Origin of the sequence: Croceicoccus mobilis, from assembly GCF_001661965.1 — a bacterium.
Taxonomy (GTDB): domain Bacteria; phylum Pseudomonadota; class Alphaproteobacteria; order Sphingomonadales; family Sphingomonadaceae; genus Croceicoccus; species Croceicoccus mobilis.
This window is the reverse complement of sequence record NZ_LYWZ01000007.1, coordinates 1-83175: the sequence shown is the minus strand read 5'-3', so window position 1 is coordinate 83175 and position 83175 is coordinate 1. Positions and strand designations below refer to the sequence as shown.

Below are 83175 nucleotides of genomic sequence, written 5' to 3'. Positions count from 1 at the left end.
TGTCGCGTAGCCCTTAATTGTGAGATGAGAAATCCAACGAAATCAACGGCCTTGCTTTGCCCTTAAATATGATATTTTGCCTTTAAATCCGATATTTTTGCCCTTAAACCTGAGACAGGGTTCGCAGCTTCGTGTGGCAAATATTGATGGATGATGATCGCGAAGACTTCGTTGCCGCTGGTGCTGAGGAGGCGCGCAGGGCGGCCGTTCTGCGTCCGCTTGTTCAGGCATATCTCAAAGGAACTGGCAGTCTGGAAAGTGGCATCAATGACGCCGTTTGGGAGCTTGGTGTCAGCAGGGCGACTGTCTGGCGCTGGATAAAGCGTCTGGCCGAAGAGGGTGGGCGCACCAGCGCGCTGGCTTCTCGGAAACGGGGCCGCCCGACTGGTACAACCTTGATATCCGGCAAGGTGGAAGCGGTGATCGAAGAACATCTTCGCCGTTATTTCTTACGGCGGGAACGCCCAAGCCTGTCGCGCATCGTGACAGAAATCCGAAGCGCGTGCTGGCAGCAGGGCTTGCAACCGCCGACACGTCGGACGGTTCAGCGCAGGCTGGATGCAATGGATGCCCGTGAAATTGCCAAGGCACGCGAAGGCGCAAAGGCGGCCCGCCAGAAATTTGCGCCGGTCGTAGGCGACAACAAGGCAAACCGGCCACTGGAGGTCGTGCAAATCGACCATACGCCTGCGGACATCATTCTCGTCGACAGTTTTGAACGCAAACCAATTGGGCGGCCTTGGGTCACGCTGGCGATCGACGTCGCAACGCGGATGGTGACCGGATATTACACCTCTCTCGAGGCACCTTCGCGTCTGTCGGTGGCGCTTTGCCTGACACAGGCTGTGGCCCCCAAGGCGGAACTTCTGGCGGAATTGGTGCGCAATGTTCCTTGGCCCGCGCAGGGTAAACCGCATAGCATCCACGTCGATAACGGGCGCGATTTCCGGTCGCATGCCTTTCGGTCGGCATGTGCAGAATGGGGGATCGATCTGGTCTATCGGCCGCCAGGCAGTCCTCATTTCGGAGGGCACATCGAACGATTGATCGGCACGATGATGGGGGCCGTGCACCTGTTGCCTGGAACAACGCAATCCTCGGTCGTGGCCAAGGGCGACTATGACGCCGAGGGCATGGCCACGATGACCTTAAGCGACTTCGATCGCTGGTTTGCTCTGGAAATCTGCCGCTACAACAACAGCATTCATTCAAGTCTTGGCTGCACGCCCGTTGCCAAATGGGAGGCGCTCTCAGAGCAAATGATGGGCGATATCCCCTTCGAGATTGAAGCCTTTCGGGTGAGCTTTCTGCCAAGTGAACTGCGCAAGGTCAGGCGTGACGGCATCCATCTGTTCCAGATACGGTACTGGTCCGATGCGCTTGCAGGCCACATCGGGCGCGGGGATGGAAAGGTGGTCGTCCGCTACGACCCTCGCGACCTCTCGGTGATCTGGGTCGAACTGGATAATGACCGATACGTCGAAGCTCGGTACCGAAACCTGGAAATTCCGCCTGTGTCGCTCTGGGAATATCGCGAAGCCATGAGGAATGCCCGTGCCCTTGGCAAGTCCGGGTCCAATGAGCTGGTCCTGGCTGAGCTGATCCGACAGCAACGCCAAATCGAGTCTGAAAGCCGGAGCCTGACGAGGGCCGAACGCCGATCCCGTGAAAGAAAAGGGACATTGGAGGGCGCCAACTCGGCCGTCTCAACAACCGAAGGGCTGCGCGCGATCGATACGGGTGATACATCGCGCCCATTGTTCAAGGTGGAGAGATGGTGAATTGAGGGCAGGAAAAACAGAGGAAGACGGTCGGATCACCCTCATTCAATCGGATATCTGGATTGGCTTTCCGCGGGCCGAACAAGTTCTGGACCGTTTGCAGTGTATGATCGAAGCGCCAAGGCAAACCCGTATGCCTGGCCTTCTTGTGCATGGCGCGTCCGGGATCGGAAAGACGATGATCGCCCGCAATCTTTCGCGCAGATATGCACCGGAATATGACCCAGCATCGGGAATTACGCGAACGCCGCTGTTACTGTTACAAGCACCACCAGCTCCCGACGAACGACGGTTCTATCTGCACATCCTGGCGACCGTCGGGGCACCGGCCACGGCACTGAGCGCGCGCGCTCAAAATGTGGCCTCCCTCGAAGTCCGTGTCGTCGCGCTCTTGCGCGACCTTGGCCTGCGGATGATCATGATCGACGAAGTCCACAACCTCTTGGCCGGGACCCACCGCGAACAGCGCCGCTTTCTCAATGTTCTGCGGTATCTCAGCAATGAACTCGAAGTGTCGCTGGTCTGCCTGGGGGTCAGCGAGGCCGTCGATGCCATCCGTGGTGATATCCAGCTTGCCAGGCGGCTGGACGAACATCACCTTCCAAACTGGCGCGACGACGCCGAGTTCTCGGACATGATCCAGACACTCATCGCGGCAATGCCCCTCGAGAAGAAATCCAATCTGAAGGTCAAGTCACTAAAGCAGATACTTGCGCTGACCGGCGGGGTGACCTCGCGCATCTTCGCCCTGATCAAGGATCTTTCCATCGACGCCATTGTCACAGGTGATGAATGCATCACCGATGACGCAATCGCAAAATGGACGCCGGTTTGGTCGCGCCATGCGAACCCCCCATCGGCGGCTCGAGAAGTCCGGGGTGTGAAGCCGCACCCGCTGCCCAAGACTGTCGCGCCGCTGCCCGACGAGTTGTTGTCAGGTTGGTTGTCTAGGCTGGCGGCGGCCAACTACTGTGATGATGCGGAACTACTGGCTCATCTCAGAATCGATACCGCGCATGGCACCGCCTTGAACTTCAACGTCGACGCGGCTGCGGCGGCGAAGATTGCCAACGCCGCACGGATTGACCCAGATGTTGTGCGATCTTTGACCTTCCCAGCAATGACGACACGAGAAGCCTCGCTGACGGCCCAGATACCATTCCAGCATTGCCTGCAATGTTCCAGAGAGGGCCTTTCGCTCAAGCATTGGAGGCGAGCCTGGGCATTCGACTGCCAGGTTTGTGGGACGAGACTTGTGCCGACGCTCGGCAAGGCCAGTGGCGAACAGATGCCCGAAAAGCTGATAAATCGTGCGCGCAACGGCGCCGCGCGGCTTGAATACGCCGCGCGATTACGCAGCTCCAAGCAATTTCGGCGCGCAATGCGCGCGGTCACCTTTGCCATATCATTAAAGGCCTTCCGCGGAGATCCGTTATACGCTCTTCAGGGCCACAGGCTGGAAGTAAGGCTGTTTGGCCTTGCTGCAATTGATGCAGCCCAATCCCGTCCACTGGTCAAAGCGGCCATCTCAAGCTCCGGCATCGACGACTATGCAAGGGTTGCTCTATTGCGCGCCTTCGATAAGGAGCCACGTCTGCTTGCCGCGGTTGTTTACATCGCCCGGCAGCGCGCGAAAAGCATAGGCGCGATGGCAGTGGAATCTCATAATTAAGGGCAAAAAATATCCCCGAACGCGTCGTGTCTCAGATTTAAGGGCAACGCGACACCGCCCTTCCGAGCGCGTTGCCCACGGGCTTCGCCTACGCATTCACCTGCTCGAAACTTCGTCCCGACGAACTCGGCGGCGGATATGTTATCGTCACACAGGACGACGTTCTCTTCCGCTCAACGAGCCACATGCTCGACCGCGAACTCCAACACGCCGTTTCAGAAGACGATCGTCCGCTCGTGCTAACCACGCGCGATGCCGAAGACGGCCTCCTTTTCTGGAACAACGAAACAGGATTTGGCCGCCTCGCTGACGCCACGGTGTTCACTCCCCGGGAGGCCGCGAACGCCCCTGCAGTCATCGCCGCCGACGAGCCCGAATGGCTCACTGCTCCCCGGTGGTCGCTGTGACACAGCCCGACCTGAAGCGAATGCGACAACGCCGGGACGAAACCGCGAGCCGTATTCTGATGATCCGCAATGCCGCCCAACGCGAAGCCGAATCCATTGTCCGGTCCAGCAAAGCCCTGCCGTATACCCACGGCAGGCACTCGACCAGCTGGACCAGCGCACACGAGAACTCCTATCGACACTGGACAACCACGAAGCTGGGAGAGCGTCACAATGAGCTTGCCGCTCTCGAACGCAAACTAGCGCGGCAAAACAATGCCATCACCGCATATCACCTGAAATCAGCCAGGCTTGCCCGGAAAGCTTGACGATAATGGGCGCCGCAGCAAACATCTGCTCCATGAGCGACAAATCACAGATCGAAACGAGCCTCGGCCCTGTCTGGATAACCCGTTTCGAAAACGGCGACATTTCGGTCTGGAGCCCGCCTCGATCGGAGCAAGCCGACCTCGTTGCCGACATCCTCAAAGGACGCGCAGCCTGGAAACCGAAATACCGTGCCTGGTTCGTCCCGCCAGTCCACGTCGAGACCGTCCTAGCGGAACTCGAAAATGCGTGACCGATAATTGCCATTCTAGCAATTATTGCTATTTATAGCTCAAAGGAGCTCGAAATGCCCGCCACCGAACATCAGATCGATCACCCCAAGGTTCCGCTCACCCGCTTCCACAACAACACCGGCGAGTTTCTCGATCTCGCCAGTCGCCAGCCTGTAGTTCTCACCAGCCACGGCCGCGAACGCCACATCATCGCGGATAGCGAATATTTTCGGCACCTTGAAGCGGCTGCCAGGGGCCAGCTCCTGAAGGACATGAACATCGAAGCCGTGGCGGCCGCCGACATGACCGACGACGATCTCGCCGCCTTCGATGCCGGTCGACCAACACCGCAGGAACTCGCCGATGACCGCTGGAACGATTGAGCGGCCCAAGCGCGGCGACATAATCCGGTACGTCTACCTCTTCAAATCAGAACAGGCCCAAGGGCGCGACGAAGGCGTGAAGGAACGCTACGTTCTCGTCGCCGGCGTAATCGGCAACGTCTACCGCGTTCTCGCGATCACAACCAAAGGCGAAAAGACCAAGGGAGCGATCAAGCTCCCGGACCCCGTCGCATCCGCAGCAGGTCTCTCCAACGACAGCTCAATCGTCGTCACGGAATTCAACCGCTTCACCTTCCCTGGATATGACATTCGCCCTTTGATGGACCAGCCCGGTTACATCCACGGACGGTTGTCCCCACGCTTCACCGAGAAGATCATCGCCGAACTAAAAGCCCGCAAAGCCACGTCCGTCGATCGTGACTAAGCCCTGAGGGCTATCCGGCCAATGGCCGGGTGAAGAGGGGGAGGAGGCTCACTGACTCAGTCAGAACCCCAGAAAGGACTACTCACATGGCGCTCACCTTCCCCCGCGGCCACCGGATCCTTGGCGTGCCCGCCACAACCATGAAAACGGCACTGCGCGCCTTCTCGAAGGGAAATCACCCAGGACGTTTCCTGCAACAAAAGTCGATCTTTCCTTCTATCGTTCACGGCGGACACGCCTATGAAATAGCGATCGCAACAGACCTCATTGATCCGGACGAATACGCGCTTACCGACGTCGGCCTGGCTGTCGCCAGATCACGCAGCGTCACCAAACAACCCGTTAAAAGGGCCCGCGACACTCTCGCAAAACTCATCGAGCATATCAAAACGATAAACGCCGATCCTGACAGGGATATCACCGTCGAACGCGTCTATCTCTACGGCAGCGTCATGCGCAACGAGCCTACCGTCGGCGACGTCGATCTCCAGATTGAGGTCGAGCGTGGACCCAAATGGGCCAAAGATTTCGACGGCTTCTACGCAGCCATGACAGATCTAGTTGCTCAATATAGCCCCTCCTACAACGACCACGGAATGATGGGCGCGATCGACAAAGGATTCGAATACATCATCTTCGGGCACCGCAAGGCTCAAATCCTCGCAGGCGCCCAAATCAACGCTGGGCAGCTCGAACTCATTCCCGCACCATGCCAGCTCATCTACACAGCAACAGGCGGCGTGAACTGGACCGCTCCGATCGCGCCAAACCATCCCGATTTCAATCCGGCTGAAGAAGGTTCCGATCAAGCCGCACGCCTGGACCAACTCCCTGAAGCACAAATCGATCTACCGCGCCCTGTCGATGCCCGTTTCATAACCCAATTCAACAGTCGCGGATGGGTCGGCCTCAGCGAATTCGCACCGACTTACGATGCCAATATCTACCTCCAGCTGCTCCACCAATATTGCGGAGGAAAATCCAACCAACGCCTGTTCGCGAACACCGAGAGCAATATCGAGATCCTTCAGGCAACCGACGACTTCATCGACACGCTCGACCCACGCCGCAAAGTCCTGCTCAGCGCGGGAGACAACTTGGACGCGTCCGATGCGTCGTTCATCCTGGAACGGGAAAACACCATCAGCGACGACGACATAACCATCGCGATGAACCTCTCGAATTTCACAATTCACAGTCATAGGAAGAGCGAGCGCCAGCACTTCTTCGCGATGCTCATCACCGCCGCCTGCATCCATGCCGCCGACCGATTTCACGCACTGCAACTTCAAGAAGCGCGGGAAAACCCGCGTAATGTGACATCCGTCATTAAATCTGACACCTCCATAGCCAGTGAAGACATCGCTACCGCAAACGCGATCTCATCTGTCATCCTCGACCACCTGCTGGAACTCTAAACCTACTGCCCGCCACCTCCCAGGCGTAATACACTGCGCGCCGCCGCCCTACCGGGCTGGCGGGGTTTCTTTTTGCACCAACCATCAGCGCCACAAGGAACTGACGCGCTGCCCTATCGGGCGCGCGGCTGCGCGCGTTCGCGCGCTCCGGCCTGCGGCCGGGTGGGGAGGGGGAAGGGGAATGATGTGTCCGGACAATCGGGTTCGGAACGACATCAGGAGAACACCCCATGAACATCGGTTCCATCAAGCAGAACGACGACGGCATCCTCATCGGCCGCGTGACCACCCTGGCCTTCAGCATCACGATCGCGCTGCGCGAAGTCAGCTCAAACAACGAGCGCGCGCCCGCCTACGACATCATGGCGCTTTCTTCGGACCGCCGCAGCTGGGTGAAGGTCGGCGCGGTGTGGGAATACCACTCCAACGACACCGGCGAGGTATTCCTCAGCGGCCGCATCGATGACCCGTCTTTGGAAAAACCGGTAGATGTCGCAATGTTCCAGCAGAACGACGGCAGCTACAACGTCGCCTGGCGCCGCCCGCAGCGCAAGCGCACCCTGCCGGCCGCGATGGCTGGCGAAGACAGCCTGCCGCCGCTGAACGCCACTGACGACACCCCGACCGGCAACGACACCGCGCCCGCCGGCGACGGCCTCGGCGACAGCACGGCGCCCGCCCCGAAGAGCAAGAGCGGTGCCAAGACGAAAGAGGCCGCTGACGCCTGACGATGCCCCCGAAGGCCGGTGTGCTCTCCCGTCGCACCGGCCCAGCTCGGCCCGCTTCGCTCCCCCGGCGAGGCGGGCCTTTTTTTGCCTGCCCATCCTGCGCCGCCAAGACGCAGACCCAAAGGGAAAAGAACCAGTCATCCCCACCGACAATTTCGCACATGACAATGTCAGAAATCCCGTCATCGAAAACGGTATCGACGCGGGTGCGGCCAAGACCAAAGCCGACGATTTGAACGCCGAATTCAATGGTCCCGCCGCATCCCGGTATTACATCGTGACGGCCGAAAACTATCTGGCAGCCGAGCAGCTCATGCGTTCCTGTAGTGGCGGTTCGGATTCAATCATCGCATGGGTCAATCCCAACAAAGCGCTGCAGCAGCGCGGCGTGGAAGTCATATACCGGTAGGACGAATTAACGCGCCGCGATGGCCACAGAGACACCTCATGTGCCGCGCGACCGTAGTCAGCCGCATCGACACCGAACGGGCGAAGCATTCGTCGCGGAGCTTCACCGATGAAAGAATCACCACGCGCCGACAGTGCTTACACTCGATCTTCGCATTCAAGCCGTTGCGAACGAGGTCGGCAACCGTATCAAGTCTCTTTGAGCCCATCCGTTGCGTGGAACATTGCCAGAACGCCACGTCAAGAGATGACAACCTCGCACAACCGATTTCGCAGAACATGCCGCATCCCGTGTCCGCTTCGCGGCCGGGACCGCGCTCTATTCCGCCCAGTTCCTCGGCGCTGGCAGAGCCAGCGCCATCGTCACCAGGCTCCACCGAGCCCTGCAAGCAGGTCTCGGCCCATTTGGGTCACGATCGTTCGCTTCGCCTTGCGGTGACTTGCTCTCTAGGTCCGCTTTCACCCAGCACAGCGGCCCGGCCACGGTGCCAGAAGCACCTGCCGGTCACGCGGTGCCAACCGTTCCCGATATGTCGAACGCATGACCGTCACCCGCTTGCGCAGGGGTGACGACCTTACCCGCGAACGCGCCTTTGTCCTTCGGCAAGGCGTTCGCGGACGGGGCTTTCCGCCGATTACTGGCCGCTGGCCAGGTCGGCCCATTCGCCTCGTCGCTGCCGGTCAAGGATCGGCTTCGCCGCCCGCTATGCGGTGGCCGCTGCGCGACCATCCCTGACAGCCAGCTCCTTCAGCGACCAGTGCCGACGAATCGGCTTCAAGACTGGATGAGTTCGCGCACCGGCGACCCCGGGCAAGTGGATCTGAAGATCCACTAAAGCCCGCCGCCGCCGGCAACCCTGTCGCTGGGCCGGGCGGGCGATCCAGCAGGCTGGCTCGTCCGCGCCCGTCTCTCACGCTCAGGGGCGCTCACAACTCTACACACACACACAGGAACACCTGCCGAAACTTATCAGTCTTCGGCGCTCGTCAAGGATCGCGGTCCCCCCAATTTTCCCGCGCTCCAGCAAGCTGAAGCCCGAAAAAATCGGCTCCCCCGCGCCCGCTGGGGCGGCGGCCGCGCAAGCGCGCCCGTCCCTGACTGCACGCCTCCCGACTGATCCCGAATGGCTGTTCCCAATGGTGGGGACGATTACTTTCGGAGGCTTTTATGACTACTTTCAACAACTTCGCTGATCTCGCTGCTGCACGCATCCAGATGGCTGACGCCCGCGAAAACACTGTTGAAGCCTATGATGGCGCCTTTATCGAACATACCGATATGGCCAAGCTGAGCATGGTCGATGAGCCGATGGCTGCCGACATGCCGGATGCTGACATGGTTCGTGGCGCCGTCGAACTCGCGATCGGAACGATCTTCGATGTCCTGAAGGATACGAGGATGGAGGAATTCGCCCAGCAGATCGCCTGGGGCATGGTCAATTCGTTCCACATGACCGCCCGCATAGTCGAACGTCGCGAAGACGACGCTGCCAAGAAGCTGGGTGAGCTGGTCCGTCACTTCGACCCCTCGGAGATCTATGCCGTCGAGCTCGAGGAAACGCAGGAGCACTGCCAGACCCTGCAGGGATGCCGGGAATCGCTGGAAGCAATGCGCGACCACGCCTCGGACGTCTACCACGTCGAGACTGGCCGGGCATGGACGGCAACCCGCGGATCGCAGGTCAGCAACAACGGCGTCACCGCTTCGCAGGTCAACGGCCGTGACTACCTCGCGGCCCGCGCCAAGCAGAAGCGTGACCGTCTGGCTCCCGAAGGACCGATGGTGGTCGTCTCCGGCGGTCAGGAAGGCTGGCACGATTACGAAATGATCTGGGAAATCCTCGACGATATCAAGGCTCGCATCCCGAACATGGTCCTTGGCACGACCGGAATGCGCAAGGGCGTCGATCGCATGGCGTCGTCATGGGCCCAGAAGAACGGCGTCAATACCGTCGCCTTCATGCCGGATCGGTCGCACGGCAATCGCGCGCCGTTCCTCCGCAACGAGAAGCTCGTCAAGCTGCAGCCGGTTGAAGCGATCGTCTGCGAAGGATCGGGCATCCAGTCGAACCTCGCCCAGCGCCTGCGCGCCGCTGGCGTACCGCTGCACGTCCGTCGCCTGAAGGATCAGATGGCGCAGACCGAACAGTCGAAGATGTGGGCATAACGCCCACCGTGAGGCTCCGGCATCCGCCGGAGCCTCACTTCCTCTTCTCTTTTTTTCCAACACGGCGCGCCTCAGGGGCATCGAACCCCTTCGGCGCGATTGGGACGCCGGCCCAATGGCCGGGAGACGAGGGGGAGGGTGAAGGCGTTCACTTCCCGTTTCAGGGAACAACCGGAGGCTATCGACATGACTAACTCACCCCACCGCCGCGCCCGCTTTCACTTCTCCGCGTATTGGCGGAGCTGGAGCCTGCTCCTCACCGAACGCTGCAATGCTGCACCAGGTTACGGACCCACCGTCGAGATCACCCTCGCCACAACCAGCGACAATGACGGCAACGACATTCGCCTGTTAAAGGTTCGCCGCCATTGCACCGATTTTGGTCGCAACGATACGTTCGCCGACGCCCTACCCGACTATGTCGAGCATTACGCCCGCGAACTCCTCGGTGATGAATGTTTCGAATGGCTCACCAGCGACGCTTCACACATTCTCGCAAAGATCGACTGGACCGCCATGCACTGCGCCAAACTGGCCAACGCAGGTGGCGGTATCCCATTAGCCGAGTGCATCGATCCGCGCTTTGTCGACCAGATGGTCCGCGCGCGGATCGCCCGCGACCCCGGCACCGACGAAACGCTCGTTCCCTTCGCAGTCGTCCAGTGACCATCAACTCCCACCGAAAGGCATCATCATGGGAATTCAGATCCGATTGTTCGCAGCCCTCCGCCGTGCTAAAATTCCCGCAGACGACGCTGAAGCTGTCGTAACCGAACTGGAGGGCCACATCGCGATGAAAATATCCGAAGCGAATGCCCCGCTCATCGAACGCATCAACGCGCTTGAAAGCAAGCTCACAAGCGAAGCCTCATCGATCAGATGGACCGTATCCATCGCCCTGATCGTCGGATCGCTTGTCGTTGCCATAAGCAACGCCCTCAACTGAGCGCCGCTCCCCGGTCAGCATCAACGATCATGCCGCATCCCGTGTCCGCTACGCGACCGGGACCGCGCTCTATTCCGCTAGGTTCCTCGGCACTGGCAGAGCCAGGGCCATCGTCACCGAGCTCCACCGAGCCCTGCAAGCAGGTCTCGGCCCATTCGGGTCACGATCGTTCGCTTCGCCTTGCGGTGACTTGCTCCCAACGACCGCTTGCGCCCTGCACGGCGGCCCGGCGACGGTGCCAAAAGCACCTGCCGGTCTCGCGGTGCTTCAAGCCGAGCACCAACCGACAACTCCCCTCCGTAACCCGCTTCGCAAGGGTGACGGCCTTACCCGCGAACGCGCCTTATATCCCTTCGGGAAGGCGTTCGCGGTCGGGGCTTTCCGCCGTTCAACCCGGCCCATTCGCCTCGTCGCTGCCGGTCAAGGATCGGCTTCGCCGCCCGCGATGCGGTGGCCGCTGCGCGACCATCCCTGACAGCCATCTCCTCACCCGAACAGGGCCAACGAACCGGCTTCAAGACTGGGAGTGTTCCCGCTGTTAACCCCTAGCTGCGCGTCGGGGGCGGGAACCATATTACTCTCTCATCTCCGTGGCTGAAGAACTCAGCATCGCCATAGTATGACGCTGGGCCGTTAGCGGCCGTCAAGGATCGCCGGTCCCCCCAATTTTCTCGTTCCTCGAAAATCGGCTCCCCCGTCGCCCGGCAAGCCGGTTCCCTCCGGTCATCCCTGACAACCTTACGTCCGCGTCCCCTGCGCATCACTTTCGTCAGCCAGATGAGAGAATTCAATTTCAGGAGGCTTTTATGATCGATCTGTCCAACTCCACCCGCAAGACGCGCTTTTTTCACAAGGATCAGGCCAAGGCGGCTCGCAGCACAAAATTCATAGGTCGCGGAAGTGCAAGCAGTTCGACCCGCGCTTACGCCATTGCAGCTGGTGATCGGGCCAATTCAGGGCGCTATGATGCCAGTGATGTCGTGATGATCTCGGCTGAAGGAATGCGCTCCAATCGACAGGCTCCGGACTTCGTCGAGATCAACAAGGCAATTAGCGCCCGAGCATCCTTCATCACCGACGACAAGGCAAACCGCAGCCGGAACTACAATCTGGGCGAACGCGAAGTGGCAGCCTTTCTCACCGTGCGTGGCTACACCGAAACCGCTCCGGGCTACTGGTCACCGCCTAGCTGACCTGCCCGGTCGGCGCCCGCTCGCCAGCTATGGACCATTCGGTCCTGGCTGGCATCGCCGCCGATCCTGCGTAGCGCATGACGAGAGGGCAGGAGCGGCCCCGGTGGGCCGCATCGATGCCGATCCGTCGCGCGCGGTCCCGGCAGTCCCTTGCTGGCCTAGCGGACATTCGTCCGCTTCGGCTTCGCGCGGTCTGCCTCGACCGATCACCGGCGCGCATTGCTCGCCAGCATGGCTGCATTCGCAGCTCGCTGGCATCGCCGCGCGCCTGCCTTGCGATCTCCGACGGATCGGGCCGCCGTCGTTCGGCGGCAGCGTGAATCAGCAGCAGCGCGCGGGCACCGGCACTCCCTCACTGGCTTCGCTCACATGCGTTCGCCTCAGCTTCGTTCGGTCTGCCGTGCACCCGGGCCCGGTCGGCGCTGCTCGCCAGCGCGGTGCATTCGCACCTGGCTGGCATCGCCGCCGATCCTCTCTCACGCCTGAGGCAAGGGCGGGAGCGGCCCCGGTGGGCCGCATGGACCACCTTCTCGGTCACGACCTCAGTTCCGAGGCACCCGCGCTCCCACAGGACCATCTTGCAACGCCTCAGGACGCCTGATCCGGGCGACCAACAGGTCCGCCCGGAAAGAGGAGAGGGAGCCGTCGAATTGAGCAAGCGGGAGAGCGAGATTCAGCACCGCAAAGCCATCAATCCGACGTGTCAGCCCATCAGGCAGTAGGGCAACGCCTGCACGCCTGCCGGCATCGGAGTGAACCCGACGAGCGATGGACCAACAGCCGCACACGGTCATTGCCTACCGTCCACTGGCATGGCTGGAACCAGTAACCGCGGCGAGCCCTTCTGGTCCTGGCGCACACCGGCCCATGCCGAAACAGGCTCCTTGGGAACTCCATTGCGATTTCACGGGCCGGTTCGGGTTTCGACCTTGCCATCAATAAGCGTCTGCGGAAAGACGTTCGGCCGGGCCAGTCGGTAAATGCTGGTGTTGCAGGGCCGTCGCGGGAGTATCCCGGCCAGAGCAACCGACTTCGGTTTCCTATCGGTTCATTTCCCGCAAAAACCGCCCGCTGCTTCGTCAGGACGTCCGCCGCCAAGTGCCCCTGCCCCTCTGGTCGGGCTTAGGGCCAACCCCAAAAGATCGAACCGGGTTCGTTCGCTGCGCTCACTACCCGCACCACTTCGACTTTTGAGGTTCCCCGCTCCTGCGTCGCGGTGTCCCATCCCTCCCGGCGGGGCTCGTTAAGGGCACCGGCGGACGGTCCGCCGAAACAACGGGAGTTTTAGAAATGAACAACGTCAACCTCGTCGGCCGCCTGGCTCGTGATCCTATCGCCCGCGACAGCCGCAACACCAAGGTAACCGAGATGGTCCTGGTAACCGAACGCCCCCGCATCCGCGATAACAAGGTCGAAAAGGACCCCGAAACCGGCTACCCGCTGAAAGACGCGGAGTTCCACAAGATCACCGCCTTCAACGGCACCGGCATGGGCGCGCGCCAGCACAAGAAGAAGGGCGACCAGCTCGCGGTTTCCGGCCGCATCCACTACACCAAGTGGACAGACCAGGACGGCAACGACCGCTACGGCTGCGAGATCATCGCCGACAACGTCGAGTTCATCTGACCGACACCGGACGGGCGGCGCGCAAGCGTCGCCCCACCGCCTCTCAAAAAGGATCTGACACATGACCGACTTCGGCCTCTTCGCCGAGCGTGATATCGCTCGCGCCAATCAAAAGCTCGACCAGCTCAAGCGCCACGCTGAGCGCCGCGACCGCTTCATCGACGCCCTCGACCTCGACGCCCTCGATGCGAAAACCGCATTCGCCATCCTGCAGGAAGACGACGATCTGGCGGAAAACATCGCCTTCGGTGAACTTTACATCCACCACATCGCGACCCTCGAAACACAGCGCGCCGAAATCGCCGCCAGCATTCCACTCGCAGCCTGATCGGAGACGTCCAATGTCCGAACTCACCCTCCGGTACGCCGCCCTGACCGTCACCAATATCAACGATGCCGTACCCGAAAACGATCGCCCGGTACTGGCTATCAGACCTAGCTCCTATAACTGCTGCGCGATCGAGGTCATCACAGCGCGTTACATGCCAGCATACCGCCCGAATTCGCCTTGGCGCGATATATCCGGCGACGCGATCAGCGACAGCGGATCAGACAAGATCCTCGCATGGGCCTACGCGGACAACATCCTGCTACCGAACACGAGATAACACAGCCCGGTCGGCGTTGCTCGCCAGCTATGGACCATTCGGTCCTGGCTGGCATCGCCGCCGATCCTGCGTAGCGCATGACGAGAGGGCAGGAGCGGCCCCGGTGGGCCGCATCGATGCCGATCCGTCGCGCGCGGTCCCGGCAGTCCCTTGCTGGCCTGGCGGACATTCGTCCGCTTCGGCTTCGCGCGGTCTGCCTCGACCGACCACCGGCGCGCCTTGCTCGCCAGCATGGCTGCATTCGCAGCTCGCTGGCATCACCGCGCGCCTGCCTTGCGATCTCCGACAGGTCGGGCCGCCGTCGTGCGGCGGCAGCGTGGATCAGCGGCAGCGCGCGGGCACCGGCACTCCCTCACTGGCTTCGCTCACATGCGTTCGCCTCAGCTTCGTTCGGTGTGCCGTGCGCCCGGGACCGGTCGGCGCTGCTCGCCAGCTATGGACCATTCGGTCCTGGCTGGCATCGCCGCCGATCCTCTCTCACGCCTGAGGCGAGGGCGGGGGCGGCCCCGGTGGGCCGCATCGATGCCGATCCGTCGCGCGCTGTCCCGGCAGTCCCTTGCTGGCCTAGCGGACATCCGTCCGCTTCGGCTTCGCGCGGTCTGCCTCGACCGATCACCGGCGCGCATTGCTCGCCAGCATGGCTGCATTCGCAGCTCGCTGGCATCTACGCGCGCCTGCCTTGCGATCTCCGACAGGTCGAGCCGCCGTCGTGCGGCGGCAGCGTGGATCAGCAGCAGCGCGCAGGCACCGGCACTCCCTCACTGGCTTCGCTCACATACGTTCGCCTCAGCTTCGTTCGGTGTGCCGTGCGCCCGGGACCGGTCGGCGTTGCTCGCCAGCTATGGACCATTCGGTCCGGGCTGGCATCGCCGCCGATCCTCTGACGCGCTTGAGGCGAGGGCAGGAGCGGCCCCGGTGGGCCGCATGGACCACCTTCTCGGTCACGGCCCCAGTTCCTGAGCACCCAAGCACCCACAGGAACCTCTTTCAACGCCTCACGACGCCTGATCCGGGCGACCAGAAGGTCTGCCCGGAAAGAGGAGGGGGAGGGAGATTGGCGAACAACGATGGAGGCAAAGATGTTCACCACTTTCCGCGTGATCGACACCGAAACCAAGCTGCACTCGACCCCCGCTGTCCTGACTGCCCGCGAGCTCGCAGCCTTCCGCCGTCTCATGCAGTATCAGCGAATTCCGATCGATCCCGATCCCGGCGAAATCGAAGGCACCGCATATCACTTCGAGGTCAATGCCAATGGCGTTCCTCTCGCCGCCTTCGCTACCGCTCTCGACTTCCGCGCTGACGTCATCGCCGTAGTCGAGGAGGCGCAATGGCTCGGCCGTTCTCTTCGCGTCGAAAGGGTGACACCGACCAGCAGTATCGTCCTTCGCGTAAGCAACCACATCGCGTTCACGAACACGTTCACGATGGCCGAGGATCTTGCCGCCAAGGCGTTTCACGCCCTTGGCATCGATCCCCGCAAGACACGCTCGATCACGATGCACCAGCTGCGCACTCTCCTGCAGAACCCCGCTGTCTTCGCCGCCTTCGATTCCGCGCAGATCGAAGCCGTCTACAACAACTTCGCTCAATTCGCATTCCTCGACTGCGGCGAGCAGCAGCCCGAACTGGAATGGCAATGACCGACAGCATACCGCCCGCCAAAACGCGGATAGAAATGCGCTGCCCGAAATGCGGCGGCAACGAAGTCCTGAAGGACGCCTGTGCGAGCTGGAACCCAGACACACAGCGCTGGGAACTCACCTGCGTCTACGATCATGAAACGTGCGCCGCTTGCGAACACGAAGGCGACTTCGTCTTCGAGCGGATCGATATAGAAACGCGCGCCGTCACCAAGCCCGTTCTCGATGAAGGATTTCCCGGCAACTGCGTTACCGGGCGCGGGCATGAATTCTCGGTCGATCCCGCCACTGGCAACAGCGTTTGCAAACCCTGTCTCGCTCAGACCGAGGGCCCCTTCGAGCCTTACACCTTGCCGAAAGACGAATAGCCTCCCGTCGCTTCGGTAACATGGGGAAGGGTGCCCGGCGGACCACCGTCGCGGCACCCTTTCTCATGCAAGACGCGAGCGCGCCAACCTGCGTCCCAAAACTTCGCGGCCAGCAGCTGGTGCGACATGGACAGGGCACCTCCCGCCGATGGCCCGTCCGCCACCATCGCCATGAGCCCACCGGCCTGGCACAGGTCAATTACTAATTTCCGACCGGGTCGTCGCAAGCTCCTCCCGCACCACTCGAAAATTAGCAATCAAGCCGCCCGTTGGGCGGTGACCTGCACCCTGCCGGCGCGCTTTCACATGGCATGGCGGACGAGCCGCCAACGACAGGAAGCACCCAATGTATCGCACCATCCATAACGCCGACCACAAAGTTCTCACCCACGACATGATTCAGGCGCGCTCGCTGTGCCTCGATGAGAAAATCATGGAAGCCGAACGCCGCTCCTATCACACCTTCTTCGACGTCCATGTCATCGAGAACAGCGACTACACCTACAGCGTCTTTGAAGAAGGTGATTACGGCAACCTTCCGAACCATCTGATCGACAGCGTCGTTTACACCACCGTCGGCAAGATGGACGACGAATACTGACGCCGCTAGAGGGGCCTCGCGCCCCTCATTATCGCTGCCTTCCGGAGGTCGTCCTTACCATGTCATCGTCAGCAGAAACCTTCCCGCTTCCCGGAGTCATCCGCGACCGCGCGTTCGCCGACGCACCCATCGAACCCGACTGGGCATTCAGCGACCATTTCGACGCCGATCAGGTCACCCAAATCTGCGAAACCCTCTCCGACATCTTCGAAGATCACCCTCCGGTCATGCGACCCGATATCGACGGTGACATGAAGGTTCACCTCTGGCTCCCGGCACTCGCCCAATTCTCCGGCCTGACCGCGCCGCACTGGACAATGAACCTGTCTGACTTCCTCATCCACTATGCCCAGGCTGCGCCCCTCGAACTCAACGATGTTATCTCGGAACTTGAGCGCATCACTGACATTCTCAAACGAGACGTCGAGGAGCGCAGCCTTCCCAAGCTATAAGCGCAAAAGCCCGCGCTGATAGCCTCCTCATCAAGCGCCCTCTTCACCTGCCGAAACTGGCGGGACAGCGCCCCCTTTTTCCAGCAGCTCCAACGCCACCTTCGGTTTCAATGAAACCGCCATTTCCAACAGGCGCACAGCCCGTTCGTGGCCAACCTTTTTGACCAGCTGTTGAAGCTGCTTTTCAGCCTCTTCTTTCTCAAGTTGCGCGAGCCGTCTCTTGCGCTCCGCAAGGTCCTGTTCGGCCTGTTCAAGCGCTGCTCTTTCGCGCTCCACTTTCGACACCATTTCCATTCTCCATTTTGATCGCCCGCTGCGGTTCAAATCCATACGGATTTCCGATCATTTTTCGAGCCTTTTCTGAGGCTCTTTTTCTGCAAGCTGCTGGCAGGTTTTCTGGTGTTGGATCAGCTTGCTCATCCTGCGGCGCAATTGCGCCTCCGGACCGCGGCTGAGTATCGCTAAGCCCGGCGGCCACCCTTTTCGGGCGACCGGCGGGCTAAGCTAAATCGAGCCAGGCCTGCGGCCTGTCTCGCCCCATGCGGGCTACCATCCGGCTTTCGGGACCAAAACCGCACACGGTTTTTCTACCCCAAGACGATGCCGGGGCAGGGGCAGGCCGTCCGTCCTGGCCTGCGGCTATGGACGGCCTTTGGCCCGCCCTGGAACGGCCCTGCGACCCGTGCGGACTATCGTCCGACCTGTTGCCACAGGTATCTCTTACACCTCCCAGAACTGAAGTTCTGAAGGAACACATAGCACAGGCTATGAAGTTCCTGATTTATGCACACCCTATGCGGCACGCCGCTGGTCTTTTAACTGCCTTTTCAGCAGGTTAGCGATATTGCTCCTTAGCTATATCTAGCTACGTCGCCCATAGAGGACGTTTTTCCCTGTAAAAACCGACGGGTAGCCCTAGCTGCATCTAGCTGCACAATACGCGTTGCTACATGCAGCTAACGTGCTATATTGGCCGCTCGATAAGTCGCTCACGCACCTGCCGAAGGTGTGTGACATGACCAAACAGAATTGCGGCGCTGTAGGGATTCAATTCCCACGCCCGCTCATGGAAGAGATCGACAACCTCGCTTCAGCGAAGGATGTCTCGCGCGCGGAAATCGTTCGTTCCTGCGTTCGCCTCGCTCTTCCTCTAATCAAAGCAAATATCACTCCCGACATCGGGCGTCTCATCACGATCGCAGAGCATACCCAGCTCGCGCTCTCGCTCCTCGTTGAGCGAAACTTCCCCGACGACGCTGAGCCGGTCCTCGATATGGCCATCCGCAACCTGGGCGAATTTCATGGCTGACGATATCCGTTTCAGCAAGAAAGCTGCCACGCTCGAACACGCTTCGGCACGCGGAAAAGTCGTCCGAAATTCGGACAATTTCACGCGCGGATCGCAGTTGTTTCACCATCAGGTTATGATGACCTGGGCAGGGGTCCGATTGCCCCTCCTCATATGGTTCTTCACGGCCCTTACAATGCTGTGCGTTCTCGCCTTCGCATACTTCCGCGAACACGAGATCCAGCTGGCCCTCATGCGCCTTCTTGCAACCCTCTGGAACTGGGTCGGCTTGAACGCTGAAAAGACCGTCAATCTGACCCTGCCGGACAGCTCTGTCGTGCAAGGAAAAATGGTGTGGGTGCCACATCATCCGGCAGTCGAAGCAGCATGGGCAACCGCGAAGAAAATCACGCTCGCCTCAACCATTGCTGCAGCCTTCATTTGCGTCCCGCTCACCATCTGGTTTGTCGACTATTCCCGTCGTCGCGGCAGCGAGATTTTGAAGGAGCGTCACGAGCGCGGGGCCATCCTCGTCGATCGCCCGATACTGATCGAGCATATCGCCCAACACAACGCGAAAGAACACGCCTCAGACTGCGCCCGCCATGAGCCGCCACTCAATCCCTCGGCAGTGCTTAAGATGCCCGTCAGAGACCGTGTGAGGGCAGGGCTGCACGTTCCCTACCAGTTCGCTACTTTGCCCTATCCCTGGCGGCTTGAGCAAAGCCACGCCATGCTCATCGGTACGACCGGCGCAGGTAAGACAACCGAGCTCAAAAAGCTTGTCGTTCAAGCCCGTCGTCGCGGCCATCGCTGCGTGATCTTCGACCTAACCGGAAGCTTCGTCGAAAGCTTCTACAATCCCAAGACTGACGTGATCCTCAATCCGATGGATCAACGGTGTCAACCGTGGACCATTTTCAACGACTGCGACACCTACGCAGACTTCATGAGCGCGGCCAATGCGCTCATCCCGACCGGCCACAATGCCGAAGATGACTTCTGGCAAAAAGCAGCGCGCCTGCTCTTCGTCGAAATGTGCATGAAGATGGTCAAAATGGGCGTCCGCTCGAATGGTGGCCTGGCCTATTATCTGATGCAGGCGAACCTCAAGTCGATCAGCGATCAGCTCGAAGGAACTGCCGCCGCTTCACTCGTCGCGACCCAGGCGGCCAAGATGGCGGAATCCATCCGCGCGACCTTCACCGCAAACGCCAATGCAATGCGCTTTTTGCCCGAACCGCCCGACGGCGATCCCGGCTTCTCAATCAACCGCTGGATGACCGAGGACGTCAAGGAAGGATCGATCCTTTTTATCACGTCCAGCCATACCGATCTTGTGCTTAACCGTCCTCTGCTCACGCTCTGGATGGACCTCGCGGTCAACGCCCTTTTTCGCATGGGCCGCACCCGCAATCTTCGCACATGGTTCCTCCTCGACGAGGTTCACGCATTGCACCGACTTCCCGCCATCGAACATGGCCTCCAGACCGCTCGTGCGGTCGGCGGTGCCTTCGTCCTCGGGATGCACTCATTCGACAAGCTGGCGGAGACCTACGGCGAAAACGGAGCCATCAACCTGGCCTCCCTTGCGCGTACCAAACTCATTCTCGCTACCGCCGATATCGAGACCGCAAAGCATTGCTCGGATTACATCGGCAGCCGTGAGGTACGCCAGATGGATGAAGCCTATTCCTATGGCTACAATAACACGCGAGACGCCTCCACGATCACGCCGCGCAAGCAGATCGAAAACCTCGTGATGCCTGATGACATCACCAATCTTCCATCGCTGCACGGCTTCGTGAAATTCCCTGACGGTTTCCCCGCTACGCGGATCAAACTCGAGTGGAGCGATTACAAGCAAGTTGCGGAAGGATTCGAGCGCGTCACGGCGATGCGCGCCGCCGAATTTACGCCCCCGGACGATGATGAAGACGCGGATATGGGGGAGGGCGGCAGAGAAGGGGATGCGCCTGAAAACGAGCCCATCCAGCAGCTCGATCTGAAGGAGGGCGAGAAGTCCGAAGCAGAACAGCAGGCGGATCTGTTGCGCGATGCCGTGGAGCAGGGGTCACAGGTCCAGCATAACGAGAGCGAGCAGGCCATCGAGAAGACCCAGGATGATCGCCCTATCACGGCCGATTTTACGAAAGGATCTGACCGCAAACCTCTTCGTTCACAGCTGCGTTATGCGAACGCTGACGCCAGCGAGCAGGAGCAATCGCAGGAACGGCAGCGCGTTCGCGACAAGCTGGTGGAAGGTCAGCGCAGGATAGATTCAAAGCAGCCTGCGGCCGATCGCAACACCTCCAACCGCGACGACCAGGAAAGCGTCATTCAACGAGAAACCCGGCAGGGCTTTGGCATCGAAGAAAAGCACGGCCACCAGCACAAAGACCATGAGCCCGAGATCGCGATCGACGACGATCAGGAGATGGGCCTGTGACGGCATCTGTCGCCCCTGTCGGCTCTGCAGGCGGAGCTGCCCACTACTTCGCGCAGGATGACTATTACATCGGCGATGACACCGCCGAACATAGCGAGTGGGGCGGAGCAGGCGCGGATAGGCTCGGCCTCGACGGATCGGTATCTAAATCCGACTTCCAGAATGTCCTCGACGGCAAGATGCCCGACGGAACCGTCATAAACGCCAGCGAGAAACGCCAGAACGGAACCGACCTCACATTCTCCGCTCCAAAATCAGTTAGCATCCTCGCGCTCGTCACTGGCGATAAGCGCCTTGGCGAAGCCCAGCTGGCGGCCGTCCGCGCCACGATGATCGATGTGCAAAACAAGTTTGCCGAGACCCGAGACTACTCTCGCAACAGCAAGGGCGAACCAGTCCAGACGGGCAATCTCACCTACGCCCTGTTCCAGCACGACACGAGCCGTAAGCTCGACCCACAACTTCACACTCACGCTGTCGTTGCCGCAGTCACCCAAGCGCCCAACGGCAAATGGCAAGCTCTGCACAACCGTCAGCTTTGGGCCAACAACGCTGAAATAGGATCGCGCTACCACGGCTACCTTCGCGCCGAGATCGAGAAGCTCGGTTATCAAACCGAAATCACTGGCAAGCACGGTCAGTTCGAAATCCGCGGTGTCGACAAGGAGACGCTGAAGGAGTTCAGCCAACGTCGAACAGAGATCCTCGAAAAATCTGCTGAGCTTGGAATCACAACACCGCAGGGACAAGACGCCGTCGTCATCAATACGCGCGATCCGAAACTCAACGCGGAGGACAAAACTCAGCTGAGGACCGAATGGCAAGAGCGCGCCGCCGCCCGCGGGTTCGACGGGCAGGCTCTAGTCGACGCCGCAATCGCACGATCAGGCCAGAACCGCGACGCGCCCATCGGCGCGATCGGCCGCGTGAATGCCATCGCGTCCGAGATTCGTGAAACAGTCGGTGCCTACCTTCAGCCTGCAGATCCACTAACCACCAACGGCATCAACCGTATAAAGCTGACGCCGGCTCAAATGCGGACTGAAGCAGCCCTTGCCTCCGCTATCCGAAGCATTGGAGAACGCGAGGCAGCCTTCAGCCCGGGCCAGCTGGCAAAGACGGCGCTCGACTATGGGCTGAGCGGCGTCACTCCTGACAAGATCGACTCCCGCCTGTCAGACCTCATCAAGAGCGGCCAGCTCGTGCCTGGCGCCAGCGACAGGCTCGATGGCAAAGTCGAACTGCTCACCACTCCGGAACATCTGAAGACAGAGCGCGCCGTCCTTGCCCAGATCGATGCTGGCAGGGGAGAGGCGCAACCCATTGTGGCCCCGGAGAGCGCCGCTGAGCGCCTCAACGCTGTCTCGGGGGACATTGCCCTCAATGGCGAGCAACTTGCCGCTGGAACGCTTGCTCTGTCCAGTCAGGATCGATCTGTCGTCATTCAAGGTGTCGCCGGCGCCGGTAAGACAACACTCATCTCCGCGATCGCCAGCGTGGCTCACGAAGAAGGCAAAGAGGTCATCGGAATCGCCGTTGCCAACAAAATGGTCAACGACTTGCGCGATGGCACCAAAATCCGCAGCGCATCGGGCGAGCTCGTCCAGGGCGGTATCGAAGCGCAAAGCCTCTCATCCTTCGTCAACCAGCATATCCGTGGTGCCTTGAGCGGGAAAGGCGAAGCCTTCGAGCAATCGCGGGAAGCGCTGGCCGGGAAGATCGTCGTGCTGGACGAAGCCTCAATGGTCTCCAACAAGCAGATGCTCGCCGTCACCACGATCGCCAACAAGCTCGGTGTCGAAAAACTCGTCATGATCGGCGACCGGCAGCAGCTGCTTGCTGTTGAAGCCGGTAAGGCTTTCGCCCTGGTCCAGAGCCACAACCCCGACATGGCTCGCATGGACACCAGTCAACGTCAGACGACAGAGCATATGATTGTCGCCGGCGACCTCGCCCGATCCGGCCATGTCACAGACGCCATTCGCTCCCTTGGAGACCGCGTCGTCAATGGCGGCGCAAACCATCTGCAGGTCGCTGCCGAAAAATGGCTCGCCCTTTCGCCTGAGGATAGGGACCGCACTGCAATCTATTCGTCGGGCAGGATAGCCCGTGCGGAAATGAACTCCACCGTTCAGGCTGGCCTGAAAGCGGAGGGCGTCCTCAGGGGCGAGGGACTGCAACTCACCACCTTGCTACCCGCTCACGCAACGCGCGAAGATCTCCGGCACTCAGCGACCTACCAACCAGGTCATCTACTCGAAGTATCGCGGGGCAGCACGCCACCGGGCCTGCGGCCGGGCACCTACAGGGTTACCGGCACTGACGAGAAGGGCAGGGTGCAGCTGCAGGATCACAAAGACCGCATCCGTACCTTCGACCCATCAAAAATCCGACCGGGCGAGACCAAAGACAATCTGCGCCTCTACGAAAAGCACGAAGAGAAGATCTACGAGGGCGACAAGATCCGCTGGTCCGAAAAGGATGCAGAGCGGGGCCTGAACAAATCCGAAGAAGCCAAGGTCCTCGAGATACGCGACGGCATCGTCAAGTTCGAGAACGCCAAGGGCGACATCGTCGAAATGAAGCAGAACGACCGGATGCTTGAACGGCTCGGGCTGTCCTATGCGATCAACATGCACCAGGCCCAGGGCGACACCCGCGACCAGGCAATCGGTGAGATCGATTCTCGCTCTCGACACCTTACCAACGAGCGCCTCGCCCTCGTGATGCTCACGCGTGTCCGTGAGGACATCACCATCGTCAGCAACGATCCTGACGCCATGCTGAAAGCGATCGATCGCAACCCGGGAGACAAGCACGCGGCTCTCGAAGCAATCGGCGAAAAATCAGTCGACAAGGCTGCACGAGCTGACCGGAGCGACACCTTCGACCCGAAAGTCCCCGACCATCTGAAAGGGGGCTCCGACAGCCTCCCGCCGATGCCCAAAGCGAACCTCGAAAACATGCGACCCGTCCCCTCTCTGGATCTTCCGGAGCGGAACATCGAGCGCAGCCGATAGGAGCCCATGCGATGAATTACACCAAACCCATCCCGCTCGAAGGCGCACACATCGCCAACGGGAAGATCGTCTTCGATCAGCCATTCACCCTTGCTTCGGCCGTCAATTCGGTCGGCTTGCGCGATCTCTCCGATTCCATCGCCGGCGATACGTTCGTCGTGTGCGACCTGTCCACTCACGGCGTTCAGGGATGCGCTGACATGCGCGCGTCACTCCAGCGCCAGGAACTGATGGCCGATGCCTGCGCGATCGGCCTCATGCTCCTCGTGGCCGTTCTGGTCGGATCCCTCGCGGTGACCTTCACGCACCTACTGGCGCGCGCGATCCGCCCCCTGCGGCGAGAACGGGCACAGCCGACGCTTGTCCCTGCCAACGATCACGATCCGATAAGCGAGATGGCGGCATGAACCAGACGACCCTTTCCAGCCTGACTTCTCTCATCAATTCGGTGTTCAATCTGTTCGGGCCTGTCCTGTTCGGCATCGTGGGCCTCATACTGCTCCTGATTGTCCTGCACCTGACGAACAGACCCAAAAGCCTTGGTTCGCTGCCAGTGACAAAGCGCCCGCTGATGACGGCCGCCGAACAACGCGTGATCCGGTACATCGAGAATGCGCTCCCCAACACCCGCATACACGCCCAGGTCTCAATGGGCGCGCTTATGTTGCCGAAGAAGGGCCTGAACAAGTCCGACTGGTTTCGTACTTTCAATCGCTTCAGCAGCAAGCGCGTCGACTACATCGTCGAAGACCGCGCAACTGGCCAGGTTCTGCTCATCGTGGAACTCGACGACCGAAGCCATGACAAGCGCAAGGACGCCGATCGCGATCGGCTCACCCGCGCGGCCGGATATATCACCGCCCGTTTGCCAGCGAATGAGCGCCACACCGCGCAATCCGTTCGAGCTCGCCTCCATCAGGCGCTCGAACCAGCCCCCTCAACCCGAAAGCTGTCGCAACACGGCAGCCCCCAACCACGCTCAGCATGAGGAGTATCCTATGAGCTTTCAATACGAAGACGTCGGAGAATTCGGCGACCGCCGCGCGGCCGAGGATTGGGCCAGGCGCAATAACATCGATCCGCGTGACCTGCACATCCGCGACACCGCTCGCGGTGTCGAGGTTGGCGTCAACAAGTCCGCGCACGACAAGGACGAGCGATACAACAACCGCCACGGCGGCCGCAAAGACGGCTTTTTCCGCTGATCTCCCACACGAAATTCGGGCCACGCCCGATAGCCCGCCTCGCATGAGGCTCAACCACTCCTGCAGACGCAGGGCAACATCAAGGACCAATATGATGACGAAATACCTCCTCGCGGCGATCACCTTGCCGATCGCGCTCGCGGCGACGCCGGCGATGGCCCAGCAACACAAGTGTCCCGAAGGCACCAAGTGCGCTCAGATGCACAAGCCCGGCCTTGCCGAAAACTCGGCCGAACTGCGCCAGACCCTCAATCTCAAAGAGAAAGCCCGCAAGCTGCGTGAAATGCAGACTGCCGAACTCAACGATCGCGCGACTACCGACGAAGCAGCGATCATCAAGAAGAAACTCGCGGCATACGCCAAAGAACAGCGCAACCCCTGCGAACATGGCGACGCCCATCTCGACGAACACGGCCAATGCACCGACTGCCCGGAGCATGAAAAGACCGCGGCCAACTGCGTCGACTGCGACGAAGCCGACTGCCCCGAAGCGGTATAATCGCATCCGGTCGCCAGAAGGGTAGGAAATGCTAAGTCAGCCCAAGCCTCGCTGCGCTCATTGCGGAGATTTTCTGCCCTTCTGGCCCTCGCGGGCCATAGCCTCCATCTGCCCAAGGTGCAGTCGGCCGCTGGCGCTCGTACCCGCATCAATCTCGGTTGCGCGTTTCCGGATCTTCAGCGTGCTTCATGCCGCCAAGATTGTCCTTCTGCCTGTCGTTGGTGGTGCGATTGTAGCCTTTGGCCTCGCGAGGATGACTCCATCCGCCTTTGCCTACACCGTCGCCCTCGTCCTGCTTGCATGGGGTGTAATCGACGTTTGGGACGGCACAGCCGGCCTCGAGAGCGGCATCGATAAGCGTGGACGGTCCATCTACACCGGAAAGCCCGCCCGGCGCCTCTCCGTAGCAAAGACCATCTTCGGAGCCGCATCGCTCGCCCTCGGCGCGGCCGGCCTCATACTGATTGGATGACCTATGGGTATTTCTGACCGCGACTACATGCACGAAAGGACGCGCGGCAGGGGGGCTTCAGCCTCTGTGCCAACCAGGCGCGGCGACAAGGCACGCATGGAACTGCCGACTGGTGCGGTGATCGAGCCAGGCCCCCCAGTGATGACCCGTTCACGCTGGATCATACTCCTCGCCGTTATCATTGCCGCGCTCGCGTGCTTTGCCATCTTCCGCGGGGACACGCACTACTCCGGCGGGGACTTCCCTCCTAACGGCACCTTCAAGGTCAAACCGGCCCAAGCGCATGGCGCCACCGGCATGTTGGCCATAACCGCAGGAGAAACCAACGCGATCGTCGAGCTGTTCGACCCAGCGCGCAATCCTGTCTTCATCGGCTTCGTGCGGGCACGCGACACAGCGCAACTACCCATCCCGATCGGATCCTGGCGCATGATCGTCACCGAAACTTCCACATGGGACGGGAGCTTCCATGAGGACGATCAGACCGTCGACGGACCTGAGGTACGGCCGATAACGGTTCTGCCTGGATCGACAACGACGGTCGTTCTCCATGCAGCACGGACGCCCTCCTTCTTTCCCAAGCCCAGTGACATCAAAATGAATCTTGGAGACTAACATGCTCAAAACGAAAACTTCCCTTCTCACCATGCTTGCGATCGCCGGTGGACTTAGTGGCGCGTTGCCAGCCAACGCCCAGCAGGCAGACCGGACGCGCGAACTCTACCACATCTTCGACATTCAGACCGAAGCATCCCGCTCAGATGTGGTCAAAGCGGTCAAGGACGGCATGAACATCAACGTCTCGGATTCCCAGACCATTACGCCGCTGGTTCGTGGCACCCCGCCCGAAGAACCGGGCACGTTCGAGCTGGTCGATCCGCTCGCCGAGGGAAGACTTGGCGGCCTTGGTGCACTGATCGGTGCTGCGCAAGCAGCGCAGATCAAGCAGGTGAAGTGTGATGGCGCTGTCTGGATCGCCACCGCACAGCGCCGCATCCGGGGATCGCAAACCCTCCGATTGACTCTCTGCCTCTTTCCCTACGCGAACGATGATGCGCGCGGATACCACCTTGATGCCTACGCGCTCGATACCGAGGAAAAAGGCGGGGGCCTGAGCAAACGGCTTGGTCGGTTGATCGCTGGCGCGATCGTCGGCAATCCGGAAGACTGGACAAACAAGACGATCGTCGACCTCCTGCGCGAGGTTCACCGGCAAACCGATGCTACTGTCGACTATGTTGAAGGTCAGCCGGCGTTCACAGAACGCCCTTGGGAGAATGGTTGGCAGGTTCTACCCAGCAACGACGAAAATACCGAAGAACCCTGATCGGAAGTATCAAGGAGCCCAGCCTCATGCGAAAACCGACGATAAACGATACCGCTCTCACGACCCAGGGAAGTCTTCACGCGACATACTCATACGGCGACGTCCTCATCGATGAGGATTGCGTTCCGGACCGAAGCATATCCGCGTATGAACTCTACGAGAACGACGACCTTCAATCATCCACAGACACCGTAATCCTGAAAGCAATGCTCGTCCCACCCGTGGCTGACGACCATATCCTATTGGGCCGCCGGCCGACTATCGAGCAGCTTTGCGTCGCAATTCTCCACCAGGACTTCGCCACACTCACCCCCTACATGAGTGACGACTGCGCCGTTATCTCGGCCGACGAAAGCGTGGTCGCCCTCATCACCATATCTGACGACACCCGGCACGATGAAACCCGGTATCTGCTGTCAATACACCTCCTCACGACATCGGCTCACGCGACCGACATTCTTGTCACGCTCAAATCCATTGCTGAACTATACGACCCGATTGCATACCCGGATTCAGCCCTGATCGACGAAACAGGCCTATCCCAGACCGGAAAGGGCTTCCGTGAATATCAACGCTCGGAACGCCGGCGGCGCCCTCTATTCATCATGCGCCGAAAATCACCGACAATGACTGCCGTCCAGAAGCACGACTACACCGTCGCGCGGCAGCGCCTTGGCGCTTATGGGCCGGTGATCGTCAATAACGACCTCTACGAACAGTTCCAGATCTACGAGGATCTGGGGCGCATGGACGCAATCATTATTCACCCCAAGACGTGCGCGGTCGGCTCTCTGTATTACACCGGCGCCAGCGGCCAGCTCGAGGGGCTGAGCGAGGAAGCTGCCGACGCCCCACTACTCGGCAGCGACTGGCTCGACGAACAGGTATCCGCCCTGCAGGCCAACGCACGCACCTTTCTATCATCAAGCGCGACACGTCCGCCCCGTAATTTTCTGAAGCTCATGGAAGCCGGAGCGACCAGACTCGCGGATCAATGGAAAGACATCACCTCCCGCGATATCCCACACGAACCCGCACATGAACAGGAGACCGCGCCAGACAGTCCCCCCGGCCGTCCGCTCGATCCGGACACGCCACCCGAAGCTGACCACGAGCTCATCACTCCTACGAGCAAACCGGGGTCCCTCGATCTCTCTCAAATACCCGACGTCATAACCTGGCTCGAAACAAACTTCGACGACAAGATCATCATTCTCCCAAAGGCCAAGAGGGCTTTTCGTAAATCGGCTCATCCAGATCCACAGCGCATCGCAGAGGCAATCGCCCTTCTCGCAACAACCAAATATACGCAGAAGCAACCAGGCGAATATTGCACCGCCTTTACCGAAGGCCTTTCCAGCCTTCATCTTCATGACGGCTTCTCGAACGCTGAGCGCCTCAAAGGTCAAACGGGAGAAGCCTATCTTGCGCGCTATGGCACCCGCACGATCCTCCTCGACCGCAAACTCGCCTCGTATTCTTCCGCGTTCAATTCTCCTCAGATGATCCGCATCTACTACACTTACGACAAACCAACACGGAAGATCATCATAGGTTGGCTGCCGAGCCACCTCCCGACAACCAGATCCTGAACAGCAACAAACAGCGTCCGATGACACAACTATCCGACAAGCAACCACTCACAACCGAGCGCATTTCCATTCTCTCCAGCGCCGGAATTCAGCTGCTCCGCCAATTTGACGAGCTGGGATGGGAACAGGCGTCCGTAAAAACCCGTGAATTCATGGACATTATGCGCAATCACTCGGAGGCAAATTCTGCCGACTTCGCCGAGTACGATGCTCACATATCGACAATCGAGACCGAAAGTGCCTCTCAAACCGTGACTGATGTCTGACGTTCGAGACCGAAAGGAAGCCTCGCTGCCGACAGAGGCGCTGGTCGCCGGTGCGCTGGAGTTGCTGCGCTCATGTGACGAACACCACCTGACAACCTCTTCCATCCATCTTGCAGAGTTCATCGAAAGTTTGCGCCGGCACCCTGACGCAGAACCGGGGGCATTCGCTAGCTTTGATAGCTATCATGCGACCTATATCGAGCAGCTCGATCTAAGACCCACAGATCTCGACCCATCAATTGGCCAACCACCGGCAAAATTAAATGACAGGGGAACCTCCAAATGAAGCCCGAGACCGAACAACCGCCTTCAAATCTTATCGAGACCACGGCCGAGATTGTGACCGCCTATCTCTCCGCCAATCAGATCGAACACACAAAAGTCCCCGCCCTGATTGCTTCTACCTATGCCGCATTGTCGAATCTTGGCTCACAGTCGCGCGCCGATGAAGAGCCCCTTCAACCCGCGGTGTCAATTCGGGCATCGGTCAAGAAAGATCACATCGTCTGCCTGGAAGACGGAAAAAAGATGAAGATGCTCAAACGCCATCTGATGACAGACCACGGCCTGACGCCCGACGAATACCGCGCCAAATGGCAGCTACCAGATAACTACCCGATGGTCGCTCCAGATTATGCCGAAACGCGTCGCCAGCTCGCCAAGAAGATCGGTCTTGGCCGGAAACCTGTGACACGCCGCCGCCGCAAAAAGACGACGTGAGGGGCGGCCTTCTAATCCAACTGGCGCTATTTCAGTTAGGTAAGCAGGGAATAGGCGACACTCGCCATCGCAAGAAACTGCATGGCTAAAAGGATGACGAATTCGATCTTCACGAGTGTCCCCAGGAACGAGCCCTCGCCGGGTAGCATACGAATTGCAATTCGAATACGATTTACGAGACGGAGCCACGCGCCAAAAACACCGAACAGCGGAAACTACCGATGGAACAGCACGACCACATCAAATGGCTACTTCGCACAAAAGGAACCTCGTTATCGGAGATCGCTAAGTCGCTTGGCCTATCCCCAACGGGTGTAACTCAAGTATCCAAGGGACGCGCTCGCTCAAAACGAGTCGAAAACGCGATTGCTGAAGCGACAGGGTTGAAGCCGAGCCAGCTTTGGCCCGAAAAATACCCACAACACGCTGAGACTAATTGAGTGGAAAGGGAGTAATCCCCCGCCAGGCTTACGGCGAACGCGCTATCGCCACGGAAGGACCGTCCCACTGGCAAGCATTGCTTCAGATAGGTCGCGCCCGTCAGCCAATAGACAATGAGCCACTACACGATCATAACTCATTCCGCGTTTCTCGCACCTCATTGGAGGCGCCTGGACAACGATGTGGCCGTGCTTCCAACGTCCCCTCGGTCCGCCAAACAATCCCACCAGCGCATCCCGCGCGGCCTCCGCAGACGCGGCAGGACAGGGGTGGCCAGGGCTACAGCTTCCATCCGTCTCACGCGCTGCGATGCCGGCGATCCGGATTTTCTGTCGTTCCTCGCAGCGAAAGGTATCTCCATCCCACACGGCCACCGGCGTACAAACGAACTCGGTTTCGGCAGCTTGCCAATCGTCCGCTGCCGAAGCTGACGATGGGGCGCACCCGGTAACGGCCACAAGCCCGCCAGCGAGAGCAAACCCACCAACGACCCTCCAAATATACATCGTCGCGATCACGCTGTTTGCTCGGCGCGATTCCGCCTCATTCCGCGCAACGCCGTCGTATCCAATATCCTCACCCCTTCAGGCGTCACAACCACCGTCAGCTTATCGTTCTGGCCAAGAAGGGCGCCACAGGCTGAGTCCTCGGCCGTCTCATAGCACATGAGAGACTTTGGATCATTCAACGTCGCCTCAATCCACTTAATCTTGCGGTCGGCGCCCGCGAAACCCGCCACTATTGAAGCAAAAATTGCGAACACGATGCAACCGTAGGAAGCCCACCGCGCTACCACTGCCCCACTTTCAAATCTCTGAATCATCCTCTCTTTGTCAGCCCAGCCACGCTTAACAGCGACAACAGCGAGTATGATTACCCCCACACTAATCGCAGTCGTAATGGCAGTGCTCCAAAAGCTCCGGGAGATCGCCTCTACCCAATATACAATCAGATTGATGAGGCCTTCCGTCGACGTCGCTAATTCCCCTCTTTCTATGACGTCCGCATCGAGACCAAAATGCGCGAACAAAAAATATGCGTAGCTTTGCCCGATGAAGCAAAGGATTGCGGCCAATACTGCAGTTCCCCAAACCGCATTTGCCGCGACTACGCCCAACCACGCTGGCCCGGCGCTCACCACCGCCTCGTTTTTCGAACTCACTCCCCATACCTCCGATTAAGTCTGTCGGCATCGGCCGTCGCCTCATCGAGCTCCTTCAGGGTCTCAGCTGAGAACGCCGGCACGGCCTTCGCCAGCCTGATGGCATTCGACAATCCAGTATCACGGCCGCGCCGTCGCTGCCTCGCCTTTATCGGGCCATTACGTTCCATCACGATCAAACCCTGGCGGTCCAGTTCGCGCAATACAACGCCAGCACCAGCCCTGCTTATACCCATCACCGCGCACAACTGCGGCCTTCGAATGCCGCCAAATCCGCATATGATTTCAAACGCCTCCAGCGCCCTAGAACCAGCACGCGCGCCATCGAGCGCGCCCCTGGCTTGCTCGATCTGCCTTGATACGCGGATGAGGGTGTCGGCTTGTGTGTTGATGGCGGTTCTGCAGCTCGAGAGGTAAGCGCTCGCAACTTCTTCAGCATCCAGATCGATGCGGAAACAAACCTGGTTTGCCAGACCGATGACTGGGAAGGGGAAGGGATTGTCCGGACCTGCAAGCGCCAGATTCAATGCCCAGCATGAATTGACCGCATAGGTCATTCGGCCGCTGTCGCTGACAATGGAGCCACCTGCCTTAAAATCGCGCGCCTCGTAGCGCCGCAAGGTCTCGATGACTTTCGCGAGCCCGACAAAGGGCTCGCTCCACGAGCTTTCGCCCAACGCCGATTGCACAATATCCGTGATCGACCCGCTTTCCGGATTCGAGAATGCCGTCGACACATCGTCCATTAGCCCGATCTTCGCCGTAGGGCGCGGACCGACAATAGAGCGCGGGTTAATTTGATCCGTTTTCTGGCCCCTGAGGGGAGCCTCCGAAAGCCATGCGAGAACCACCTTGGCTCTATGGTCGTGGGTGAGTAAGACACGATCATCGTCCGCCGGTATGTCGACAGTGTCTGGGTTTAACCTACCGGCATCCCTTAGGAAAATCTTCCAGAGCAACGCCAGTAGAACATATTGACCTGCAGCACCGGCGTTGCGCGGCGCTGCTGACAAACGACCATAAGCATAGGCAAGATCGACCGCGGCCACAAAACCTCGATTGTTAAGTGAAATCGCACTTAGCTTAACATTGGTGGTAGGTTTTTCAAAACGGTCCTTTTTCAACGATTTAGCGTCCGTTGTGTCCGATAACCTGACTTCCTGGACAAAACGGAAATTTCCTGATATCGACGGATTTTGCCAAATCAGGCCTATCAGGCATCCCGCAGACTTGCGCGACGGCCGACGTCCGGAGAGCCTAATGCCAAGTGAATTAATGTCGACCAGCAATGCACTTGCCGAGCAGCTGCGCGCCGAGATCGAGGCGGCAAGAAAAACCCTCGCAGCATCTCACGCCAGCTCGACCCTGAAAGCCTACGCCACAGACTGGATCGATTTCTGCCACTTCTGCGAAGCGCGCCAATTATCGGCACTTCCGTCCTCACCCGACATTGTCGTTCTCTACCTCAGCAACCAGAAAGAGAGCGGCAAAGCGCCCTCCACCATCGAGCGCCGAATGGCGGCGATCAATTACCATCACAAGGAGAACGGTCACCGCACCCCTGCAGCCGACGACATTGTTGGGATCATTCCCAGGATGCTCAGAGGGATCAAGAATGAAACCAAACGGAAGATCGACAAGAAGGCCCCCGCGGACGCCGGCATTCTTCTCCAAATGCTCGAGACAATACAAGGCGAAGATCTGCGCGCTATACGTAACCGGGCCATCCTTGCCCTCGGTATGGCGAGCGCTCTCCGCCGATCGGAACTCGTAGCAATCGACGTCTCAAACCTCCATTTTACCGACAAGGGTCTCGTGATCGATATCACATCGTCAAAGACCGACCAGGAAGGCTCTGGCCAGTCCGTTGCAGTGCCGGAGGGGACCAACATCAAGCCAGTGGCAGCAATGCGAGCCTGGCTCGATGCTGCCGGCATCGCAGACGGGTATGCCTTTCGCCGCTTGACGAGATCGGGCCGTCTGACAGAACACCCTATGAACGATCGGAGTGTAGCCCGTCTGGTCAAGGCCAGTGCAGCGGCCGCGAACCTTGACCCGGCCAGGTACTCAGCCCATTCCCTTCGAGCAGGATTCCTGACCGAAGCGGCCGCAAACCGCGCCAGTCCCTTCCGGATGATGGATCACGCCCGCCACAAATCTCTCGATACCGTCGCCGGCTACGTTCGTACTGCTGAACAATTCGATAATCACGCCGGGGATGATTTCCTTTGACAAAAGGCACCGTTTATCGGGCGAAAGGTATCAATCATTTGCGGCGCATTACAAGCTTGTAATGCGTGGAACCATACCATGTTGCACTGCATTATATTATAGCCGTATACTCGCCAGCTGGCTTCAGACGGGACAACGAAGGGTGAGATATCATAGCGATCTGCGTTTGATTCTTTCCGGCCTCCAGGCTTTTGACGCATCTGGAGAGTTACCGACAAACGCATCGCAGATCACAAGTTCGGCCACGAGAGTCCTACGCATTGATCCATTCGAACGATCGGCGCGGAGATGGCAAAGAATATCGGCTTCGCTCGATTCAAATTCCGGGGATCAACAAGATACTTGACGTATGTGTATTTGAGTTGACAACCCCATCAGTTACAACGCGACGCGTGCCGCACAATGATATCCGTCTCCTCTTCAAAACCGCACTCGACCGCCTCTGCCCTTCAGCAGATCCGGCGATAGAGGATCTTCGCTGGCAAATCGTTCACGGTGATCTCACCAGTCGACATGCAGCTCCCGACGACATCGCGCAGCAAACGCAATCCAGTCGGCAATGGGCCAATTACGCCTTCCTCGACATGCGTGTTAATGGTTTCATCGAGAACGACATTCACGCGTTCGTTTGGCAGACTTGCGACCATGCGCATCTTGCCGAAATCATGGACACCATGTCAGCCCTCGAAGCGGCCGCACTTATAAGGCTTCGCCGCCAGAATATCAGCCACCTGCACGCTCAGCTCCATTACCGAATTGATGAATTGCTACGCTTGGCAGAGGGCCGATCGCCGTTGGCAGTCACTCTATCGTACCAGAAGCTCGCCCTTACGATAATCGCCGCCGTCGGAAGTGCGGACCTGTTGGCGGAATACGTCGATATCGGCCGCACATGGGCTTGCTATGCCTGGGCGGCACATATGCCCCGCGAAATCATTCCGCGCGCTGTAGATGCTGCAGAGCTTGCCATCCGGCACCTGGGAGACACAGATAGCCTCGATGCCGTCAGGGCCTTCACCGCGCCCAAATTCCTGCCATGCGTCCAAACGCTAGACGCCATCACGCTCTCTTAGCTTAGCCAGGCGATCGATCTCGGTTGGGCATCTGATTGCAACGGATCGAGCAATTGCTCCCGCCCCAACCCCCTTCCGGGCTGAAGCTCTTCTCCCGTCAAACGGAACTCGAGAACATCATTCAGTCTTGCTCGGTCGCCATCGGTTGGCTGTACGCCGGCATTGCGCTTTTCAAGCTGCTCCAGCAGCTCCTTCCGGACACCCTCCGAATAGATCCTGCAGGCGGCACGCGCGCTCACGACGTCTCGCTCCTTCGCGGCCGCCAACATTGCCTCAATCGCGCGCAGAAGATAACCCTCGCCACCGCCTGATCGGGCATCTGCCAGCCACATCAGTCGATAAAACGCCTGCGGCACGAGCTGGCTCATAATTCGAGCCAGGCCCGCCGTCGGACCACCCATCAACATGCCCACGAACTTCATCGCCGAAATGAAGAATTCTTCGTCATCAACGGTGCGCCCCTTTAGGGCTATCTCGTAAAACTCTTCGAGCCGCGCGACCTCTCCCTCGGTTTGGACAGCAAGTCTGCCGGCGCCGATCTCCGCGAAAACAAGGACCATCTCTCGCCATTCGTCGAGCTGATCGGCCGTATGCAGAACAACCGCGTACCCTCGCCCGCCCTTTGTCAAATAGCCATCGAGCCATAGGGAATTGAGGATCTGGCGTGCCTTCTTAACTCCGAATCCATATTCGGCCCCGAACTCCGACGGATCGACTGCACTGCCGGGAAGAATCTGCCCCAACAGGATTTTTTGCCTGTATGCCAAATAGGCATCATCCACCTCGGACACCCGTTATTCCTCCTCTGGCGCCCTCTAGCCTTGTCCGACTTGCCAAAAATTGCGCGGGTTTTATCCGAAAATGGTCACCTTTGGAACCATTAGATCGCTGTTCTCCGATCAGGCGCCAATCATCACATCCCCAAGCTCAGTAGTACAAAAACCGAACATTGTGCCGGTCCCTGTTTTTTGGTACTACTGAGCTTGGAGAAAAGTGATGGAAAGTTTTGACAATTCTTCTGATTGGATCGGCCCCACGGTCGAGACGATCGACCAGAATGTTCACAATGTCGATTTCACCGACGTCACAACCAATCACGGTTGGATGTGGTGGAACGAGCATGTCATTCCATCAGACGACGCTCCTGTGCAAACCACGATCTTTGGCTGGAGTTGGAAACGCCTCTGCGCCGAGATCGCAATCTTTCTTGCCGCGTCCGTCTTTATGATCCTGGTTCTTTGACCGCTAATCGGCAATCACAATAACAGTGCTGTCGTCATCCGCGGCTATGCAGATGGCGACAGCGCTCACTTCGGTCGAAACCAATACAATCTGCCTGGCCTTCCGCAAGCAAAGCTGATCTTCGGCCGTTAGATCCGCCAGCTGCCCAGCATCCTCAAGGCTGGAAACGGTCACAAACGAAACCGCCAACTCAGAACATGGCGCCCACTCGATCAATTCGCTCCACGAATGTCCAGTGGCGACGTCGCCCTCGACCTTACATGAATACGCACCAGCTGGCGAAAGCAACGGCCCACTGTTGGCTCCTTCAGCGCAAGTGATGCTTGGAAGACATGCGACCAACACACCGGCGGTGATCGCACATCGGAAACCAATTACTGACATTGTCAACGCCCGCGCCGCCGCTGAATGTGAAGATGGTTGTTCCCCGGATTGTCGGGGAAGACCTCAAAGTCCACGAAATAGCCCGAACCAAGTCTACTCTGCACACCTCGCGCCAAAGCCCTTCCTTGCTCAACGGTCAAGTCACGCCCGCGGAAGTCTAAAGCGCGATTTTCGTAATGCTGGCTGCCACTCACATGCCGAGAATCGTTCCCTGAAGTCACGGTTCGAGGCGATATCCCTAGCCGTCTCGATTCCTCGCTGACGGCAGACATCGCTGGGTACATTGACCGGTCTAAATTATCGATCCGGGCTCCGGCTTTAACCGGTAATCCTAGTTCCCGCGCCCACTGCGATCCTTGTCCTCCGGGAAAGGTATCCGGGCTCCCGCCCGGACCTCCCTCGCCTTTTCCAAACGCTCCGCGCGCTGCGTCAATAACTCCACCGACAACAGGAGCCACTGTGCGGTCCACAATTGGCATCGTCTCGCCCAGAGTCGCATGATTCCTGTTATCGACGGTATCGCGCACATTTCTGGCCTGTCGATATCGCGGAACGCCCTCACTCCGAATTTGTCGCCCCCCTTCCAGGACATAGTCATCGCCACCTGAAATACGTCCTTCTACATCCTTCCGAAGCGATTCATTTCCGGCAGCGGACCGAACATCGACGTCTGGGCCAGCTCCACGAACCGCGCCCGACCTCTCGGTCACCCAATCGATCACGCCAGCCTGTCCGCCGACCCCAGGTCGTGCCAACCCTACCGATGGAGCTTCAGGAACTACCCCCAACTCGTCCCGAATCTGATCCAACCGTTGCTCGGAGAACCTCTGCATCAGGATGCTTTCGGCCGCGGCCTGCTGCGCATTCTGAACAACCATGCCGGGCCTCAATCCCGTGTCTGCGAGGATTCGGTTTTCAGGCTTTGCAAGCTCGGCCGTCTCGAAATCAGTGAACTCTCGGCTCAGATCACGGTTGATCGTGAACCCTTCGCTCTCCCAATTGCTAACATCACGGGAGACGCGTTCGTAATTATCTTCAGCATTCGAAGAGGCCACGCTCGCGGTCCTCGTTTCGCTCAAAGACGTTGACCAACGCTCGCTCGCGCGCTGCACCTCGCTATCCTGGCTGCCGGCGGTCGTCCTAGCAAAATCATCGCGGACCTGTTGGGCCCTCATCGACGAGCTTTGTTGCTCGACATAGCCATAAAGCTCCCTGAAGCCCTCCTCAGCCGTGATCGTCCTGCCAGTCGCACGTTGAGCGTTAGCTGCTACCTGCGCCCCAAGGCGCAGCTGGGCTGGGTTCAACGCACCACCGGGTGTCCCAAGCGATGCGCTCGCGTTCCCGGAAAGGATCGAAGATCTTGAGATATTGTCTGAATCTTGCTGCTGCAGGCCAAACTGAGTCTGCAGATTGTTCGACAAACCGTTGCTTGCCTCATAAACATTTGCCAAGCTACTCGATACACCAGAGCCAGTCTGGGACCCGGACGAACGCGACTGCTCAACAGCCGATATCAAATCGTTACCGCGGCTTTCAGTCGCAGCGGCGCTGATCGATTCTTCATGCCTCACTTGCTGAACATGATTGTATCCTTGGGCAAGCACGCCTCTGACTTCCGCTCCGAAACCACTCGACGCTGTCGGGGTATTCGCCAAGCGACCAATTGCTCTACCGGCATCATAGGCCTCACCACCGTCCGCAAACCCATATTTGTCGATGCCATCATCCCGCCGGAAGTGACTCGTCGCAAAACCGCCACTGAATGAGGGTGCGGTGTTCCACTGGTTGCGCTGGACAACATTCCCGGTTTCATTCTGATAGCTCAGATTGCCATAGGCATAATTCCCTGTCGTGCGCTCGACAGCTGCAGCCTCAGCAGCCGATTGTGCCGGCGCCAACATCGATGTTGCCTGCGTGGATACAGCCATCGCTCCGCGAGCCATGCCTGCAGCGAGGAAAGGGATCGACATCATCAAGAACCCGGCGATCGTCGCCGTGTCCTGATTGACCGCATCGATCCCCGCCATTCCCGCCATCGTAATCCCGCCAGGTGCTGCCGCATTCATCGCATCGGCCGTCCGATCCATGATGAACATATGAAGCACCGCATAGAGCGGTCCCCACGCCGCGAGATAGAAAAACCCTGTGAAATAGCCCTTGACCGCCGTAACCCCCGTCTTTGGAAACAAGAACAGCGGAAAAATGACCGGGAACATCGCATAGAAAACGACCGTAAGAACAATGTTCAGCAACGGCACCCAGGTCATCGCCTGCTGCGCGATCGACGAATAGGTGTTTCGAGCCTGTTCCTCAGCGCGCAGCATCGCGAAGGTATCGCCGTCTGCTCCGCTCAAATTGGCTCTGGCTTCGAGGAACGCATCCGTCAGCGCTCTTTGCTGGAAAATCTGTGACGCCGTCTGCGACGATCCGTGAAATGCTGCGCCGATCACCGGAAGATCCGCTTCGAGCTTCGCCCTGGCCGCTGCGTCAGATAGGCCCGGGAATGAACGCTTGCCCTCACGCGTCAATTGAGCAGCCGTCTCAGCTGGCAAATCCGTATTTTTCAGATAGCCATAGGCCGTCTGACACGTAACAAACGTAGAGGCGCCTGACGCATTCAGCCACCTCATTCCTCGAGCTGGAGAACCGTCACCCATCTCAGTCATAATGTCATTCGAATTGGCGAGATCCGCAAAATTCTCATGCCCGAGCATGATGTCGTAGAACAGGCACTGCTTGAAGTACTCGGTAGTGTTCGCGCGCACGCGCGGATCCCTGATCTGATACTCCCTGGTCTTGTCCCACAGCCGCGCGCCATAGATCATCCCGTTATTGCTCAGCTGGAGCGACGCCGGCATCACGAATACGGTCTCGGCGGTCCTCGTCAGCCAGTCGCCCGCAGTGCTGGAAACCGAAGCGATCGCGGCCAGTCCAATCGGGACGTTGGCCACGGTAGCCGGAGCGAGGCTGGGGTTCAGTCTGTCTGTGACCTTCACGCTGGTCGTCGGGACGATCAATGCTCCATACATCAGCGTCGCGCCCAAGAACCAGTGAAGCCACGCCCTCCAGTTCATGCTGAACGCCACGACAAGCAGGGCATAGATCAAGCCCATAACCATCACGACGCGGAGCAGGGACCGAAAGCCCCCTCCCCCTGTCCATGCTGCAACAGCATTGAATACGTTGACAATATATTCGCCGCCGCCAGTCGTGAAGACCTCCAACATCGCTCGATCCTTACTGAACGCCCTGCTTGCTCATGGCTGTGCTAAACGAGAGGGCTGCTGACATTTGCGGGGACAGGCGGTTTCTGATGGTACGTTCCAGAAAAACCGTTCGATCGAGGAACACCTGAGTTCGCGCCATCCGCTGCGACGTGTTTTCGCCGTATCCCTTGAGGGCATCACGAACGCTGCTGATCTGATCGCGCCACTGGCCGAGCGTTTCCTCGTCCGCATTATGGAACGTGCCCTGCCCGGCACGAACATACCCGTAGAAAACGTCGGCGATCGTCTCGACCATGTCGACAGCAACGACCTCCGCGAGCATCTGAAGATCTGAATCCGACATTCCGCCGAACTCAGAAGCCGCCGAGACTGTCATGATCTTGTAGAGAGGAAGACTCGTCGCGCCGAGAAGACCGATCTCGTTGCCATCGAGCGCGCTGTCAGTCCTGATCTTACCGTGGATCGTAACGAGCATATTATAGACCCGCGTTTTCAGCGCGATGGTCGTCGAGACGTTCAGGTTCTTCATAGTTGGGGTAAGGCAATCATCATCAGGGCAATTGAGCATCTGAGTGGTGGTGCTTCCGGTCCCGTCGATCAGAGCCGTCAAAAGCGCCTTATCGCCGACACCTTTGAAGCTGTAAGTGGCGCTGTCAGCATCGGTCGCGGGGCGGATGTAAATTACCGTTCCGACAAGGCTCATCAGGTACTCGCGGAACTCCTTATCCATTGACGGATAATTCTGCTTCAGCATGTCCCAGGTGTAATTGTAGCTCTTTGCCGGGATCGTCGCGTCGGTGTTTTTGGCGATCGTCGACTCGCGCTCGCCACCGGCGTTGCAATTTTGACGCGATCTTGCCCAGTCAGTCGCCCAGCCCTGGCTGTTCGCAATAGCCTTACAGACTTCAGAATCCCGACCCTGGTTCTTACCCCAAAGCCCGCCAACCAGGCCTTGAGCAATCTCGCAAGAATTCATGTTGAACTGATTGAGCTGCTGCGCCTTCTGCGACATTTCCTCAATCACGTTGGAGATTTGCGGACTGATCGACTTGATCGCCAGTTGGAACGCGAAGCCGAGAGCATTGTTAGCGACAGCCTTCATCATCGACACGATCTCGTCCGAGTTGATGAAAGAGAAGCTCCCCGTGAAAAGGTCGATGCCACCGCAACCAGCCTTCGCCGACGGAAGCTGGATGTTGACCGGGCTCACCGATTTCTGCGGGAACCTGCTCCAGATTCCACCGCCCGTGTAATAGCCTGCTGCCTGGCCCTGATAGGCGCTCGGGCCCGTCACATTCCCCGCAACGCCCATTTCGTTAAAAAACGAATTCAGCTCGCCTTCCACATTCGCATACGCCGGCGTCGCCGCCATCGAACCGCAGGCAAGGGCGGAAAGTGCGACACCGACAATCCGACGAATTCTCGGACGAAACTTCATCTGCTTTGTCATCAGTAATCGCTCCCCGGTTCGAGTTCCGTAAGGTAGTAAATGCGCTGCATCACCTCGTCGGCTGCCATCAGCCCATATCCGATGGGGATCGGCTGCTTCGTGTGCGTGTCAAACAGGACCAGCGCCGGCACCGTACTGCCCTGCAGGCCCATGCGTTGGTACTGGCCGGAATCGGTCACAAAGTTCGGAAATGCCTCGTTCGGCCCGCCGTCCATCGAAACTGGTAGAACTTCGAGGTTGTACTGATCCGAAAGCGCTCTGATGATCGGGCTGAACACTCTGCACGCCGCACAATTCGACGAATAGAAATAGAACAAGCCGTAGCGCTCCGAGAGCATCTGCATCGTTGATGCCTGCTCCGCCTTCCGGCCCTCCATCCATGTCTGCTTGCCCAACGTGTTAACAGGGCGCTGCAGCGTGTAGTCCAGCTCCGGATTCTGCCAGACCGTGCGGCTCCACACGTCGGCAAAGGTCGAGGCCCGATCCAACTGCTGACGCTGAAACTTGATGTAGGAGGTGATGTTCTCGGTGGTCGGTTCGAGTACCGCCCTCGCCTTCAGTTCATCGAGCTCCTCCGTGATCGCCGCCATCCTCTTCATGGCACTCACCGGCTCGACCTGGGCAACAGCCTCAGTCGGCTTCGCCTTTTCCGGATCGCAATAGAACCAGCTTCCGAGCTGACGCTCTTCGCAGTAAAACTGATCGCGTTCGGAGGGTCGCGACTGAGCCAGCGAAACCGCCGGAACAACCGACGCAAGGACGACAGACACTGCACCGGCCGCCAGGAATGATCGTTTAAGCATTGTCTTCCTCCTTCGGAAATTCGAGCGCCTGCAAAAGAAAAGAGACCTTCAGAATGCCAAGACCGCGGTCGATCATCCTGATGCAGCCGCCATAAAGCGTCGTCACATAGTCGATCCCCATCGGGGTCAGACGATAAGCGACGAGGGTCTCGCCGGCTTGCCTGACCCAGCCCTGCTGCTCCATTTTCGACAGCGCGGAGACAACGTCCCTGTCGTCTACCGACCTCTGGAACCAGTCCCCAAGGATCTCCATCAGATCCTGATTGGAGCTCAACTCTTGCCGCCCGATCGCACTGGCAACCGCGAGCTCAAACACAGTCATCGAGGGCAAATCATGCTCGCAATAGATGGTTGCGACGTTTGTCATTCCGTTACTCATGGCGCGGTGTGAAGGTTGTAATATTCGGCAATGCGCTCCTGAATCAGGATGCCCGCCTCAATTTCATCGGGGAGCTTTGCCGCTTCGGTAAACTCCTCATAGACCTCGGTGAAATCCATGAGGGACAGGTCGAGCTGCTGGAACTGCTCGACGGTCAAACCTTCGCAGGTCGTCTCTTTGGGCGTTCCGAAATCGAGCCCAAGCTGAGCCCTCCCCTGCTCCTGCAGGATCCTCGTCAGCTTGCTCGAAAAACAGCAATAGGACTGCTTCTTGGTGACGCAAACGCCAAGCACCTTGTCCGAGCAATATGATCCGACATAAGCGCAAAGACCCGCATCGTCCTTTTCATCAACCAGGCGGTCTTCCGCGCTGCAAAGGAACGGCGTGATGAGCGGGACGCCTTTGCCTGAACAACAGTTCGAGATCCCAAAAAGCTTTTTGGTGCATTTCAGGTTCTCACCGCCAAACAGCCGAAGCGTATCCGGATCGAAATCATCGCGCAGCTCGCCCATCGTCTGCACGGCCACCATTGCATCCTTGAATTCCGTAGATGCCTCGCGCTCGATCTCTGTGCATTCACCATCGAGACAGTACAGATCGCCGCTGCAGATGAACTCCTCCGCATCCGGGTCCACCGGCTCGCCTGTCGTGCATCGATACCACTCGTCGTAGATATTGCAGGTGCCGTCAGCGTCTTCGCTCAAACACTCGCGATGATCGAACGTGCATTCCGGCCGAGCGTCCAGCACCGAACAATCGTTCTTGCTGACCCGACGCGTGCAATCATAGGTCCGCTCCCATTCGACGCACGTTCCCGACGCATCATTGGCAACACACACCTGGGAGCTTTGCGTACATTGCAAGGTCGCCGTCTTGTTGAGGCAGTCGGTCTCATCGATCGTATACGAACCCGAGCCAACACGGCCGTCATAAGTCTCCGCTACAGCGGGGATGTGATAAGCAGGACCGTCTGGAACGTAATAGGCCGTCTTAGAGACGCGCCTCCATTCCGTGAAAAATTCCATCGCTGAATCAACAGCCGGCGACGTACTATGCTCGCTATCGCAGACATACTGCTTCGAGATCCTTCTCACGTCTCGAGGAATGCGCTTGCCGTAATATTCATAGGTCTCATGAGTGCCGAGCTCAGTCGTCGACGTCGCGCCTGCGGTGCAGCTTGCATCGATGTTACCGCACGAATTAACGGTCTCGACTATTTGCTCGGGGACGTCGGCATATTCCTGGCACCCAACTCTCGTCGGCTTGACGCAAACACGGTGCGCGGGAATGTAGATCTGCACCTCTTGGCAGGTGTAGCCATATTGCGAATTATCGACCGCCACCACAGAACAGGTCAGCGGGAATTCCTCGACCACCGACCCGTCATTGCAGCTCTCGAAATACTCGGTGACGCCGGTTCCGCTTCCCGGCAATGCCTCGCACTCACCTGTCGAGCCATCCAGCGTAAAGCCGGTGCCAAGATACGCGTCCGGATCATCCTCGATCGCGTCGGCCGCCGAAAGATCTATCGTTGTCGGATCAAACCGCGGCCGGGTGGTGTCGACCACCACGGAATAGGTCGGATTGGTAGACCTCTGTAACTCACCAGCAGTATCGAGCGCGGCGACATCGTCGACCATCGCGCTTTCCGCGAAATCCGTCCCGGCATAGCCAGGAACACCAGCCTCTGCCCCATCAGCAAGGATACTGTCCGAAGTGGCATCGCGAATGGCCTTAGCCAGGTCTTCACCGTCCGAACGACCGTCCGCCATTGTCGCTTGAGCGAGTGCTGCAGCACTCCCCAACGACAAGCACATCACCCCAAGAAAAGCCCCCCAGCGCATCAGCCACCTCGCTTGAGGTTCTTCAGCGCCACCGTCGAAACGGACGCACCAGGACCGCCTTTTTCCGCGAACAGCGTCAGGGCATATTCTGCCGAAACATTGCCGGACAACTTATCGTGCGGAGGCGTCTGACTCGTGCATTCCAGCTGATCGCACGGCTCGAAATCGCGAGAGAGCGCGACATATGTCGGTACACGATCGACACCAAATGCCCGGAACAGGCGAGGATCGATAGCCACGTTGCTGGCGCCCTGCTGATCCACAACCTTCTGGATCCCGGTTACGAAGTCCTGCGGGTTGCCGGCCGAAAAGCCCCGAAACACAATCACGCCACCCGCACGGGTCGTATCGGCGATCATTCGTGCCAGCGCATCCTCAGGCATAGACAGCGAGGCGAATGCTATGAAAAGCGGCGCGCCCTTTGGGGCAGACATCGCCTGCTGCGATCCAGCCAACATCTCGTCGAGATCGATCGCCCCGTCCGGACCTGCGATATGGGACACATCCACAGTCTGCGCAGCCTGAAATCCATTATCGACGACCTCTGTAGCCGCCTCCTGATGCTGCTCAGCGTTCGCGATCGCGAAATCGAAAAGCTCCTGCGCTTCTTCAAGCTTGCTCTCGGCACGCTTCTCGATCGCCTCGAGATCGAGCCCTTCGACACTCTGTGCAAGGACAGCCGAGAATGCTCCGCACCCGAGCAACGCGACGAGAGGACCAACAAACTTCTTCATCATCCTCTCCTCAGAACACGCAGCAATTGCGCTTACGCCACAACAGGAAACCCATGTCCTCACCCTTCACCGGATAGACCTGTCCGGACTTGGGCAAGATCGTGGTGGCTCCAATCGGCGAGCAAGACTCGCGGCCGCTCACCATCGGTGTCGGATTGACCTGCTGCAGGCGATATTGGCTCTTCTTCAAGACCGGCATCAGGTACTTGCTGCAAAGGCCCTTGCTTCCCATCGTGCCGTAAGCCAGGCCCGTCCTGTGCATCTTGTAGACCATGCGCTCAGCCGCCAGTCTGCCTGACTGTTTCATGCCGATATTGGCGCCGACATTGCCGTTCATCGGGTACATCGGACCCTGGCAACCTGAGCACCAAAACAGCTCATCAAGAGGCAATTTGGCCGTCGCTGCGACACAGTCGGCAGCACAGGCGGCCTGTGCGAGCGGATTGGCAAAGATCGCCGCCTCCGGGTTCAGGATCGTCGTGAGCTCGTCATCCTGCCAAAGCGGATCAATCTCCGTGATGTAGGCAACATCGAAAGAGCTTTGCTCGAAGCAGATGAAATCGGTCAGAATCTCCAACCAGTAGAGAAGAGGATAGATGTAATAGTGAACGTGATACTTCGCCGTACTCTGGCCCTTCCCCCCGATCTGGGAAGGGCCTGACGCATAGCCACCGCCGATGTTGAACCCGGGATCAAGCTTTACGCCGCCCAGGTTCGGAAAGCAGAACGGACGCGTGGTCACATCGATGAGCCGCACCGGCTCCCAAAAGCCTACCGCGATGCCGATCCGCGGAATAGGCGACCCGCAGGCACAAATCGGCAACGTCGGATTCTTCGTGTCGGCCCGACTGGACGGCCAGATCTTCAACGCGCCAACGGACAGTGGAAACATGCAGCCCCAGCAAACATCCGTAATCGGATTGACGAAACTCCCCGTACACCGGCCGCCCGTAGCCTCCGGCAACGTCTGAGCAGAAGCAACTCCACCAAATGCCCAAAGCGCCAGACACGCCAGCAAGACCCTAATCCTGCGCATCATCACCTCCTCGATCCCTGAAGAGGTACTCGTCATCCGCGGCATTCTTCGCGCGCGCCCAGATCGGAACCTGGATCGCCGCGAACACCCCGGCAGCCACCACAGCTGCCACAGCATAAACGCCAGCGAGCGCATGAAGGATCGGAAAAAACCCGACCAACACGGCAAGCGCTCCGCCAGCCCAAATAACCCGCTTCCTCGCTGCGAGGAGCTGCCGGCTCTCCGGAGCGGCCAACGGGACCGGAGCGAGATCCTTCAGCTTCTCGACGATCATGACGATTTCCCCCGTGGAATCGCCTTTTCGGACACCAGAAGGATCTGCCCCTCTTGCTCCACAAGCGCCGGCGTGTGCCTGATGCCAAAACGCTGCGTCAGAACGCCGGATTGATCGAAATAGAAGCGGCGCTTGTGCGCCTTCATCTGCTCAAAGGGCGAACCGTTGACCATAATGATCTTGGCATCACGCTCTGTCCCGCGCGCCATAGCCCAATCAAGCTCCGCCTGGCTGTCGCCATTGATGAAAATCAGCTTCTTCGTAAGTCTGACGGTATCGAAGGGGTTCACCCTCTGGCCTGCAGCCGCGATCAGGTTGCCCTTGTGGTCTCGAATGTCGTTCTCGACGACGATCGCCGGGTCATACTCCCAGCTTCGGTCCTGCTCTGCGGCACGAATTCCGGCAACCGGGACAGGGCGCATCACTCGCTGTTCAGCCTTTCTGGCGAACTCGCGGTTCAGATCGTCAATCTTGCCTGTCCGCTGAGCCTCATCGAGCTTCGCCTTGATGACGGACATCAGATCCGGCTCGATAATAGGCCAAGTCTGCCCCATCTGACCGTGGTCCACGGCCCGCGCTGGCTCTGTTCCTGCCACAACAGGACCCAACATGAGACCAGCAGCGCACGCGATCAGGATGCTTCTCACAGTACCGGACTCCCCACTCCCACGAGACGGTCACGGCAAACAAAGCCGATCGCCGCATAGCGGCTGTCAAACCCGTCCTTGTGTTCCGTTGCAGCAAAAACGCATCCGTCAGGGACGACCCCAGTCGGCCCCAGCGCAAGCGGATCGCCTTTGCGGGTCAGCGGCTTCGTGCGCGCCACGATCTCGCCATTCACGAGAACATCTCGTCCCTCACGGGTAACCACATCGCCCGGAACGCCGTATGCAACCTTCGCAAAGGCAGACGGATTCTTCCCGAAATACTTTTCAGTAAGCGGGTCGTGGCCGGGGTCGAACACGACATATTCACCCCTCTTCGGGAACTTTCCGCTCTCGACGAAAAACCCCCAATTGGGCAGCGATTCTGTCGCATTAATCATGAACGCGTGCGTCTCGCTCCACTCCTTGAGCGACAGATAACCTGTCACCACAATCCCAAGGGCAGCGATCGCGAGGACTTTGCTCCGCGCACTAAGCCGACGTTTCTCAGCGCGCTGGAACATTGCCCCCTCCATTAGCAGCAAGGTAGGCTTCCATTTCCCCCTGGACGCCGGGCGCAGCGCCCATCTTCGGCATCGCCACCTGGGCGTACACCACCTTGCGAACCTGATCCGTGACGTCGGGGATATCGCCGCCGATCACCGCTTCATGGACGAGAACGATCTTCCCCTGCTTCGACAGCGCAGCCACAGTCTCATCGAGCTTTCCCATGAAGATCGCCGTCTGCTGCGCGGCCATATTCTGGTCAGTTTCAGACCGAGCCTGGGCTTGGAGATATTCGCTGATGATCCCCTGCAGCTGCAGCTGCACGAACTCCTGCTCGCGCGGCTCTGCAACGAGCGATTTTGTCACCCACGCGCCCCACCCGAGAGCAGCAACCGCAACCACCCCGAGGACCAGCTCCCGAGGCCTGAAGCCCATGAACCTCTTCTCCGGCACTTTCTTAACTGCCGCCGCACGAGCCGGACGCTCCCGCCCACCCTCAAAGAGATCATCCATCGTTCTTCTCCGAATCCCGAACCGCCTGCGCGAGGCTTCCGCGCCGAAAAAAGCCGATCGCCGTCAGCGCAATCGCCCACACGATCAGCAGGTAATGTTGAAACTGGGCCTGGCGGCCGACGTCTGCATCGACGTACCTCGAAGCGAGATTATCGAGCTGCAACATCGTGCCATCGACAGTGAAATTGCCGATGGCGAACGCCATCAATGCGATCACCCCAAGGGATGCCAGAAGCGTCACACAAAGCCAGCCAATCAGACGCAAAGCAGCAGCTGCGCCAAATTGCGAATACCGTACGAAATGCGAAGCACGGCTGTTGAGGGTTGCAGCGCTCATTCTGCAGCCTCGAGCATGTTATCGTTTTCGGGGAACGCAACGGCTTCGATTGCATCGGCCATCCTGTAACCGCGATGCACATAGTCTTCGATATCAGCGAAGACCTTCGGGCTCGAGGAATAGAGCGTTGCCGAATACGGATCGAGAACAAGCCTGCTCACAGCCTGCGTGTCCGGCCCGCGAATGAAGATGTCGGAATAATCCGTCCCGTTGCGCTTCAACGAGCGGAGCAACGCGTCGGTGAAATTATCCATCTCGAAACGGTCGCTCTTCCTGAAATCCGAAATCGTTTCCGCCTTCTGCTGAAGGATCAAAAACCAGTCGGAGTTCTCCAGCGCAGCACGCGACCCATCCGACTTGTAATAGTCGTTGATCGACTGCGTCGCAGTGATGAGCGAAGCCCCATACTTTCGGCACGTTCTCGAGTAGGTCTCGACAAAGTCGGCCATTGAGCCGCCCTTGAGCATCTGCCACGCCTCGTCGATCAGCAATGCTTTCGGGATCGAGCGATCCATGCGGCGCATCGTCTGTGACGCGACGAACATGATCGATGTCAGGACAACACCGCGAAGCTCTTCCCTGGTCGCAAGATCCGACAATTCGAAAACGGTCAGATCCTTGGACAGATCAAGATTCGCGTCGCCGATGAAAAACCGGCCAAACGTGCCCGATGACGCAAACGGCAGAAGTGCTGTCGCAAGATCGTAAGCGTAAGGATGCTCCTCCTTCTTAAGCTCATCGATCACGGCATCGACTGTTCCGTTGGCCCCGTGTTCTTCCCAAACACTGTTGACCGCCCGGTCGATCAGCCCCCGCTCAGTATCGTTGAGCCGGTTTTCGTGCCGAGCCATCTGCGAAACAATCGCCTTCAGCATCGCGAGGCAATCAACCAGGTAATCCTGACCTTCCTCGCTCGCGGCGAGCTCCTCGTCGATCATCCGAAACGGATTGATCGAAATGCCCGACGACAGCTTGAACTCGGTGAACGTGCCTCCCAGCGCCTTGGCCATATGCTCGAACGACCGACCATCATCGATAACGATCGTCTTGGCGCCGACCCCGGCGAAGCTCGCGCAGAGGTCCTGAAGCAAAACCGACTTGCCCGACCCAGACTTACCGGCGATCGCGACGTTGTGGTTCCCCGCACTGTTCTCGAAAGGAGACCAGAACTGCGGCTGCCCCCTGCGTCCAATGAACATCAGGTGCGGGATGTGTCCGCCGATGAATTCCCCCTGCACGGGGGCAATCGCCGCGACGTTTGCCGAGCGCATCAGCTTGAGGCGCTTCATACGCTTATAATCTGCATCGAGCCCATCAGCGAGCTGCAGGGGAAAGTGATTCATGAACGCCATCATCTGGATGTGCGTTTCATCGATCAGGTCCCACCCGGATGCCTTGTAGATCGACTTGATCGTCCGTTCGCAGGCCTCACCTCGCCCCCGCGGAGCCAGCATCGACACGCTGTAATATGCGCTGATGAGTTTCTCGCCGGCCTTAACCTGCGCCTGCACAAACTCCCACTCGGCGGCCTGGTCGCGCAGTTTCGGAACGAGCTTCACGCCCTGCCCGTCAGCCAGCGACCGCGAACGCGCGAACTTGAAACCAGACTTCGATTCGGAATCCTCGACCCTCGGGATGATGCCGGAAATCGTCTGCAGCACAGGGCACGGAAGGTTGAGCTTCGCGTTGAACACGTCGCCAATCACCTTCTGGGTGTCCCACGGAGCCCAGCGATCAGGGAAATTGCGAACCGACATCGTCCGAACGTCGAACCTCTCCGGAACGAAATCCTTCATCTCCGGTACGCCTTCGACCGTTTCACCGCTCGGCCGCAGAGACTGGGCGTGCAGAAGCAACCGATCCTTCTCGATATGAGTGACCAAGTCCCGGCGAACACATTGCTCGTTGATCGGGTCAAACCGATTGTACCCGGGGACGTCATCGCCCGCCCCGGTCGAAGGTGACAAGACTTCGTCGAAAAGTCGGATCAGCTCGACAGGGGTAAATACGCGCGCGGGCACGTTGATCGATTCGAGAGCCGCGACGATCCCATCCCGCATCGTGATGAGATCACCAACCTTCAGCCCGCTACCGTCAGTCGCACCGACGCTGAGAATGCAGCGATAGTTGCGCACAAAAAACGGACCGTCCGACGCTAGTGACGACCACGCACCATTTCGCAGCTTGTCCACACGATGACGCGCGAGGGTCTGGAACACACCACCCGCCTGAAAGCGCGGCAACGCCCAATCCTGCAGTTTGTCAGCGACCCGCGGCGAGCTGTAGGTTGTTACCGCAAACTTCGCCCCCGGATGGAGGATGTCACTGAAAATCGAACCGATGACTTCCGACACGCGTTCGTTAGCGCCAACCAGCGGCGCCAACTCAAGGATGAAACCTTTGGACCGCGTCTGATAGAAAATCTGCTTGTCTTCATCGAACGAACGGTAACTGAGGAAATTCGAGAGCATCGGTACAGCAGCCGCGCGAGCGCCCTTCTCAGGCTTGCGCGCGTCGCCCACCAAGGCGTCGACGAAATCACTGATGCCCTTCCACATCTCCGTTACTCCACAATGCCGGGAAACGATGCAGCCTGCTTGCGAGCCCGAGAGCTTGCCAGCGTCGTCTGCACCTCAGACTTGATCCGCTCGACCGGATCGGGGCGCACCTCTGCCTGCGCTACCGCCACCGGCGATTGAGCGGGCTCCCGCACGGGGGCAATGGCCAGGAAACTTGGCGCACTTTCTGCAGCAGCCAGCAACCCGGCCGGACCACCGCGATCGGCGCGAGCAAGAACCGCATCGACTGCGTCACCACGACCGGGAAGGAAAACCTCGGTCTGAACAGACGAGCGCGCGTGTTGCTGGCCCGAAACATCGACGTAGCCGGGAAACACCACATCCAGCGTATAACTCGGAGGGGTTCTACTTACCGGCGCGGCATCGGCGACAATCACTCCCGACGCGGGCAAGCCCTCATCGATCTGATAGGGCCCGGCGGGAGACAGAAGATCCGTCGACGTATAATCGATCCGGGCAAGCGCCTCATCGTCGATCACAGTCGACGGCGCGCAAACTCCATCCGGAGCCTCGCATCGGAAACTGCCGTTAACATTCGTCCCGAACGTCGTGCAGCCACTCGTAGCCGCCAGCACCGCCAACGCTGCCGCCACTTGAGCCTTACCGATTGGAACAGACCGCGTCATGACTTGCCTCCCTTCAACCATGCCTCAAGAAATTCGCGCGGGCGGTATCCCTGGATGACCTCGCCATCGGAGCGAACCATTACCGGCGTTCCGGTGAAGCCGTGCTTGCGCGCAAAGGCTTCGTTCACATCGAGCCCGCTCGTATCGCAACTTCCACCGCTTGTGATCGCCCCGCCTTCATAGGCCTGGCGCACCGCGCGCCGGCGATCTGAAGAGCAAACAACAGCGTCGGAAATTGCCCGAGTGCCCAAGATCGAAATCGGACGCTCGATGACCTTTACGTTCATCGTTTCGAGGGTCTGGTGGAGCTGCTTGCAATACCCGCACCGGAAATCGCTGAAGACAGTAACGGACGCGCTCCCGCGACCCCATTCAATCGCACCGTCTTTCGGGAGACCGGTCAGCTCCGCCACATCGATCTTGCGGGCCGTATCAGTCTCCGCGGAAGCCCGAACGCGCGCTTCGCCAGCCCCGGCGCGCGCGCCATTCGACGCCGACGAGCCCACAAGCATGTCCGGGTTGATCTCCAGCAGACGCGCCGCTGTCAGATCCTGCTTTGTCTCCATGTCGTAAACGCGACCGATCACGAGATACCTGCCGTCGTGATCCGTATAGAAAAGGTTCGATCCAGCCTGGACTTCACAAAGCCCGTCGATCTTCTCGCAATCGACAGCAGTGACCTCGGTTTTCGGAAGCCGCTTGGCGAGGACGTTCATCATGTCCGGACTGGACTGAGCCAGAGCAGCAATCCCGAAAAATAGCGACGGTACACCCACCGCCGCACCAACCAGGAGCCCGCGAGGCACCGGCTTCTTTACCCACGAAAACCTGTCGGAGTTCTTCATCAGACCGCCCCTCAATTGCGAATGAAAGTGCCGTCGAGGAAGACAACCTCGACGTTTGCGCCCGTCGGCATTTCAACGACCGGCTGATATTGTTCGGCGCGTTCGATCAGATAATCGGACAGGGTCGTCCCCGCCTCCTTCGCGCCGCCGCCAAGGCCCATGATCCCGACAGTCGACGCCGACGGCAGTTCGACATCGCCATCCGAAATCGTCGGCAGCCTCGTGGAATTCTCGAACGCCGAACCAGCGCCGCCAAGCAATCCAGCGAGGAACGCCTGTGTCGTAAGCCCGCCTTCACGGCTCACCACGCGACCGCGAATGCCCACCTTGCCGCCGTAGGCGAGGAAGCCTTTCACTTCGGAAACCGCATATCGGCCGCCAGGTTGCGGACAGGTCATGCGCTGCAGCTTCACATAGACCTTCTCGGAGGAGAGATCGCCGTAAGCTGCTCCGTTCACCATGCAGCCCTGAACACGCGTTGCGAGCAATTTCCCGTCACTGAAGACGCTCCGGGCAGGCCCGGTCACACGCAACAACACCGGCAGCGGATCACTCTGGCTACGCGTGTTCGTGGTAGCATCGACCCCGACCACCACCGTCGCCTTCGCAATCGAGTTCGGAGGAAGATAATTCGGGCTGTCGGTATACGTCGTTGCGCCATTCGCCGGATCGATCCGCGCCGCCGTACCGCTCGCAGCCCCGAAGGATACGAGCTTCACTTCCTTGCTCCGCGAGATCGGCGCCGCAACAACACCGGATGTTCCTGCTTGCGGAACACCCAGAGCGGCCGCCGCAGCTGCAGGTCCCGGAGCGCTCGGACGTGCGGTGCTTGCCCGCTCAAGCTGCTGCTTCAACTGAGCGTTCTCACGCTCATACGCATCGAGAACGCGAGTGCCATCTGACACCATCGCAGCGTTCTCGCCACGCAACGCCTGAATCTCGGCTTCCAACTCGGCCATCCGGCCAGCGCCCTGCTCGACGCCCTGCAGGCGGCGATCCTGGTCGTTCATCTGATGCTCGTAGACGCTCATCCAATTCTGATCGGCGACCTGACGATTCATCAGCGCATCCGTCGAAACCGTCATTTCGGTTTCAGAACCAGTCGCTTCCTCGATCGCTTCCTCGGTCCCGTCCATGACGTACCAGACTGACAAGATCGCGATCAGGCCAGCTCCGCCCATGAGCAACATCCGCTGCTTCTTTTGCGTCGCTGTGTTCTCGGCAATGCCGCCGTCTTCATCGACGAAATCGTGTTCGTCGCCGACGTCGGTATCGAGATCCTTTTGCTTACGCTTCAAAATATCCATTTCAGATCTCCCGACCAGGAACCACGACGTAGGCGGCCGTGGCTTCACCCGGCTGCAGATTGCGATTGGAAATGCTGACAGCGATCGCCCCTTGGGCGACCAGTTCCTCGGTCAGCGTGATGGCTTCACTCCCCGTGTTCTCGATCCGGAGAACGCGACCAGCCATTGTCGGGCTCTGATACTGTGTGATGAGCTGCACCTTCATCGCCCCGACATTGACGGGCGCGCGTGCAACATCCGAAATTTCAAAGCCCTCAACACGCCGCTGCTCGAACATGGCCTTGACCAGGCCAACCGCGCGCTCGTTCACCGATGCTTGAGACGGAAACTGTGTCGCAGGGCTTTGCGGATGCTCAACATCGGCGTTCGCCACGAACACCTGACGGGCCTCGTCGCCTTCGACACGACAGGTAAACTTATAGACAAAGCCCTTTTGTGTCGTTCCGAAGAACGACACATTCGGCCGCAGATAACCTTCGGGGACGGAAATATAGATATCGCCGCGCGTCGGCTCATGGACGAGCGAGAATTCCTCGAGTGGATTGCCCGTCTCAACCTTCGATACGGCGACAAACTGATCGTCCTTCAAGGAGATCCTTGTCAGATCCCGTTGCGACGCCGTGCAGCGCACTTCTCCATTATCCACCGCAAGGATGGACTCATCTGCGTGGGCTGGCGCCGACACAAGGAGCATCGCAAGTCCGACGAGGCTAAAGCCTGTCATCCGCACCCACAGCAAAGCTGCCAGCGACAGAGCCACGCCAACCGCCAGAATTGCGAACACGACGTATTGGGCGGTGCCCAGATCCTCCAAGCCGAACATCAGCCCTCGTCCTCCTCACTCCGGACGACGACGCCAAACCCTTTCAGCTTGAGCGACAGCCCGGTGTATTTCCAATTGAACTGAAAAATTTTGTGTTCCTGACGCACATCGCGCGACCCGACGACCGTGTGCAGAACACCGCCAACCTTGCTGGTGAGGTTTTCCGGATCGACCCTGATCCAGTCGATCGTGACGAACTGCGTAACCTGTGAGCCTTCCTGGTTGGCCACGATCCCCATCAGCTCGGATTTGAGCTTACCCTGGTCTTCCGGCGCAGTGATCTTCACCAGCGAATCTACCCAGTAGCCGAGCGTCTCGGGCGAGCGGTTCAGCGCAAGTTGCGCTGCATCACGCGTCACAGCCTCGAGATATTCGGGAGATACCTCGCCATTCGAAATTCGCATTTCCTGCGGGATTACCGGCTGCAGGATCACTTCACGATCCCGCGTATTCGCCGCCACAAACATGACGACAAGGAGGACACCCAGCACCAGGCACGCCAACGCCAGCAGATTGCGCTGCTTCAGCGTCCGCTGGGACGTTTCATGTGCAATCGAGATATCCATATCAGCCCGCCATCACCCTGAAAGAAGAAGGCGGAGCGACCTTGAGACCGAAGAATTCTCCGGGCAGATGCCAATAGGCAAAGTGGAGAATCCAGTACATCGACCGTCCCGCGCGCACCTTTCGATAAGTCGCCCACGCAACAAGGCTCAGGACGAGTCCGATGACGATGTGTTGCGTCAGAATTCCCCAGACAAAGGGGATGAGCATCACAAGAAATTCATCGAGCGTCCAAAACCCAATCAATTCGGGGTCGTCTAAGTGCTTGGGGATCGAAAATTGGTCCATCAATCGCTCCGCGAAGTTGGTGGCCGCACCCAGCAGGGGCGTCAGGTGCGGCCACGTACTTGCGACCCGAAGGTCAGATCGTCGCGGTAACCGTCGACGTGACGATCGGAACGCCGGTGCCGGCGCCGACGCCGACGCCCACCGGAATGGCGACCTGGCTCAGCGAGAAACGACCCGAGGCAAGACCCACCACACCGCCGGCGAGCGACAGGACGGTGATGATCTTGCCGCCCGAACCTTCGAGGAAGTTGGTGAACTGCGTCAGGGCAGTGTTGAACGTGGTATCCGCACCGGCCATCGCCGCTTCCACGCCGACGACCGAACCGAACGCCACAACCGCGCCGGCGACGGCGAGCTTGCCGCCCAGGTCGCGATTCATCTTCAGAGCTTTCATAGGGAATTCCCCCTCTTGAGTTGAACAAGACGCCGAGGCGCCGAGATCAAACTCGTCCGGTCGGGAACCAAATCTCAACGATTGTGTTGGAGCTTGTGGTTGAAATCGGCCCCCCTGCCCACTCAGCCGATCGATTCGACCCGATTCGGGTTTCACCGCATCCCAAAACAGGGTGCGGCACGACCCGTTTCGGGTTTCGGCACATCCCAAAATCGGACGCGGCCTTCCCGATTTGGGACTCCACACAACCCGTTTTCGGACTAAGAGGTTTTTTTTCAAGCGAGGAGCGTGCCGAACGCTTCTCCTTTGCGATTAGGCACGCCTTCAGGTCCCCCACATCCTGCAAAAGGCGGTCAACGGAGGGCGCAATGGCCAACGAGCCAAATACCGTTCACCGCCTTTTGGTGAGCGACAAAGCATTCGAAATCATGATTCGGTCGATCGCAGACCACAGCCGGGCAACTAGGAAGTTCGCCAACTTACGCGATGTTGTTATGGCTGTCGTAGACGAGGACCTCCCTGTTCGATCAAACGACATCGAGCGGTATTGCGATATCGGCTCGATGGAGGGAACCATACAGGTATGGCTCCGCCTGACAGGAGACGCGGTGAACGCCTTCGACACTTTCCGCGATAAAATGTGCCAGGCTTACAAGGCGCCTTGCTCCGTTCGAGATGCAGTCTGCTTCGCCTGCTTGGTTTCCGTTAAAACTTAAATTTTCCTTGCCCCGCTCGCTGAATCTTGCCAAAGGCTTATGCGATCGCATAGGCCACTAAGCGGCTACGCACATGCAGGCAGGGGTGCTTTATGACGGGATTGGAAAACTCAGCCAAGATCAAAGCTTCAGAGCGGCAAGCCGCTTATGCGTCGCTGATCGTTCATGTTATGAATGACAAAGGCGTTACAAAGGCTGAACTATTCCGACAGGGCGTCATCCGCAAATGTACCCGCCAGGACTTCACCAACCGGCTCTTCGCAGGCGACATCAGCGCTGCAGAGCTTCACAGCATTCTCGAGTATCTAGAGATTGACCCCATACGAGCAGATCTGGCGATTTCATGCTTCGCAGATCCGCAAGGCTATCACGACGACAGCTGCAAGGTCGTCTCCCGATTCACCAAGGAAACAGTCCTCAATCTGAAGGCTGCAATTGCTGCCTGTGACGGAGACTTCGAACCATTGCGCGACGAGCTCTGCGTAGCGCTGGCCAGAAAGACATCTCGCCAAATAATCGCACAGCACCGCCGGACAGTTGCCCTTACCATGCAGCAAGTCCATGAAAACGACCACGAGTTCCCGCTCGTCGCCTCACGCTAATATCTCTCTTAGCTGGCGAATAAGTCGACGGTTCTCAATTGCTAACCACCACACTCCCCGCTAAGTTTCGTGACATGTCACGAATCGAAGCGACTCGACATCGCATCTGACGGGGATCACTCATGGCCGTAATCGCGAAAGAACGCCAATCTCGTAGCAGGGATAACAAGCGCGCGAAAGGCAAGTCCCCAATCCAGGTGTGGCTCGACGAGAATCTCATCCGCCGACTGGATGAGATGAAGACCGACGAAATACCGAGCCGCGAAGCTGTTCTCAGCGCGCTGATCGCCGGAACTCTCCACGAAGAGAGGACTACCGTGCAATCGCGCAGCCAGCTTTCGCTGCTCTGACAACAAAAAAGGGCTCGGCGCCAACCGAGCCCTTTTTTCAAATCCTGTTTCTAGGATGGCGAATGTCTAAGCCCTCCCTAGCAACAGACCGAACTTCGAGCAAGCGCTTTTGCGCGCGAACCCGCGCGCCAGCATTGTGAGAAGAAAACCGCCGACACTGTCGGCAGGCTGAAACCAGGAAGGGAGACGCTTCCAGACCAAAAAAAACCCGGGCAATGCCCGGGCCGTATGAAGGGTAACTAACTCGCCGGGCCAACGAAGAACCGGCAACAAACACACCGGCGATACTAGCCAGACCCTGACAACTTGCAAGCCAAAAACGCGTCATTTTCGCGGCGTTGGCTGCTGTCTGGAGCGCTCCTCGAATTGCGAGGGAGTGAACGAATGAGTATTGCCAATTTCGATCAAAACCAGTCTGGCCAACCGCGCCAGAATGAGGACGCGAAGTCGCTTTCCGACATCCTCGGAAAGCTCCCCTGCCCTCAAATTCCGACTGACGTCGAGTTGCCACGGAGCAAACTCCCTAACGACGCTGCCCTGGCCACATACGAAGCGCGAATCCTTCAAATCCAGCGCACGCTGCAGCCACTCGGCAACCAACAGCGCGGTCAAGCCATGCGCGGCCGCGTGATCCGCGCCCTGAGTTACCTTCAATCTCGAACACTGGTCACGACCAGCGTCCCCAGAAGCATATTCACAAAGACCTACCAGCTCGCACTCTTCTGCGCTCCGGACGTCGACTGGGCTGCGAAATCCGGACCAATTATCGGCGCCAGCGACCGGAAGATCCGCGAGGTACTCGGCATCGAGCACAAAGCCGGCCGCGCGCTGGATACAATTCGCCGGCACGGCATGATCGTCCCATTCAACCCCAGGGCTAACGGACACAGACGATACCGCCCCGCGTGCGGCAACGCACCAGCTACAGGATCAGGCTTCTCTCTCTTGCCACTCTGCCTTGCAATCGACGATCTGGAGAGCCTGGTCGAACGCGAACGCTCGATCGCGCGAGAGCGCTCCCAGCTACCAACCGAAATCAGGTCGCTGATCTGCGCCGCACGCAGGCTGCTGAAGCCATTCAGGGGCGCCGCCTGGGCAGATGAGCTGGCTGACGCCCTCAATGCCCTCGCCAAGCGAAAGGAGAACGCCACGGCGGCCGAAACCCTCACCGCGATCCGCGATGACGCCGATTCACTCCTCGCTGATGTCGAAGGCGCTGTGGGCAACCTGTCCTCAGAAACCTCGATCGCGCAGCCGTCGGGTGAGCAATTGTCCAGTCTAGTGGACACAGAGGCACCCGACCATAATACCGGGAATCTATCCTCTTTGGATAGTAGTTCCGGCTTGGCAGAGGGGCGTAGGACGGATCGTGGTTCGACCCATCAAACCGACCATAGGGCTGAAGCGCAGCGCAAAGGGCTCGAGGCCGAAGCGGCAGACACATTCGGCATCGAGCGCTCCGGCTTTGCATGGCACGAGACGTCCAGGATTTTCCCATTCTCCAGCGGCATGTTCTCCTTCGAGCCCCGCCCCACCCTCGACCACACGCATCTATTGGGCGCCTCGCTTCAGGTGACGCAACGCACTACCGCAACAATCATTGGCCAGCTCGGACTGGAGGCCGCCACGATCGCTCTCCTGGTCGCCGGCCAGCACTTTGCTGACGGCGAAATCACGGTCTCGACAGAGGCTTATCTCAAGGGAATGATGAAGAAGGCGCGCAAGGGCGACCTCAACCTCGGGCATACAATTTTCGGCCGCCGCGAGAAAACCGTGAAACCAAAACCGTCAATTCCGAATTAACTATAACGGAAGGATATTCGATTTATGGTCGTCACATGAAGGAATCAGCGATCATCGCATGGACCTCGATGTACATCGCCGTCGGATCGATGGCGCTAATCTGCGCGGTGCTCGCCGTCGTGGTGACAGGTTCAGACTGGTATACCCGGACCTGGCGCCCAGCCCTATCCCGCAAGCTCGACTTCGTCCTGCTTGTACCGAAAATCTGGCTGCGATGGCAAATCAACTACTTGAAGGGTGCGCCCGTGATTCTCGCCGTCGCTCTCTACTACGCCTCCGACGTCGGGTTTTACGTCTTCTGGGATATCTAACCCTCAGAAGGACGACAGGCTCGCCACCCGAACCGGCTGTATCGAATACGCCTTCAAGCTGCCAAGGATTGTCGAAACATAATTTCGCGTCTCGCGGTACGGGGGGATCCCGTCATGCTTTTTCACTGCTCCCGGCCCAGCATTGTACGCGCTCAACGCAAGATGCCAGCTGCCGAACTCGTCGAGCTGCTCTCGAAGGTATCTGGCCCCGCCTCGAAGGTTCTCATCTATGTCCCACGCGTTGAAAACGCCCAGATAGCGCGCAGTCCCTGGCATCAGCTGCGCCATGCCGATCGCACCCGCATGACTTTTCGCCCGCGGATTATACCTGCTTTCCTGAACTACAAGAGCATCGAGAAGATCCACGGGCACGCCGGCCTGACAGGCTGCAGCAACCATCTTCGGATAATAGAGACGCCGACGCGCCTGCGCTTCCGCAGAAATGCCCGGGAAAGGTCGATAACCCGAAGTCGCGCAATTGCCACTCGACCATGTCACTGTTCGCTTGAGCGAGTACCTGCGGAACGGGTTATCCCCTCGCCTCAGCCAGGCCGGAACATGCAGCCCATCTGTTTCGTAAACGACGGGCTCGATCGGCAACAGCTGCGCGAAATCCCGCGCCAGAGCATCTGATCGACCCACAGGCGAGCCGATTCCAGCATCGGCTTGATCGCTTGATTCAGCGCGATCACCGCCATCTTCGACAACGTCCGTTTCGATAGTCCGCGCGCCAGGCACGAGCAATTGAAACCCGGCGTCAGAGCCAGCATCAAAGATTGTGAGCTTCGCTTCGCGCGCATGAGCAGCTGAAGCAAGAGCCCCAAGCACAAGTAGCGGAAAGTATTTCATCGAACGCATCCAGTTTGAATGCGTGGACGACTTATCGAAGCCCTTAGGTGCCAGTGATGGTCCCGAACGTCAAGCCGACACTGGATGGACCTTATCAATTCGTCTCATCGTAGCGATCGAGCAGAAGCTTCAATGCCTCGGCATAGGTAATCCCGCCCCTATCGTTACACAGCTCCTTGAACCGATTGATCGTCGTGATCGGGCCCTGGACAAAAACCTTATCCATGACCACGCTGCCGCGGACCAACTTCACCCTGCTGACAGGCTCACCTGGCAAGCCGTGCTTGCGGGCAATGCGATCGGCAATCTCATCGTCTCGCGAGGGATCGCGTCCAATGCTTCCGCTGACGGGCGCAAAATCACTGACGTCGATCTTGCGGGTGGCGCCCTCCCCTGCCCCGTCATCAATCGTCTTCTTGATATCCGAAAATTTTCCCACTGTCCTACTCCGCTTCGGCACCGATCACAGGAACAACCTCGGTCTTACCTTCCCTAAGTACCGTCAAGATTTCCTCCAAAAGCTCCTGACTGTTGATCTTCGCTTTATCGAGATTCGAAACCTTGGTTTCATCGAGATCGAACAAGCTGCACTTTCGGCTATACATCAGCCGATACGCCTGCCTGTCGTGGAGGTGACCCTTGAGAAGCGGAAAGCCCGCTTCCCTGATGTCTGCGATAATTTCACGCTCAGATGTTGTCGCGATCGACGGGTTCGTGCGGTTGAAGACGATGCGGAAAGGGATTTCCCTGCGACTGTCAGCTCCGCACTCCATTATGAGCTCCACGGTCCGCGCAGCTGGATCTGCGTCACACTCGCTTGGCGACAGAGGGATCAGCGCGAGATCGCACGCCATCAACACTCTGCTCATCAGCCGACTGGCCCGCCCCTGGATATCAACCAGAACGAACTGTGCTTTTCGTGCTTCCTCCTCGATCACCTTTCGGATCGAGTCCTCGTCGACATCGTATCGCACCTTCACTGGGAGCTTGTCCGCGGCGTCGGACCACCCTCCGATCGTCCTCTGGGGATCTGCGTCGATCACTGTCACTGACGCGCCGTGCTCAGCCAACGCACAGGCCAAAACCATGATGAGCGTCGATTTACCCGCTCCACCCTTCGAATTCGCCGCTGCAATTACGGGCATTGATATTCTCCGCCAATTTAATGCCAAGACTATAGGCTTCGCCTTGGCATTAGCAGCCTATGCCATAGGCTGTCTATAGCCTTTGCATTTGCATGGCATGGCAATGTTATAGGCAGTCGATAGGCTTTGCATATGCAGACCATATGCAATATATATGCGTCGTGGAAATCCTGAGATTTTTGAGAAACCGCCGTTAGATTCTTCAGGTATCAAGAACGGCGAAGGAAAGGGGGAGGGGCAACGGTGAACAAGAGGAATTACGAATGACGCTCACCGCGCTCAGACCAACGCAGGAAACAGTCGACATTGTGGCGTCACTCGGCGGACGATGGCACGGATACTTCGCGATGTGCCGGTGCCCGGCACATTCCGACCGCACACCGTCGCTATCAATCAGGCAGGGGCGCAAGAGTATTCTCGTCCACTGCTTCGCCGGATGCAGCAACGACGACGTGCTGCGCGAAATCGGGCTCGGTTCGCCGCAAACGAACACACCGATGCCGGACTTTCAGGCGAACAACTTCCGCGCCAGCGCCTTGCGGCTCTGGGAGGAGGGCAGGGAGGTCCCGAATACACTGGCCGAAGTCTACCTCCGTTCGCGCAATCTTCCTTCCGCGCTTCGCGATATTCGCTTCCATCGCCGCTGCCCGTTCGGTCGTAAGCCCGACACCAAATACCTGCCAGCACTCCTCGTTGCGCTCAGGGAGGGTCATGCAATTAAGGCGATCCAGCGCATCGTCATTCGCCCCGATGGGCTCGGTCACAACGGAAAATTCATGCTCGGCCACCCTGCCGGAAGCGCATGGTGCCCGCCTTTCAGCGGGACCACATTGGCAATTGCCGAAAGCCTGGAAGATGCAGCTGCTTACACGAACCTCAACGGGGTCACATGCTGGTCGTCCTTCGGTGCGGAGCGACTTCCTCTTGTCAGGCTGCCAGACACAATCGAAACTCTCATCATCGCCGAAGACAACAACAAGGCAGGGCGCCTTGGGGCCCGAAATGCCATTGCTGCCCACGCCCGCCAAGGCCTCACCATCCGTCGCCACCCTCCGAAAGGTTACGAAGACTGGGCTGAGGCCAACGAGCGCGCTCAAGCTTGATTCCAACGATACCAGGCCAAAACGGCACCAGTTAAAGGGGAGGGGGAGGGTTCTTGATGCACAAGCATCAGGAGCAAGTTGTGACAGATCTCTTCCACGCAGCCGACGAGCGTATCGCGGCAACAATCGCTGACCTCTCCGCGCAAATCGCGAGTGAAACCCTCAACAAGAAATCGCTCCACACCGCCATGATCGAGCTTCATGGTGCAGGCTCGGCAGACGGAGCCTGGTCGCAGCGCGACGCCTTCGATTTCCTCGAAAGCGCTGTCACCCACTACCTTCGCTCCACCGACCGTGAATGGTCACTGCGCGACCTTCCCGAGCTCCAGCGACTCCTTTCCCGGCTCCCGACACATACCGTCCGGAGCGAGGATCAAATCCGATATCAGCAGTTCTCGACACCGATCGATCTTGCAGCGCTTGTTGTCGCCCTCGCCAAGGTCAGGCCAACAGACACCGTTCTGGAACCGAGCGCAGGCCACGGCTCCCTTGTATCGATGCTGCCCAATGACATCGACCTGCAGCTGAACGAACTCGATCCGAAGCGCCTCGCAAAGCTCAAGCTGCTCTTTCCGAACAACACCGTTACAAATCTCGACGGTGCGATGCTCACGTCTGTCGGTGCAACGGCGAGGCGCCCCACTGTCGTCCTGATGAATCCGCCGTTCTCCCGTTCAGAAGGGCGGGGCGCAGACCACTACGCCGCCATCCGACACCTGCGCTCCGCGATCGCTCGTGCTGCGCCAACGGCACGCATCGTCGCCATCATGCCCGACTGGTTCACGACCTCGGCCACGATGGATCGGATTTATCAGGAGACCCTCGCTAACTGCACCGTCTCGCTCTCCTGTCGCCTGTCGAGCTGTTATGCGAAGCAAGGCACATCTGTCGCCGTCAGACTCCTGGTCATCGACAAGGTGCCTGGCTCGATCAAACCGGCCGTCATCGCTCGCGACACCGTCAGCGAACTTGCCGACGCAATCCAGATCCCCGCACGTCCTGCGCCCGCGCCGAACAAGCCCGAACCAGAATTGAAGCCGAAACAATCCGGAGGCTCTCTCTTCAAGGCCATGCGCACAGCGCCCAAGACGCGCGCGAAGCCCAAAACCACTCGGCCCCGCCACACCGTCAAGGATCTCGCCTACGCCGCACTTGAAACACCAAGGCCTCTCGGAGAGCAGACCGGCGTTTATCTGCCCTATCGGCCGAGCAGGATCGACATCGCTGGAGCCAGTGTTCACCCGACACCTCTGGTCGAATCTGTTGCGATGGGCTCGATTCCCGCACCCATCCCGAAATACACCCCGAAACTGCTTGAGCGCATCATCGCCGAGGCGCGCCTCTCCGAAGCGCAACTCGAAACCGTCATCTATGCGGGCAACGCCTGGAACCAGTTCCTCCCCGGCACTTTCCGCCCGGCGAAAGAGGGTGTCGGCCTCGAATTCTGCGAAGAAGGCAACCAGTACCGCAAGGGCTATTTTCTCGGCGACGGCACGGGGGCAGGGAAGGGCAGGCAGATCGCCGGATGTATCCTCGACAACTGGCTCGCCGGTCGCAAGAAAGCCATCTGGGTATCGAAGAACGAGAGCTTGCTGGAAGACGCTCGCCGCGACTGGCAGGCGCTCGGCGGGCTTTCGGCCGACATACAGCCCCTCTCCAACTGGAAGATCGATGAACCCGTCCCGTTTGACGACGGCATCATCTTCGTCACCTTCCCGACCCTGCGAAGCCAGCGCCAGGACGCCACGAGACTTCGCCAGCTCCTCAAGTGGGCAGGAGACGATTACGATGGCGTCATCGCCTTCGACGAAAGCCATGAGATGGGAGGCGTGGCAGGCGGCGAAGGCATGAAGGGAACGAAAGCCGGTTCCCTTCAGGGTATCGCGGGCGTTCTCCTGCAGAACCACCTGCCTGCAGCCCGCGTCCTTTACGCCTCGGCAACCGGCGCATCGGATGTGAACAATCTGGCCTATGCGGTTCGCCTCGGCCTCTGGGGTCCGGGAACTGCCTTTTCCAACCGAGAAGATTTCATCAGCCAGATCCGCGCCGGTGGCATCGCAGCGATGGAACTGGTCTCCCGCGACCTCAAGGCACTTGGCCTTTACCAGTCGCGTGCGCTCAGCTTCAGCGGCGTCGAGTACGAGATCCTCAAGCACGAGCTCACGCCTGAACAGATTGCCATCTACGACACTTATGCCGACGCATGGGCAATCATCCATTCCAACCTTGAAGAAGCCCTTCGTGCGACAGGTGTGATCGACGACATCGAAGGTGGGACGCTCAATAGCGGCGCGCTCGCCGCTGCACGATCACGCTTCGAGAGTTCGAAGCAACGCTTCTTCAACCAGGTGCTCCTGTCGATGAAGCTGCCGAGCCTCATCAGTGCCATCAACACACATCTCGACGCCAAGCAGTCGGTCGTCATCCAGCTCGTGTCCACTGCGGAAAGCATCCTTGATCGCCGCCTCGACACGCTCACGCCCGAAGAGCGCGCCAACCTCGATATCGACCTGTCCCCGCGCGAGAACGTCATAGAGTACCTCGAACGCGCGTTTCCGACACAGCAGATGCAATTCTATACCGACGACACCGGCGAAACACGCTCGATGCCCATGTTTGACGCCCAGGGCGCGCCTGTCCACAACCACGAAGCGCTGCAACAACGCGCCAACCTGATCGAACATCTGTGTTCGCTACCACCGATCAAGCCTGCCCTCGACGGGATCATCGAGCATTACGGCACCGACAAGGTCGCCGAGGTTACCGGCCGAACGAAGCGCCTCATCAATCAGCCTGACGGCACCCAGAAGATCGAGACGCGCTCCGCCCGAACAAACCAGTCCGAAACGGATAATTTCATGGACGGGCGCAAGAAGATCCTCATCTTCAGCGACGCCGGCGGCACCGGCCGTTCCTACCACGCCAGCCTCGACGCACAGAACAAAGAGCAGCGTGTCCACTTCCTCCTCGAGCCGGGATGGCGCGCCGATCGTGCGATCCAGGGTCTTGGCCGGACACACCGCACCCATCAGGCAGCTACACCGCTGTTCCGCCCCGTCACGACCGACTGCAAGGGCGAGCTCCGCTTCACCAGCACGATCGCACGGCGCCTCGACAGCCTCGGCGCCCTGACGCGCGGCCAACGACAGACGGGAGGCCAGAACCTATTCGATCCGGCCGACAATCTTGAAAGCGAATATGCCAAGGCTGCGCTCGTCACTTGGTTCACCCTGCTGGCTGCAGGCAAGCTAAAGAGCACAACCCTCAACGATTTCGAGAAGCGTTCCGGTCTTCGGATCACCGGGGAAGGGGGCATTCTCGAAGAAGATCTCCCGCCCATCCAACGCTGGCTGAACCGGATACTCGCATTACCCATCGCAATGCAAAACGACATCTTCGACGAATTCCTCGCCCTTGTCGAAGCACGCGTTTCCGCCGCCCGAGACGCAGGCTCTCTTGACGCCGGTGTCGAAACCATCCTGGTCGAACACGCCGAGATAACCGACGACCAGATCCTGCGCACTGACAGCCTCACCGGAGCAACATCACATCTTCTGACTATCAAACTCACGACCAAGGCCAAGCCCACCAGCCTCGAGCGCATCCTTGAAGTCGCCGAATGGGCCTCGGACGCCGAATTTCTCTTCAACAACAAGAGCGGCAAAGTCGCCCTGTCGGAAAAATCCAGGTCCTACATGACCGAAGAGGGTGACCTCATTCCCCGGGTTCGGCTATCGAGACCACTTCGCCGCGAATATCACCTTCTCGACGAGCTGCGCGAGACGGCCTGGGAACCCTGCTCCAAGCGAAAATTCGCTGAGCTCTGGCAGGAAGAGGTCAACGAGTCCGCCGACAAGCTGAACAGCGAAACCATCCACATGGCCACCGGCCTCCTCCTGCCGATCTGGTCCGCGCTTCCGAAGGATTATCTCGCAGTCAACCGCATCGTGGACGGTTCAGGGCGCAGCTGGCTCGGCCGAATTGTCCATAACTCCGACGTCGCCAATCTCCTCAAGACGTTCGGCATGGAAAGCACATTCGTTCCCACGGCCGACACAATTCTCGAATCCCTCCGTCGGAACAGCCCTGTCGGGATCGACAAGCCGTTTCAGGCGAGCTTCAAACGCTCTCTCGTCGCCGGCGAGCATCGTATCGAACTCGTAGGCGCGCCGGCTGACAGACTGCCTTGGCTCAAATCACTCGGATGTTTCACTGAAATCATCCAGTACCGGACCCGCCTTTTCATACCCGTTGGCCGGTCTGCCGAAATCATTGCCAGCATCCTGGGATCGAGCTGACCCTCAATAAAGGGGAGGGGGAGGGGGGTGATTGTCCGTCGTGATGGCGGACGATCATCAGGAGAAACCACAATGGACCTTATTCCCCTTTCCAAGCTCGACCAGAGCGACGACAACGTCTGCAAGACCCCCAACCCCGAATTCGAAGAACGCCTGTCCCACGACATCGAAGCGCGCGGCGTCCTTCAGAACCTCATCGTCACCAAGAGCAGCAAGCGCGGCCGCTACGAAGTTATCGCAGGCGGCAAGCGTATGCGCGCCATGCACATGATCGTCGAACGCGGTGCAATGCAGCCCGACTTCGAGGTCCAGTGCCTCGTCATCGACAAGAAGGTTCACAACGCCAGCGAAATTTCTCTGGCCGAAAACTTCCAGCGCCTCGCCATGACCCCGGCAGAAGAATGCCGTGCTTTCCAGCACTTCATCAAAGAGGATGGCGATACCGCCGCGGTCGCCAAGCGCTTCGGCCTGACCCGCCGCTTCGTCGAAGGCCGCCTGCGCCTCGCCAATCTCGCGGAACCCATCTTCGAGAAGCTGGCCGCCGGCGAACTCACTCTTGAAATCGCCAAGGCCTATGCTGCAACCGATCAGCACGAAGTGCAGCTGCGGGTATTCGAGCAGTTCCGCCACTCGTATTACGCCAATGCTGACGCCATCCGGCGCGCGATCGCCGATGGCTCGATGCGCGGCAACGATCCGATCGCGCTCCTCGTCGGCGAAGAAGCATACATCGCCGCTGGCGGGAAAATCGAGCGCGACCTCTTCAGCGACAGCGCCGACGATCGCTGGATCGACATTCCGATCGCTCACGAACTCGCTGCGGCCAAGATGGAAGCTGAAGCCGAACGCCTCGCCAGCGAGACCGGACTCGCCTGGATCAACCCCGTTGCATCGACCAGCTCCTGGCACGCCCGCAACGAAATGAACCTCAATGTCGTCCGTCTGCCTGCGGCGCCCATCACCGAAGAAGCGCGCAAGCGCATCGACGAAATCGACGCTCGCACCGACGAGATCAACGAGATCTTCGACAAGCAGGAACACGATCCCGATGATGACTTCGACGAAGATGCTCTGGAAACGGAGTTCTCCAAGCTCGAGGACGAACGCGACGAGCTGTCGAATCCCACCCGGGAACTGCCTGAAGAATGGAAGCCTGAAGTCGGTCGGTTCCTGATTCTGACCAACACCGGCGACATGATCCTGGACAGCGACTATTTCAGTGAGAAATACCTGTCTTTCGAACAGGATGACGAAGGCAACCTCACGGGCGGTTTTACCGAGAGCAAGCCCGCCTCCCCGAGCCGCCCCGCAGCACCTTCTTCCACCGAAGCCGAGGCCCCCGGCGGCGCCAAGCCGATCAGCGCCAAGCTTTTCGACGAGCTGTCTGTCCAGCGCCGCAACATCCTGTCCGCCTCCCTTCTGGGCAACCCGGGCCTCGCGCTGGATTATGCCATCTTCGCACTTGCCGACACGAAAAGCTACGAGAGCAAGGGAACCACGATCAAGGGCGGAAAGCCCCACGATCCGGTCAACGGCGACATCCCCACTTCCAGCGCGGAAGCGATCATCGCTCAGGCCTACGACGACCTCGACAAGGGCTGGACCGAACATCGCGATCTGGTCGAACGCTTCAATGCCTTCCGTGCCCTCGGCGACGATGCCAAGGCGACCTGGCTTGCCTATGTCGTGGCTATCTCGCTCGAAGCGAAGAAGGGCTACCAGTCCGAATACCAGCCCATCCACGCCGTTCTCGGCAACCTCCTCGACATCGACGTTGCCTCGATGTGGCGACCGACGTCGGAGAACTTCTTCGACAGGATTCCGAAGGGTGCCTGCCTCGCTGCTCTCACCGAAGTCGGTGGCAGCGAACTCGCCGCCCGCTATTCGGCATCGAAGAAGGCCGACCTGTCGATGACCTGCGAGAAACTCTTCAGCGGCGATGCGATCGTCGAAGAAGAGGTCAAGGAACGCGCTGTCACCTGGCTGCCCAAGGCCATGACCTTCGACCTTCCCGTCGTCGCCGATGACGACACGGCCGATAACGAATTCGATGACGACGAATTCGACGGCGAAGCGGCCGATGGCGAGATCGAAGGCGAAAACGCCACCGATGTCGACGAGCCCGCGGAGGCCGCCACCGAAGAACCCGAAACGGCCGAAGAAGCCGAAGTCGACGCCTGACGGCAACCTCGACTCCTGATGCACCTACGGCCCGGAGTTCATCCTCCGGGCCACTTTTTTCGACGGAGGCACCCGATGGCACGAGGCCCGAAGCGCGACGTCGCGCAAGACATCACCAATCTCATCATCCGCAAGATCGAAAGCGGCGTCCTTCCCTGGCGTCGCCCCTGGAAGAAAACCGGGGCAGGGGGCGCACCCCTACGGGCCAACGGCCAAAGATATTCCGGCATCAATGCCCTCTACCTCTGGGCGGTTGCCGACGCATATGGCCACCAGTCGCGATACTGGATGACTTATCGTCAGGCTCAGGAGCTGGGCGGCCAGGTCCGCAAGGGCGAGACCGCCGAACCCAGCATCTATTTCAACACGACACAGAAGACCGACACCGATCACTCAACGGGCGAAGAGTCCACGCGCACGATCCGGTTCATGAGGGCTTACAGCGTCTTTAACGCTTCGCAGATTACTGGCCTTCCCCCGCATTACTATCCCGACCCGGTTCCCGACATTCCGCCACCGCCTTCACGCCAACGGGCGGCGATCAAGGCTTTCTTCGATCCGATCCCGTCCGAACTGCGTCACGGCGGCGACCGCGCCTTCTTCTCGCCTGGCGGCGATTACATCCAGATGCCGCACCTCAACAGTTTCACCACAGAGGACGGTTACACCGCCACTCTCGCTCACGAGACGGGCCACTGGACCGGCCACGCAAGCCGCCTCGGCCGTACCTTCGGGAAACGCTTTGGCGATCACGCATACGCACTCGAAGAACTCGTTGCTGAAATGGTCAGTGCCCGCATCTGCTACGAATTCAGCCTGCCTGCGGATCTCCACGAGAGCCACGCCAGCTACATCGACCACTGGTTGACCATGCTGAAGGCCGACAAGACGGCGATCATCACCGCGGCCGCAAAAGCGGAACAGGCTTTCGCATACCTGGCGGCATTTTCCGGATACGACGAAGAAGCGCAGGAGACCGACGATGAAACGACGTCGCTTCAAGCTTGCGCTTGAACCGGGAGCAGCCGCTCTCACCCGACTGGCCCAGCTTCACGATCACGCCTTTCATCAGGCTTCCGGCAGTTCGGCCCCATTGGGGCGAGAGCTCCAATTGTACATCGAGCAGACCTTCCCAGGATCGGGCCCGGAACAGTTCGCCTCATCCCTGACCGCCAACGGCCAGCTTGGATGGAATCTTGATGCTGGTCCTGATGGAGCCGTAGCAATCGTCTCAACGCCTGATGGTGCAGCGCTCTCAGCTGTCGCCCGTATCCTCGAATACATCGCTCCCGAAGCGCTGGCCAGGCCCATGACATATGTCCCCGACGACACCCCGATCGTCGCGCCCAGGTCGACCCAATCCCTCCATTGAGGGGGAGGGGGTGGGCTCTTTGCAAGAGCAATAGGAGGTGAAGATGATCGACATCGATTACCGCTACCGGCGCGCCCTCCAACCGGACGGGCTCACCACTTTTGAAACATGTCTCTCAGCCATAAATGACGCCGTAGCCGATGCCCGCCTTGCCGGCATCGATCCGGGCAAATGTCCGGCCATCGCCCTCCTTCGACGTCACATGGCCAGCATGTGCGACAAGATCCCGGTGGATCAAGACGATCAGCACCGGAAATTGCGCGCAAGCTGCATGGAGCGCATCGCCGACCTGAAAAACAAACCGGCGATCATCGCTCTGGTCCTGCGCGGCCTGGACCACCGCCCAGAAGAACTGCGTCACTACCGGCGTGAAGGTTATCGGGCCCTCCGCCAAATTGCAGCGCACCTCCAGATGCCGTCAGCACAATGCCGGATCGAATATAATTCGCCCAACTCTACACTCGCCGGGGATCACACTCTCGAAGTGGGCGATCTCTTCGTGCGGATCTCGCCCGAACGCTACGGCGAACCAGGCCTGGCATGGCGCAACCGTCACTGGAAAAAACCCGGCCACGTCATGCGCAAGGCACCGATCACAGAACTGCGGGACATACCAAAACTCGCAAACAAAATCCGGCGCGACCTCGATCTGAAGCTGCCGCCACAATCAAGACTTATCTGAGGAATCAAACATGGGATGGTTATCGATGACCGCCGCCGGAATGGGCGAGCACAAAACTCCGAAACAATATCTCGATGCGCAGCTCAATTACACGCGCCCCGCTACCGACGATGCGCCCTTCCAAGGATGCCGGGTGCTCAAAAGCATCTGCCCTGGAAACAGGACCTACTACGCCGCAATCGAGCGTTTCGACGAGAACGGGAAGCGCATCTACGTCACAGCCGTCGTGTGTCTCGTGCAATGGAATCCTCGCGCCGCCGATGGATATATCTTCGGTTACAAGGACATGGATGAAGAGTCGGGTCCCGTTGAAGCGGAAGCCTCCGAAGCCATTCTCGAACTCCTCACATCGAGTAAGCACCCCTGGGCGCTCGACTGGCGGCGTCGGTGCTATCGCAACCTGAAGCTGAAGAAACGCGATCTGCCGGACGGTTGCCTGATCCGCTTCCCCTCACCGATGAAATTCACCGACGGCAGCGAACACAGCGAGTTTCGCGTCAAGAAGGAGGGCCGCAAGACGGTCCTGGTTCCACCGTCCGGATATGGCCGTTTTCACGTCAGCCGCCTCATGGAGCGCCACTTCGAAATCGTGCGCGAACCCAAGATCGCAAAAACCTTCTTCCCCGCAGCCTGAAAGACCAACGCGATGCCCCTCAATACCTTCGATCAACGCCGATGGTCGCTCTGTGGTCGGCCTAACGCGGAGCGCATAGCACTCCAGATGTGCGAGGAAACGGGCAAGGATTATTCCGTCGTCAGAACGGGATGCAGCCTGCAACCCTACAAGGTCATCGAAAGCGCATCCCGTCCCGATCCATGCGATACCGAACTGGAGGTCGTGATCCTTTAGTCCGCGATCTCACCGCCCAATTGCGGATCGAGATACCACGACGCACCTTCGACAAACTCGGCATCCCTCGAAGGAACAGGACCGTCCGGCTCAGGCGCGACATACGGATTGATCTGGATCATCGGCGGCGTATTGTTCCGCATCAGCTCCGCTGACAGCACGGTCCTCGCCTCCAGTATATCGGACAGCCAGGCCAGATCATCGAGCATCTGAACGACACCGCGACCAGCCACACAATAATACAGGCATCGCTGGAAATCATCACACGCGTTCGAAAGCACCTCGGCAAGCTTCGCCTTCGCGCCCGCCTTGCCCTCGTGCATCGCTTCAAGCGCCTCGATCAGCTCACGCGCTGAATAATAAGCGTCATACGATTCAACCGCGATACAAGCATTTGCGAGCATCCGGCGGGTCGGTCGATTTGTCTCATCAAGCGCAGCATCGCGCAGCGCAATGTCCAGATCGAACTTCCCAACTTCAAATGCTTGTTTCATAATCAGAGCTCCTTCGGGTCGAACATATGTGGAACATTCAGGAGGGTCAACAGACTTTATAACCATGTGGCTGGTGCCCAAAGACACTACGGGAAGGACCGCTCGGCACCCGATCCCAGACAGTCTCAAGCAGGGACTCATTCGCTGGTATACGGGGAAAGGCAGCGAAGCTGACCACCGCGCCTCCGTCTCCCTCGTCGTAACCGCACGCGAAAACCACAAATGGATCGCCTGCGACTGCAGGCCGGCAAACGACCCGCCCGCTCTTCTCAGCCCCGCCTATCTCAGTTTTCAGGAAACCTACTACCTGCGCCGACTTACCTCACGGCCACAGCACAAGCGCAATTGCCCATTCTACATGCCGCAGGCGCCCCAGCGCCTTCGCGAAACGACGAAGGATGCTCTCTATGAAGTGAATCCGCCCAAGGGTCTCTTCCTTGCCCACCAGAAAGCACCCGAAAAACTCGCCCAGAAGCCGCTCGACACAGACCCTGACGACCGTAGCCGCGGCGTTGCCATCCCGCGGCTCGCTCGCCTGCTTTGGCAGCTTGTCGAAGCCGCGCAAACTAACGTCATTCGCGCGCTACCGCCCAGCGGGCGAGCCGAGCACTCGATCAGCGCCGAGATGGCCCGCCTGCGCAAAGCATCCCATGACTTTCAGATCGCACCCGGCATTGCCCTCTCCGACCACATCTATACGACCGCAATCGATTTCGAGAAAAAGCGCACCCACGCGCGCTTGCGCGCCGCTGCGGAAACCTGGCCCGAAGATTACGCCCCGCAAGCCTTCCTGCTGCTCGAAGCCAATGAAATATCCAGTAGCGAAATCGTCACCGGCCTTGGCACGATCGAGATCCGCAACCGCATTCAGCACACCGGCATCATCCGTGCGGAAGTGCAGCCGCCATTTCTGGTGTTGGCCGTGGTCGGAGAACACAGCAAGCGCGAGGGTTACCGCGCGCTCCGCGCCTATGCACAGCCAGTCCTCTCCGGCAACGAATTCATCCCAACCGATCGGGAGGACGATCGATCTCTCCTTCGCACCCTCCAGGCGACGCAATCAATGCTCCATTCTGGAGGTATTAAGCTCGCTATCAAGAAGCTCGTCTTCGACATCCAGACAAAGCAAGGTTCGGTAAGGCCGGACTTTATGCTTGCCTTTCACGACACCGAAACCGGCGCTGAAGGATACGCGGCCGTGCAGGTCCTGCGCAGCCACGATCCCAATTATCTGCAGCTGCGCCAGCTTGAGTACGAGCGTCTTATCGCCGCATGGCCCACGATCAGCCTTGCTCTCGAACACTTTGACGCCAACCTCATTGCCGAGGAAATTGCATCCATTCTGGAGCAAAGAAAAGGGGGAGGGGACGCGTAAACAACGAGGAGTGTTTGCGAATGTCCACCTATCTTCCTTCCCCGCGTCCCGACGATACGATCTGGGGCTCGATCCAGCAGGCGGAACAGATCATCCCCGGCGTGTGGTCCGTATCTACCTCCAGTCACGGCGGATTTATTCTCTCGGACCAACGCCAGGCGGCCATGCCGGAGGCGCTTTCCCTCCCAGGCCCCAGCTACGAAGAGGACTGCGACTGGGCCCTTCCGGTCCTGGCATTCGAGCAGGAATTTCGCTCGGCTCCCGGCACGCTCAAAGGTTGGATCGAACTCGCCCACGACACCGCTCGGTGCTGGCACCCCGATCGCTACGGCCAATTCACCGGCGTTCCCGTCGAGGAGAACCAGTCCCACATTCTGCGAGACCGCAACGCCTACAAAGCCGCAATCGGCAAACTCGAAGTCACCAGCGCGTGGGGATCCTGGGCGAGTTGGGTTCCCGAAGGCAAGACCGGCGTCGTCGCCCACCAGATCGACAGTGTAAACCACCTCGCAAGGCCCACCCACACCGGCCAGGCCGTTTACGCCCTTGTCGACGCAGAAGCCTACAAAACCAGATCCAGCGTCTGCATTCTCGATGACCTCCCGCACGAAATCATCGAAACACCCGAAGACATGCGGCCCAAGCAGATCGCATGACACGCGATGCACCCCAGCTCGCCATCGACCCGACCATTGCCAAGGAAATCACCACAGACACGGAGATCGTCTACAGCCTGTCGGGCGGCAAAGACTCAAGTGCCGCCGCTCACCGGGTTGACGTCTATCTGGACTCGATAGGCCATCCGAAATCCCGCCGCCACGCGATACACGCGGACCTCGGCAAGATCGAATGGAAGCAGACGCCAAAATTCGTCGAACAGGTCGCCGACAATCTAGCCGTCGAGCTCACCGTGGTCCGGCGAAAGGCCGGCGGCCTGATCGAGCGCTGGCAGGACCGCTGGTCGCGATCACAAGCCCGCTACCGCGATTTGCTAACCTACCAGCTGATATCGCCCTTCTCATCAGCCTCCCTGCGTTTCTGCACCAGCGAAGCCAAAGTCTCACCGATCAACGCCGAATTGAAACGACGCCACCACGGGAAAACGATCATTTCCGTTATCGGCGTCCGACGCGCAGAAAGTCTCGGCCGAGCCAAAGCACCGATATCGAAATTCGAGGCCTCGCACACACCGGTCAACAACCGAGCGGGAACGCGCCTTTTCAGCTGGAACCCGATCATCGAGTGGACTGACGATCAGGTCTACGAATACCACGCCGCCAACGGATTGCCTCTCCACCCTGCCTACGGGATGGGCTCTACGCGCCTGAGCTGCTCCTATTGCGTCCTCGCAAGCTTGCACAATCTGCAGACCGCGTCGCTGTGCGCCGGAAACCACGCCTCATACGCTGACATCGTCGATCTCGAACTGGCATCAGGTTTTTCCTTTCAACCTGGCCGATGGCTTGCCCAGGTGACCCCCGAGTTGCTCTCCCCCGAGCAAGCTCGCCACCTGCCTGCCGCAATCAAAAGCGCCGCGCTGAGGCGAAGACTCGAAACCTCTCTCCCTCCGGACCTCCGATTCAAGCGAGGTTGGCCTCCACGCGTCCCAACCATCGATGAGGCAACAGCTATCGCCACCGTGCGCAACGCCATCCTCACCGACCGCTCGATATCGAACCTCTATCCGACACCAAGCGACATTCGGGCGCGATTTGCCGAACTGCATTCAACCCACCGCCGCAAGGCCGAAAAGGAATATCAGCAATGAAAATCACCATCGCAGACCTCGAGGTGGTCGATTCCATGTCCGAGGAAACGACTGCCTATACGGCTCATATCCTGATCGATGGCTCGAAGGCCTTCCATGCCTCCAACCGCGGCACAGGCGGCGCAGATTACTTCTACCCCCTGCAGGATTACGATGGGCCAACGCTGGCAGCCGTCGACGCATACCTGAAAGAGACCGAGCCACCCTGCGGTCCGTTCGAACCCGATCCTGCGCACCGCGCAGCATGGGATCGCGGTATTCAATGCGACCTCGAAACCTACGTCTCGCGGCTCATCACCACGCACGAAGCCAAGCTTACCCTGGCGCGCAAAACGGCACGCAACATCGTCGCGATCGGACCCGACAAGAAGGTCTATAGCTTCAAAATGGCCCCGTCGCCCGGCAACATCGCCAGCTTCAAGGAGATCGAACCGAACTACGAGATCGTCAACGGCGCCGACGAAGAGGTGATGCAGGCGGCACTCGCAGGCATCTCCGGCGAGCCCGACTACGCAGAGCAAGTCTACGAACGACAGCGCGGCAACCGACTGACGCGAGCCGACGCTCTTTGGCTCAAAGCCAGGAACGAAGTCGCCGAAAAACCCTGTCCCGATCTTCGCATCGCAATCGACGAATTCATCGCCGACGAACAGGCTCGATACGACGCCTATCGGGCCGCGAACTGCCAGTCCTCCTAAAACACAATCCGAAGAGGTGTTCCATGCCCGTATTCAAAGCGAAAATCACACAGATCTACCGTGTCGAAAAATGGATCACGATCGACATCGAGGCCGAGGACGAAGAAGAGGCGATCGATACGCTTAACGAGAGGGATAGCCCCTCTTCAAGCGACCCCTGGGAAGATCACTGGTCGCTCGAGAACGAGGTCATACAAATCGAGACCTGATCGCGCTCCGGCAACCTAGCACAGACAATGGAACCGACATCCTTCTCCCGTTGAAAAGGGGAGGGGGAGGGTTGGTCGTGTTCAATCCAAATTGGAGGCAATAATGCAGTACACTCCCATCCGGACAGCCGTCAGCCCGGAAACGATCACCAAGGTTACACGCCTCTTCAACGGCACGCTCGAAGACATCACCAACGAGCTTCTGCAAAACTCACGCCGTGCAGGTTCCACCATTATCCGCGTTACAGCCCGTCAGGATGGCGATCAGCTTGCCATCTGCTTCAACGACAACGGTTCCGGAATCAGCCACCCGTCAAAGGTCCTCACTCTCGGCACCTCGGGATGGGCACCTGAGCTTTCCCAGGCCGAAGATGCTGCCGGCATGGGCGTCTTCAGCCTCAGCGGCCGCGAAATCACGATCAGTTCCCGAACCCGCAACAAAGGCCTCGGATGGAAAATGACCATCGATGCCGACGCCTGGACCGGCGAAAAGGACATTCACGTCACCAGCGATAACATGATGCCCGGAACCAGCATCGACTTCGTTGACACCGACGCAACGCTCGATCGTTTCCAACGAATCCTCGCGGCAGCTGCCAAGCATTGCCCCACGCCGGTCTATTTCAACAAGGAAGAACTACCGCGCGCCGATTTCCTCGACGGGGCAATCCACATCGTCGAATGGAACGGCAGCAGGATCGGCGTATTCACGGGAAGTCGCTACCACCAGACCCCGACGGTCAATTTCCACGGCCTGACCATCACGGCGCGACTGGCCGAGATAGCCGAAAGCTTCGGTCGGGCCGAATACCACGCACGCCTCGATATCGGATCGACGCCAGGCCTCCAGCTCGTCCTCCCGGCTCGCAAGGAATTCGTCCAGAATGACCTGTTTGCCGACTTGGTCACTGCCTGCCGGAAGGCCATCTACGAAGCGATCAGCAAAAAACCGTCACACCGACTGAGCTTCGCCAGCTGGAAGCGCGCCCGCGATCTCGGCATCGACCTACCCGAGGCCGAACCTGTGCTTTACGCATGGATGCCGGCGACTGCCGACAACGACAACGGGCACCCGACCGGCGAAGTGCTTTCAGTCGACCCACAGAAGACCTCCATCGTCGACAATTTCGAACCCCATATCGCCGCCCCGATCGCTCGCGCCATCCATCAGCACCAGATCCGCGAAAACATGGCAGAGCAACACACGCCATACGAGGGTTACAGCTGGTACGACCGCCTCCCGAAATTCTGCAATCCGCGATTTTACATCGACGCAAGCGGATCGAACTACGCCAATGGCGAGAACGGCTGCTGCCCGGCACTCGACACGCACATCGAAGCCACCGGCATCGAGCTGCGCTACAACCTCACCCACGCGGCAAGTGAAACCGAACGGGAGTTCCGCGTTCCTGCCGATGTCAGCTTTATCTCTCCCGACGACCGATGGGGGGACGACCTCGACAACATCTCCATCGCCTATGTCTGCTCCGACAGCCTGACGCCCGAAGATCTTGCCGACCTGCTCGAGGAAGCTTTCTTCTGTGCCAGCGACGATTGCGAAGCCGACTCCTGGGACACCCAGCACGACCGCTTCGTGCGCGATGCGCGCGAACTAGCAACACGGCTGCTCCACGGCGAAAACGCTGCGATCCGCACCCAATTCGCCGATCATCTCGACCGCATTCGCTGGATGTTTCCCAAAGGGAAAATCGTCTCGATCCGGATCGCCGACGAGAAGATGGAGGTATCCGTGTCGGACTGCCCAGAAACAGCATAATGAGCCCGCGTGTCCTCAGCTACGGAATGGGTGTCGATAGCACCGCATTGCTCCTCGAACTCGAAAGCCGCGGCAAAGCGCCCGATCTCGTCCTTACCGCCGATACCGGGGCGGAAAAACCTGAAACCTACGCATTCCAAGAGCTCATGCGGCAATGGATGTCAGACCACGGCATCCGATATGAAGTCGTGCGCTACGAGGCAAAACGCTTCAAGAACTGGCCACCATACCGAGACTTGACGGAATCATTGCTAACCAATGGCTGCCTCCCGTCGATCGCATTCGGCAGAAGCAGCTGCTCCCTGAAGTACAAGGCTGCGCCACAAGAAGCATTCATCAAGACATGGGAGCCAGCGATCGATGCCTGGGCGGCCGGCGAAAAAGTAATCAGGTACATCGGTTACGATGCGTCACCACGCGACGGGCAAAGATACGCTCACGCAAGCACGATCGATGATCCGCTATTCGAAAATCGATACCCGCTAAGGGAATGGGGTTGGGATCGAGCTGCCTGCACATCGCGCATCGCCAAGGCCGGACTGCCAGTGCCCCCAAAATCATCGTGCGTATTCTGCACCGCAATGAAGCCGGACGAAGTCCGGGCACTACCTGCCCAATGGCTTCGTACAATCGTGCTGATCGAAGCGCGTGCAGCACCGCGGCTAAAAACGGTCGAAGGCTTATGGCGCAAATCGACACGCAAGAAGCCGGGCAACATGACCGAATTCATTCGCAACGAATGTCTTCTCCCTGCCGCCGAAATCGACCGCATCATCAACGACGCGCCGCCAGATCTGATCGCCTTTCAGGAGCGCGCCGCCGCGCTACCTCTCGCCGACAGGATGCCAATGGCAAGCTGGCTTCAACGCTTTCACGCAGGAAACCTCGTAAATGACTGACCCAAACATCGCGACCGCAACAACATCGCGCAGCGAGGCCGTCGCTCTGCTCAACGACAAAGCCCGCATGGGCCGCGACAAGACCGCAAAGACAATGTTCACCACGAACCTGCTGGCAACGCTCAATCCCGAACGAACCGACCTCGACCTTGCCGCACAAGCCAAAATCGTGGCAGCCATGCGAAATTGCACGTTCTCGGCAGACAGTCCCGAACGCGACATGGCCTGGTTCGAAGTCGACGGACACCGCGTGATGATGAAGATCGACTTGTATGATGCTTATCCGGTCAAGGTCTATTCCTTTCAAATTTCGGGTGTCGCGTAGCCCTTAATTGTGAGATGAGAAATCCAACGAAATCAACGGCCTTGCTTTGCCCTTAAATATGATATTTTGCCTTTAAATCCGATATTTTTGCCCTTAAACCTGAGACAGGGTTCGCAGCTTCGTGTGGCAAATATTGATGGATGATGATCGCGAAGACTTCGTTGCCGCTGGTGCTGAGGAGGCGCGCAGGGCGGCCGTTCTGCGTCCGCTTGTTCAGGCATATCTCAAAGGAACTGGCAGTCTGGAAAGTGGCATCAATGACGCCGTTTGGGAGCTTGGTGTCAGCAGGGCGACTGTCTGGCGCTGGATAAAGCGTCTGGCCGAAGAGGGTGGGCGCACCAGCGCGCTGGCTTCTCGGAAACGGGGCCGCCCGACTGGTACAACCTTGATATCCGGCAAGGTGGAAGCGGTGATCGAAGAACATCTTCGCCGTTATTTCTTACGGCGGGAACGCCCAAGCCTGTCGCGCATCGTGACAGAAATCCGAAGCGCGTGCTGGCAGCAGGGCTTGCAACCGCCGACACGTCGGACGGTTCAGCGCAGGCTGGATGCAATGGATGCCCGTGAAATTGCCAAGGCACGCGAAGGCGCAAAGGCGGCCCGCCAGAAATTTGCGCCGGTCGTAGGCGACAACAAGGCAAACCGGCCACTGGAGGTCGTGCAAATCGACCATACGCCTGCGGACATCATTCTCGTCGACAGTTTTGAACGCAAACCAATTGGGCGGCCTTGGGTCACGCTGGCGATCGACGTCGCAACGCGGATGGTGACCGGATATTACACCTCTCTCGAGGCACCTTCGCGTCTGTCGGTGGCGCTTTGCCTGACACAGGCTGTGGCCCCCAAGGCGGAACTTCTGGCGGAATTGGTGCGCAATGTTCCTTGGCCCGCGCAGGGTAAACCGCATAGCATCCACGTCGATAACGGGCGCGATTTCCGGTCGCATGCCTTTCGGTCGGCATGTGCAGAATGGGGGATCGATCTGGTCTATCGGCCGCCAGGCAGTCCTCATTTCGGAGGGCACATCGAACGATTGATCGGCACGATGATGGGGGCCGTGCACCTGTTGCCTGGAACAACGCAATCCTCGGTCGTGGCCAAGGGCGACTATGACGCCGAGGGCATGGCCACGATGACCTTAAGCGACTTCGATCGCTGGTTTGCTCTGGAAATCTGCCGCTACAACAACAGCATTCATTCAAGTCTTGGCTGCACGCCCGTTGCCAAATGGGAGGCGCTCTCAGAGCAAATGATGGGCGATATCCCCTTCGAGATTGAAGCCTTTCGGGTGAGCTTTCTGCCAAGTGAACTGCGCAAGGTCAGGCGTGACGGCATCCATCTGTTCCAGATACGGTACTGGTCCGATGCGCTTGCAGGCCACATCGGGCGCGGGGATGGAAAGGTGGTCGTCCGCTACGACCCTCGCGACCTCTCGGTGATCTGGGTCGAACTGGATAATGACCGATACGTCGAAGCTCGGTACCGAAACCTGGAAATTCCGCCTGTGTCGCTCTGGGAATATCGCGAAGCCATGAGGAATGCCCGTGCCCTTGGCAAGTCCGGGTCCAATGAGCTGGTCCTGGCTGAGCTGATCCGACAGCAACGCCAAATCGAGTCTGAAAGCCGGAGCCTGACGAGGGCCGAACGCCGATCCCGTGAAAGAAAAGGGACATTGGAGGGCGCCAACTCGGCCGTCTCAACAACCGAAGGGCTGCGCGCGATCGATACGGGTGATACATCGCGCCCATTGTTCAAGGTGGAGAGATGGTGAATTGAGGGCAGGAAAAACAGAGGAAGACGGTCGGATCACCCTCATTCAATCGGATATCTGGATTGGCTTTCCGCGGGCCGAACAAGTTCTGGACCGTTTGCAGTGTATGATCGAAGCGCCAAGGCAAACCCGTATGCCTGGCCTTCTTGTGCATGGCGCGTCCGGGATCGGAAAGACGATGATCGCCCGCAATCTTTCGCGCAGATATGCACCGGAATATGACCCAGCATCGGGAATTACGCGAACGCCGCTGTTACTGTTACAAGCACCACCAGCTCCCGACGAACGACGGTTCTATCTGCACATCCTGGCGACCGTCGGGGCACCGGCCACGGCACTGAGCGCGCGCGCTCAAAATGTGGCCTCCCTCGAAGTCCGTGTCGTCGCGCTCTTGCGCGACCTTGGCCTGCGGATGATCATGATCGACGAAGTCCACAACCTCTTGGCCGGGACCCACCGCGAACAGCGCCGCTTTCTCAATGTTCTGCGGTATCTCAGCAATGAACTCGAAGTGTCGCTGGTCTGCCTGGGGGTCAGCGAGGCCGTCGATGCCATCCGTGGTGATATCCAGCTTGCCAGGCGGCTGGACGAACATCACCTTCCAAACTGGCGCGACGACGCCGAGTTCTCGGACATGATCCAGACACTCATCGCGGCAATGCCCCTCGAGAAGAAATCCAATCTGAAGGTCAAGTCACTAAAGCAGATACTTGCGCTGACCGGCGGGGTGACCTCGCGCATCTTCGCCCTGATCAAGGATCTTTCCATCGACGCCATTGTCACAGGTGATGAATGCATCACCGATGACGCAATCGCAAAATGGACGCCGGTTTGGTCGCGCCATGCGAACCCCCCATCGGCGGCTCGAGAAGTCCGGGGTGTGAAGCCGCACCCGCTGCCCAAGACTGTCGCGCCGCTGCCCGACGAGTTGTTGTCAGGTTGGTTGTCTAGGCTGGCGGCGGCCAACTACTGTGATGATGCGGAACTACTGGCTCATCTCAGAATCGATACCGCGCATGGCACCGCCTTGAACTTCAACGTCGACGCGGCTGCGGCGGCGAAGATTGCCAACGCCGCACGGATTGACCCAGATGTTGTGCGATCTTTGACCTTCCCAGCAATGACGACACGAGAAGCCTCGCTGACGGCCCAGATACCATTCCAGCATTGCCTGCAATGTTCCAGAGAGGGCCTTTCGCTCAAGCATTGGAGGCGAGCCTGGGCATTCGACTGCCAGGTTTGTGGGACGAGACTTGTGCCGACGCTCGGCAAGGCCAGTGGCGAACAGATGCCCGAAAAGCTGATAAATCGTGCGCGCAACGGCGCCGCGCGGCTTGAATACGCCGCGCGATTACGCAGCTCCAAGCAATTTCGGCGCGCAATGCGCGCGGTCACCTTTGCCATATCATTAAAGGCCTTCCGCGGAGATCCGTTATACGCTCTTCAGGGCCACAGGCTGGAAGTAAGGCTGTTTGGCCTTGCTGCAATTGATGCAGCCCAATCCCGTCCACTGGTCAAAGCGGCCATCTCAAGCTCCGGCATCGACGACTATGCAAGGGTTGCTCTATTGCGCGCCTTCGATAAGGAGCCACGTCTGCTTGCCGCGGTTGTTTACATCGCCCGGCAGCGCGCGAAAAGCATAGGCGCGATGGCAGTGGAATCTCATAATTAAGGGCAAAAAATATCCCCGAACGCGTCGTGTCTCAGATTTAAGGGCAACGCGACA

Annotated in this window: 88 protein-coding genes; 60 read left to right on the top strand and 28 right to left on the bottom strand. The window is 59.0% G+C overall.

Translation table 11 applies throughout. The features are described from left to right. The first annotated feature begins 146 nt into the window (after window positions 1-146). The 21 genes from A9D13_RS02380 to A9D13_RS02270 all read left to right on the top strand — a co-directional run bounded on the left by A9D13_RS02380 (window position 147) and on the right by A9D13_RS02270 (window position 17325). On the top strand, window positions 147-1781 hold the full coding sequence (locus tag A9D13_RS02380; protein ID WP_024099411.1) for a Mu transposase C-terminal domain-containing protein: 1635 nt from the start codon (window positions 147-149) through the stop codon (window positions 1779-1781). Next, window positions 1666-3453 (top strand): TniB family NTP-binding protein, encoded by a 1788-nt coding sequence (locus A9D13_RS20925; protein ID WP_216635479.1) that lies wholly within the window; start codon window positions 1666-1668, stop codon window positions 3451-3453. The genes A9D13_RS02380 and A9D13_RS20925 overlap by 116 nt, the downstream gene beginning before the upstream one ends. Window positions 3454-3524: 71 nt before the next feature. Beyond that, a complete protein-coding gene (locus A9D13_RS02365; RefSeq protein WP_066769659.1) occupies window positions 3525-3860 on the top strand; it encodes a hypothetical protein in 336 nt (111 codons plus the stop codon). 59 nt (window positions 3861-3919) lie between these two features. Further along, complete coding sequence (locus A9D13_RS20380; RefSeq protein WP_156521889.1) at window positions 3920-4168, top strand: hypothetical protein; 249 nt, start codon at window positions 3920-3922, stop codon at window positions 4166-4168. Between the two features lie 32 nt (window positions 4169-4200). Next, a complete protein-coding gene (locus A9D13_RS02360; RefSeq protein ID WP_156521888.1) occupies window positions 4201-4419 on the top strand; it encodes a hypothetical protein in 219 nt (72 codons plus the stop codon). A gap of 54 nt (window positions 4420-4473) precedes the next feature. Further along, window positions 4474-4782, top strand: coding sequence for a type II toxin-antitoxin system Phd/YefM family antitoxin (locus A9D13_RS02355; RefSeq protein ID WP_066769657.1), 309 nt, complete (start codon window positions 4474-4476; stop codon window positions 4780-4782). Then, window positions 4763-5167, top strand: coding sequence for a hypothetical protein (locus A9D13_RS02350; protein ID WP_066769655.1), 405 nt, complete (start codon window positions 4763-4765; stop codon window positions 5165-5167). The genes A9D13_RS02355 and A9D13_RS02350 overlap by 20 nt, the downstream gene beginning before the upstream one ends. 86 nt (window positions 5168-5253) lie before the next feature. Then, a complete protein-coding gene (locus A9D13_RS02345) occupies window positions 5254-6585 on the top strand; it encodes a nucleotidyltransferase domain-containing protein (protein ID WP_066769653.1) in 1332 nt (443 codons plus the stop codon). 230 nt (window positions 6586-6815) lie between these two features. Beyond that, window positions 6816-7313 (top strand): DUF736 domain-containing protein, encoded by a 498-nt coding sequence (locus tag A9D13_RS02340; RefSeq protein ID WP_066769651.1) that lies wholly within the window; start codon window positions 6816-6818, stop codon window positions 7311-7313. Window positions 7314-7545: 232 nt separating this feature from the next. Continuing rightward, a complete protein-coding gene (locus tag A9D13_RS20375; protein ID WP_156521887.1) occupies window positions 7546-7722 on the top strand; it encodes a hypothetical protein in 177 nt (58 codons plus the stop codon). 1167 nt (window positions 7723-8889) lie between these two features. Further along, a complete protein-coding gene (locus A9D13_RS02325) occupies window positions 8890-9888 on the top strand; it encodes a DUF2493 domain-containing protein (RefSeq protein ID WP_066769638.1) in 999 nt (332 codons plus the stop codon). Window positions 9889-10026: 138 nt separating this feature from the next. Continuing rightward, window positions 10027-10554, top strand: a complete 528-nt coding sequence (locus A9D13_RS02320; protein WP_156521886.1) for a hypothetical protein — start codon at window positions 10027-10029, stop codon at window positions 10552-10554. A 28-nt stretch (window positions 10555-10582) separates the two neighbouring features. After that, window positions 10583-10834, top strand: coding sequence for a hypothetical protein (locus A9D13_RS02315; RefSeq protein WP_156521885.1), 252 nt, complete (start codon window positions 10583-10585; stop codon window positions 10832-10834). Window positions 10835-11640: 806 nt separating this feature from the next. Then, the gene (locus tag A9D13_RS02310) at window positions 11641-12027 is read left to right on the top strand and encodes a hypothetical protein (protein ID WP_066769630.1); all 387 of its coding nucleotides are present in this window, start codon (window positions 11641-11643) and stop codon (window positions 12025-12027) included. Between the two features lie 1290 nt (window positions 12028-13317). Continuing rightward, on the top strand, window positions 13318-13653 hold the full coding sequence (locus A9D13_RS02305) for a single-stranded DNA-binding protein (protein ID WP_066769628.1): 336 nt from the start codon (window positions 13318-13320) through the stop codon (window positions 13651-13653). A gap of 61 nt (window positions 13654-13714) precedes the next feature. Next, window positions 13715-13981 carry a hypothetical protein gene (locus A9D13_RS20370; protein ID WP_156521884.1) on the top strand — a complete coding sequence of 89 codons (267 nt, stop codon included), beginning with the start codon at window positions 13715-13717 and terminating at the stop codon, window positions 13979-13981. A gap of 13 nt (window positions 13982-13994) precedes the next feature. Then, window positions 13995-14261: a hypothetical protein gene (locus A9D13_RS02295; protein WP_066769623.1), complete on the top strand. Its 267-nt coding sequence runs from the start codon at window positions 13995-13997 to the stop codon at window positions 14259-14261. 1067 nt (window positions 14262-15328) lie between these two features. Continuing rightward, entirely contained in the window at window positions 15329-15904 is a 576-nt protein-coding gene (locus A9D13_RS02290) for a hypothetical protein (protein WP_066769621.1), read from the top strand. Then, entirely contained in the window at window positions 15901-16272 is a 372-nt protein-coding gene (locus tag A9D13_RS02285; RefSeq protein ID WP_156521882.1) for a hypothetical protein, read from the top strand. Before A9D13_RS02290 ends, A9D13_RS02285 begins: the two co-directional genes overlap by 4 nt. 346 nt (window positions 16273-16618) lie before the next feature. Beyond that, window positions 16619-16873: a hypothetical protein gene (locus tag A9D13_RS02275; protein ID WP_229665566.1), complete on the top strand. Its 255-nt coding sequence runs from the start codon at window positions 16619-16621 to the stop codon at window positions 16871-16873. Window positions 16874-16932: 59 nt separating this feature from the next. After that, complete coding sequence (locus tag A9D13_RS02270; RefSeq protein ID WP_066769613.1) at window positions 16933-17325, top strand: hypothetical protein; 393 nt, start codon at window positions 16933-16935, stop codon at window positions 17323-17325. 30 nt (window positions 17326-17355) lie between these two features. On the opposite strand, the gene A9D13_RS02265 is transcribed toward A9D13_RS02270, so the two are convergent. Then, window positions 17356-17655 (bottom strand): hypothetical protein, encoded by a 300-nt coding sequence (locus A9D13_RS02265; RefSeq protein WP_156521881.1) that lies wholly within the window; start codon window positions 17653-17655, stop codon window positions 17356-17358. Between the two features lie 685 nt (window positions 17656-18340). Here A9D13_RS02265 and A9D13_RS02260 point away from each other — a divergent pair. The 14 genes from A9D13_RS02260 to A9D13_RS21375 all read left to right on the top strand — a co-directional run bounded on the left by A9D13_RS02260 (window position 18341) and on the right by A9D13_RS21375 (window position 30603). Then, on the top strand, window positions 18341-18634 hold the full coding sequence (locus A9D13_RS02260) for a hypothetical protein (RefSeq protein WP_156521880.1): 294 nt from the start codon (window positions 18341-18343) through the stop codon (window positions 18632-18634). After that, a complete protein-coding gene (locus tag A9D13_RS02255; protein WP_066769606.1) occupies window positions 18627-21062 on the top strand; it encodes a type IV secretion system DNA-binding domain-containing protein in 2436 nt (811 codons plus the stop codon). The genes A9D13_RS02260 and A9D13_RS02255 overlap by 8 nt, the downstream gene beginning before the upstream one ends. Continuing rightward, entirely contained in the window at window positions 21059-24082 is a 3024-nt protein-coding gene (gene mobF / locus A9D13_RS02250; RefSeq protein ID WP_066769603.1) for a MobF family relaxase, read from the top strand. Before A9D13_RS02255 ends, mobF begins: the two co-directional genes overlap by 4 nt. 11 nt (window positions 24083-24093) lie before the next feature. Then, complete coding sequence (locus A9D13_RS02245; protein ID WP_066769600.1) at window positions 24094-24489, top strand: hypothetical protein; 396 nt, start codon at window positions 24094-24096, stop codon at window positions 24487-24489. Beyond that, window positions 24486-25070, top strand: a complete 585-nt coding sequence (locus A9D13_RS02240; protein WP_066769598.1) for a DUF2726 domain-containing protein — start codon at window positions 24486-24488, stop codon at window positions 25068-25070. The genes A9D13_RS02245 and A9D13_RS02240 overlap by 4 nt, the downstream gene beginning before the upstream one ends. Window positions 25071-25080: 10 nt before the next feature. Beyond that, a complete protein-coding gene (locus A9D13_RS02235) occupies window positions 25081-25287 on the top strand; it encodes a hypothetical protein (RefSeq protein ID WP_066769596.1) in 207 nt (68 codons plus the stop codon). 94 nt (window positions 25288-25381) lie between these two features. Beyond that, a complete protein-coding gene (locus A9D13_RS02230) occupies window positions 25382-25786 on the top strand; it encodes a hypothetical protein (protein WP_066769588.1) in 405 nt (134 codons plus the stop codon). Between the two features lie 568 nt (window positions 25787-26354). After that, window positions 26355-26873, top strand: a complete 519-nt coding sequence (locus A9D13_RS02220) for a hypothetical protein (RefSeq protein WP_156521879.1) — start codon at window positions 26355-26357, stop codon at window positions 26871-26873. Between the two features lies 1 nt (window position 26874). Continuing rightward, on the top strand, window positions 26875-27585 hold the full coding sequence (locus A9D13_RS02215) for a hypothetical protein (RefSeq protein WP_066769578.1): 711 nt from the start codon (window positions 26875-26877) through the stop codon (window positions 27583-27585). Between the two features lie 26 nt (window positions 27586-27611). Continuing rightward, complete coding sequence (locus tag A9D13_RS02210; protein WP_066769575.1) at window positions 27612-29177, top strand: hypothetical protein; 1566 nt, start codon at window positions 27612-27614, stop codon at window positions 29175-29177. Next, complete coding sequence (locus tag A9D13_RS02205) at window positions 29141-29443, top strand: hypothetical protein (RefSeq protein WP_156521878.1); 303 nt, start codon at window positions 29141-29143, stop codon at window positions 29441-29443. Before A9D13_RS02210 ends, A9D13_RS02205 begins: the two co-directional genes overlap by 37 nt. Next, complete coding sequence (locus A9D13_RS20365) at window positions 29436-29729, top strand: hypothetical protein (protein ID WP_156521877.1); 294 nt, start codon at window positions 29436-29438, stop codon at window positions 29727-29729. The genes A9D13_RS02205 and A9D13_RS20365 overlap by 8 nt, the downstream gene beginning before the upstream one ends. After that, the gene (locus A9D13_RS02200) at window positions 29726-30163 is read left to right on the top strand and encodes a Ros/MucR family transcriptional regulator (protein WP_066769571.1); all 438 of its coding nucleotides are present in this window, start codon (window positions 29726-29728) and stop codon (window positions 30161-30163) included. Before A9D13_RS20365 ends, A9D13_RS02200 begins: the two co-directional genes overlap by 4 nt. Window positions 30164-30384: 221 nt before the next feature. Further along, window positions 30385-30603, top strand: a complete 219-nt coding sequence (locus A9D13_RS21375) for a helix-turn-helix domain-containing protein (protein WP_082922038.1) — start codon at window positions 30385-30387, stop codon at window positions 30601-30603. Between the two features lie 515 nt (window positions 30604-31118). Here the strand turns inward: A9D13_RS21375 and A9D13_RS02195 are convergent. Both A9D13_RS02195 and A9D13_RS02190 read right to left on the bottom strand, forming a co-directional pair. Continuing rightward, complete coding sequence (locus tag A9D13_RS02195; RefSeq protein ID WP_156521876.1) at window positions 31119-31766, bottom strand: hypothetical protein; 648 nt, start codon at window positions 31764-31766, stop codon at window positions 31119-31121. Next, window positions 31763-33055: a hypothetical protein gene (locus tag A9D13_RS02190; protein ID WP_156521875.1), complete on the bottom strand. Its 1293-nt coding sequence runs from the start codon at window positions 33053-33055 to the stop codon at window positions 31763-31765. Before A9D13_RS02190 ends, A9D13_RS02195 begins: the two co-directional genes overlap by 4 nt. Here A9D13_RS02190 and A9D13_RS02185 point away from each other — a divergent pair. Both A9D13_RS02185 and A9D13_RS20360 read left to right on the top strand, forming a co-directional pair. Beyond that, window positions 33042-33998, top strand: a complete 957-nt coding sequence (locus A9D13_RS02185; protein ID WP_308420421.1) for a site-specific integrase — start codon at window positions 33042-33044, stop codon at window positions 33996-33998. The two genes, A9D13_RS02190 and A9D13_RS02185, sit on opposite strands and share 14 nt — an antisense overlap. A 260-nt stretch (window positions 33999-34258) precedes the next feature. Next, complete coding sequence (locus tag A9D13_RS20360) at window positions 34259-35071, top strand: hypothetical protein (protein ID WP_156521874.1); 813 nt, start codon at window positions 34259-34261, stop codon at window positions 35069-35071. Here A9D13_RS20360 and A9D13_RS02170 read toward each other — a convergent pair. After that, window positions 35068-35862: a GntR family transcriptional regulator gene (locus A9D13_RS02170; RefSeq protein ID WP_066769557.1), complete on the bottom strand. Its 795-nt coding sequence runs from the start codon at window positions 35860-35862 to the stop codon at window positions 35068-35070. The genes A9D13_RS20360 and A9D13_RS02170 overlap by 4 nt on opposite strands. A 205-nt stretch (window positions 35863-36067) precedes the next feature. On the opposite strand from A9D13_RS02170, the gene A9D13_RS02165 reads away from it, so the two are divergent. Beyond that, window positions 36068-36313: a hypothetical protein gene (locus tag A9D13_RS02165; RefSeq protein WP_066769555.1), complete on the top strand. Its 246-nt coding sequence runs from the start codon at window positions 36068-36070 to the stop codon at window positions 36311-36313. A 386-nt stretch (window positions 36314-36699) separates the two neighbouring features. On the opposite strand, the gene A9D13_RS02155 is transcribed toward A9D13_RS02165, so the two are convergent. From A9D13_RS02155 to A9D13_RS02060, 20 genes are all read right to left on the bottom strand, one after another. Then, on the bottom strand, window positions 36700-39924 hold the full coding sequence (locus tag A9D13_RS02155; RefSeq protein WP_066769552.1) for a conjugal transfer protein TraG N-terminal domain-containing protein: 3225 nt from the start codon (window positions 39922-39924) through the stop codon (window positions 36700-36702). A gap of 10 nt (window positions 39925-39934) precedes the next feature. After that, a complete protein-coding gene (locus tag A9D13_RS02150) occupies window positions 39935-41374 on the bottom strand; it encodes a conjugal transfer protein TraH (protein WP_229665567.1) in 1440 nt (479 codons plus the stop codon). After that, a complete protein-coding gene (locus A9D13_RS02145; RefSeq protein WP_066769550.1) occupies window positions 41374-42177 on the bottom strand; it encodes a conjugal transfer protein TraF in 804 nt (267 codons plus the stop codon). Before A9D13_RS02145 ends, A9D13_RS02150 begins: the two co-directional genes overlap by 1 nt. Further along, window positions 42170-42544 (bottom strand): hypothetical protein, encoded by a 375-nt coding sequence (locus A9D13_RS02140; RefSeq protein ID WP_156521873.1) that lies wholly within the window; start codon window positions 42542-42544, stop codon window positions 42170-42172. Before A9D13_RS02140 ends, A9D13_RS02145 begins: the two co-directional genes overlap by 8 nt. Before the next feature lie 8 nt (window positions 42545-42552). Next, the gene (locus A9D13_RS02135) at window positions 42553-44328 is read right to left on the bottom strand and encodes a conjugal transfer protein TraN (RefSeq protein WP_066769542.1); all 1776 of its coding nucleotides are present in this window, start codon (window positions 44326-44328) and stop codon (window positions 42553-42555) included. Between the two features lie 71 nt (window positions 44329-44399). Then, entirely contained in the window at window positions 44400-45134 is a 735-nt protein-coding gene (gene trbC / locus A9D13_RS02130) for a type-F conjugative transfer system pilin assembly protein TrbC (RefSeq protein ID WP_066769668.1), read from the bottom strand. A 10-nt stretch (window positions 45135-45144) separates the two neighbouring features. Next, window positions 45145-46173, bottom strand: a complete 1029-nt coding sequence (gene traU, locus A9D13_RS02125; RefSeq protein ID WP_066769541.1) for a conjugal transfer pilus assembly protein TraU — start codon at window positions 46171-46173, stop codon at window positions 45145-45147. Then, window positions 46157-46444, bottom strand: a complete 288-nt coding sequence (locus A9D13_RS02120) for a hypothetical protein (protein ID WP_066769540.1) — start codon at window positions 46442-46444, stop codon at window positions 46157-46159. Before A9D13_RS02120 ends, traU begins: the two co-directional genes overlap by 17 nt. Further along, window positions 46441-47055 (bottom strand): type-F conjugative transfer system protein TraW, encoded by a 615-nt coding sequence (traW, locus tag A9D13_RS02115; RefSeq protein WP_066769537.1) that lies wholly within the window; start codon window positions 47053-47055, stop codon window positions 46441-46443. Before traW ends, A9D13_RS02120 begins: the two co-directional genes overlap by 4 nt. Window positions 47056-47087: 32 nt before the next feature. Further along, the gene (locus tag A9D13_RS02110) at window positions 47088-47612 is read right to left on the bottom strand and encodes a S26 family signal peptidase (protein ID WP_066769534.1); all 525 of its coding nucleotides are present in this window, start codon (window positions 47610-47612) and stop codon (window positions 47088-47090) included. Then, on the bottom strand, window positions 47596-48108 hold the full coding sequence (locus tag A9D13_RS02105) for a TrbI F-type domain-containing protein (protein WP_066769531.1): 513 nt from the start codon (window positions 48106-48108) through the stop codon (window positions 47596-47598). Before A9D13_RS02105 ends, A9D13_RS02110 begins: the two co-directional genes overlap by 17 nt. After that, entirely contained in the window at window positions 48101-48445 is a 345-nt protein-coding gene (locus A9D13_RS02100) for a hypothetical protein (RefSeq protein WP_066769530.1), read from the bottom strand. Before A9D13_RS02100 ends, A9D13_RS02105 begins: the two co-directional genes overlap by 8 nt. Next, complete coding sequence (traC, locus tag A9D13_RS02095; RefSeq protein ID WP_066769528.1) at window positions 48442-51003, bottom strand: type IV secretion system protein TraC; 2562 nt, start codon at window positions 51001-51003, stop codon at window positions 48442-48444. The genes A9D13_RS02100 and traC overlap by 4 nt, the downstream gene beginning before the upstream one ends. A 5-nt stretch (window positions 51004-51008) precedes the next feature. After that, the gene (locus A9D13_RS02090) at window positions 51009-51650 is read right to left on the bottom strand and encodes a hypothetical protein (protein ID WP_156521872.1); all 642 of its coding nucleotides are present in this window, start codon (window positions 51648-51650) and stop codon (window positions 51009-51011) included. Next, on the bottom strand, window positions 51647-52495 hold the full coding sequence (locus tag A9D13_RS02085; protein ID WP_172808075.1) for a DsbC family protein: 849 nt from the start codon (window positions 52493-52495) through the stop codon (window positions 51647-51649). Before A9D13_RS02085 ends, A9D13_RS02090 begins: the two co-directional genes overlap by 4 nt. 11 nt (window positions 52496-52506) lie before the next feature. Continuing rightward, the gene (locus A9D13_RS02080) at window positions 52507-53802 is read right to left on the bottom strand and encodes a TrbI/VirB10 family protein (protein ID WP_066769519.1); all 1296 of its coding nucleotides are present in this window, start codon (window positions 53800-53802) and stop codon (window positions 52507-52509) included. Window position 53803: 1 nt separating this feature from the next. After that, window positions 53804-54625, bottom strand: coding sequence for a type-F conjugative transfer system secretin TraK (locus A9D13_RS02075; protein WP_066769517.1), 822 nt, complete (start codon window positions 54623-54625; stop codon window positions 53804-53806). Then, window positions 54625-55191 carry a type IV conjugative transfer system protein TraE gene (locus tag A9D13_RS02070; protein ID WP_066769514.1) on the bottom strand — a complete coding sequence of 189 codons (567 nt, stop codon included), beginning with the start codon at window positions 55189-55191 and terminating at the stop codon, window positions 54625-54627. Before A9D13_RS02070 ends, A9D13_RS02075 begins: the two co-directional genes overlap by 1 nt. A 1-nt stretch (window position 55192) precedes the next feature. Next, window positions 55193-55477, bottom strand: a complete 285-nt coding sequence (gene traL, locus A9D13_RS02065) for a type IV conjugative transfer system protein TraL (protein ID WP_066769507.1) — start codon at window positions 55475-55477, stop codon at window positions 55193-55195. A 73-nt stretch (window positions 55478-55550) separates the two neighbouring features. Beyond that, on the bottom strand, window positions 55551-55871 hold the full coding sequence (locus tag A9D13_RS02060; protein WP_156521871.1) for a hypothetical protein: 321 nt from the start codon (window positions 55869-55871) through the stop codon (window positions 55551-55553). Between the two features lie 808 nt (window positions 55872-56679). Between A9D13_RS02060 and A9D13_RS02050 the strand changes: the two genes are divergently transcribed. The 4 genes from A9D13_RS02050 to A9D13_RS02035 all read left to right on the top strand — a co-directional run bounded on the left by A9D13_RS02050 (window position 56680) and on the right by A9D13_RS02035 (window position 59653). Beyond that, a complete protein-coding gene (locus A9D13_RS02050) occupies window positions 56680-57189 on the top strand; it encodes a hypothetical protein (RefSeq protein WP_066769498.1) in 510 nt (169 codons plus the stop codon). 122 nt (window positions 57190-57311) lie between these two features. Then, on the top strand, window positions 57312-57539 hold the full coding sequence (locus A9D13_RS02045; RefSeq protein ID WP_066769495.1) for a hypothetical protein: 228 nt from the start codon (window positions 57312-57314) through the stop codon (window positions 57537-57539). A gap of 384 nt (window positions 57540-57923) precedes the next feature. Continuing rightward, window positions 57924-59342 (top strand): helix-turn-helix domain-containing protein, encoded by a 1419-nt coding sequence (locus tag A9D13_RS02040; RefSeq protein WP_066769494.1) that lies wholly within the window; start codon window positions 57924-57926, stop codon window positions 59340-59342. Between the two features lie 35 nt (window positions 59343-59377). Then, window positions 59378-59653 carry a hypothetical protein gene (locus A9D13_RS02035; RefSeq protein WP_066769492.1) on the top strand — a complete coding sequence of 92 codons (276 nt, stop codon included), beginning with the start codon at window positions 59378-59380 and terminating at the stop codon, window positions 59651-59653. Between the two features lie 3 nt (window positions 59654-59656). On the opposite strand, the gene A9D13_RS20920 is transcribed toward A9D13_RS02035, so the two are convergent. From A9D13_RS20920 to A9D13_RS02015, 3 genes are all read right to left on the bottom strand, one after another. After that, on the bottom strand, window positions 59657-60502 hold the full coding sequence (locus tag A9D13_RS20920) for a lytic transglycosylase domain-containing protein (protein WP_229665568.1): 846 nt from the start codon (window positions 60500-60502) through the stop codon (window positions 59657-59659). 94 nt (window positions 60503-60596) lie between these two features. After that, window positions 60597-60941, bottom strand: coding sequence for a hypothetical protein (locus A9D13_RS02020; RefSeq protein WP_066769478.1), 345 nt, complete (start codon window positions 60939-60941; stop codon window positions 60597-60599). Between the two features lie 4 nt (window positions 60942-60945). Further along, on the bottom strand, window positions 60946-61647 hold the full coding sequence (locus A9D13_RS02015; protein ID WP_066769476.1) for a ParA family protein: 702 nt from the start codon (window positions 61645-61647) through the stop codon (window positions 60946-60948). A gap of 263 nt (window positions 61648-61910) precedes the next feature. Between A9D13_RS02015 and A9D13_RS02010 the strand changes: the two genes are divergently transcribed. From A9D13_RS02010 to A9D13_RS21230, 8 genes are all read left to right on the top strand, one after another. After that, complete coding sequence (locus A9D13_RS02010) at window positions 61911-62750, top strand: DUF7146 domain-containing protein (RefSeq protein WP_066769473.1); 840 nt, start codon at window positions 61911-61913, stop codon at window positions 62748-62750. 80 nt (window positions 62751-62830) lie between these two features. Beyond that, the gene (locus A9D13_RS02005; RefSeq protein WP_066769662.1) at window positions 62831-67048 is read left to right on the top strand and encodes a strawberry notch-like NTP hydrolase domain-containing protein; all 4218 of its coding nucleotides are present in this window, start codon (window positions 62831-62833) and stop codon (window positions 67046-67048) included. 72 nt (window positions 67049-67120) lie between these two features. Further along, window positions 67121-69229 carry a ParB/RepB/Spo0J family partition protein gene (locus A9D13_RS02000; RefSeq protein ID WP_066769470.1) on the top strand — a complete coding sequence of 703 codons (2109 nt, stop codon included), beginning with the start codon at window positions 67121-67123 and terminating at the stop codon, window positions 69227-69229. Between the two features lie 75 nt (window positions 69230-69304). Then, window positions 69305-70243: an ArdC family protein gene (locus A9D13_RS01995; RefSeq protein WP_066769468.1), complete on the top strand. Its 939-nt coding sequence runs from the start codon at window positions 69305-69307 to the stop codon at window positions 70241-70243. Then, entirely contained in the window at window positions 70212-70601 is a 390-nt protein-coding gene (locus A9D13_RS01990; protein WP_066769466.1) for a hypothetical protein, read from the top strand. Before A9D13_RS01995 ends, A9D13_RS01990 begins: the two co-directional genes overlap by 32 nt. Before the next feature lie 43 nt (window positions 70602-70644). Further along, entirely contained in the window at window positions 70645-71283 is a 639-nt protein-coding gene (locus A9D13_RS20355) for a hypothetical protein (protein ID WP_156521869.1), read from the top strand. A gap of 25 nt (window positions 71284-71308) precedes the next feature. Beyond that, window positions 71309-71917: a DUF6927 domain-containing protein gene (locus A9D13_RS01975; protein WP_229665569.1), complete on the top strand. Its 609-nt coding sequence runs from the start codon at window positions 71309-71311 to the stop codon at window positions 71915-71917. Between the two features lie 87 nt (window positions 71918-72004). After that, the gene (locus tag A9D13_RS21230) at window positions 72005-72133 is read left to right on the top strand and encodes a hypothetical protein (RefSeq protein ID WP_268235855.1); all 129 of its coding nucleotides are present in this window, start codon (window positions 72005-72007) and stop codon (window positions 72131-72133) included. On the opposite strand, the gene A9D13_RS01970 is transcribed toward A9D13_RS21230, so the two are convergent. After that, window positions 72130-72627: a hypothetical protein gene (locus A9D13_RS01970; RefSeq protein WP_066769456.1), complete on the bottom strand. Its 498-nt coding sequence runs from the start codon at window positions 72625-72627 to the stop codon at window positions 72130-72132. The genes A9D13_RS21230 and A9D13_RS01970 overlap by 4 nt on opposite strands. A 64-nt stretch (window positions 72628-72691) precedes the next feature. Between A9D13_RS01970 and A9D13_RS01965 the strand changes: the two genes are divergently transcribed. The 10 genes from A9D13_RS01965 (at window position 72692) to A9D13_RS20915 (ending at window position 83121) form a co-directional block, all read left to right on the top strand. Beyond that, complete coding sequence (locus A9D13_RS01965; RefSeq protein ID WP_066769453.1) at window positions 72692-74002, top strand: hypothetical protein; 1311 nt, start codon at window positions 72692-72694, stop codon at window positions 74000-74002. 20 nt (window positions 74003-74022) lie between these two features. Beyond that, the gene (locus tag A9D13_RS01960) at window positions 74023-74658 is read left to right on the top strand and encodes a DUF7007 domain-containing protein (RefSeq protein ID WP_082922035.1); all 636 of its coding nucleotides are present in this window, start codon (window positions 74023-74025) and stop codon (window positions 74656-74658) included. Further along, a complete protein-coding gene (locus A9D13_RS01955) occupies window positions 74655-75770 on the top strand; it encodes a phosphoadenosine phosphosulfate reductase domain-containing protein (RefSeq protein ID WP_066769450.1) in 1116 nt (371 codons plus the stop codon). The genes A9D13_RS01960 and A9D13_RS01955 overlap by 4 nt, the downstream gene beginning before the upstream one ends. After that, window positions 75767-76468 (top strand): hypothetical protein, encoded by a 702-nt coding sequence (locus A9D13_RS01950; protein WP_066769447.1) that lies wholly within the window; start codon window positions 75767-75769, stop codon window positions 76466-76468. Before A9D13_RS01955 ends, A9D13_RS01950 begins: the two co-directional genes overlap by 4 nt. A gap of 23 nt (window positions 76469-76491) precedes the next feature. Then, complete coding sequence (locus A9D13_RS01945; protein WP_066769443.1) at window positions 76492-76677, top strand: hypothetical protein; 186 nt, start codon at window positions 76492-76494, stop codon at window positions 76675-76677. A 103-nt stretch (window positions 76678-76780) separates the two neighbouring features. Further along, window positions 76781-78454 carry an ATP-binding protein gene (locus tag A9D13_RS01940; protein WP_066769440.1) on the top strand — a complete coding sequence of 558 codons (1674 nt, stop codon included), beginning with the start codon at window positions 76781-76783 and terminating at the stop codon, window positions 78452-78454. Further along, window positions 78454-79353, top strand: a complete 900-nt coding sequence (locus A9D13_RS01935) for an adenine nucleotide alpha hydrolase family protein (RefSeq protein WP_156521868.1) — start codon at window positions 78454-78456, stop codon at window positions 79351-79353. Before A9D13_RS01940 ends, A9D13_RS01935 begins: the two co-directional genes overlap by 1 nt. Continuing rightward, entirely contained in the window at window positions 79346-79678 is a 333-nt protein-coding gene (locus A9D13_RS01930; protein ID WP_066769437.1) for a hypothetical protein, read from the top strand. Before A9D13_RS01935 ends, A9D13_RS01930 begins: the two co-directional genes overlap by 8 nt. Before the next feature lie 136 nt (window positions 79679-79814). After that, window positions 79815-81449 (top strand): Mu transposase C-terminal domain-containing protein, encoded by a 1635-nt coding sequence (locus A9D13_RS01925; protein ID WP_024099411.1) that lies wholly within the window; start codon window positions 79815-79817, stop codon window positions 81447-81449. Then, window positions 81334-83121, top strand: a complete 1788-nt coding sequence (locus A9D13_RS20915; protein ID WP_216635479.1) for a TniB family NTP-binding protein — start codon at window positions 81334-81336, stop codon at window positions 83119-83121. Before A9D13_RS01925 ends, A9D13_RS20915 begins: the two co-directional genes overlap by 116 nt. Window positions 83122-83175: the final 54 nt, after the last annotated feature.

Coding starts and splice junctions, on each gene's coding strand:
- A9D13_RS02380 (WP_024099411.1), top strand. CDS start 147: ATGGATGATGATCGCGAAGACTTCGTTGCCGCTGGTGCTGAGGAGGCG.
- A9D13_RS20380 (WP_156521889.1), top strand. CDS start 3,920: ATGATCCGCAATGCCGCCCAACGCGAAGCCGAATCCATTGTCCGGTCC.
- A9D13_RS02360 (WP_156521888.1), top strand. CDS start 4,201: ATGAGCGACAAATCACAGATCGAAACGAGCCTCGGCCCTGTCTGGATA.
- A9D13_RS02355 (WP_066769657.1), top strand. CDS start 4,474: ATGCCCGCCACCGAACATCAGATCGATCACCCCAAGGTTCCGCTCACC.
- A9D13_RS02350 (WP_066769655.1), top strand. CDS start 4,763: ATGACCGCTGGAACGATTGAGCGGCCCAAGCGCGGCGACATAATCCGG.
- A9D13_RS02345 (WP_066769653.1), top strand. CDS start 5,254: ATGGCGCTCACCTTCCCCCGCGGCCACCGGATCCTTGGCGTGCCCGCC.
- A9D13_RS02340 (WP_066769651.1), top strand. CDS start 6,816: ATGAACATCGGTTCCATCAAGCAGAACGACGACGGCATCCTCATCGGC.
- A9D13_RS02325 (WP_066769638.1), top strand. CDS start 8,890: ATGACTACTTTCAACAACTTCGCTGATCTCGCTGCTGCACGCATCCAG.
- A9D13_RS02315 (WP_156521885.1), top strand. CDS start 10,583: ATGGGAATTCAGATCCGATTGTTCGCAGCCCTCCGCCGTGCTAAAATT.
- A9D13_RS02310 (WP_066769630.1), top strand. CDS start 11,641: ATGATCGATCTGTCCAACTCCACCCGCAAGACGCGCTTTTTTCACAAG.
- A9D13_RS02305 (WP_066769628.1), top strand. CDS start 13,318: ATGAACAACGTCAACCTCGTCGGCCGCCTGGCTCGTGATCCTATCGCC.
- A9D13_RS20370 (WP_156521884.1), top strand. CDS start 13,715: ATGACCGACTTCGGCCTCTTCGCCGAGCGTGATATCGCTCGCGCCAAT.
- A9D13_RS02295 (WP_066769623.1), top strand. CDS start 13,995: ATGTCCGAACTCACCCTCCGGTACGCCGCCCTGACCGTCACCAATATC.
- A9D13_RS02290 (WP_066769621.1), top strand. CDS start 15,329: ATGGAGGCAAAGATGTTCACCACTTTCCGCGTGATCGACACCGAAACC.
- A9D13_RS02285 (WP_156521882.1), top strand. CDS start 15,901: ATGACCGACAGCATACCGCCCGCCAAAACGCGGATAGAAATGCGCTGC.
- A9D13_RS02275 (WP_229665566.1), top strand. CDS start 16,619: ATGTATCGCACCATCCATAACGCCGACCACAAAGTTCTCACCCACGAC.
- A9D13_RS02270 (WP_066769613.1), top strand. CDS start 16,933: ATGTCATCGTCAGCAGAAACCTTCCCGCTTCCCGGAGTCATCCGCGAC.
- A9D13_RS02265 (WP_156521881.1), bottom strand. CDS start 17,655: ATGGATTTGAACCGCAGCGGGCGATCAAAATGGAGAATGGAAATGGTG.
- A9D13_RS02260 (WP_156521880.1), top strand. CDS start 18,341: ATGACCAAACAGAATTGCGGCGCTGTAGGGATTCAATTCCCACGCCCG.
- A9D13_RS02255 (WP_066769606.1), top strand. CDS start 18,627: ATGGCTGACGATATCCGTTTCAGCAAGAAAGCTGCCACGCTCGAACAC.
- A9D13_RS02245 (WP_066769600.1), top strand. CDS start 24,094: ATGAATTACACCAAACCCATCCCGCTCGAAGGCGCACACATCGCCAAC.
- A9D13_RS02240 (WP_066769598.1), top strand. CDS start 24,486: ATGAACCAGACGACCCTTTCCAGCCTGACTTCTCTCATCAATTCGGTG.
- A9D13_RS02235 (WP_066769596.1), top strand. CDS start 25,081: ATGAGCTTTCAATACGAAGACGTCGGAGAATTCGGCGACCGCCGCGCG.
- A9D13_RS02230 (WP_066769588.1), top strand. CDS start 25,382: ATGACGAAATACCTCCTCGCGGCGATCACCTTGCCGATCGCGCTCGCG.
- A9D13_RS02220 (WP_156521879.1), top strand. CDS start 26,355: ATGGAACTGCCGACTGGTGCGGTGATCGAGCCAGGCCCCCCAGTGATG.
- A9D13_RS02215 (WP_066769578.1), top strand. CDS start 26,875: ATGCTCAAAACGAAAACTTCCCTTCTCACCATGCTTGCGATCGCCGGT.
- A9D13_RS02210 (WP_066769575.1), top strand. CDS start 27,612: ATGCGAAAACCGACGATAAACGATACCGCTCTCACGACCCAGGGAAGT.
- A9D13_RS20365 (WP_156521877.1), top strand. CDS start 29,436: ATGTCTGACGTTCGAGACCGAAAGGAAGCCTCGCTGCCGACAGAGGCG.
- A9D13_RS02200 (WP_066769571.1), top strand. CDS start 29,726: ATGAAGCCCGAGACCGAACAACCGCCTTCAAATCTTATCGAGACCACG.
- A9D13_RS21375 (WP_082922038.1), top strand. CDS start 30,385: ATGGAACAGCACGACCACATCAAATGGCTACTTCGCACAAAAGGAACC.
- A9D13_RS02185 (WP_308420421.1), top strand. CDS start 33,042: ATGTCGACCAGCAATGCACTTGCCGAGCAGCTGCGCGCCGAGATCGAG.
- A9D13_RS02165 (WP_066769555.1), top strand. CDS start 36,068: ATGGAAAGTTTTGACAATTCTTCTGATTGGATCGGCCCCACGGTCGAG.
- A9D13_RS02155 (WP_066769552.1), bottom strand. CDS start 39,924: ATGTTGGAGGTCTTCACGACTGGCGGCGGCGAATATATTGTCAACGTA.
- A9D13_RS02150 (WP_229665567.1), bottom strand. CDS start 41,374: ATGACAAAGCAGATGAAGTTTCGTCCGAGAATTCGTCGGATTGTCGGT.
- A9D13_RS02145 (WP_066769550.1), bottom strand. CDS start 42,177: ATGCTTAAACGATCATTCCTGGCGGCCGGTGCAGTGTCTGTCGTCCTT.
- A9D13_RS02140 (WP_156521873.1), bottom strand. CDS start 42,544: ATGACAAACGTCGCAACCATCTATTGCGAGCATGATTTGCCCTCGATG.
- A9D13_RS02135 (WP_066769542.1), bottom strand. CDS start 44,328: ATGGCGGACGGTCGTTCGGACGGTGAAGACCTGGCTAAGGCCATTCGC.
- trbC (WP_066769668.1), bottom strand. CDS start 45,134: ATGAAGAAGTTTGTTGGTCCTCTCGTCGCGTTGCTCGGGTGCGGAGCA.
- traU (WP_066769541.1), bottom strand. CDS start 46,173: ATGATGCGCAGGATTAGGGTCTTGCTGGCGTGTCTGGCGCTTTGGGCA.
- A9D13_RS02120 (WP_066769540.1), bottom strand. CDS start 46,444: ATGATCGTCGAGAAGCTGAAGGATCTCGCTCCGGTCCCGTTGGCCGCT.
- traW (WP_066769537.1), bottom strand. CDS start 47,055: ATGTTGGGTCCTGTTGTGGCAGGAACAGAGCCAGCGCGGGCCGTGGAC.
- A9D13_RS02110 (WP_066769534.1), bottom strand. CDS start 47,612: ATGTTCCAGCGCGCTGAGAAACGTCGGCTTAGTGCGCGGAGCAAAGTC.
- A9D13_RS02105 (WP_066769531.1), bottom strand. CDS start 48,108: ATGGATGATCTCTTTGAGGGTGGGCGGGAGCGTCCGGCTCGTGCGGCG.
- A9D13_RS02100 (WP_066769530.1), bottom strand. CDS start 48,445: ATGAGCGCTGCAACCCTCAACAGCCGTGCTTCGCATTTCGTACGGTAT.
- traC (WP_066769528.1), bottom strand. CDS start 51,003: ATGTGGAAGGGCATCAGTGATTTCGTCGACGCCTTGGTGGGCGACGCG.
- A9D13_RS02090 (WP_156521872.1), bottom strand. CDS start 51,650: ATGACGCGGTCTGTTCCAATCGGTAAGGCTCAAGTGGCGGCAGCGTTG.
- A9D13_RS02085 (WP_172808075.1), bottom strand. CDS start 52,495: ATGAAGAACTCCGACAGGTTTTCGTGGGTAAAGAAGCCGGTGCCTCGC.
- A9D13_RS02080 (WP_066769519.1), bottom strand. CDS start 53,802: ATGGATATTTTGAAGCGTAAGCAAAAGGATCTCGATACCGACGTCGGC.
- A9D13_RS02075 (WP_066769517.1), bottom strand. CDS start 54,625: ATGTTCGGCTTGGAGGATCTGGGCACCGCCCAATACGTCGTGTTCGCA.
- A9D13_RS02070 (WP_066769514.1), bottom strand. CDS start 55,191: ATGGATATCTCGATTGCACATGAAACGTCCCAGCGGACGCTGAAGCAG.
- traL (WP_066769507.1), bottom strand. CDS start 55,477: ATGGACCAATTTTCGATCCCCAAGCACTTAGACGACCCCGAATTGATT.
- A9D13_RS02060 (WP_156521871.1), bottom strand. CDS start 55,871: ATGAAAGCTCTGAAGATGAATCGCGACCTGGGCGGCAAGCTCGCCGTC.
- A9D13_RS02050 (WP_066769498.1), top strand. CDS start 56,680: ATGACGGGATTGGAAAACTCAGCCAAGATCAAAGCTTCAGAGCGGCAA.
- A9D13_RS02045 (WP_066769495.1), top strand. CDS start 57,312: ATGGCCGTAATCGCGAAAGAACGCCAATCTCGTAGCAGGGATAACAAG.
- A9D13_RS02040 (WP_066769494.1), top strand. CDS start 57,924: ATGAGTATTGCCAATTTCGATCAAAACCAGTCTGGCCAACCGCGCCAG.
- A9D13_RS02035 (WP_066769492.1), top strand. CDS start 59,378: ATGAAGGAATCAGCGATCATCGCATGGACCTCGATGTACATCGCCGTC.
- A9D13_RS20920 (WP_229665568.1), bottom strand. CDS start 60,502: ATGAAATACTTTCCGCTACTTGTGCTTGGGGCTCTTGCTTCAGCTGCT.
- A9D13_RS02015 (WP_066769476.1), bottom strand. CDS start 61,647: ATGCCCGTAATTGCAGCGGCGAATTCGAAGGGTGGAGCGGGTAAATCG.
- A9D13_RS02010 (WP_066769473.1), top strand. CDS start 61,911: ATGACGCTCACCGCGCTCAGACCAACGCAGGAAACAGTCGACATTGTG.
- A9D13_RS02000 (WP_066769470.1), top strand. CDS start 67,121: ATGGACCTTATTCCCCTTTCCAAGCTCGACCAGAGCGACGACAACGTC.
- A9D13_RS01995 (WP_066769468.1), top strand. CDS start 69,305: ATGGCACGAGGCCCGAAGCGCGACGTCGCGCAAGACATCACCAATCTC.
- A9D13_RS01990 (WP_066769466.1), top strand. CDS start 70,212: ATGAAACGACGTCGCTTCAAGCTTGCGCTTGAACCGGGAGCAGCCGCT.
- A9D13_RS20355 (WP_156521869.1), top strand. CDS start 70,645: ATGATCGACATCGATTACCGCTACCGGCGCGCCCTCCAACCGGACGGG.
- A9D13_RS01975 (WP_229665569.1), top strand. CDS start 71,309: ATGACCGCCGCCGGAATGGGCGAGCACAAAACTCCGAAACAATATCTC.
- A9D13_RS21230 (WP_268235855.1), top strand. CDS start 72,005: ATGTGCGAGGAAACGGGCAAGGATTATTCCGTCGTCAGAACGGGATGC.
- A9D13_RS01970 (WP_066769456.1), bottom strand. CDS start 72,627: ATGAAACAAGCATTTGAAGTTGGGAAGTTCGATCTGGACATTGCGCTG.
- A9D13_RS01965 (WP_066769453.1), top strand. CDS start 72,692: ATGTGGCTGGTGCCCAAAGACACTACGGGAAGGACCGCTCGGCACCCG.
- A9D13_RS01960 (WP_082922035.1), top strand. CDS start 74,023: ATGTCCACCTATCTTCCTTCCCCGCGTCCCGACGATACGATCTGGGGC.
- A9D13_RS01955 (WP_066769450.1), top strand. CDS start 74,655: ATGACACGCGATGCACCCCAGCTCGCCATCGACCCGACCATTGCCAAG.
- A9D13_RS01950 (WP_066769447.1), top strand. CDS start 75,767: ATGAAAATCACCATCGCAGACCTCGAGGTGGTCGATTCCATGTCCGAG.
- A9D13_RS01945 (WP_066769443.1), top strand. CDS start 76,492: ATGCCCGTATTCAAAGCGAAAATCACACAGATCTACCGTGTCGAAAAA.
- A9D13_RS01940 (WP_066769440.1), top strand. CDS start 76,781: ATGCAGTACACTCCCATCCGGACAGCCGTCAGCCCGGAAACGATCACC.
- A9D13_RS01935 (WP_156521868.1), top strand. CDS start 78,454: ATGAGCCCGCGTGTCCTCAGCTACGGAATGGGTGTCGATAGCACCGCA.
- A9D13_RS01930 (WP_066769437.1), top strand. CDS start 79,346: ATGACTGACCCAAACATCGCGACCGCAACAACATCGCGCAGCGAGGCC.
- A9D13_RS01925 (WP_024099411.1), top strand. CDS start 79,815: ATGGATGATGATCGCGAAGACTTCGTTGCCGCTGGTGCTGAGGAGGCG.